The sequence below is a fragment of the Pseudoalteromonas sp. NFXS39 genome (genome assembly GCF_040148775.1).
GTDB lineage: Bacteria > Pseudomonadota > Gammaproteobacteria > Enterobacterales > Alteromonadaceae > Pseudoalteromonas > Pseudoalteromonas apostichopi.
Genome location: NZ_JAGDEC010000007.1, coordinates 115,343 through 230,685 on the forward strand (window position 1 = coordinate 115,343; position 115,343 = coordinate 230,685).

Genomic DNA, 115,343 nt, shown 5'->3' on the forward strand with positions numbered 1-115,343 from the left:
AAACCAGCAAATCGAAATAATAAAAAACAAGCCCCGGCAAAAAAGCCCTTCCCAATTTTTCTTGTTTTAATTGCGCTTATCTTAGTAGGGGGGTTTGGTTACGGCTTGTGGTATATCAAACATAATGCCGATCCTGAGTTAGTAGAGCAGCAAGCAAACCCAGTTAAAAAAGAAGAAGCTATCATTCCGCCTCCTAAAACGCCTGAGTTCATTAAGGAGATTAAAGAGCATGAAGTTCAAGTCGAGGTCAAAGAGATTGAACAAAAAGGCCCTTATGTAATGCAATGCGGCTCTTTTAGAACCATGGCACAAGCACAAACATTAAAAGCAAAAATCGCTTTTGCAGGCTTAGTTGCCGAGGTAAAGAAAACACAAGGCAGTAATGGTATTTGGTATAAAGTGCGCTTAGGCCCTTACGAAACCAAACGTTTAGCCGAAAGTGACAAGAATAAACTTAAACGCATCAAAATAATGGGCTGCGGAATTTGGCTTTGGACTTGATTTTAGTTCATTCACCCATATAAACACCTCATCAATCGCTTTTTACGAGCGGCTTCGCCGCTCGATGATGAGGAATAATCATGACCACTATTGTAAGTGTACGCCGCGACGACAAGGTCGTTATTGGTGGCGACGGCCAAGTTTCACTTGGTAATACCGTAATGAAGGGCAACGCCCGCAAAGTTCGACGTCTTTATAATGGCAAAGTAATCGCTGGTTTCGCTGGCGGTACTGCTGATGCCTTCACCCTTTTCGAACGATTTGAAAGCAAACTAGAAATGCACCAAGGTAACCTGACTAAGGCTGCCGTAGAAATGGCCAAAGATTGGCGTAGTGATCGCGCACTTAGAAAGCTCGAAGCACTATTAGCAGTCGCAGACGAAACTGCTTCATTAATTATCACAGGTAACGGTGATGTTGTGCAGCCAGAAAATGACCTAATTGCGATTGGCAGTGGTGGTAACTTCGCACAATCAGCAGCCACAGCGCTACTAGAAAATACCGATCTAAGTGCACGTGACATTGTAGAGAAAAGCCTAACAATTGCAGGCAATATCTGTGTATTCACGAATAATTTCCAAACTATTGAAGAATTGTAATAGGAACTGCCATGTCTGAGATGACGCCAAGAGAAATCGTTCACGAGCTTGATCAACATATTATTGGCCAAGCTAAAGCTAAAAAAGCAGTTTCAATCGCGCTACGTAATCGCTGGCGCCGTATGCAACTGAGCGACGATTTACGCGCTGAAGTAACACCAAAAAATATTTTAATGATTGGTCCTACTGGTGTGGGTAAAACTGAGATTGCTCGCCGCTTAGCCAAACTTGCTAATGCCCCTTTCATTAAAGTTGAAGCAACCAAGTTCACTGAAGTGGGCTATGTTGGTAAAGAAGTTGAAACGATCATCCGTGATTTAGTTGATATTTCAATTAAAATGACACGTGAACAACAAACTAAAAAATTTAAACACCGCGCTGAAGAAGCGGCAGAAGAACGCATTTTAGATGCTCTTTTACCACCAGCACGCGATACATTTGGTGAGTCAAAAACAGAAGAGAACTCTTCTACTCGTCAATCTTTCCGTAAGAAATTACGTGAAGGCCAATTAGACGACAAAGAAATTGATATCGATGTTGCACAAGCACAACCAAATGTTGAGATCATGGCTCCTCCTGGTATGGAAGAAATGACCAACCAGCTACAAAGCATGTTCCAAAATATGGGTGGTGATAAGCGCAGCAAGCGTAAGCTGAAGATCAAAGAAGCATTCAAACTATTAGTTGAAGAAGAAGCCGCAAAACTTGTTAATCCTGAAGAGTTAAAAGAGCAAGCTATCTTCGCGGTAGAGCAAAACGGTATCGTTTTTATCGATGAAATCGATAAAATCTGTAAACGTGGTGAAGCTTCTGGCCCAGATGTTAGCCGTGAAGGTGTACAACGCGATTTACTACCATTAATCGAAGGCTCAACGGTAAGCACTAAACACGGCATGGTTAAAACAGACCACATGTTGTTTATCGCATCAGGCGCATTCCAAATGGCTAAACCATCAGACATGATCCCAGAGCTGCAAGGTCGTTTACCAATTCGTGTTGAGCTTGAAGCGCTTAGTGCTGACGACTTTAAACGTATCTTAACTGAGCCTCACGCTTCATTGACAGAGCAACAACGTGAGCTGTTAAAAACAGAACAAGTTGAGGTTGAGTTTACAGATGATGCCATTGAACGCATTGCGAAAGCGGCTTGGCAAGTAAATGAAAAAACCGAAAACATCGGTGCACGTCGCTTACACACAGTGATGGAAAAACTAATGGAAGAAATTTCATTTGATGCCTCAGAAAAAGCAGGTTCAACACTGACAATTGATGCCAACTACGTTGAGCAGCATTTAGGTGCACTTGTTGAAGATGAAGATTTGAGTCGCTTCATTCTTTAATCAACAATTTAGCGTTATAATCAAAAGCCTCCAGTTGGAGGCTTTTTAGTTTATAAATCGTACATACGAGGCTCACATGAAAGAAGTCACTAAAGTGCATTATCACAGCGTTAGCAAAGTATTAGATGTTCATTTTGATGATCAGACTATTGCTCAATTTAGTGCTGAATTTTTGCGTGTTCACTCACCTTCAGCTGAAGTACAAGGACATGGTAATGAGCCGATGAAACTAGTGCTTGATAAGCAGCAAGTAGGAATTAGCAAGATTGAGCCTGTTGGTCATTATGCAATTCGACTGGTATTTAGCGACAATCATAATAGCGGTTTATTTAGCTGGCACTATCTTAGCGAGCTACATGCTAACCATGACGAGCTTTGGCAGCAATACCAAGCTAGAGTCACCGAGCACGAAGCAAATAAGGACAGTGTGCCTATTAAGTTCGTGCCTTAATATTTGTAAAACAAAAAAGCGCGATGACGACACCGTCACCGCGCTTTTTTTATATACCCAAACCACCTCAAGATGCGAGTTTCAGTTGGAATTAAAAGCGATTTAGGCAAGGCATTGATTGCAAGTAATAGTGGTTCTATTGTTCAAATCAATAACGCAGTATAAATCGCTTTTAAACCAACCCGTTGGGCGCTTCACAGGAACTTACTCTCATCCTTGTTACTTCTTAAAAGGGACTGACTCTTGCAAAGTAACGCCTTGATATTAATCACCTGTGAAACGCTGAATTCTGCATCTTGGGGTAGCTTGGGTATACTCATTAAACTTTAAACTTATCTATTGCCTGATAAAGTACACGCGCTTGCTCAGACACTTCTTCGCTAGTTTGTGCGTTAGTTGCCGCATGGCCTGATGCCTCTTGAGCGATATCACGAATACGTACCACGTTTTTGTTCACCTCAGAAGCCACTTGGCTTTGCTCATCAATTGCTGTAGCGATATGAGTACTCATATCCATAATGGTTTGAACATCTTCGGTGATTGAGCGCAGTAACTCACCGGCTTTACTTGCCTGTGCTGCACTTTCGCCACCCTGTGTACGACATTGCTGCATAATGCTCACCACTTCTTGAGTGCGCCCTTGTAAGGTTGAAATGATACTCTCGATCTCTTGCGTTGAGTCTTGAGTACGCTGCGCAAGTGAACGTACTTCATCAGCAACCACCGCAAAGCCTCGACCTTGCTCGCCAGCACGTGCTGCTTCAATTGCCGCATTGAGTGCCAGTAAATTTGTTTGCTCAGCAATGCCACGAATAACATCAAGTACAGAGCCTATTGTTTCGGCGTCTTTTTCTAACTGTGAAACCACACTTGAGGCATTACCGAGTGAATCGGATAAGTGATTAATTTGCACCACTGTTGATTCAACTTCTGAACGGCCTTGCTGCGCACTTAAGTTAGTTGACTCAGCTTTTTTCGCTGCAGCTTCAGTGTTGTGCGAGATATCTTGAATCGTCGCCTGCATTTCAGTCGCCGCTGTGGCAACCATATCGGCTTCATGAAGTTGTTCTTGCATACCTGAACTGGTTGCTGCTGTCGTTTCAGATAAATGCTCTGTAGCCACATTAAGGGTACTTAGCGCTGTATTTACCTCATAAATAAGCTTTTTGAAATCACTAATCAAACTATTAAAGTCGATCGTCATAGTGGTGATTTCATCTTTACCTGATTGAGTAATCGACATGCTTAAGTCGTTATTACGACGAATCTCGTTAATCGTGTGGTACACACGTTCAATAGGCTGAATAATTGAGCGGCTAGTAAAGTAAACTAATACCATCACTAAAATGCTCGCAATAATAAATACAATGAGTGCAATTAGCTGCGCAGTGGCTGCACTTGATTCGACGAAGGCCTTTGTTTGATCTGTCAGCTCTGTAACAATTGCATCACTGAGTCCAACACTGTGTTTCATCTCACCGAGTGCACCTGAATCTAAATCCAGACCTAAGGCAACTTGTGCATCAACTAAAGCCTTAAATTTACTTTGATAAGTCGCAAGCAAATTAATTAATTGATTTTCGTAATTTGCATCAAATCCAGCATTTTTAATTTCTGATTGGAAGTTTGTGACTAAATCGTTAAATTTACTCAGATATTTTAAGTCAAAGCGCAACATAAAGTCTTTTTCTGCGCGGCGAAGCTGTAGCATTAAAGCTAGTAATTTATAGTTTTCGCGCTCACTTAATAATGTTTCTACTTGATGCACCGCACCACGTAAATCACCATAAAGTGCATCTTTAGGGTGTAAGCCAATTTTCTTTTGTAGTTCCACAACTTCATTGAAGTCATCGTAATAAGTTTTCGCAAGACGTCTAAATTCATTTAGATTAGATGAGTCCATCGACAAATCTTTCACTAACTCGTCTAGTCTCGCCATTTTAATTTTTAGCTGCGAATACTCTTTCTCAAAAAGCTCAAGGCTATCGACATCTTTGTAAAACAAAAAGTTTTTTTCATGCTTACGCATCGCAAGTTCATGAATGTCGAGCTCCTCCGCATTTTGAATTGTTTCGTTGAGCTTAAGCATCATGCGCGACTCAAAGATGATTACACACAGCATCACAATCATTGCAAGACCAACAACGAGCGCGTTTAACTGTAAACGACGCTTAATAGTTAAGTTTTGTAATACATTCATTCAAAGTGCCTTATAGAAACATGCATTTAAAGTATAGCTAAACTATTTAAAGCAGCTAATAAAAAGTGGTTAAATTTGCCGTGCATTTTCCAGTATAAGGTACCTTTAAACAATCAGCTTTTCTTCTAAATCAACCTTTTGCCATAGGTTTTTATGTAATTGTTCCAGTTTTCCCCATTGTTTTTTTTGCAACCAATCAACCAAGGGCGCTGGATCGCTGGGAAAATTGAGTTTTTTGTTCTGTGGAGATTGCAACCAATCATCCATCGCATTAGGGTTTAAATAGCTCATTACATGAGCAGCTCCCATCGACAATAAAGTCTGCGCATTAATCCCCTGCTCAAATTGCTTACCAAGCGGTTTTAACAATAACTTTTTACCAAGCTGCAATGCTTCACTTGCAAGTTCAAACCCGGCGTTACCAATTACACCACCAGCATTGGCTAGGTCATTTAAAAACCCAACGCGTGAGGGAGCCCGCAAATGAATATTCCCGATTGAACAATCTTGCGCATCAGGGTGATAACAATAAAACTCACGTTCAGGAAAGTCTTTTAAGTACTCAACTACACTGTCTAGATTCTCAAAAGGCAGGTAAACCAATACCTTATTTTCGACCATAACCGGGTTATCATGATGATGATTGGCAATAAATGGCGGAATTATGTTCTCTGCATAGGGTTGCCAATGGACACCTAAATAAACACTGGCTGGCGCATAGTTACGGATCAGCGCACGGCGAAAGAAGGCACGGCCAAACATCGGTACTTTATCAGATAAAAATGCAGCTTGGTGGCTCATACCAATAACAGGGATACCTTGCTGTTTAGCAGCCCACGCGGTGATTGGTTCAAAGTCATTAAAAACTAAATCATAGTGACGCAAATCAAGGTTTTTTATATCTCTTATAAGCTGAAGTGGGCGCGCATTTTTTAATGTTTTAAAGCTATCAACTTGCCCCGATTTGCTGGTAAACGACAAGCCGCGAAAAGCTCGATAATCAGCAAACTCGTCCATATCAAAGTAGTCTTGTTCTTTACGGCCCGAGAACACATAGTCAACATCGACTCCCAACGCTTTAAAAGTTGTTGCCATCACTCGAGCTCGAGTAATATGTCCATTACCCGTACCTTGAATACCGTACAAAATTCTCATATAGATTCCACCACCATCACTGCTAATACTGCACAACTTGATCCCATCACTGCACCAATCACTACATCAGCGGGGTAATGCACACCAATAATCACCCTTGATGCCGCCACCCCTGATGCCCACATCAACCACAGCACAGCAAATTCAGGAAAATACATAGTCAAAATAGTCGCCACCACAAATGCCCCTGCACTATGTCCTGACGGTAAGCTAAACTGATCACTTGGTACTAAATAAGCGCCTTGCACTAAGCAATCGCAAGGCCTTACCCGCGCAATCCGCTTTTTAGCTAAAAAGTAAATAGGCCGCTCAATTGCAAAGCCCACCAATATACTCATCGCAAGTTGCTGAAAATGCAGCTGCTCGGTAAACCACCAAAAACCAAAAAACAACATTACGTAAAGTCCGCCATCGCCACTTTTCGAAAACCCGAGCGCTGATCTTCTGAGCCAAATTGGCGAAGCATCATTAAACACACTTAAAAACAGCTGTTCATCCACTTTTGCCAATTTAGTAAGTATGTTGTTTGCCATGGTGAGCTCCTTATCATACTTTGCGTCTAATTTTTATACTCATCTCAGCTTAGGCGCTAAAAATAACAATTAGGTGACGCTTTTGAGACACTAATGTTGCGATAACGAGATTCCTTTGATTTAAACTAATAAACCGCTATTAAGTCGTTGTTATTGAGTTGTATCAGGGTATACTGAGTACTAAACAGACAGTCTCTTTAGAGGATGAAAAAATGGATTACAGCACTTCTGATTTATGCGACCACTTTGCAGATGTGGTTGATGTGCTCGAACCAATGTTTATCAATTTTGGTGGACGCCCAAGCTTTAGTGGTCGAGTCAAAACCGTTAAATGCTTTGAAAATAACGAGCTGATCCGCGAGATTTTATCAACCGATGGTACCGACAGCGTGTTATTGATTGATGGTGGTGGCTCAACCCGACGCGCCCTTATTGATATAGAGCTGGCTGAAATCGCATTAGAAAACAACTGGCAAGGCATTATCGTTTACGGTGCAATTCGCCATGTTGATGAACTTGAAGAGCTAGACTTAGGCATTCAAGCAATTGCGTCTATTCCTGTTGCTGCAGATAGTGAAGGTGCAGGTGAAGATGGCATTGGCGTTAACTTCGCAGGCGTATCTTTCTTTGATGACGACTTTGTTTACGCTGATAGCACCGGTATTATATTATCTGCTGAAGAATTAGAGTTAGAAATAATAGAAGACTAATCTCGGTGACAAATTACCTTAAAATTTATGATGAAGCGGCGGTGAGGCACTTATGTGCTCGCCGCGCTAACGAACTTAAAGCTTGGCAAGCCCTTGTCCTTCTCGACACTCAAGTTAATGCCCCACAAGCCCTCATCGATGCAAAACAATTCGGTATTCGCTATGTTTTAGTTGGCGTATGTGAAGATATTGGACCTCGAGCTAACTTAGGCAATGGTGGCTCTGGGCAAGCATGGCAGGCTTTTTTAAAGCGCTTTTTAAACCAAACGCATAATCAGTTTTTAAATCATGAACGTGTGCTGCTACTTGGCGAAGTTGACCTTGACGATTTAAACCAACAGGCTATTAACCTTGATAATAAAAACGAAGCAGACTTAGCCAAACTTCGTGAACTGTGCGGCGATATCGACACTCGCGTTGAGCAAGTACTTGCAATGATTTTTGCAGCAGGCCTTGAACCAATTGTAATTGGCGGCGGCCATAACAACTGCCTGGGCATATTACGTGCCCTTAGTAAGCAACATGGCAAACCAGTGAACGCTATTAACTTAGACCCTCATGCTGATTTCAGAGAGTGTGAAGGCCGTCATAGCGGCAATGGCTTTAGATATGCGTACAGCGAAAACCACCTTGCTGATTATCATGTCATGGGTTTACACGAATTTAAAAATAACCAAGCGATTATGGATGCCCTGACTAACGCAAACTTCACGTTTGATAGCTATCAAGACATTCAGGTCCGTCGCAAAGTCGATTTATCTTCAGCATGTAAACATGCTTTAGCTCAGTTTGATAATGCACCGCTTGGAGTAGAATTAGACCTAGACAGCATCTCATTAATGCCTGTAAGTGCTTATACTAACTGTGGTTTCAGTGTTAGTGATGCAGAACATTTTGTGCATTTAGCTGCCAGTCAAACAACCGCTCACTACTTACATTTATGTGAAGGCGCACCATCGCAACACCCAGTAGGTTTAGAAGCTGGAATGAACGATGCCGGCCAAATCATCACAGCCTTGGTGAATGCGTATTTGCAGGCAAGAGAAGACGGTTAGAAAGGTGCGAGCAACGAGGTAACGACTGATTTTTAGGTAGGTCTGGTCGAACGAAGCGATACTCAACACATAGAAGCGGTCAGCTCTCAGCCTTCAACTCTCAGCCTTCAGCGGTCAGACGCGCGAAACAAGTTTCACGCCTACCTGTATCAGCGGCTTTATGCCGCGCCACTTAAATTGGAAGCAAGATTCGAGATAAAACGCGATGTAACGAGTCAAACTGCTCGCTAACTTTCAATCTGATAGCTGACGGCTGAAAGCTGAAAGCTCTATATAACTCTTTCCTCTAGTAACTCGCTAACTTTACTCTTGAAACTCGCTAACTCAACCCTGATGCTCTAAGCGCCACTGTTTTAACCATGACATCATACCTACGCTGCTAAGCGGGTAATTAAAGTAATAGCCCTGTGCGGCGTAGGTGTTCAGCGACTTAACAAATTTAAGCTGTTCTATGGTTTCTACCCCTTCACAAATTACTTTCGCATTGTTTTGACTGTGCATATCCACCATGCCAGAAACCAGACTGCGAACTTGGCTTTGATGGGCAAAGTCAGCGGTTAGTGATGCAGCCACTTTAATGTACTCAACATTGAGGTTAGGTAATTTAGCAAGCCAAATAGGTGTGTCACCAAATCCATCAATACACAATTTGATGCCAATACTACTTAGCCTTGCAACCATAGCTTTACCCTGCTCATCTAAGTTCATAAATAAATCGAGCGGGCATTCAATGATTAAATCACCCGGTTCTAAGCGGTGCTCAGCCATAATGCGATCAACAAACTCGATAAACTCTTCATGCAGCATTTCAGGGCCAAACACATTGATACTAAGAGGTAATTCAATACCTTCCATACGCAGCGCCATAGCTAGTTCGGCAGCGCGCTCAATAACGTAGGCAGCAACGGGGTAGCTAAGCCCAGCGACACGAATATCATCAATAAATTTATTCGCTGAAAGAATGCCTTGTTTAGGGTGTTGCCAACGCAACAGCAATTCTAAAAATTCAATTTGCTCGTCGCTATTGCGGATAACCGGCTGAAAATACAATTCAAGTTCGCTGGCAAAATCTAGATGTGCTAACTCGCGCAATCGTGCTTGTTGTTCTAATTGCTCGATCATCATTTGCGGGTGATAAGGCACAATTGCTCGCTCAGGGTTTGAGTCAAGGGCAAGGTTGGCAAATGAAATTAGATTTTCGAAGCTATAGTCTGGCTCGTCGCAGTTCACATAACTAGCACGCACTTTCACTTCAATGGTGCAATTAGCAACGTTAAATGGTTTTAGTGTGACTTGCCTAATTTGGCTGATCAACTGCTCGTGAAGATGTTTTTGTTCTTCAAGTGAGCAAATAAACGCAAAATTTAACCCCCCTAAATGCGCCAACTTTTCAGCACTACCTGTATTACTTGCCACACTAAGAACAGCATTAGCATTGAGTTGTTGTTTAATTCGTGTAGCCGATTGTGCTAATAACAAATCACCAAAGTCACGCCCAATATGCTGGTTAACATCGTTAAAACCTTCAAGGCGGATCATCACTAGTGCGCAGTTCGCTGAGTGCTCTTCAGTCCATGCAACAAAGCTATTTCTAAGTGCATTACGATCAGGTAAGCCTGTGAGTGGGGTCGCATCTAACTCATCGTGATACAAGGGCTCAACCTCAACCAGCTCTTCATCTTCGGGCTCTTCGTAATTAAAAAAGCCCGAGATAGATAAAATGACAACCGAGAAAACAAGCCAATATAAAGCTATATCGAGTAATAGGTGGGCTGAATATAAAACAGCAAATAAAATAGCACTAGCCACACTCAAAATTATGGCAAGCCAATTTGTGGTACGAAATGCTTGCCATAAATGAAAACATAAACTTAAAGCAAGCAATATAACCAGCCAAGGTAATCCTAAACTTAGGATAGCTAAAGCTAGAACGCCATTAACGACTAGGCTAAGTCTCAAAATAGGATTATGGGTTACGCATAAGGCACAAATCATTGCCATAAAGACACTACCAGCTAAAAACACTGGCACAACATCACTTGTTAAATTTACGAGTTGAGTACTACTCGCTAAACTAAAAATCAATGACATGTAATCCAAACTGCGTAATAAAACTTATCTAACTAAGTCTACCCAAAATCCACAGATTTAACAGTTTATTTACGCCAAACTGGTAACTTAATTGTGCTGGGTGGGATATTTGCCAGTGGGCAATATCAGCCCGAGCGCCTACTTTTAACACTCCACGGTCATCAAGACCTAAAGCACCTGCGGCGTTGCGCGTTACCCCTGCTAATGCTTGTTCAGGCGTCATGCGGAAAATAGTACATGCCATATTCATCATTAAGTGCAATGAACATAATGGTGAAGTCCCTGGGTTAAAGTCAGTTGAAATAGCGATAGGAACTTGATACTGCTGGAGTAGTTCAATTGGCGGATACTTTGTTTCGCGTAAAAAGTAAAATGCACCAGGCAACAATACCGCAGCAGTGCCTGCTTTGGCCATTGCTTGAATGCCTGCTTCATCTAAGTGTTCAATATGATCAGCAGATAAGCCATTAAATTCTGCAACAAGCTCTGCACCATGTTGATTAGATAGCTGCTCAGCGTGCAACTTAACCGGTAAGTTGTGCTTTTTAGCTGCTTCAAACACACGGCGAGTTTGCTCGTTACTAAAGCCAACGTTTTCACAAAATGCATCAACCGCATCAGCTAAATCAGCCTCAACAACACGGTCAAGCATCTCACCGCACACCAAGTCAATATACTCATCGCTACGGCCTTTATATTCAGGCGGTAACGCGTGAGCACCTAAAAAGGTGGTTTTAACATCAACCGGGTGATTTTCACCGAGTAAACGAGCCACTTCAAGTAGTTTAATTTCGTTTTCGCAATCAAGGCCATAACCCGATTTAATCTCTACCGTAGTCACGCCTTCTGCGTATAAGGCATTTAAACGCTCTTTTGCACTAACAAATAAGGTTTCGTGGTCGGCTTCTCGGGTTGCACGTACCGTACTTGCAATACCGCCTCCCTTTGCAGCGATTTGTTCATAGCTTACACCTTGTAAACGCTGCTCAAATTCTTCTGCGCGGCTACCAGCAAATACTAAGTGAGTGTGACAATCAATCAATCCAGGTGTTAACCACTGCCCTTTTGCAGACACAGTTGGCGTTGCGAGTGCGTCAAACTCAGGTAAATCAGTTTGTGCACCTAACCAGGCAATTTTGCCATCTTTAACGGCAATCGCTGCATTTTCAATGGCGCCGTATGGTGCATCGACAGCAGGATCCATTGTGGCGATATTGGCATCTGTGATCAGTAAATCCCAGAGCGCTTGATCATTGTTGGTTGTGTGCATTTTTCACCTATTATATTGATGCTTGCTAAAGGCTCAGTATGAGCCTAAATTTAAATTGCTTAAAGTTTATCAACTCATCTTGTATATACAAGGAAATTATGTCACCTTGTAACATACTATTAACTTACCAATAAACTTTTCATAATGAGCGTCCCTAAGTTTGCGCAAATAAAAGAATTCATTTTGGAAAATATTCAATCGGGAGAATGGCAAGAAAACGACCGTGTCCCGTCTGAAAACGAACTAACTAGTCAATTTCAAGTTAGCCGCATGACAGCTAGGCGCGCACTCTGTGAATTAACCGATGCCGGTATTTTAACGCGCAGCCAAGGCCAAGGTACTTTTGTTGCCAACTTCAAATCACAATCATCACTACTTGAAATCAAAAACATTGCCGATGAAGTTAAAGCACGAAACAGCAACTACAGTTGTACTATTTTAGTGATGGAATCAATTAGCGCTATAGCGCCAATTGCGATTGCTTTGGGTGTCGAGGTCGACAGCCATGTTTATCGAAGTGTGATTGTGCACAATGAAAACGAGCAACCTTTGCAAGTTGAGGAGCGTTTTGTGAACCCAGCTCTTGCTAAAGACTACTTACAGCAAGACTTTCACAGCCTAACACCCCACGAATATTTATCGCAGAATGCTCCACTAACCGAAGCACGTCACACGGTTGAAGCAATTATGCCAAATCCAGAAATGTGTGAATGGCTCAATCTTTATAACGAAGAGCCATGCTTACAAGTGATCCGCCGAACCTGGTCATCACAAGGTATTGTAAGCTTTGCACGCTTAGTCTCACCGGGTAGTAAATACCGGCTAGGCGGTCACCTTACTTTTAAAAAGTAGCTAAATAGGCGTTTGATAAAGAAAATTCAGTGTCTCTATCGCTGAACCATCAATGATTCGTTCGCCTTTATCATGGCTTGTGAAAGTGGGTGGTTGATTGCCTTGCTCAGAGCATTTTTGCTGGTAGTAATCCACTTTTGTTGGATGCGCCGGATTGACAACATTATAAATGCTGCTCGCGTTAGACCAATTTTCAAGTACAGCCAAAATCGCCGCTATCACGTCTTGCTGTTGTACCATGTTCACTACCTGCTGACTTGAGCTAGAAAGCTCTTTACCAGCAACAAACTTACCCGGATCGCGCCCAGGGCCAACTAGTCCTGCCAAACGCAATACTTTACCACCGGCATTTAACACTAACTGCTCGGCATCAAATAGCAGTTGTTGGCGCGCTGATTGACAATTAATTTCTGTAGTTTCGTCGTATTGACCATTGTCAGTTGGGTAGACACCTGTCGAAGAGCATAAAATAAAGCCTTTGCAATTTAGGTATTTAGCAAGCTCAAGACCTGCTTGCAAAGTGGCTAGATAATTACTTTCTGAACTGCGGCTACGTGGTGGGATTGCACACACCCACCATGCATCTTTAAGTGATACGTCTTGTTTAAGCACTGTGTCTTCAAGTACAAACTGACGCTGAAAGTCATATTCATGTTCGCTACTACGGTGTGTTCCCTGCACATGCCATGCTAATTCTTTTGCCTTAATACAAAGTGCTTGGCCTAGCCAACCAGCACCTAAAACTACCAATTTATTCTTTTCAATACTCATTTATACAATAAGTCCTTAGCATTTATTATTAACCTTCACTTAACAGTGTAGCGATTTGGGTGCAAATATGATTAGATAGATAACTCTACCCGATAATAAAAACACGTGCACCTATGTTAAATAACCTCTCTTTACGAAAAAAAATATTACTACTCATCGGCGGGACGATAAGTGTATTACTGATCATCGCCTCTAGTTTTTTTGTTAACCATATTGCCGAGCTATCACGCCAAGCTATTCAACGAGAAGCAGATAGCTATTTACAGAGTGAGCGACTCTCAATGCAAGGTTACTTTGCCAAATACGGTAAAGTTGTACAAACTTTCGTGACAAATCCGCACTTAGTTAATTGGTTCGACAACTGGACTGAACGTGATCAAAGCCTTGATAACCAACCTGGATATGACAGTGTTAACCAAGATTTTGTCCGCATCAGTGGTAACGACGACAACATCTTATCTGCCTTTTTTGCATCTGCAACAACAGGTGAGTATTTTAAAGAAAATGAGCGCACCTCTCATTATAACGGCCAGCCTTATTACGCGTACAAACGAGGTTGGTGGCAAGACGCTTTAAAAATCAACAAACTCTATGTTGGTCCTATTTCTGTAGATCTGACCACCGGGAATGCTTCAGCAGTTGTACAGCAGCCTGTTTATAATAAACAAAATAAACTTGTAGGCTTTGGTGGTGTTGATTTACAGCTTAATAATATTAACGACATGGTTGAAGGCATTCGTTTTAATGGCCAAGGTTTTGGCTTCCTACTAGATGGCAATCAAAAGGTTGTACACTTATCGAAACGCACTGGTCATAAGCTGTCTGTAACTGATGAAGGACCGAATGGTAAAGAAGGCTTAGATGCCCTCGAAAAACAATTTAGCGACACTTCAGGCTTTAGCGAATTAAACCGCGCGATGAAAAGCCAAAAAGATGGTAGCAGCTTTGTTACATTCAAAGGTGAGCAATATTATGTTGTATACAACCGACTTGAGTTAGAAACTCCTTACCTAGATTGGTATGTCGGTATTTTAATACCGACCAGCATGATTGAAGAGCCGGTAAACGATGCGGTGATGACAACGACCACATCTGTGATCATCATTCTCGCGATTATCATTGCGATGATCTTTTGGGCGACGCAAATGATCACCAAGCCTCTAACAAAACTAACTTACATCATGCGTGATATTGCCTCAGGTGATGGCGATTTAACACAAAAAATCGAGATAAAAAGTAATGACGAAGTGGGTCAACTTGCCCATCACATGAATACTTTCATCGATAAGCTACGTGCAATGATGCTTAATACTGCTGCACAAGCAGAGCAGCTAAGCCAAGCTGCTAGCCAGCTGAAAACAGTTTCGCAAAAAACCAACGATGAAATTCAGCAAGAGAAGCAACAAGTAGACAGTGTGAGTGCTGCAGTAACAGAAATGGCAACTACGGTGATGGAGATTTCACGTAACGCTCAGCACACCAATAATGCGGCTGAAGAAGTGCAAACTATTACCGCAGATGGCACTAAGCGCTCGACTCAAGCACAATCAGTGATGACCGCTCTTGCAAGCCACATTGGTGAAGCATCTAAAGTGGTTGCGGGTCTTGAGCAAGAAAGTGGCAATATTGGCGCGGTAGTTGATGTTATCAACTCAATTGCAGAGCAAACTAACTTACTAGCACTGAACGCGGCAATTGAAGCGGCCCGTGCTGGCGAGCAAGGTCGAGGCTTTGCGGTTGTTGCTGACGAAGTTCGTTCACTGGCAAGCCGAACGCAAGAATCAACAGATGATATTCGCAATATGATCAGCCGTTTACAGCAAATTGCTCAACAAGCATCAACCATGATGCAACAAGGTCAAGAGCGTGCTGAGGGTTCAGTTGAGCAAACACAAATTGTATTGCAAGCTCTACAAGATATCGCGCAATCTGTGACAAATGTGCAAGATCAAAGTCATCAAATCGCGACTTCGACAGAGCAACAAACTGTGGTTGCAGAAGATATCAACAATAGCTTGGCAGCGATTAATCACTTAGTGAATAGCACTGCGGATCATGCTCATGAATTGGCGGATGAAGCACGTGATTTGAATGAATTAGCAGCCGCTTTAAATAAGACGGTGAATCAATTTAAGTTATAAAGATAAATTGCTGAAGTAGTTAAAAACCCGATGTCACCTGAAGATGACATCGGGTTTTTATCGTCAGCCTTCCCTGTTAGTCGTGGCGCAACCGCTTTCGCGTGTTCCATAAATTCGTGCCACTGTTGCTTGTTCCATAAAGCAACTCCTTTGTCGGTCAATCCTTGTGTTGGTTGCGTTTGTACTTTTTCCATATAGTCTCCTCCTTACGCTAGCTTCATCCTTTTTGGCTCCTGCCTAAGCTTATTCCTTGCTGTCATCTCCATTCACTTTATCCATAAAGCGTTGCCATTGTGCGCTACTCCATAACGCCTTGTTACTTCCTTGTTGTCCTTTGAGCGTAGTTACATTATCCATACTGTAAACTCCTTGCGGTTTATAATCCGTTACTCCTACAGCCCTTCCTTGCTGTGCTCCATTACTCATCCTTGCAGATCAATGCAGTAATTATCGCTTAGCGATGATATACACGGCATGAATCAAACCAGGAATGTATCCTAATAAGGTTAAAAGAATATTAATCCAGAATTGCGCACCTAAACCTACCTGTAAAAATACGCCTAAGGGTGGAATTAAAACTGATAAAATAATACGTATTAAATCCATAACTCACTCCTTGAATTAAATCAGCCCAGCTAAAGCTGGGCTAAAGGGCTTGCTATTATTCAGCAATAATCTTCAATTTATCGATTACTTTATGAACGTCTTCAGCGTTTTCAGCAATGCTTACCGCTAATTGCTTTTCTGCATCAGATTCAACAGTACCATTAAGTGTTACTACACCGTTGTCAGTATCCACATCAATGTCTGTACCACCTACTTCTGAGTTAAATAAATAACGTGTCGTGATTACAGTAGTGATCTTTGCATCGGTTAAGTCGCTTTCTGCTGAATCAGCTTTGTCTGATTTCATGTGCTTAGCTTTCATGTTTTTAACAACAGTTAATTTGTTATCAACAGAGCTAACACCGTCTAGGCTAAGAACCAGCTCTTCAGCAAGTTCTTTATCTAATTCGCTATCAACTTTACCTGTAAGTACAACCTTGCCATTCGTTACATCAGTGTTGATGTCAAAGTTGTTAAGGTTTGTGTTCATAAGAAGCACAGTTTCTGCCTTACCATCAATCCAAGCATCTTTACTTTCATTTTCCCAGCTGCTTGCCTGAGCTGACATGCTAGTTGCACCAATTACTAAAGCGGCAATCATAGATTTGTTAAAAGTGTTCATAATCTTTCTCCTTTTGATTAAAGACAGATTAAGTAATGCGACTATGATGCCAACTATTTATATCTTAATTTTCAATTAGTTAAATGTTAATTCAGCGACTGTTTATATTTATTTCGGTAAAGATTTACAAGCTGATCGGTAAGAAGTTCACGATGTTGCAAAAATAGCTACTTAGTTGCGAATTTTATTAATCTGTGGTTAATTTAACGAAATTGATTATTAGCCACAAAAATTAACCTTTTGATTTATATGGAAATAAAATTTGGCCTAAGCCTTGCTTCATGAATAATAACTATAAAATCACAACAGGGAACTACCATGGCCGTTAAACTTGAAGACCGCCCAATTGATCAAGTAAGAGAAGAAGTAATCGATCAACTCATTTATAACTATAGTCATGCTGTTATTTCAGCTGAAGCATTTGAACGCCGACTAGATCAAGCAATGGCGGCCACCAGCAACGAAGTTCTGGTAGAGCTTGTTGCTGACTTAGAACTAAAAGCTGACATTGACTACAAATCGCATAAGCATGCTCAATTTAAGCCTCATTATAGTCACAGCAGCGATAACGAAAGCCTACACCTTCGTAGTATTCTTGGTTCAAATGAGCGCAGCGGCCAATGGGTGGTACCAAAAGAAATTCACCTGACAAACTGTTTAGGCTCTATCGAACTCGACTTTAGCGAAGCGATCTTCCAGCATCAGCATGTCACTATATATGTAAACTGTATTTTAGGTAACGACGAAATCTACGTACCAGAACATGTCAATGTGGTATCCAAACTGTTTAGTGTAATAGGCAGTGTTGAGAACAAGTCAGTCGCTCTAAACAAAGGTCAAGGTCCAACCATCACCATTGAAGGTAACGTATGGCTAGGCTCAGTCGAGATTTCAGTTAAACGCACTATGAAAGAAAAGTTCATTAGCTTTGCTAACAGCCTAAAAGCCAGTTGGAAAGAAATGAATAAGATGCAATAAAAAAGTCTACTCTTATAAAGCTATTATGTGTGGTAAGGGGTTTGTTCATTTAAACAATACTGACGTCTGAGAGAGCTATAAATACAAAAAACCCAGCCGAAGCTGGGTTTTTGGTATTCTGATAAACGTAAATATTAACGTTTTGAGAATTGTGGACGCTTACGTGCTTTCTTAAGACCCACTTTCTTACGCTCAACTTTACGTGCATCACGTGTAACGAAACCTGCTTTACGAAGTGTAGGACGTAGAGACTCGTCAAACTCCATAAGTGCACGAGTGATACCGTGACGGATAGCACCAGCTTGACCAGTAGTACCACCACCTGAAACAGTGATGTGTAGGTCAAACTTTTCAGTCATTTCTACGTGCTCTAATGCTTGACGAACAACCATGCGAGCAGTCTCACGACCGAAGTACTCTTCTAGAGAGCGCTTGTTGATTACGATGTTACCAGTGCCTGGGCGTAAGAATACGCGAGCACTTGAACTTTTACGACGACCTGTACCGTAGTATTGATTTGCCATGATAGTGCTCCTTAAATGTCTAGAACCTGAGGCTGTTGTGCAGCATGGTTGTGCTCAGTACCCGCGTAAACTTTAAGTTTACGGTACATAGCGCGGCCTAAAGGACCACGTGGCAACATGCCTTTAACAGCTTTTTCGATAATCATTTCAGGCTTTGCAGCTTGAAGCTTGTCGAAAGTAGTAGACTTAAGACCACCTGGGAAACCAGTATGAGCGTAGTACATTTTGTCTTTTGCTTTATTACCAGTAACAGTAACTTTCTCTGCGTTGATAACGATGATGTAATCACCAGTATCTACGTGAGGAGTGTACTCAGCTTTATGCTTACCGCGTAGGCGATGAGCGATTTCAGTAGCGATGCGACCTAAAGTTTTACCTTCAGCGTCAACTACGTACCAGTCACGTTTTACTGTTTCTGGCTTAGCAACAAACGTTTTCATTTATTAAAATCCAATGTTTTTTAATTAAAACCACAGGTAATTATTATTAATTACCGCTCTAAGTTGAATGCTTTAACCCCTTCGAGTTGAAGACTTTAAACCAAAAATTAGAGGCTAAACTAATAATTGGTAATAGAACGCAACGTGGCAGACGCGGGAGTATACCAGCACTCAAACCACATTGCTAGATGATGGTTGTTTTTTATTCGAGAAAATCAGCTAATAAGTGCGCGCGAAATAAATTTCACGCCTACATCAATCGTAGGCGTCACGCTTGCTTGACGCGCCTTACATTCAACACCGCTCGGCTAAAGACTGACGGCTCTTCTAAGCTAAGTGTTCTTTTGCTAAATACTCTAGCGATTGCATTTCTTGTAATCGACTAATACAACGCTTAAATTCAAAGTTTAAGTTACCTTCACTATATAGCTCAGTAATTGGCTTTTCTGCAGAGATAATCAAGGTGACATGACGTTCGTAGAATTCATCCACTAATGCGATAAAACGACGTGCCGCATCATCATTAGCTTGACCTAGCGATTTTACATTAGACAAAATCACCGTGTTATAGAGTCGACTGATTTCCATGTAATCAACTTGACTACGAGCTGTTTCGCACAGCTCGCTAAAATCAAACATGGCAATACAGTCTGATACTTTACGAGTTTTGATCATGCGCCCTTCAATTTCAATTGCCTTGTCGAGCACCCCCGGCTCAGGTGACAACTTATCGAAGTATTCAAATAAATTATCGTCAGCTTGTTTATCAAGCGGGCTATGGAAAATCTCAGCCTGTTCAAGTGTACGCAATCGATAATCAACACCCGAATCAACATTAACGATTTCTGTATTAGCTTTTACCAGCTCAATTGCAGGTAAGAAACGTGCGCGCTGTAAACCGTTACGATACAGCTCATCTGGCACTATATTAGATGTAGCAACGAGCACAATGCCACGTTCAAATAATGCTTCCATCAAACCACCAAGCAGCATTGCGTCAGTGATGTCTTGAACAAAAAATTCATCAAAACAGATAATGTCTGTTTCTGATTTAAAAATATCAGCTACAACATTTAATGGGTTGCTGGTGTTCTTTAATTTTTTAAGCTCATCATGTACTCGATGCATAAAACGATGAAAGTGCACACGCATTTTACGATCAGTAGGTAAAGCTTCATAGAAAGTATCAACTAAATAGGTCTTACCTCTACCAACTCCCCCCCAAAAATAAAGCCCTTTTATACTCGGCGTGCTATCTTTAGAGAATAGTTTGGCAAACCATCCCTTCGCGGCGGGTTTGTCTGCCGTAAGGTCATCATAGAGTCTTTGTAAGTGACGCACTGCATTTTCTTGTGCTGCATCATGTACAAAGTCTTCACGTTGTAAATCTTGTTGGTATTTCTGCCATGGAGTCATAGGTCGTTACAATAAAACACTGTTAAATTTGCGTAGTATATTAACACGCATCGTATCTCAGGGTATATTAGCCCGCAGTATGATTTCACAATCAAATTAAGCATATTTTAATAATGATTGGACTATAAATGCTTTTAATACCAACGCGCTTAATTAAGAATTATTGCAAATTGGTATGATGCATCTGTTTTTGTTATTTTTTCCCAAAGGGGTAGATTTATGGGCACAATTACCTGGATTGGTATTCTAATCATCGTTGCAATTTCAGCATTTTTCATTGGTGCTTTTGTAACTAAAAAACAATTTAAGCAAGACGAACTAGAACAACAAGTTGAGCAAGCTAACAATGCCCTTGAGCAATACCGCCAAGATGTGGCTGATCACCTAGCTAGCACTGGTAAGCTAGTTTCTAAAATGAAAGATAACTACGACCAGTTGCTAAACCATGTAGAAGAAACAAATAACTTGTTACTGGCTGATAAAAAACAGCATCCAAATGAGCCGTTCTTTTCTAAAGAAACCACGGAGCAATTACAAAACTCATTACAAGACCGCAGAGGCGATCGCTCAAGTGCTGAAGCTCAGCCAGCTGACTATGTTGTTGGTGAAACAGGCTTGTTCACTGGTTCAGAGAAAGTTTCAGAACATTCTAAAGCCTCTTGATGAACTTTTTTTTGACCCCATAGTCTTTAGATATAACAGCTTTATATCTAAACCAAGAAAAGGGCTGCTTATGCAGCCCTTTTTAGTTTTTGCTTTATCTCTGAAGTGGAGTAAACCCGGACTATGAAAATGAAATTATCTGTTATCAGTGCTGCTATTTTATCTTCTAGCTTATTATTAAGCCCTACTATTTCAATGGCAAAGCTTCCTGTTGCTGTAGATGGACAACAATTGCCAACCCTAGCACCTATGCTTGAGCAAATCACACCTGGCGTAGTCAGTATTCAAGTGTCAGGTTCAAAAGAAGTCCGCCGCCGTGCGACACCATTTGATGATTTTTTTGGTGTACCTCGTGGCGGCAGTCAAAAGCGTGAGTTTAGTGGCCTAGGCTCAGGTGTGATCATTGATGCAAAAGAAGGTTACGTGGTAACCAATAACCATGTTATCGAAGATGCCGAAAAAATGGTGGTGACCTTAGAAGATGGCCGCGAATATGAAGCAACTAAAATCGGTAGTGACAAAGAATCAGATATTGCCTTATTGCAAATTGATGCAGAGGATTTAACAGCACTTAAGATTGCTGATTCAGATAAGTTACGTGTAGGTGATTTTGCAGTTGCCATTGGTAACCCATTTGGTTTAAGTCACACAGTAACATCAGGTATCGTCAGTGCCCTTGGCCGTAGCGGTTTAAATATAGAAGGTTATGAAGACTTTATTCAAACCGATGCTGCTATCAACCAAGGTAACTCTGGCGGCGCGTTAGTTAACCTCAATGGTGAGCTGATTGGTATCAACACCGCTATCTTAGGCGCATCTGGCGGTAATGTGGGGATTGGTTTTGCGATTCCATCGACCATGATGAAAAACCTTGTTGACCAAATTATCGAGCACGGCGAAGTGCGTCGTGGCTCATTAGGTATTTCGGGTCGCCCACTTGATGCTGGCCTTGCTAAAGCACAACAACTCGACGTCAAACAAGGCGCCTACGTTATGCAAGTAATGGATGATACCGCTGCAAGTAAAGCTGGTATCAAAGCCGGTGATGTAATTATTAGCGTTGATGGGACTGAAATTAGCGGTTTCCATGAACTACGCAGTAAAATAGCCACTCTTGGTGAAGGCAAAAAAGTTAAGCTTGGCATTTACCGAGATGGCAAAGTCAAAACGGTTAATGTCACCCTAGATGGTGCATCAGCGATCACAGCCGCTGGCGAAGAAACACATCCAGCATTCCAAGGGGCAACTTTAGAAAATACCCAGAAGAGTGATGGTAAAGGTGTTGAAGTTACAGGCGTACAAGCACGCTCTCCTGCGGCACGTGTCGGCCTTGAAGAAGGTGACGTAATTATGCAAGTTAACCGTCAACGCGTAGAAACAATCCGTGACATGAATAAAATCATCGAAAATACCAAAGGTAACATCGTACTAGGTGTTAAACGAGGTAGAGAGCTTATTTTCGTATTAATTCAGTAAACCTAGTTGATAAATCATGAAAAAATAACAGCGGTGCTTGCCGCTGTTATTTTTTTTGTGCCATCATTAAGGGATTGCTCACTGATAATAAGAATACTGTGCTAAAACTTTTTAAATTTATCCTTCCCCCGCTTTTCACTGGTTTAGGCATTGCCTTTTTAGTGGTGTTATTTAGCCCAAGTCTTCGTAGCACGTTGTTACCTGACATGAATTTACCAGTAGCAATGTCATCAGAACACATGAGCTTTGCTGATGCGGTACAAAAAGCAGCTCCATCTGTGGTCACTATTTTTTCAGAAAGTATTTCGAATCAACCTCGCTATAAACGACAAAATACAGTTCAAGCTCTAGGCTCTGGCGTGATCATGACCCAAGATGGCTATATTTTGACTAACTACCATGTAATAAAAAATGCCGACCTAATTATAGTCACACTCTCTGATGGCCGTCGTTTTTATGATGTACAAGTGATTGGCTTTGATACGCAAACAGATTTAGCACTGTTAAAAATCAGCGCCGAGCACTTACCGAAAATCCCGGTGAACGATAAATTTAAACCACGTGTTGGTGATGTAGTATTAGCGATTGGTAACCCGCTTAATTTAGGCCAAACGATTACCCAAGGTATTATAAGTGCCACAGGCAAACAGAACTTAATCGATAGCCCTTACAGTAGTCTATTACAGATGGATGCAGCGATTAACGTAGGCAACTCAGGTGGCGCGTTAGTCAACTCACGGGGTGATTTAGTAGGTATCACGTCGGCGCAGTTTAAAACTCACGAGAACCTCGATATTCAAGGTATTTTCTTTGCAGTACCTTACTCTATTGCCAAAGATGTTATGGATAAGCTGATCAAACATGGTCGTGTAGTACGTGGCTATTTAGGATTTAGTGGCACAGGTATCGATAGTACAGGTAAGGATGTAAGCGACAATTTTACACCCGTTGCGGGGATGCGCATTTCTCAACTTGATCCATTTGGCCCAGCTTGGAAAGCAGGCATTAGAGAAACGGATATTGTTATTAAAATTGGTGGTATTCCTGTAGCAAATCCACAACAAGTACTTGAGAAACTTGCCAACACAGAACCAGGTAAAGAGCTTGAATTTGAAATTTACCGCGATGGTAAAATTTTAAAAGTAATGGTGACCGTAGCAGAGCTCGAAGACGAGCAATAATACCAATTCGCTTAATAAAGTGGTCTATTTTGAGGCAATAAAACCTCGTTGATAACAAGGCAAAAGTTTCGTTATTTAGTTGTTCTAAATCAGAAATTTTTAACGCAGGTAGCGACAGGTTTAATCCCTCAAAATGATTAAGCATTATTGCGGATTGGTATAATTACAGAGACATACAGATATAAAAAAGGCCTAACATTCGTTAGGCCTTTTTTATAAGTATTTAGCGATTAGCTAGAACGACGTTTAATGTTTGCACCCAGTGCACTCAACTTGTCTTCGATACGCTGATAGCCACGATCTACGTGATAAATACGGTCAACAATGGTCTCACCTTGAGCAACGATACCGGTAAGGATGAGACTTGCAGAAGCTCGTAAATCAGTTGCCATTACTTGCGCGCCAGATAGGCTTTCGGTATCACCACAAATTGCCGTATTACCTTCCAAGCGGATATTTGCGCCCATACGCTGTAATTCAGGCACGTGCATAAAACGGTTTTCGAAAATCGTTTCTGTGATTGTTGCACTGCCCTTAGCCACCACATTCAAGGCTGTAAATTGCGCTTGCATATCGGTAGGGAAACCAGGGTGTGGCATGGTCTTAATGTTCACCGCTTTTAATTCACGGCCACGCATATCAAGATAAATGCTGTTATCAGTCACTTCAACCAAAGCATTGGTAGCACGCAGCTTTTCAATCACAGGATCAAGGCTATGGTGATCAGTGTTTTTACAAAGCACTTCACCGCCAGCCATTGCCGCCGCGACCAAAAAGGTGCCTGTTTCAATGCGATCGGGAAGAATGCTGTATTCACAGCCCGATAGTGATTCGACACCTTCAATTTCGATGCGGCTTGTGCCTGCCCCGTTGATCTTCGCCCCCATCGCAATTAAGCAATTTGCCAGATCAGTTATTTCAGGTTCACGGGCTGCATTTTCAAGTACAGTTTTACCATCAGCCAGCGTAGCTGCCATTAGTAAGTTCTCTGTTGCGCCAACACTGACCATCTCCATAAAGATTTCAGCACCTTTTAAGCGTCCATCCACCTTGGCATTAATGTAGCCATTTTCGACCTTAATGATAGCGCCCATGCGCTCAAGGCCTTGAATATGGATATCAACCGGACGGGCACCAATCGCACAGCCACCAGGCAGTGAAACCTGCGCTTCACCAAAACGAGCAACCAAAGGGCCTAATGCTAACACTGAAGCACGCATTTGCTTAACCAGCTCATACGGAGCAAGGGTTTTATCAACCGTCGCGCCATCAATGATTAGCTTATCTTGTTGCCACTCAACATTGGCGCCCAGCGTTTTTAATAAGGCTTCTGTGGTGCCGATATCGCGTAAACGAGGAACATTACTAAAAGTACTTTTACCCTGTCCTAAAAGTGCAGCAAAAAGAATTGGAAGAGCGGCGTTTTTCGCGCCCGAAATAGTGACTTCACCTGCCAGCGAGGTGCCACCTTGAATAACAAATTGATCCATGAGGAGGCCCTGCGACTATTGAGGTAAAATGAATTTTTGTTCGCGTTTCCATTCAGTCGGTGTAAACGCTTTGATAGATACAGCGTGGATTGTACCGTCTGAGATTGTTGACATTAACGGAGCATAAACCAACTGCTGCTTCTTCACGCGAGATAAGCCATCAAAACACTCACCAACAGCAATCACTTCGTAGTGGCTACCATTTGCTTTAACAATCACTTCATCTAGTTTTAGTTCGTCGCGTAATAACGTTTCGACTTGGCTTGTTTCCATAAATCTCACTCAAATAGGTTTGTGACCTGACCCAACTGCATCAAGTTTTGCAATTGTTCAGGGCTATTTTGCAGTTCAAGGTGAATACCTTGCTGCTTTAATTCTGCGAAAGAGTGAATTAACCAAGCTAAGCCCGCCGTGTCAACCCTAGATAACCCAGAAAGGTCAAAATACCATGTTTTATGGCTAGAATCTGGCTTGACGTTCAGAAGGCGTTCACGGCCAATTGAATTTCGAGTCAGTTCACCACTGACTCGAAACTGGTTATCTTCAAGTTGAGTAATCTCGACTTTACTCATCGCCACCATTACCTCTAAATTGCACTGGCAGTTGGCTCTTCTGCTCAAGTAAGTCACTAACATAATCTAGACCATGTTGGCGTAAAATACCTTGTAATTCACTTTGTTTAGCATCAAGCAAACTAATACCTTCTGCAATCATATCGTACGCGCCCCAGTCACCACTGCGGTCTTCACGTACTTTAAAGTCGATTCTGATATCAGGTTTACCGGCTTCAACAATTTTGGTTTTAACGACCACCACGTCTTTACCCTTAAATGGTTGTGCCGGAGCAAACTCAACACTTTGGTTAGTGTATTGAGTAAACACGCCAGCGTAGGTGGCAATTAAATACTTTTGGAAAACGTCGATAAAGCGTTGTAGTTCCTTAATCGCTTTCGCTTTTTCATCTTTATCTTCGATTGCACGCACCTTCGACACATGATTACCAAGCACACGTAGTGCAGCATATTTATAATCAATGTAAGGCATCAACTCTTCTTCAACGATAACACGTAAATGCTCTTTGTTTTTTGCAATAATCGGTTGATCTTTAGTAATACGTGCAAAGGTATTATCAGACACCGTACGTACCATTTTATACGGGTCTTTTAAATCAACCGCAGGCTCAGCAGCATGTGTGTTAAGTGAAAACAACACACCAATACACAATAAAAACTTCTTAAACATAATTACTCACCACCTTGGTTGAATAAGAACTGACCAATTAACTCTTCTAAAACAAGCGCTGATTTTGTATCAGTAATGTAATCACCATCTGAAAGCGCTTTGCTTTCAACACCAAATAAATCATCTAAATCTGAATCATGCTCACTTGCAGTTACATCCTCACCCATACAGCGTTGCTCAGCAGACTCAGCTGCAATAACAGGATTAATGCCTAAGTACTGCTCACCTAAAATACCTGATGTTAAAATTGAGATAGATGTTGTGTCTGAAAATTTACATAAATAATTTGCATCAATCGCCATGTTAACGACTGGCACAAACTCTTTCGGGTGAATGAAAATAGACTCAACTCGACCAACAACAACACCACCTACTTTAATAGGTGCTCTGGCCTTTAAAGAGCCAATATTTTCAAACTTTGCATTTAGTTGGTAAGTTTCACCGCTACCACTAATACCAGCATTGGCAACTTTCAATGCTAGTAATGCAAATGCAGCGATACCAAGGGCTACAAAAAAGCCAACTAAAATTTCTAATTTCCGTGAATTCATCTTTATACCCTAATTAGCTGGTAAACATTACCGCGGTTAAAATAAAGTCAAAACCTAATACTGCCAGTGACGAGTGCACTACGGTCTCTGTTGTCGCTTTACTGATACCTTCAGAAGTCGGAACACAGTCATAGCCTTTGTAAAGAGCGATCCAAGTCACAATCATGGCGAATACAAAACTTTTAATTATGCCGTTAACAATATCTTGTTGGAACGACACTTGTGCTTGCATAATTGACCAGAAGCTACCCGAGTCAACACCTAGCCAATCAACACCAACTAAGTGAGCACCAATAATAGCAACTGCCGAAAAAATCAGCGCAAGCAATGGCATACTAATAAAACCAGCCCAAAAACGCGGCGCAATAATACGCTTAAGTGGGTCGATTGCCATCATTTCTAGACTTGATAATTGCTCAGTGGCTTTCATTAAACCTATTTCAGCAGTAAGCGCACTACCCGCCCGCCCTGCAAACAGTAACGCTGTTACTACGGGACCTAATTCGCGTAACAAACTTAATGCCACTAAAGGCCCTAAGCTATCTTCTGCACCATAACCTACTAGAACGGTATAACCCTGCAGAGCGAGCACCATCCCGATGAATAGGCCTGATACCATGATGATTAAAAGAGATTGCGAGCCCACCATATATAATTGGCGAACAAGTAAAGGCGTGCCTTTTTTGAAGTTAGGCATATTCACTAATGCGCCAAACAACATTTGTGTTGAACGACCAAGAGCAGCAAACCGGCCTAGCGTCTTGTGACCTAACTTCTGAAATAGATCAAGCATTGTGCACTCCCAATAACTCTTTATCATAAGCAGGAGCTGGATAATGGAACGGCACAGGCCCATCAGACAAGCCGTTTAAAAACTGCTGCACTAGCTCAGATTGATGATTTTGCATTTGTTCAGGTGAACCTTCTCCTATCACCCCCTGATCAGCGATGATGATAACGTGATCAGCAATGCTCAAAACCTCAGTCACATCATGAGTTACTATAAGTGATGATAAACCTAGCACCTCATTAAGTGATTTAATTAGCTTTACTAACACCCCCATTGAGATAGGGTCTTGGCCAGCAAAAGGTTCATCGTACATAATCAGTTCAGGGTCCAGAGCAATAGAACGCGCAAGGGCTGCACGGCGAGCCATACCACCAGAAAGCTCAGACGGCATTAAATCTTGTGCACCACGTAAACCGACGGCTTGTAATTTCATTAAAACGACAAGACGAATTAAATCTTCGCTAAGTTGAGTATGTTCGCGCAAAGGAAAGGCGATATTGTCAAACACTGACATATCGGTAAATAAGGCACCGCTTTGGAACAGCATACTCATTTTGGTACGGGCAGCATAAAGTTCCTTGCGAGTCATGCCAGGAATACTGTTGCCTTCAAATAAAATGTCACCAGAATCAGGCTTAAGCTGACCGCCAATTAAGCGTAACATGGTGGTTTTACCAATGCCGCTCGGTCCCATGATAGCGGTTATCTTGCCTTTCGGAATGTTAAAACTCATATTTTTATATATGATTCTATCGCCCCGTGAAAAGGTTACATCCTTGATTTCTACTATTGATTGCGACAAGTCGCTCTCCATAACTTTTTTCACTAGTTTTGCCATTTTAAGGGTTTTTTAGTCAATATGGAAAAAACAAATCGTAAAATTTTGTAATATTTCCTATCAATAAATTCTAAAGCTAGCTGCAAAGAACTTAATCACACCTGAAATTTAGATTCCTCGCCCAGCACGCTTTATGCTTGTCAGCTCATTCTTTTACTTATACTTTCAGTTTCGCTTTTGTTACTATTTGCAGTCATCTGTATAAGTAATGTTGGCGTATCACAATGGTGACTTCTTTTGTCATTTTAATTATTGGTTTTGCTGCACTCGTTTGGAGTGCCGATCGGTTTGTTTATGGGGCGGCTGCACTCGCAAAAAACATGGGGATCCCCACCCTAATCATTGGTTTAACCGTAGTAGCTATGGGCTCATCTGCGCCTGAAATGATGGTATCAGCATCAGCAGCTCTAGCAGATAAAACAGATACTGCAGTAGGTAATGCGGTTGGTTCTAACATCACCAATATCTTACTTGTACTTGGTGTTACTGCTTTATTGCGTCCTCTTTCAGTATCATCTTTGACGCTTAAACGCGAAATGCCACTCGTACTGTTAATCTCTGTAGCAGCTTGGTATGTGTTTTCAGATAACTATTTTTCATTCACTGAGGGCATTGCATTGATGGTTGCCTTTGCTGTATTCATTGGTGGCTTAGTGATCGTCTCACTGCGCGCGAAAAACCAAGATGATCCTTTTGTCAGTGAAGCATGTGAAGATGTCCCGAACGACGTGAGCACAAAATCAGCCGTATTTTGGTTAGTCATCGGCATGATTTTATTACCTATTAGCTCGCATTTTTTAGTTGGGTCGGCGGTTGATATTGCAAAATATTTTGGTTTATCTGATCTCGTTATTGGCTTAACCATCATTGCCATTGGTACCAGCTTACCTGAGCTAGCAGCCTGTATTGCTGGGGTTTTAAAAAACGAAGACGATTTAGCACTGGGTAATATCGTTGGCTCAAATATCTTCAATTTACTCGCTGTATTACCACTTGCGGGCATTATCAACCCTTCAATTATTGACCCTTCTGCGGCAAACCGCGATGCACTTATTATGATTGCAGCAACCGTTGTATTGATGGCCATGTCATTGAACTTTAAAGGTGCTCGTCGTATCAATAGAGTAGAAGGTGGCTTCTTGTTAGTCGCATTTATTGCATATCAGGGCTATATTTTTAGCCAAATAGGATAATCAATGACACAACAAAGCTTTATCGCGCAAGGTAAGCGCGTACTCGAAATTGAAGCACAAGCCTTACAAGAAATTGAGCAATATATAAATCAAGATTTCGATAAGGCTTGTCAATTAATGTTCCAGTGTAAAGGCCGTATCATTGTTATCGGTATGGGCAAGTCAGGCCACGTTGGTAATAAAATTGCGGCGACCCTTGCAAGTACTGGTACACCCGCATTTTTTGTTCACCCTGGTGAAGCAAGCCACGGTGATTTAGGCATGATCACTCATGATGATGTAGTGATGTGTATTTCTAACTCTGGTGAGACCAGCGAAGTACTAAGCATAATTCCTGTTATTAAGCGCATTGGCGCAAAGATGATTTCACTAACAGGCAATCCAGATTCAACCATGGCAAAGCTATCTGATGTCCATGTTTGCATTAAAGTAAGTAAAGAAGCATGCCCGTTAGGCCTAGCACCAACTGCTAGTACAACAGCAACATTAGTTATGGGCGATGCAATAGCCGTTGCGTTACTTGAAACGCGTGGTTTTACAGCTGACGATTTTGCACTTTCGCATCCTGGTGGCAGTCTAGGTAAACGTTTATTACTAACATTAGATGATGTTATGCACGCAGGCGATGCCACCCCAATCGTTAACGAAACGCAAAGCATTAAAGATGCGTTAATTGAAATGTCAGCCAAGGGCCTTGGTATGACTGCGGTAATAGGTGCAGACAAAAAGTTAGCCGGATTATTCACCGATGGTGATTTACGCCGTATTTTAGAGCAGCGCATTGATATCCATAGTACTGCTATTAGTCAAGTGATGACTCGTTCATGTACTACTGCGCGCCCTGACATGCTTGCAGCTGAGGCATTGAACATTATGGAACGTAAACGTATCAATGGTTTAATTGTGGTAGATCATAGTAATACGCCTATTGGTGCCCTTAATATGCAAGACCTATTAAAAGCAGGAGTTCTTTAAGCAATGACATTCGCCGAGCTTTACCAGCCTCTTAGCCCTGATGTGAGTCAGCGCGCACAAAAAGTAAAATTGCTAATCTGCGATATTGATGGTGTTTTTTCTGATGGCCGAATTTATTTAGGCAATGATGGCGAAGAACTTAAAGCATTCAATACAAAAGATGGCTTTGGTATTAAAGCGCTCATAAATAGTGGTTTTGAAGTGGCAGTCATTACTGGCCGCCATTCACAAATAGTTCAGCAGCGAATGACTAGCCTAACAGTTCAGCACATTTATCAGGGACAAGAAGATAAGCTAATTGCTTATCAAGAGTTAAAGGATAAACTGGGGCTAACTGATGAGCAAATTGCCTATATTGGTGATGATGGTCCAGACTTACCAGTAATGGAAAAAGTAGGGTTTGCTGTTGCTGTTAACGACGCACACCCACTAATTAAAAAGCTGGCTCATTACACCACATTATTACCAGGTGGCTTTGGAGCCGTGCGTGAATTAACTGATTTACTGATGTTAGAAAACGGTAAGCCGTTAACTAGCGATGGAACCAGCGCATGAATATAGCCCGTATTTTACTGAGTGTTGTTTTTGTTTGTTGCATGGTGTGGTTGTGGTATCCGTACTTTAATCAATCAGCAGACACAATAACTAGTGAAGACGAGATCATTGCAACGCCTGATTACACTGCGGTGGCGTTAAAGCAAACTGCTTATGACGAGCAAGGAAAAATCAGTCATAAAGTAGCTGCGGCTAAAATGGAGTTGTATCAACAATTAGGGTTTACCTTTTTTGAGCAACCTGTATTTACTATTTATGGCGACCAGCAGGTTTGGCAAGTAAAAGCCAAAGAAGCCACTTTATACGAAAATGATCAGCTGATTTTTGAAGGGGATGTAGTTGCTAAAAACTTAACCCATAACGGTATGATCGAAGATATAAAAGCAGAAAACATTAATGTCGACATTAATAAAATGACCATGTTTTCAAAGCAACCTGTAACACTAACAGGACCGAATTTAAAGATTACCGGTAAAGGCTTAAAAGCCGATTTAAAAACCGAAATTGTTGAGTTAACTAACCATACACGAACCATATACTATGACCAATAAACTGAAGAAATTACTCCTGATCCCAAGCTTATTGATTGCGTTTTCCGGCACCGCTGCCGAGCAAACTGGCGCACAAATTAGCATTAGCTCAGATCGCCAAGTTGGTAAACTAAAAGATGGCGTTGGCATATTTGAAGGTAACGTAGAGATCGTGCATGGTAATCGTCGTATTACAGCAGAACGTCTTGAAGCACACGGCGGTGATACCGAAGGTACAGTAGAGCTAATTATTGCAACAGGCAAACCAGCTTACTTCGAAGAAAAACAAACGGATGGTTCCGTAATGAGCGCCAGTGCTGAAGAAGTTCGTTATGATGTTGCGAAACGCTTCTTAACCTTAAACGGTGAAGCTGAAGTTACCCAAGCTGGTCAAAAAGTAACAGCGAAAAGCATTACCTATGATATGGCTCAGCAGCTTATCAGTGCTGAAAAAGACGAAAACTCATCAGATCGTGTACACACTATTTTAGTACCTGTTGAAAATAAAAAAGACAATAAAGGCCAACCATGAGCACATTAAAAGCAGAGCTTTTAGCTAAGAGCTACAAAGGCCGCCAAGTGGTTAAAAATGTCGGTCTGGAAGTTGAAGCAGGCAGTATTGTTGGCTTGCTTGGCCCAAATGGTGCTGGTAAAACCACGACTTTTTACATGATTGTAGGCCTAGTTCCGAGCGACAAAGGTAAAATTAGCATCGATGATAACGATATTACCCTTTTGCCAATGCACAGCCGTGCGAGGTTGGGTATTGGTTATCTACCGCAAGAATCTTCGATTTTTCGAAAGTTAACAGTTTACCAAAACTTGATGGCTATTTTAGAGACTCGTAAAGATCTAAATAAAACCACGCGGGAAGAAACTCTAAATAGCTTATTAGATGAATTTAGCATCCAACACATCCGTGATAGTCAAGGTATGGCGCTATCTGGTGGTGAACGTCGCCGCGTTGAAATTGCTCGCGCATTAGCCGCTAATCCTAAATTTATCCTTTTAGATGAGCCTTTTGCTGGTGTTGATCCAATTTCAGTGTTAGATATAAAGAAAATTATTGAGCACCTAAAAAATCGTGGTATTGGTGTACTAATTACTGACCATAATGTTCGAGAAACCCTTGATGTTTGTGAAAAAGCCTACATTGTTTCTCATGGGGAGCTAATTGCATCAGGCACACCTGAGCACGTATTAGCTGACCAAACTGTACGCGATGTTTATCTAGGCGAGCAATTTAGGCTGTAACCATTACGCCACCGACTAGAGCATCTGCTAGACTTATAACAATGACAATAAATCGATAATAACTTAACTGTCTTTGCACAGTTATCGATAACTTAAAAAAAGGATTGTTAGGGATACATGAGGCAATCATTACAGCTGCGCATGGGCCAGCAACTTACAATGACTCCACAACTGCAACAAGCTATTCGTTTGTTGCAGCTCAGTACATTGGATCTCCAACAAGAAATTCAAGAGGCGCTAGATAGTAACCCTTTACTTGAAGTGGAAGAAGCGGATTACAACGAAGAAAGCATCGGCAAAAATGAGCAAAAAGCTGAATCTGACGATGTGCAAGTCAGCGCTTCTGCAGACGAAGCACCTAGCGAATATGAACAAGAAAGCAGTGATGCTCTAAATAAAGACACTGTAAGTGACGATTTAGCCATGGATGTTACATGGGATGAGTACATGAGTGCCGCTCCATCAACATCATCAGGGCCAATGCCAGAAGATGAATCTATTTATCAAGGTGCATCGACCGAAACCCTTCACGAATACCTTATGTGGCAATTACAGCTAACTCCCTTTAGTCCGACTGATGAAGCGATTGCTGTGGCAATTGTTGAGGCTATCGATGACTCTGGTATTTTAACGGTAAGCTGTGAAGATATCGTCGAGAGCTTTAATCAAAATAGTGATGAAGAAGAAATCGAACTTGATGAAGTCGAAGCGGTCCTAAAGAGAATTCAATTGTTTGATCCTGTCGGTATTGGCGCGCGTAGTTTACAGGAATGCCTGTGTATTCAACTTCGCCAATTCGATGCAAACACGCCATATTTAGCTGAAACTAAAATGGTTTTATCTGAGCATATCGAATTATTAGCGAGTCGCGACTATCGAACTTTGATGAAAAAGACTAAGCTTAAAGAAAATGAGCTTAAAGAAGTAATGACGCTAATTCACAGCTTAAACCCTAAGCCTGCGGATAGCATAGTACGCGAAGAGTCTGAGTACGTCATACCTGATGTATCAGTGAAAAAAGTAAAAGGTCGCTGGGTGGTTGAGTTAAACCCAGATAGTATGCCAAAGATTAGAGTGAACAGCCAATATGCGGCTATGTCTCGCTCTGTTAAATCAAGTAGCGACAGCCAATTTATTCGCTCTCACTTACAAGAAGCAAAGTGGTTTATTAAGAGCTTAGAAAGCCGTAACGATACACTATTAAAAGTGACCAACTGTATCGTTCAACAACAACAAGCTTTCTTTGAGCATGGCCCAGAAGCAATGAAGCCGATGGTGCTAAATGATGTTGCTGAAATGGTCGAAATGCATGAATCGACGATTTCACGAGTAACAACGCAAAAATATATGCATACCCCTAGGGGTATTTTTGAGTTGAAATATTTCTTCTCAAGCCATGTCAGCACTGAAAATGGTGGTGAGTGTTCTTCAACAGCAATACGCGCTTTAATCAAGAAGTTAGTCGCTGCAGAAAACTCGGCTAAACCATTGAGTGATAGCAAAATTGCAGATATATTGGCTGAGCAAGGAATTAAAGTAGCTAGACGTACAATTGCAAAATATCGTGAGTCTCTAGCAATACCTCCGTCTAATCAGCGTAAGAGTTTGATTTAGACGTTTTACATAGAAGGAAAAATGCTTATGCAACTAAATTTAACTGGTCGTCATGTAGAAATCACTGATTCATTAAGAGACTATGTAAACACCAAGTTTGCGAAACTAGAAAGGCATTTTGACCATATTAATAATGTTCATGTCATTCTAGATGTAGAAAAATTAAGCCAAAAAGCAGAAGCAACTTTACATGTAAACGGAGGCGAATTGTTCGCTTCTACAGAACATCAAGATATGTACGCAGCCATTGACTCGTTGATCGATAAGCTTGATCGCCAAGTCATTAAACACAAAGAGAAATTAGCTCGACATTAAATTATGAAACTAAGTTCACTTACTAATCAGGACTGCAGCAAAGCTGCGGTCCTTTTTAATAGCAAAAAAAGAATTCTTGAATATATCAGCGAACTGGCTCACCAGCAGCTTCCTCATTTATCTCAACAAGATATCCTAAATGCTTTACTCAACCGAGAGAAGCTAGGTAGCACCGGTATTGGCCGAGGTATTGCTATTCCACATGGCCGAATGAGTGGCGCCGATGAACCTCAGGCGTTTGTCATAGTGAGTGAATCCCCAATCAATTTTGATGCAATTGATAATCGCCCTGTTGACATTTTCGTAGCACTCATCGTACCAGATGGTGACTCTCAGCTTCATCTAAAGACCTTATCAACAATTGCTGATAGACTTAAAGATAAAGAGTTTTGTAAACAGCTGCGTAGCGCTACTACCGATCAGCAACTGTTTCAGGTTATATCAGCAGAGGCATAAATGGAATTAATCATTATCAGCGGTCGCTCAGGCTCAGGTAAATCGGTCGCTTTACGAGTACTTGAAGACTTAGGTTATTATTGCGTTGATAATATTCCAGTCAATTTACTGCCTTCGCTCGTGCGTAGCGTATCAGATAACTACGATAAAATAGCGGTCAGTATTGATGTGCGTAACCTTCCAAAAGAGCAGCAAGAATTTAATGATATTCTTGAGTACCTTCCTGGTTTCGCAAATCCAACACTTTTTTACTTAGACAGTGATGACCAAACCCTGATAAAACGCTTTTCAGAGACTCGTCGTTTACACCCATTATCCATTGATTCTTTGCCACTTGATCTGGCTATTAAACAAGAAAAAGTCTTACTCGATGTGTTGATCACTCGTGCTGATTTTATGATTGATACCACAGATCTCAGTGTTCATCAGTTAGCAGAATCAATTCGCGAAAAGATTTTGGGTAAAAAGGATAAAAAACTGATTATCACTTTTATGTCTTTCGGGTTTAAACACGGTATTCCAAAAGAAGCTGATTACGTATTTGATGCACGTTTTTTACCTAACCCACACTGGGAACCTGATTTGAAGCCGCTAACGGGTCTAGATCAACCAGTAAAAGATTACTTAGCTAGCCACAGCATAGTGCAAAAGTTCACATGGCAAATTCAAACATTTGTGCAAACATGGCTACCACATTTAGAGCGTAACAACCGAAGTTACCTTACCATTGCCATTGGTTGTACTGGTGGCCAACATCGCTCTGTTTACTTAGCGCAAACAATTGGTGAGAGTTTTGCTAAAAGCCATGACAATGTAAAAATTCGCCACCGTGAACAAGACATTTAATTAGGCACTATTATAATGCGCGCTGAAGATACCTTTTTAATTCAAAACAAACTCGGCTTACATGCTCGCGCAGCCACTGTTTTAGCCCAATTAGCACTACAATTTGATGCTAAAATTACGCTTTATCAAGACGATAAAGAAGCTGAAGGTGACAGCGTATTGGCGTTAATGCTACTTGAAAGCAGTCAAGGTAAAGAAGTTAGAGTCGTTTGTGAAGGCCCTGATGCTGATGCAGCATTAACTGCAATCGGTGAATTAATCGCACAGCGCTTTCACGAGCAAGAATAGCATTTGCTAAGCCTTCAAGATTTACGGTAAACTTAATTAGGATATTTGAAATTCCCTTTAAATATCCTACTTTTATATCGCTCGCTTTTCTAAGTTGCAAAACTCTTAATAAATTTATCACAGTGCGACGATATCTCTGCAAATACACCACAAAGCAACTATGCTGTATTTGCTCAGCCTATATAAACTTTTTTCAGTTGTAAGGACGCCAATGCCAGAAGCCTTTGAACAAGATTACCCACTACAACAACTCAAACAAGTGACCAAGTCACTCAATAGTGGTCAATTTGTTCAAGTGCGCGGTATGTTAGCCAAAACGGCGCCTTGTGATACAGCCCTTTTACTTGAGTCTTCTCCCCATAAAATTCGTCGTATGCTTTGGCAGCTGGTTGATCCAGATGTGCGTGGTGATGTTCTAGAAGAACTGTCTGAAGATGTACGTCTTGGTATTATTGCGCAGATGGAACCTGAGCACATTGCTGCCGCCACCGAGGACATGGACGACGATGACTTAGGTGAGGTTTTACGTAGCCTTCCTGATACCGTATATCAAGACGTAGTTAGTGCAATGGACTCGCAAGATAGAGAAAGGGCTACTCAGGCACTTTCTTATCAAGAGCGCTCTGCCGGTGCCTTGATGAACAGCGATACGGTAACAATTCGCCCAGATGTTACTTTAGATGTAGTGCTACGCTATTTACGCCTACGAGGTGAGCTACCAGAAGGTACTGATGACTTATACGTTGTTGATAAGCATAACTGCTTCCTAGGAGCACTTTCGTTAACTACACTGCTGACAAGCCCATCTGATAAAATTGTTCGCGATTTAATGGATGAAGATTGTGAGTCTATACTTATTTCAATGGATGAAAGTGATGTAGCACAACTTTTCGAACGTCATAACTGGATTTCAGCCCCGGTTGTTGATGACAACGCACACTTGCTAGGTCGTATTACCATCGATGATATCGTTGACGTAATCCGCGAAGATGCTGAACATAGCATGCTAAGCCTCGCTGGTCTTGATGACGAAGAAGATACCTTTGCGCCAGTGCTAAAAAGTTCGCAACGTCGCTCTATTTGGCTTGGAGTTAACTTATTAACCGCATTGCTAGCAGCAATTGTGGCAAGCTTTTTTGAAAATACCTTAGCAATTTTGCCTATTTTGGCAGTACTCAATGGTATCGTACCTTCAATGGGTGGCGTTGCAGGCAGTCAAACTTTAACACTGGTTATTCGTGGTATAGCCGTTGGCCATATTAATCAAACTAACCAACGCTTCTTATTACTCAAGGAATTAGCGATTGGCGCACTGAATGGCGTTATTTGGTCGATATTAATTGCCGGTGTTGTTGCCCTATGGCAATGGGACTTTAAGCTCGGTGCAGTATTAGCCTTTGCAATGTTTATGAACCTGGTTGCTGCAGGTATTGCGGGTGCAAGCATTCCATTAATTCTCAAGAAAATGAAAATTGACCCTGCCCTCGCTGGCAGTGTGGTACTCACAACCGTTACCGATATTGTCGGTATCTTTGCCTTCTTAGGTACTGCAACGTGGTTATTAATCTAATCTGAAAACGGCCCTTTAAGGGCCGTATTTATTTTTATTTACTTGCACGCTGCTTATTTTTACCAACTCTTGGTTTAGTATTGGCCTTTTTAAACTGGCTAAAACCGGTATGACGAGTCAGTGCCGCGCGGCCTTTACCGCCCTTCCCTTTAGCTGCTTTCTCGTTGCGACCTTCTTCCGGTACCAAACAGTTTGGCCCCTTACCGATTAGATTCGCTTTGCCCATTTTTCTTAGCGCTTCACGGATCATCGGCCAACCAGCAGGATCATGGTAACGTAAAATCGCTTTGTGTAAACGACGCTGGCGGGCGCCTTTTGGTACAGGCACTTGCTCAGTGTTATTTTTAATATTGCGTAACGAGTTCATCTCAGTATGATAAATCGTCGTTGCGTTGGCCATTGGCGACGGATAAAAGTTTTGTACTTGATCAAGCTTAAAGTCATTACTCTTTAACCAAAGCGCCATATTAACCATGTCTTCGTCTTTAGTTCCTGGGTGAGCAGAAATAAAGTACGGGATCAGATACTGCTTTTTACCTGCTTCTTTTGAGTATTTATCAAATAGCTCTTTAAACTTATCATAAGCACCCATACCCGGCTTCATCATCTTAGATAATGGGCCATCTTCGGTATGCTCAGGGGCAATTTTTAAATACCCGCCTACGTGATGGGTAACCAGCTCTTTTACATAGCGTGGATCTTCAACTGCTAAGTCATAGCGTACGCCTGAAGCAATTAAGATTTTCTTCACACCCTTCACATCTCGGGCTTTTTTATAAAGCTCAATGGTTGGCGTGTGATCCGTGTCCATATGCTTACAAATATCAGGATAAACGCATGATAAACGACGGCAAGTACTCTCTGCTTTTTTACTCTTACAGCGCAACTTATACATATTCGCAGTCGGTCCACCTAAGTCAGAAATAACCCCTGTAAAGCCCGGTACCTTGTCACGAATTTGTTCAATTTCATCAATAATTGATTGCTCTGAACGGCTTTGAATAATACGCCCTTCGTGCTCTGTGATCGAACAGAAAGAACAACCACCAAAGCAGCCACGCATAATGTTCACTGAGGTTTTAATCATTTCATACGCAGGGATTTTGTCATCACCATAACTTGGGTGCGGAATACGTTGGTATGGCAAACCAAATACACCATCCATTTCTTCTGTTTCTAGTGGAAATGCTGGCGGATTTACCCAAATAGAACGGTCGCCATGACGTTGAAATAACGCACGTGCACAGCCTGGATTTGTTTCTTGGTGCAAAATACGCGACGCATGGGCATAAAGCGGCTTATTCACACTCACTTGCTCAAACGCTGGCAGTTTAACGTAGGTCTTTTCCCATGGTTTAGGACGTGCAGGCTGAACAGTTATTGGTTTGGCTGCTTCAGCACTTAGATCAATACCCGCTTTTTTAAACTCAGATTTACTACAACCTACATCATCTGCGCCATACGGGTTTGGAATTGGATCAATCTTACCGATTTTATCGATAGCTGTAGAGTCACTACCACGCCAACCCGGCAGTGGTTCCTTACGAATTACCGCGGTACCACGTATATCTTGAATTGTCTCGACCGACTCACCTGCGGCAATACGGTGAGCCACTTCAACAAGTGGACGCTCAGCATTACCGTAAATTAAAATGTCGGCTTTGGCATCAAACAGAACACTTCGGCGTACTTTTTCTTGCCAGTAATCATAATGAGCAATACGACGTAAACTCGCCTCAATACCACCGATGATCAGCGGCACATCTTTATAAGCTTCGCGACAACGTTGGCTATATACAACCACCGCACGGTCAGGGCGTTTACCACCTATGTTACCTGGCGTGTATGCATCATCATGACGCATACGCTTTTCAGCGGTATAACGGTTGATCATCGAGTCCATATTACCCGCCGTAACACCAAAGAATAAGTTAGGCTTGCCTAACGCCATAAAGGCATCTTTCGAGTTCCAGTCAGGCTGCGCAATAATACCAACGCGAAAACCCTGCGATTCAAGCATGCGGCCAATCACAGCCATACCGAAACTTGGGTGATCAACATATGCATCACCACTGACAATGATCACGTCACAGCTATCCCAGCCTAACGCGTCCATTTCTGCACGAGTGGTCGGTAAGAATGGCGCCGTGCCATAGCATTCAGCCCAATACTTAGGGTAAGAAAACAGGCCTCGCTCGGCTTTTAATGCGCTCATAAAGTGTACTCTGCTAACAAAAGGGGCGAATTATACCCCACTCTTATGCATTATTATAGAAAACAAAACGCCCTTCACGTGGAAGGGCGCTGTTTAATTCATATGCACTTACTGTAACTAGCTATTGCTTAGCTTGCAGGTAGGTAATTAACTCTTTTTCTGGCATAGGCTTAGCGTACATGAAGCCTTGCACTTCATCACAGCCAAGCTGGGCTAAATAATCTGCTTGCGCTTGTGTTTCGACCCCTTCTGCAATAGTTTTTAAGCCTAACCTTGCACCAAGAGAAATAATTAACGCTGCAATCGCCTGACAATCTTGACCTGGTAAATCTTTAATAAAAGCACGATCAATTTTAAGTCTATCAAGCGGCAATTTTTGCAAATAACTCAACGACGAGAACCCTGTACCAAAGTCATCAATCGCAATCTCAATGCCAAACTCTTTAAGCTCTTTTAATGTCGTGATCACATTAGCTAGTTCATCCATAACCACACTTTCGGTTACTTCAAGTTCGATAAACTGCGGCTCTACATTGTATTTTGTTAAAGTGTCTTTAACTTGCTGTGCATAGCCTTTAACTTTAAATTGTGGCACCGACACATTCACAGCAATACTTATTGAAAAGCCTAATGCTTCTAAGCGCTTTTGCTGCAAACATGCTTGCTCTAGCACCCACTGGCCTATATCAACAATTAAGCCTGCATCTTCAGCCATAGGAACGAAAATCGCCGGTGAAATATACTGACCATTACCCGAAGGCCAACGAAGCAGCGCTTCGCAGCCAATAATTTCAAGGGTATTTAAATCAAGTTGCGGCTGAAACCAAACCTCTAATTTACGTTGTTCGAAATCTTGGCGAAGTTGTCTGATGATACCTAAACGCCACGCCATTTTCTCTTCCATATCTGGAGTATAAGTCACCACCATTTCAGAAGATTGTTTTTTAGCTTGGTTAAGAGCAATGTATCCCAGTTTTAATGTCTCAATTCCCGCTTTTTGAAAGTCACCTTGATAACATAAACCGATGTTAAAATTGATTGGCAAAATGTGTTCGCCCGCATTAAAAGGTAAACTTAAATGCTCGCGAAGTAGCTCAACATCACACTCATTAACTGGTAACAATAGACCGAACACATCTGCACCAATACGTGAGAGCAACTCAGCATTAGGGTACTCTTGTTGTAACCTATCGACAATTGCGTTCAGTAATAAGTTACCGATCTCTTGACCTAAGCCGTTATTAATATCAGAGAATTGCGCAACATCAATTAATAAAAATACAAAATCACTTTTACCCGGTTGATAGTAACGCTCAACTTTATTCATGAAATCATTACGATTCGATAAGCCAGTTAAAATATCTTTATATGCAGCATCGCGTAAACGGTTGAACAATCTAACATTATCAAGACCAACACTGACATTAGTCAGGAAAATCTCGGCAAATTGTAATTGCGAAGGACTTGGCGTGTGCTCGGTTTCTAAGTAAATAGCTGCTTGGCGATTTTTACTTTTGAGTAAGTATGTACTGTCAATATCCGTATGTTGATGTTCACCTTGCGCCAAGCAATTATTCACTTGCATGATGATACGACCATCATCAAGTTGCTCAACACCTTGACCTATAAAATCATTGTATTGAGCGCAACCGCCTAAAACATAAACCTGATTATCATCTTCGATTGAACCACACAGTAAGCCTTGCGGTTCACAATCCAAAATAATTGAAAGCTGTTTGATAACCGCCATCGAAAAAGCTTTGATATCGGTAAAACCAAGAATGGCTTTTGATGCATACAAAATATTATTTAAAGCGCGGCTTTGAAATTCTAGCTGACAAACTTGCTCATATGAGCGAATAGCAGTAACAAGTGCAGTAATAAGCTTACTGCGTGTTAGTTCTGTTTTGGTTTTATAGTCGTTTATATCGTATTCGCGGATAACCTTTTCTTCAGGTGCATAACCTGGTTGTCCAGTTCGTAAAATAATTCGCACGTTGTGATTTTTGAGGCATTCTCTAACTTGCTTTACAACTTTTAAGCCAGCATCATCTGACTCCATGACTACATCAAGTAAAATCACCGAAATCGAATGGTCATTTTTAAGTAATTCGAGTGCTTCTGCACCTGAATAGGCATGGTGGAACCGCAAGCCTTTGTCCCAGAACTCAACCCCTGAAAGAGCAAGCTTAGTCACTGAATGTATTTCTGGATCATCATCGACAATTAATACGTCCCAAAAATCAGAGACAGTTTCATCCACTAACTGTTCGTCATCTTGTTCACTAAACAAAAAGTCGTTACTCTCTGATGCCATTAATAATTCCTTAGAGTGATGCCCATAATACTGTAACCATGGTTCCACTCCATTTTACAGCGACGCTCAAAATTCTATCACTTATTTAACTATGATACATTAGTGATAGCTTATATAGTATCAAACAGATTATAGTCTATGTTACGTATAATGTTATGAAAGTTATAAAACAATTGCCTGAGGTGAGACTATTAAAATACTCATTTTTACCCTAAAAGCGATTTTTATCGGCATTCTGATCTCACTTGTCATTGGACTGATGCTTTCACCGCAATATACAGTTCACAAGTCAATTAAAGTGAACGCAAGCAGCGCCGAGATTGCGAGTCTTGTTGGCGACTTTAGTCAATGGCCAAAGTGGCAACCATGGCAGGCAGTGGACCCGAGCATTAAATTTATCATTGCTGAGCCAAGTCAGGGCGTTGGTGCACATCAATTTTGGCAAAGTCGCTTTGGCGAAGGTGAAATGACCATCACCCAACTCGACAATACTCAGCTTTCATTTAATATATTATTTAATAAAGAACACATTACCCAAGGCACTATCCGCTATTTACCTGAAGGCGATAACGTTAATATTGAGTGTTCACTAAATGGTGAGGTTAATACCCCAATTATTGGTGGCTACCTTGCTTTATTAAGCCAGTATATTCTCAATAACACAGTAAAGCTGGCGCTCAATAACATCAAAACCCATGCGCAGTTAGCAACAAAAGACAAGGCGATTGCTACCGATGACAGTGAAAGCAGCTCAAGCGAGAGTTAATCTTGCTAATATCATAGAAAATCAGCTCGGCTATCCAATTCATAAAGCCTCATCTGCTAGGATTAACCATGCTGATAATGACAGCTACTCAGCACAAGGTCAGCAACAGCTAGCTTATCAAATAAGAGCTCAAGCCAGCCTTTTAGAGCGCGCCCAAACTCGCCAAGAAATTCAATTTATAAAGCGCCAAGAAAATATCGAAACCATTATGTCGATGGCCATGGCTTTTTGCCCGGATGTTACTGGTCAACAACAGCCCGATTTTGATTGGATAGAGCGTTTTATTAGTTTATGTGAAGACACAGCGAACTCATCAATGCAGAAACTGTGGGCGAAAATACTAGCTGGTGAAACAGTCTCACCGGGTACCTTTTCAATTAAAAGCCTGCAAACACTTAAACACATGACTCAGCGAGAAGCTGATGCCCTTCAACGCTGTACATCACTGTGTGGCTTTAATGAAAAAGACAACAGCCACTTAATTTTACTCGGCTTTTATAAAAAACCATCGCTGTTTGATTTGCTCAGAAAGGGTAACAAAGTGTCATTTAACTTAGGAAAAACTCCCGTTAGCTTTCCTGATATTCTTACCTTAATGGATATTAACTTACTATACCGAAAAGAAATCGAATCAGCCGTTTTAAAAGCAGGCCAAGAACTAGTACTGAGCTTTATGAATCAACGCTTGGTTCTAATAGCGAAAAGTAATGACTTGGTACTCAGTTATTATAAGTTTACTCAAACGGGTGATGAGTTACGAAAGCTAATTGCATCGCCAATAAACAAAGCTTATAAGCAAATATTATCAACAGCATTAGAAGATGAATTTGAAGTAAGCTGGCAAGCTTTAAAATAAAGCAGCCAGCTTAGTATAAATCGAATGGCTCGATTAGAAGTGGATTTGAATACCCGCAAATGGGCCTGATGCATCTAAGTCTGTGTAGATATCATCAATATCATCAAGCTCTAATGTCATTGAGCGGTAGCCCGCTTTAATATCCATATCAATTGCTAAGTTATCAAGTAAAGCGTATGCAATGCCCGCCTGATAGTCTTGAATTTTGCTATCGTCAATAGCAAGTAAACTACCTTCAAAGAATACGCTTAAACCCGTTAATGGTAAGCCAACTTCAGCACGGCCATAAACTAAAGGTACGAAACCAGAGAAATCAACTCGCTCAGTCGTGTTTTGGCCACCATCTTGCGATGTACCCGTTACCGTAATTTCACCGTCGAATTGTTTCGCATTCACACCTAAATCAATAGAAACTAAATCATTATCAAAGATTTCGTAATAGAGAATATAGTCGATGTGTGATAAATCGCTGACAGTGCCTACTTGCGTACCTACAACGTAATCTGAACCACCAAAGCTAAAGGTTTCATCTAGGGTGGTATCACCATTTAACTCAAGCTCAGTGTATTTTAGTTTAATGTTTGGTACTAACGGCACTGGGTGCTCAAGCGCTGCGTAGTAGCTCGTAAACGTTTCATCATCAAATTTAAAGCTTTGTAAGTTTCCGTCTTGAGCAAAGCTACCGCTGTTATCTGATTGCCAGCCATCAACACCTAAGTATAAACCTAATAATGTATCAGCTTGCGCTGTTGGGGCTAAACAAGCCATTGAAAGGGCTGCTGCTAAACAGTACTTTTTCATCATTTTATCCTTGCGCTAAAAGTTCGCTAAGTTCAATTAGAGCCGCATTGGCTCGAGAAATATAATTCGCCATGACCAATGAGTGGTTAGCTACAAAACCAAAGCCACTGCCATTTAAAATCATTGGGCTCCACACTGTTTCTTGTGTGGCCTCTAATTCACGAATAATTTGTTGCAGACTAACACGAGCATTTTTCTTTTCTAATACATCAGCAAAATCATATTCAACCGCTTGTAAAAAGTGCAGTAATGCCCACGTTGCACCACGAGATTCATAAAACACATCATCAATTTGCCACCAAGATGTTTTCACTTGGTTTTGCAAAGGTGTATAAGTTGCTTGATGAGCTGCAGTGTCGCCAGCTAAATCTGTATTCAAACGGTCTTGACCAACACTCGCGCTTAATCGCTGACTTAAGCTGCCAAGTCGCTTTTCAGCTTCTTTTAACCAGCTGCGTAAATTATCAGCACGGGCATAAAACTGGCTATCACGATCGTTCTGATCCGCTATTTGAGTACGGTACACTACCAATAAATCAATGCCCTTTTGATACTCTGTTTCAGCACTCGGCCATGCCCATGCAACAGAGCTAATGTTAAACTGTGGCTGGGCTTTTTTTAGAGCTTCATGCTCAGTAGATTGCGATTGTGAACGGCTGAAGTCTTTACGCATAGACAACACTAAATCACGGGTCATCTCAAGTGCGCCGTATTCCCAGGCAGGCATATTATCCATCATCACACTAGGTGGCATCATATCATTTGATAAATAACCACCAGGCTTATTTAACAATGTACTTGCAACATCAATCAGTGTTGACGTTGTTGTGTAGCCAGTGACAAACTTTTCGCCACGCAGTTGCGCTTCTTGTTTTGCCTTGCTAACAACATCCATGCGATCCGGCTCACTACTCCAGTAAACAGCAATCGCGTAAAAAATAATTAATACAATAAGTAATGCACTGGCTATTTTTCCTTTATGCTCAGACATAATACCTCCTAGTGATGTGAGTGCTCTTTACTTTTTTGTGCTGCCTGTTCAGACATTTCTTGTAAAGACACAACTTTGGCTTGGGTGAAAACTCGATTGCCATCATTAAAATATAGCGTGAGTTTACGCTCTTGCCCTGCTTTTAGTTGATCTTCAGGTTCAAACACCATTAAGTGATAACCACCTGGTTTAAACTCAACACTGCTATGACCATCGATCTTTAATGATAAAACCTGCTCCATTTTCATCATGCCATCAACATGGGTATGCTGATGGATTTCAACACGTCCTAAACCATCCAGTTCCGCTTTAGTTAGTACTGTTGCATGCTCACTTGGGTTGGTAATAGTTAAATAAGCAACACTTGCTTTACTGGCTGGTAAAAACTCACGTACCTGCGCGTTGCTTACGGTTACTTCAGCAACATCATTATGGTCATGGCCACTATGGGCAAATGAAAAGGTACTCGTGATTAAACTTGCGGTAAGAAAAGAGAGTGCGGGCCATAGTTTCATTATGTTTTAATCCTTGTTAAGACATTAACTTACCCGCTAAATTTAGCATATTTTATGTATTAAGGCAGTTTAATAGTACCTTAAGCTGGTGATTTTTTGTTATCGGCGATCAACCAACACAATGCTGCGATCAATAAAAGAGGCCATGCAATCATTACTGAACCAAATAAAAACGCAAGCACAACACCAATCAGAGCAACAACACCTGCGCCTAGCAGCCCAATAGTGAATAGCGCAACACCAGCAACGACAGCAATCACAGCTACAATTGCTCCGATGACCTCAAGGCCCGCCCAACTCATATCAGCAATTGATAAGGGCAACTGCCATGAGTCAAACGATACAAATGAAACTACATCAGTGCATAGTAGTAACATTGCTAGAACGATGATAGCTAACGTTTTCATGATCGACTCCTAGTAGCCTTTTACTGGTAAAGTGCAATGAGCCACTAAGTAACCCACGCCAATTAACAGCGGCATTTGAATAAGTAGTATGATCATTACCAAACGGGTTGACCACACAGGGAAGCCTAAGCGTGCAGCGAGTCCGCTACACACACCCGAGATCTTTTTGTTACTCAGATCACGGTACCAACGTGTCGATGTGTGATAAGTATTCATCATAAACCTCCTAAGCCGACTGCTTCATCATTGCTTTTAAATCAGCAAGCTGTTTATCGATTGCTTCATCTTTCTCAAGGGCAGCGATTTGCGCTGCTGTTGAATTTGCGGCATCACTTTGCGTAAGTTCATACGCTTCAACTTGTGACTCAATGTTTTCAACGCGCTGCTCTAAGTAGTCAAAACGTGCTAATGCATCTTCAACTTTACTGCTATGCAGCTGCTCTTTAACCTTTAAACGTGCTGTAACAACGCGTTCTTTTTGCATGTAAGTCAGCTGTTTGGCTTTTGCATCCGCAAGCTTGTTTTGTAAACGCTGGCAGTCTTCTGTCAATTTTGCGAGTGACTCAGCAACTTTATCCATTTCAGCTTGTTGCGCTTCGATTTCTGTCGTTAAACGCTGCTTTTCAACTAACGCAGCTTTGGCAAGATCATCACGATCTTTACTTAGTGCTTTTTCTGCTTTAGCTTGCCAGTCAGCTACTTTCGCTTGTTTAGCTGCGATTTCGCGCTTCATTTGCTTTTCTTGCGTTAAAAATGTCGCAGCGGTTGCACGGCATTCAGTCAGTGCATCCTGCATTTCTTGCACGAGTAGATTAAGTAACTTTTCAGGATCTTCAGCTTTATCTAATGCTGCAGAAAGGTTTGCCTGAATAATGTCATTTACGCGATTTAATACACCCATGTGACTCTCCTGTTGATTATTGGGTTAATACAGCTAGGAGATTCCAATTCTTGTGCCAACTAACGAATAAACAAAATTTATTATTTAAATACAATCAGTTGAAGTGGATTTATTGAGATTTTGGCTGACTAGTGACTGAATGAAAAATAACTAATTTGACTAAAAAATTAACTTTTTCACTAAATTTTAGGATCAAAAAAAGCCACGAAATGTGGCTTTTTAATAGGATATTTGATTAGGCTTCTGGGACAAAACTCAAGGCTTTATCCATAACAGATAAATCAGCCGCTTTACCATGACCCTTTTCTGAAAGGTGGCGTCTAAAACCACGCGCCCCAGGTTGGCCTTGGAAAATCCCCAACATGTGGCGAGCAATATGCCAAAAGTTAGCGCCTTTACTCATTTCATCTTCAATGTAGTCATACATTGCACGCACAACCTGATGGCGACTCAGTGTAAAGGCTTCATCACCATAAATATTTTCGTCTACTTCAGACAAAATAAACGGATTACTATACGCCTCACGGCCAATCATGATGCCATCAACATACTCAAGGTGCGCCACACTATCAGCAATCGTTTTCACGCCACCATTCAAGCTTAGGTGTAGTTGCGGGTAATCTTTTTTCAGCTGATAAACGCGAGGATAATTAAGAGGTGGGATCTCACGATTTTCTTTTGGGCTTAAGCCATTTAACCACGCTTTACGCGCATGAATAATAAAGTCATCACAACCAACATCATGACTTGCTTCTATTAAGGCACATAAAAACTCATACGAATCTTGCTCATCAATACCAATACGAGTTTTAACCGTAACAGGAATAGTCACTTCGGCCTTCATTGCAGCAACGCAGTCAGCAACCAGTTTAGGCTCAGCCATTAAACAAGCACCAAAACGACCATTTTGCACGCGATCAGACGGACAGCCCACATTTAAATTAACTTCATGATAGCCGCGCTCTGCCGCTAATTTTGCACACTTAGCCAAAGCTTCAGGATCTGATCCACCAAGTTGCAATGCGACTGGCCCTTCATGCTCATTAAAGTGTAAGTAATCGCCTTTACCAAATAAAATAGCGCCTGTTGTCACCATCTCAGTGTAAAGCACAGCGTGCTTAGTCATTTTACGGTGAAAGGTTCGACAGTGACGATCAGTCCAATCTAACATGGGTGCCACGGAAAAACGGCGGTTTAATGTCGTTGTGCTCATAACATGGCCCCTTTTAAGATCAATGCATTTACTTGCAACTTAAATTACCTAATACGATGAACGCTAAAAATAGCGATGACACATACCCCATTGGTATGCACCGAAATGAAAAATTGTAGCCATTATACCACCGAAGCAAGCTCACGGCATGGCTTAATCGAAGATCAGATGATGAAAAGAGGTGAAGAAGTGTACTGCAAACTCACTTCTTTGATGAATAAGCAAAAATGGAAAAGTTACATCTTCACTTCATTTAGAAGATGCTCAAGGTTTTGTCCTGTAAGCTCCAATACCGTGATTTCAAGCTCTTTGTAGTCTTCGTTTTTCAGGTTAACGAGCTTAGCACCCACTGCAATTCGCGCTACTTTCTCAACAGGATCCATTTCTACAATTTCAATTGATGCGCGCGTATCATGATCTTTTGATTGCACATAATATTCACTAAAGAAGGTACCATCAGCACGTACATTTGGATTACTGTCAGACACAGACTGCAGAAGCGTGCCTTTCTTTAAATCACTTTTACGAAGTGAGAAGCTGTATTCCGCCACATTGGCATGACCAACAATCACGGTTACTGCGCTTTCACCATTAATTTTAAAATCATGATCTGTTACTTCGATGACTTTTAGCTTACCACTATCATAGGTCGGCTCCATGCAAGCACCTAAACTAAAAATCAGAAAAACAGATAAGACGACATTTTTGATTAGCATTCTTTGTTCCTTAAATTTTATATTGCCTTCTTTAAAGTTAGATAAAAGAAGGCAATTATTCAAAGTTTAAATCTCTGAAAATGCACTTTAAATTAAAACTAGCCGACAACACTTAAACCAAAGTAGTGAGCAATACCGCCTAAAATATTAGTAACCGCCACTGACGATAAAATTAAGCCCATCACCCGGCTAATGATACTCGCGCCACTATCACCAATTAACTTATGAACATGTGTAGCAAGCAGTAATAAAACCAGCACGATTACTAATACAGAAAGCATGATCGATGAGGTTATAAGTTGCTCATACCAAGTGTATTCGGTATTTCGGGTCATCAATACCGCACCTAGCATGGCACCTGGGCTGGCAATTGAAGGTATCGCCAATGGGAAAATAGCGGTTTCAGTGCTATCTCGAACGCTTTTGATCTCTGTTTCTGGTTTACTTTCACCGAATATCATCAATAAAGCAAAAAGTAATAAAACAATACCTCCGGCAATCTGAAACGCCGAAAGCGGAATATTTATCGCGTCTAAAAGTAACTCACCAGCCACAACGAAAAACAATAAAACCAGTGCCGAAACACCAACAGCTTTTAACGCAACTTTGCGCTTAAATTTAGCATCATCCCAGCGTGTAACAGCAATAAAAACGGGCACAGTGCCGATCGGATCAATGACGGCAAAAAAGAAAATGAACGCAGCTAACAATTCATTCATTAAGAAAACTCCCTTGAAACGTGTTAGCGAATAAAAACACTGCAACTACAATACAGTATGTTAGTATATCACGGTAGCGTAAGGATAAGAGAAGATGAATATAGAATCACTCGTCAGTAAAGCAAAACAAGTATGCGATAATCGTGGTGCACGTTTCACACCTATCCGTGAAAAAGTATTCCGCCTATTAGCTAGTGCGCAGGGTGGTGTCGGTGCTTATGACTTATTAGAACAACTCAAATTAACTGAGTCAGGCGCAAAACCAGCCACTATTTATCGAGCGCTCGATTTCTTATCGGAACTTGGCTTTATTCATAAAATTGAAAGCACCAACTCATTTATGTTGTGCCATCATTTTGATCACATTCACCCTGTACAATTATTAATTTGTGACAGCTGTGGTTATGTAAAAGAATTACATTCAACAGTAATATCTCATGAGCTTAATAACTTAGCTGCAGAAAGTGGATTTATTGTCTCAGGACAAACTATCGAAGCACATGGCAAGTGCGAAAAGTGCAAAGAATAAGTGCGGTGTTTGAAACAACCACTACACTTAAAGTATGATTAATGGCATTTCGAAACCTAAGGGAAATTAAATAATGAATGTGGAGTTCATCAACCCTTTTTTATCATCATTATTAAATGTATTGAGCACCATGGCTCAAACAGAATTAAAGCCGGGCAAACCTAGTTTAAAAAAAGATGAATTAGCCCGTGGCGATGTATCAGGTTTGATTGGTATGGTTGGCCCACAAACTAAAGGTTCACTTTCAATCACCTTTGATGAAAATCTGGCACTAACCATTATGGAAAGAATGCTAGGTGAACGCCCTGATACGGTGAACGAAGAAGTAACCGACATGGTAGGTGAAATTACTAACATGGTGACAGGTGGAGCTAAAAACTTACTCGGCGAAAAAGGCTATGAGTTTGATATGGCTACGCCAGTTGTCGTGTCTGGTAAAGGACATACAATCGCTCATAAATGTGAAGGTGCCAAGGTGTTAATTCCATTCACTTCTGCTGATGGTAACGCCAATATTGAAGTTAGCTTTGATAAACTATGAGCTGGCAGCAAAAAATCATTCAATTGAAGCCTCGTTCGCGAGGCTTTCACATCATTGATGACGAGCTACTTCGTCAACTTCCTGAAATAACGCAATACAAAGTAGGCTTATTACACCTTTTCATTCAGCATACTTCTGCAAGCTTAACTATTAACGAAAATGCAGATCCTACTGTACGAATGGATATGGAAAGTCACTTCAATCATTTTGTGCCAGAACGACAAAGTTATTATCGCCATGATTATGAAGGTGATGATGATATGCCTGCCCACATAAAAAGCAGCACATTAGGTGCAGAACTCACTATTCCAATTAACCAAGGCCGTTTAATGCTAGGCACTTGGCAAGGTATCTATTTAGGTGAACACCGAGACCATGGTGGTACTAGACGCATTGTCGCCACGATTCAAGGTCAGATCTAAAACTAGCTGTAAGCTGCAAGCATGTCTTAACTTCTAATTTTTTTAAAAAGTGTTTGGGGATTTATTAGAGATTGGAGCGGCACACGAGGCTCGAACTCGTGACCTCAACCTTGGCAAGGTTGCGCTCTACCAACTGAGCTAGTGCCGCATAAATAAGTTGTAAGCTGCAAGTTTCTAGTTTCAAGCTAATGCTTTCAACTTTCCCCTTGAAACTTATATCAATTTCTTTTGGTGAGAAATTGGAGCGGCACACGAGGCTCGAACTCGTGACCTCAACCTTGGCAAGGTTGCGCTCTACCAACTGAGCTAGTGCCGCACAATAATTTACTAGTTATAAGACTCAAGTTAAAAGTTGGAATAGCTTGGTGCTTTCAACTTTCCCCTCGAAACTTAAGCCAATTTCTTTTGGTGAGAAATTGGAGCGGCACACGAGGCTCGAACTCGTGACCTCAACCTTGGCAAGGTTGCGCTCTACCAACTGAGCTAGTGCCGCACAATAAATTACTAGTTATAAGACTCAAGTTAAAAGTTGGAATAGCTTGGTGCTTTCAACTTTCCCCTTGAAACTTAAGCCAATTTCTTTTGGTGAGAAATTGGAGCGGCACACGAGGCTCGAACTCGTGACCTCAACCTTGGCAAGGTTGCGCTCTACCAACTGAGCTAGTGCCGCTTTTAAGTAGTCAGTAATTTGTCCGTTGTCGCACAACCTGAAGGCTGTGGTGAAACGTTCTGGCAACTGAGCTAGTGCCGCATTCAATTACTTAGAGACATACCAACCCCGCGGGGGTTAACGTCTTAAGCGGGGCAGGATTCTACAATAATCCGATGTGTTTGCAAATGTTTTTTACAAATTAAAGAATTTTTCTTGGTAAACCTTTAATTCCATGATCGAATCTTTGATATCGTCGAGGGCTAGATGTGAACCTTTTTTGTTCACTTGTGCTAACACGTCAGGTTTCCAACGACGTGCAAGCTCTTTAACGGTACTCACATCAAGGTTACGGTAGTGAAAGTAGTCTTCCAATTCAGGCATGTACTTATTCATAAAGCGGCGGTCTTGGCCGATAGAATTACCACACATAGGCGAAGCACCCGCAGGTACCCATTGCTTTAAAAATGCCAATGTTTGATCAATAGCATCTTGTTCAGTGAATGTGCTGGCTTTACAGCGAGCTGTTAAACCTGATTGTCCGTGTTGAGTCGTACACCACTCGTCCATGCCATTAAGCAGTTCATCACTTTGATGAATAGCAATAACAGGGCCTTCAGCCAGGATGTTTAAATCACTGTCGGTGACAACAGTGGCAATTTCGAGTATTTTATCTGTTGCTGGTTCGAGGCCAGTCATTTCCAGGTCGAGCCAGATAAGATTTGATTTATGAAAAGACATAGTTACCTTAGCGGTGCTTTCCTTTAGATCCAACGCATTTAGATATATCATATTAGTATCATCAGTCGACCTAAAGCTTTTTTTTCAAAAAGCCCGACATTTAATCAAGTTATGGGCCAAAAGTGGCAAAACAAAAGAAATTAAGTAAAGGCCAATCACGTCGAATTAAGGCCAATCATCAAAAACGCCTCTCTAATGCAGATAAAAAGCAACAGAAAGGGGCTGCAGTGCAATGGCAAAATGATAATTTAGGCCCTGCCGAAAATGCAGTTGTAATAAGTAGATTTGGTCAACATGCCGACATCGAAATCGAGTCAGGTGAAGTATTACGTTGTAATATACGGCGAACAGTATCAAGCCTTGTCTGTGGTGACGAGGTCATTTTTCGCCGTGCAAAAGTCAGCGAAGGCGACTTAGCTGGCGTTATTGAAGCAACTCATGAGCGCCGCTCACAACTAACACGCCCCGACTTTTATGACGGTGTCAAAGTAGTCGCTGCAAATATCGACCAAATTTTAATGGTCTCAGCTGTGCTTCCTGAGTTTACGCCAAACATTATTGACCGTTATTTAGTTGCCTGTGAAGACATGGGTATTGAGCCTATTTTGGTACTTAACAAAATAGATTTAATAGACGATGAAGGCCTTGCTTTTATTGATGAAATTCTCGATATCTATCGCGACCTTGGTTACCAAGTACTGTTAGTCAGTAATAAAACAGGTCATGGCATAGATGAGCTAAAACAAAAGCTGGTAGATAAAAACAGTATTTTTGTTGGTCAAAGCGGAGTGGGTAAATCAACCTTAGTCAATACAGTGCTACCCGACGCTGAAATTTTAACTCAAGAAGTCTCTGAAAACAGCGGCCTTGGCCAGCATACAACCACCGTATCGCGATTACACCATTTACCTAGTGGCGGTAACCTTATCGACTCACCAGGAATTCGTGAGTTTGGCTTATGGCATTTAGATGTTGAGCGCGTTACTTGGTGCTTTAAAGAGTTCCGTGATTTTATTGGTGGCTGTCGTTTTCGTGATTGTAAGCACTTAAACGATCCTGGCTGTATAATTCGCCAAGCTGTTGATGATGGTGAAATTTCAGAACTTCGTTTTGACAGTTACCACCGAATTTTAGAAACTATGGCCGACGGCCGTGCTGGTGCACGCGCTCCTCGCGTATAACTATTTAGGAAATAACAAGTGAGTTTAGATAAATTCAAAATTGCTATGCAATATGCCATGCCAAAACATTTCATTTCGCGCATGGTTGGCAAGTTAGCAGCAGCAAAAGCGGGTGGCTTAACAACGGCCTTGATTAAATTGTTTATCAAACAATACAAAATTGATATGAGTGAGGCTAAATACCCAGATCCAGCTCATTACAAAACTTTTAATGAGTTTTTCACTCGCCCATTAAAAGAAGGTATTCGTCCACTTGCTGAGGAAAGCGACATTGTTGCTCACCCAGTTGATGGTGCAATAAGCCAATTAGGCGATGTAGTAGACGGTCAAATCATTCAAGCCAAAGGTCATGACTACAGCTTACAAGCGTTACTTGGCGGCAATGAAGAAGACACTGCGCCGTTTTTAGGCGGTAAGTTTGCGACTATTTACTTAGCACCTAAAGATTACCACCGTATTCACATGCCTGTTGATGGTACGCTGAGCAAAATGATCTACGTACCGGGTGATTTATTTTCGGTTAACCCGTTAACAGCACAAAATGTTCCTAACCTATTTGCTCGTAACGAGCGTGTCGTGGCTATATTCGAGACCGAAATTGGTCCGCTAGCTATGGTACTTGTTGGTGCGACAATTGTTGCTAGCATTGAGACTATCTGGGCAGGCACAGTAACGCCACCAGCGGGTAAAGATGTATTTAGTTGGAATTACCCAACTGAAGGTGACAATGCAATTACCCTTAAGAAGGGTGAAGAAATGGGCCGCTTTAAATTAGGCTCTACTGTTATATTAGCTTGGGGTGCAAATCAAGCTGAGTTCTTATCAGATCAACACCCTGAAACAGTGACGCGCATGGGCACACCATTTGCGAAAATTAACGACTAATATACCCAAGCAAACCACTTTCGCTAAAAAGTGGTTTGCTAACAACGTGTCCACACACTGTTATTACATTCTGAGCATTCGCTATCTTTTTGTATACTGAAGCGCTGCTGTTGTAGTGTTAGCCCATCGAATTGAATAAACTCACTGCCCGCTTTATGGCCAAGCAATATATTGATAGCCAATAAACTTTGCATGCTCCCCATAACCCCGAGTAACGGGCTCAATACCCCAGCATTATCACAATTAAGTGCAGTTTGCTCATCCGTTTGCGGGAATACACAACCATAGCAAGGGCTATTTTCATCACGAAAATCAAAGCTCATCACCTGCCCTTGTGTTGCGATAGCTGCAGCTGAAACAAGTGGAATAGACCTAGCTAAACAATAGCGATTAACCAAATAGCGGGTAGTAAAGTTATCACTGCAATCTAGGATGATGTCAGCACCCTTAAGAAGCTCGGAACAGTTAGTTTCATCAAGTTTTTGGCATAATGGATTAACCTTTATTTGATTATTTAAACTGCTTATCACCTTAGCAGCCGCCTGCGCTTTTGCCTGCCCCATGTGGTTTACTTTATACAGTATTTGTCGCTGTAGGTTTGAAAGCTCAACCTTATCATCGTCTATCAAAGTGAGCGTTCCGATACCTGCAGCCGCTAAATAAAACAATGCCGGTGAGCCAAGCCCACCAGCGCCGACGACCACAATATGTGTAGACTTTAACTTTTTCTGACCCGCAAGCCCCACCTCTTTTATTAGTAAATGGCGACTATAACGAATTTGCTCTTTGTCGCTTAACGCGCTCATATTAAGGCTGACCTTCGACCACGTGTTTTAACTTGGCAATGGCTGCTTGGTAGTCTTCGGCTTTAGTAATCGCACGTACTACGGCAACACTACCAACACCCGTGCTCGCCACTTGCTCTGCACGTGATAAATCAATCCCACCAATTGCGACTGTTGGGTAATCAGCCATTAAAGGTACAAATTTTTCGAGCTTTTCTAAGCCTTGAATTTGCCCTGTCATGTCTTTGGTGGTGGTTGGGTAAATAGCGCCAAACGCCATATAACTTGGTCTGTAATTATGCGCGCGTAGCATCTCATAAAAACCATGGGTCGACACACCTAAACGTAACCCAGCCTCTTTTATGGCAATTAAATTAGCGGTTTGTAAATCTTCTTGCCCTAAATGCACACCATAAGCACCATGCTTAATCGCCAATTGCCAGTAATCATTGATATACACCTGCGCACCGTATTTCTGCCCTAACATAACTGCACTTGCAATCGCATCTTCGAGTGCAGCATCGTCTGCATTTTTCATTCTTAATTGAACAGTTTTAATCCCTTCGGCTAAACACTTCTCCAACCAATCAACGGTATCTACAACGGCATATAAACCAAGCTGTTTCGAGTCACATTCTGCAAAGCCTGCTGCCATGGTAAAATTAACCGGGCAATCAAAGTCGAGCTCATCACCTAACCAACTCCCCGCTTCGATTACTTGTGGGTAATCCGCCAGCGTTGTTGGAAAGCGAGTATGTGCAACAGGACCAATACCTTCACCATAGCGAACAGCCGCTTTTAAACCTTGGTTTATATAGGCTTTTGCTAAAATGAAGGCATCTTTAAGTGGGTACTGTTTTGCTAAGCAAGCAGCAACTACCGACGCCATACTACATCCAGTGCCATGACTATGCGGAGTTTGAATTTTTTCGTTGCCAAGCCAATATGCTTGTTCGCCTTGCACGCAGTAATCAATGCAATAGCCACTTGGGTAATCCCAATGACCACCTTTAATGATCACCGCTTTTGCACCATAGCTTGTTAACTTTTCAGCGGCTTCTTTCACTGCGCTTGGGCCAATCAAATAAACACCGGTTAATAACTGCGTTTCGTGCGTGTTCGGTGTTACTACATCGACTAATGGCAATAAACACTCTTTGATGGCACTAACAGTATCTTCTTCTGTTAATAAATCACCACTTGAAGCAATAGCAACCGGATCATAAACAACCAAAGGCGGCACTGCCCAAGTTGCTATGTAATGTTTTAAATGTTCACTAATAAGCTGTATCTGCTGCACATTTGCAAGCATGCCAATCTTAATAACGCTGGCAGGCATATCACTGGCTAACGCGAGTAATTGTGATTCAATAACCGCTGTTGAAATCGGGTTTAGTGCTTCTACACCTAAACTGTTTTGTGCCGTTAAAGCAGTAATAACCGTACAGCCATGTACATTAAAACTTTGCATTGCCTTGATATCGGCCTGAATGCCTGCGCCGCCGCCCGAATCTGAGCCTGCTATGGTCCATACAACCTGATTCATGTTAGTCCTCACATTTTATTCTTGATGCCAAAACGGCATACCGAGAGTTGGCGTTGACGGGCTTGCTACGTCTTTTTCAGGCATCGCTTTAGCCAAATAGCTACATCGCCCCGCCTCAACAGCATTCCTAAACGCTTTACTCATAGTTACAGGGCAACCAGCACCTGCAATTGCCGAATTTAATAATACGGCATCATACCCTAATTCAAGCGCTTGGCAGGCATGAGATGGTAAACCTAAACCCGCATCAACGATTAAAGTATGGTTAGGTAAACGTTCACGGATCATTTTTAAGTTGTAAGGATTCAGCAAACCCTTACCTGTTCCAATCGGTGCGCCCCAAGGCATTAATACTTCACAACCTAAATCAGCTAGACGCTGACACAGCACTAAATCATCGGTGCAATAAGGTAAAACTTTAAAGCCATCAGCCAATAAAATTTTAGTTGCTTCGAGCAGTGCAATTGGATCAGGCTGTAAATTATATTCATCACCTATTAGTTCTAATTTGATCCAATCAGTAGCAAACACTTCGCGGCACATTTGCGCCAACGTCACCGCTTCTTTCACACTGTGGCAACCCGCAGTATTTGGCAGCACCTTTAAGCCAGTGTTTTTTATCAATTGCCAGAAATCATCACCCGCTGCAACGCTTTGCTGACGACGCAATGAAACGGTGACAATGTCAGCCTGTGAGGCCACTATCGAATCCTGCATAACACTTGGCGAAGGATAGAGTGCAGAGCCAATCAGTAAACGACTGCTAAATTGCTCACCATAAACCGAAAAACTATCCATCTTAACCTCCTTGAATCGGCGACAATAACTCAATGCTGTCGCCTTCGTTGAGGATTTTAGCATCGCACTGACTGCGAGGTACAAAGTCACCATTAACAGCAACCGCAAATGGGGGTCTAGCGCCAAATTGATTCAAGGCCTGAGTGAGAGATGTATCGTCGCTCACTGTAACTGACTGACCATTAATTAAAATATTCATTTTTATCCTTAAGCAATTAAGCTAACAGCTTCATCAACCACCAGAGGCGCAAGTAAATAACCGTGCCGGTATAAGCCATTAATACTGATAACTCGATCTTGTATACTGACTTTAGGGCGGTTGTCTGCAAACGCAGGACGAAGCCCCGATTGCAAGCTCTCGATACGCCCTTCAGCAAAACCGCTATGCACCGTATAAGCAGCAGACAATAACTCAAGTGCAGAGCGCACTGTGACTTTGCCTGTGTCTTGCGATTCAATCTCCGTAGCACCAATCACAAATTGGTGGTTTGGTTTTGGTGCAATGTAAATTGGGTAGCGCGGATGCATCAGTCGTATAGGTCGAGTAAGATTCACCTCTGGTGCATATAAACGCGCCACCTCACCTCGTACTCCGCGAAGTAAAGGCTCATTCTGTTTAGCACCTAAGCCTCGGCAATCAAATACATAATTAAAGCTTTGACCATTCACTTGATGACCATTCAGCTCAACTTTGCAAGCAAATTTAAATTGAACTCCTTGCGATGTAAGCTTTTTAAAACTGGCGCTATAAAATGCCTGATTATCTAGCTGCCCTTCACAGGGTAAATACACCCCCTGATGGAAACGCCCCGCAAGCTCAGGCTCAAGTTCGGCTATTTGAATACTCGACAAAGATTTCGCTTGATTACTACCAAGGGGCTTTAAACGGCTCACAAAACTTTGTAAATCGCCCTTATCTTGCTGGTGAGCAACCACTAAGCTGCCTGCTTGTTGAAAATATACAGGTTCATCAAGTTCGCTTAAGATTTGCTGCCAACGTGAAATACTATTAAGCCCTTGTAATGCTAGATCCTGTTCGCACAGTACTGATTCAGCGAGTGGTGCCAACATCGCTGCGGCAACACTGCCAGCACTATTGCTAGCATGTTGATCATCCTGCTCAAACACACTTAGCTGATGCTCTTTGGCAAGTGCTAGTGCAGTCAAACGACCCGTTAAGCCAAAACCAAGTATCGCTATCTTTAAAGACATAAACTTTCTAGGCGCTAGGCTCTAGGTAAAAACCCAGAACCTATCGCTATGCCTAGCTCCATAAATTAAACTGCTTTGTGGTAAATCTCAGAGCCTGTTTTTTTGAACTCGTCTGACTTTGCTTTCATTTCGGCTTCAACATCGACCATTTTGATTTCGATAGCATCGCCCACGTTATTCGGATCAATGCCTCTAGCCTCAAGATCTTTTGCGTAATCACGTACTTCTTGAGTAATCTTCATCGAGCAAAATTTAGGGCCACACATAGAGCAAAAATGTGCAATTTTTCCTGATTCTTGTGGCAGTGTTTCGTCGTGATACTCACGAGCGCGTTCAGGGTCTAAACCTAGATTAAATTGGTCGTGCCAACGGAACTCAAAGCGTGCTTTTGATAATGCGTTATCGCGTTCTTGCGCCCCAGGGTGGCCTTTTGCTAAATCAGCGGCATGGGCGGCAATTTTATAAGTAATAAGGCCTTCTTTAACGTCTTCTTTATTTGGTAAACCTAAATGCTCTTTAGGTGTTACATAACAAAGCATGGCACAGCCATACCAGGCAATTTGCGCGGCCCCAATACCCGATGTGAAATGATCGTACCCCGGTGCAATATCCGTTGTCAGTGGGCCGAGGGTGTAAAACGGTGCTTCTTCACAGTGTTTTAGCTGCTCTTCCATGTTCTCTTTGATCATATGCATCGGCACATGGCCAGGGCCTTCAATGAATACTTGTACGTCATGTTTCCAAGCAAGTTTTGTCAGCTCACCTAAAGTACGTAACTCACTGAACTGGGCTTCATCATTGGCATCTGCAATAGAACCTGGACGCAAGCCATCACCCAGTGAAAAACACACATCGTACTGTTTTAAAATTTCACAGATCTCTTCAAAGTGAGTGTATAAAAAGTTTTCTTTATGGTGTGCTAAACACCATTTGGCCATGATTGAACCGCCGCGCGACACAATACCGGTAACGCGTTTTGCCGTCATAGGTACATAACGAAGTAATACTCCAGCGTGAATGGTAAAGTAATCAACACCTTGTTCAGCTTGTTCAATCAAGGTATCGCGGAAAATCTCCCACGTAAGGTCTTCGGCAACACCGTTTACTTTTTCAAGCGCTTGATAAATAGGTACAGTACCAATTGGTACTGGTGAATTACGTACCACCCATTCACGGGTTTCATGAATATAGCGGCCTGTTGATAAATCCATTACCGTATCGGCGCCCCAACGCGTTGACCACACCATCTTCTCAACTTCTTCTTCGATTGATGAGGTGACTGATGAGTTACCAATATTCGCGTTCACTTTAACTAAAAAGTTTCGGCCAATGATCATTGGCTCGGTTTCCGGGTGGTTGATATTATTCGGTAACACCGCACGGCCACGTGCAATTTCATCACGCACAAATTCTGGGGTAATGAAATCAGGAATGCTGGCCCCAAACGATTCGCCTTTATGCTGCGCTGCAAGTAACTCTTCACGAATTTTAGCGCGTCCCATGTTTTCGCGAATTGCCACATACTCCATTTCTGGAGTCACAATGCCTTGTCGCGCATAATGCATTTGCGTCACATTTTTACCCGCTTTAGCACGGCGGATTTTTGGCAAGTGCTCAAAGCGAATATGATCTAAGCCTTCATCCGCCATACGTTGCTGAGAAAATTGTGAAGTGACTGAGTCTAAGACTTCAGTGTCGCCGCGACTCTCAATCCACTTTTCTCGATATTTCTCAAGTCCCTTGCGCACATCAAGCTTAAAATCAGGGTCAGTGTAAGGGCCTGATGTATCGTAAACGCGAATTGGGGCATTAGGTTCAAACACTGGGTTCTCTTCAGTGCCACCGATAAAGGTATCGCTAAGGGTGATTTCGCGCATCCCTACTCGCACATTATCTTGTGTGCCTTCCACATACACTTTATGAGAATTAGGAAAGGGTTGCCCAGTTAAGTTATAAATATAATCAGATGCTGCCGCACGCACTTCGCGGCGAGATGGTTTAGTTGTTGTATTTGACATGACTTACCTCATTACTTTAAGGGTTGTCTTGTCAGATATTGCAAAAGCAATAGAGAGTGGCTAACGCCATTGGATCGTTGTTAATAAGCTAATGCTTACTAGTGCAGCCTGCGCCGCTTATGCCCCAGAAATTTGGCGCACAAGCGCCCATTGAGGCAGCTTGTTCCCTACGCAGGTGTTAGCCTGATCAGGTTCACGGATCCCGCTTTCGCGATCTCAGCCTTGTTAAAGGCACTCCGACAAGTATAAATTCGTTTCTTATAAAACGCCCTGAGTGTACGTCAGTTAAAAAATTGCTGCAAGCTCAGCAACTTTAGTTTTTTGCAATGAAGGTAAAGTGATGCTCGCCTTGCAAGGTTAGTTGCTCACCATTTAAATTAATGGCTGCACCTTCCTTCAACGTTGAAAGTAATTGCTGCTCAAGATCATCAATTTGCTCGCCACACGATTTACGTGTCATACCTAACTTATTGACTGTTAGCATATCTTCGTTTAGCGCACCCTCACCAAAAAATTTATTACAACCAGCGAAGCCATTAACCTGCATCGCTTCAATAAACCGTATAGAGGCAGTTTGGGATACAGGAATTGCTAAACCATTCACTTTTGATAATTGCCACTGTGTATATTTTAATTGCTCACTCGATACAGTACCGGTCGATGAGCAACCCATGCAAAATAGTACTAAAAGAAGAGGCAAGGCTACTAACTTCATATTTTTTTACGACTCAAATTTCAATGTAGTAATAATAACAACATTTAACGCAATTGATCGTTAAAAAAACATGTTTTATCTGTAAAAAATTGTTCTAAGTTAGCTTTTCGAAGAACAACGCAGACTATTTGAATAAGTTATCGACTTCTTCTGGTAAAAAAGGACGACCTTTTTCGTTAACTGATGTGCCAATGACCAAAGCTTGAAGCATTACTTTATCGTCATGTTTACGGTATACCGTTTGTCTAAACGCAAACTTTAAGCGGCTAATTCGCTCAGGCTCAACAGCAACATAAAATTCATCACCAGGCACAAGTGATGCCTTGTAATCCATTTCGCTGCGAAGCACCACAAGGTTTACTTTTTCTCTTGCTAGCTTTGCAAAGTCGACACCTTGGGCATGTAAAAACTCATGACGAGCATGCTCTAAGTAATTAAAATAAACACTGTTATTTACAATTCCTTGTAAATCACACTCATAATCACGCACTTTAAAGTCTACTCTAAAGGTCATAGTCGTATTCCTAATCAATTTACGTATAATTGCCTGCGTTTATACCATAAAAATTGATTTATACCATTTCGCTTAATTGAGCGTTCTATTTTTGGGCAAGCAAGCCTCGCAGGTAATGCTAGGTATAACCCGTCAAAAATGCTTAAGTATTATTGCGAATTGGTATTTATAGCCATTTGGCTAGCTAGGTTGCTAGAATAGCAGTCCCTAAAATGGAGTTAAGAACCCGCATGAAACGACGTTTATCATTATTATCTGCTGCCATCCTGCCTTTATTCGCAGCATCTTCGATTGCTTACGCTGAAGACGGTGAGCTGGAAACAATTGTAGTTACCGGTGATTTCCAAAAAGAGAGCATTCAAACTTTAAGTGCCAGTGCAAGCTTGTTTTCAGACCATGAAATCAATCAACGTGGTGCAAAGTTTTTAGATGAGATGCTAGCTAGCGCTGCCAACGTAAACTTTACCTCAGGCGCATCTCGTGGTCGTTTCGTGCAAATTCGTGGTGTTGGATTACGCTCGCAATTTGTTGATCCTATTAACCCGTCGGTTGGCTTAGTTATTGACGGCATTAACTACTCTGGTTTAGGTGGCAGTTCGCTATTATTTGATATCGACCAAGTTGAAATCTATCGCGGTCCACAAGGAACTCGATTTGGTGCTGATGCTTTAGCTGGCATGATTCAAATGGAATCAGCTGCGCCAACCTTTGATCCAAGCGTTAAAGTGCAACTGGGTGCGGGCAACTACAATAGCTACGAAGCAGGTATTGCAGCAGGTACTGGTATTACTGATGATACTGCAGTGCGTGCCAGTGTTTATCAACGCGAGTCTGATGGTTATGTAGAAAACCGTTATTTAGGTGAAGATACCCAACAACAAGACGAGCTCGTTTCTCGCTTTAAATTGCACAGCCAATTAACTAGCCACTTACGCACAGAACTTAACGTTCATTATATTGATATTAATAACGGTTATGATGCTTTCACGCTCGATAATAGCCGTAATAGCGTTGCTGATGAGCCTGGTGAGGATAATCAAGAAAGTATCGCCGTTGGCCTTGCAAACATTTACACCGGCTTCGATTGGTTTGATGTAAGCCTAAATGTTTCAGGGATCGACAGCGAGCTGCTATACAGCTTCGACGAAGATTGGGTATGTAACGATGAAGCTCAGCCTGAACTATGTGCTGCAGGCCTACATGAGTGGGGTTATAGCTCAACAGATACCTATTTACGCGACCGAAAAGATCAAGCAGCCGAGCTACAATTTAATGGCAAAGCGGGCGATTGGGTGGCAGGTATTTATTACCAAGGCCGCGAAGTCGATTTAGAGCGCCAATACACTTGGCTGGCACAACCTTTTGCATCAAATTATGAAACCAGCAATATTGCTGCATACGGGCAGTTAGCTACACCTATTGGCCCAAAAACAACCTTAATTACAGGTCTGCGCGTTGAACAGTACCAAGGCGACTACACCGACAATAACGGTTTTATTGAAGAAACTGATGATGTCATGGTCGGTGGTAAGCTTGCGCTTGAATATCAAGTCATTGATCGCACCATGATCTACACCAGCATCACCCGTGGCTATAAAGCTGGCGGTATTAACTCTGAAGCTTTAGCAAAAGCAAAAGACGAAGGCTTAAACCTCGATGCTGACTTTTTTGCTAATCACACATCATTTGCCCCTGAGTACTTATGGAGCGGTGAGTTTGGTGTTAAAGGCAGCTCTCTAGACGATAAATTTGTGTTACGTCTAGCCGCCTTTTATATGTATCGAGAAGATATGCAGCTAAAATCGTGGCAAGTTGAAGGTCAAAAGTTCACAGGCTATATCGATAACGCCAGCTCTGGCGAAAACTACGGTTTAGAAATTGAAGGTAGCTTCCAAGCAACTGACAATTTACTACTAACAGGTAGTGCAGGTTATCTACATACAGAAATCAATGACTTTGTGGCTCAATCAGGTCTTGATCAAGATGGTCGCGACCAAGCACAAGCACCTAAGTACCAATATGCATTCACTGCGCGTTATAACTTTACGCCTGCACTTTATGCATCGATTGGTTTAGAGGGTAAAGACGATTATTACTTCTCTGATAGCCATAACTCAAAAGCACCAAGCACGAATTTAGTGAATGCTTCATTTGGTTATGAAGGTGATAATTGGAGCATTAATGCATGGGCACGTAACTTATTTGACGAAGACGTACCAACCCGTGGTTTTGAGTTTGGTAACGACCCATTAGATGGATACACCACTCACACTTACACGCAGCTTGGCGAACCAATGGTTGCCGGTGTGACATTTATTTACGAGCTATAAGCAATTCGGTGCTAAGTTTTTTACTTAGCACCCAAATTCCTAGAACCTAATAAATTAAGCCCTTTCAACATCAAAGGCGAGTACGTCTTTAATCTTTTGCTTATTCGTTGCCAGCATAATGAGTCGATCAATACCCAGCGCTACACCCGCACATTGTGGTAAGCCATGCTCTAGCGCAGCGATTAAGCGCTCATCCATTGGCACTTGCTTTAAACCATTCGCTTCACGGTATTGATTGTCTTCACAAAAGCGAGCTGCTTGCTCTTTGCCATCTGTTAGTTCATTAAAGCCGTTTGCCAGCTCCATATTCTTGAAATATAACTCAAAGCGCCCTGCGACTCGCTCATCATGTTGGCAAATTTGGGCAAGAGCCGCTTGCGAAGCTGGAAAATGATAAACAAAACAAGGCTTTTCTTGGCCAATCGTTGGCTCTACCTTCATACAAAATAATAGCTGCAACAAGGTATCTCGGTGCGTTTCATGCGCAGCAATATCGGCAAAGCCCTGCTCCGTTGCTAGTTGCTGCAAAGTGCTGATATTAGCGGTTAAAGGGTCAACACCTAAGGCGTTCATAAAAGCTTGTTGATAAGTTAGTCGCTCTGCGCTTTCTACGCCAAGCACTAATTGCATAAGCTCATCCATTTCATCCATAAGGGCAAATTCATCAAAACCCGGACGATACCACTCAAGCATTGTAAATTCAGGATTATGATGACTACCCGCCTCTTCATTACGAAAGGCTTTGCATAGCTGGAAAATAGCCCCAGAGCCTGCAGCAAGTAAACGCTTCATGGCAAACTCAGGTGACGTTTGCAAATAAAGTGGTAAGCCACCAGCATGACCAGGACCAACAAACTCGGTACTAAATGTCGCTAAATGCACATCGGTTACACTGGCCGCACTTAAGCTTGGCGTTTCAACCTCCATAACATCACGTGCATAAAAGAACTCGCGAATACGGCGGATGATAGCGGCACGGTGGCGTAAAGTTTCAATATCGGCGCTTGGTTGCCAAAGGACATTAGACATAGTGTTTCCCAAAAAAAATCCCAGCAGAAGCTGGGATTTTATAATAATTCATACCAACTCGCTTAATTAAGTGGTCTATTTTGAGGCAATAAAACCTTGTTGATAGCAAGGCAAAAATTTCGTTATTTAGTTGTTCTAAATCAGAAATTTTTAACGTAGCTAGCGACAGGTTTAATCCCTCAAAATGATTAAGTATTATTGCGAATTGGTATTAACAAAGCCTGTTACTTAACACGGCTCACGTATTCACCGCTACGTGTATCAACTTTGATCACTTCGCCGATTTGTACGAATAGAGGAACACGAACAACAGCACCTGTGCTTAATGTTGCCGGTTTACCGCCAGTACCCGCTGTATCACCTTTTAGACCTGGATCTGTTTCAGTGATTTCTAATTCAACGAAGTTTGGTGGAGTCACAGCGATTGGGCTACCGTTCCAAAGCGTGATTGTACAAACGTCATTTTCAACTAACCATTTTGCATTGTCGCCAAGCGCTTTTTCGTCAGCAGCGATTTGCTCAAATGTTTCGTTGTTCATGAAGTGCCAGAACTCACCGTCAGTGTATAGATACGCTAAATCTGTATCCATTACGTCTGCACCTTCAACTGATTCACCTGACTTGAATGTTTTTTCTAGTACTTTACCTGTGATAAGTTTACGAATACGAACACGGTTAAACGCCTGGCCTTTACCTGGTTTTACCATTTCATTTTCTAAGATGCTGCAAGGTTCGCCGTCTAACATAATTTTTAGGCCGCCCTTGAACTCATTGGTGCTATAATTCGCCATCGTTTCCTCTGTCTAAATAATTTCGAGTAATCTACGTGTCAATGATACAAAGAAATGAAGTAAATTTGCATAAAAACTGGCAAAAAGAATTGGCAAATGTTGTCACTTGTCCTGAACGCTTGCTAGAAATGCTAGGATTATCAAGCAAAGTAGACGAAAAAGACCTCAAAGCACGCAGTCTTTTTCCTGTCCGTGTGCCACTGCCTTTTATCAAAAAAATGCGTTATGGCGACATAAACGACCCTCTTTTGCTGCAAGTGATGCCAAAACACCAAGAGTTTTTAGCAAAAACAGGTTACGATAAAGACCCTCTAAAAGAACAAGATAATAATCAACCGGGCTTATTACACAAGTATCGCTCTCGCGTTTTAGTGATGTTTAAAACCGGTTGTGCTGTAAATTGCCGCTATTGTTTTAGACGTCATTTTCCTTATCAAGAAAACCAATTAAACAAACGCAGTTTAATTGAGGCACTGGCATATATAAAAGCCGACGCCAACATCAACGAAGTTATTTTGAGTGGTGGTGATCCATTGATGGCCAAGGACGATGCTGTTAGTTGGTTTATGGATGAGCTCGAACAGCTACCGCAAATTAAACGCATGCGTATTCATAGCCGCTTGCCTGTGGTGATCCCAGCAAGAATTACCGATGAGCTATGTTCGCGCTTTGCTGCATCGCCTTTAAAAGTGGTGTTTATAAACCATATCAATCACGCCAACGAAATTGATGATGAATTTAAAGCGGCTATGCAAAAATTAAAAGTCGCGGGGGTTACGTTATTAAATCAAGCGGTATTACTGAAAGATGTGAATGATTCTGTTGATTCACAAGTTGCACTAAGTGAAGCATTGTTTGAGGCAGATATACTTCCTTACTACTTACATCTACTAGATAAAGTTGAGGGTGCCAGCCATTTTGATATAGCTGAGAGTCAGGCGCGAGAAATCGTGACGGCTATGCTAGCAGCATTGCCGGGATTCTTGGTTCCTAAGCTGGTGCGCGAGATCGGTGGCGAGCAAAGTAAAACGCCTATCGATCTAAGGGCGTGTTGACCTTTGTTGATTGAAATTTGTTCACTCTAGGGGCGATTTAATCGCGGCGCGAGATTTGTAACCTAGTGGGCTAAGTAAAAATCGAGCAACAAAGAGTTAATCGCCCCTAGGAAGAACCCGAAGGGCAGCGCGTGTTTGGCATTGATGCTGCGTTATCGCCTATTTATGTGGAACAACCACACTGCATAGGCTCTGCCTTGCCTAAATACCAAACACACTGCTGCAAAATTAATCATAAAGGGTCAACACGCCCTATCTAGTTTAACAACTAAACGTATACGTTTACGTTGTTACCTAGTGTCGCAGTTACCGACTTAGCAGGTGTTTGCGCTGCAGCACTCGATGTTGCTGCGCCTTCGATAAGTGCAAGTGCCGCAGCACCATCAGCCTTTTGCTGTTTTTTAGCAAGCGATGCGCTGTAAACTTCTGCACTTTCGCCACCGCCACTCATCGCTGGTAAGCTTGATCCTGATATATTCATAGTTCATTACCTGACTTTTTATGACAATCCACGTACTATATCGGCATTGCAGTCTAAAGCTTTAGGAAAAAAATGGATTCAATTATTGAACAACTCAATGCTAACCTAAAAATCGTTTATCGTCAGGCACTTGATGCTGATAAAAAATTAGATGACTTACAGCAGCAAGGCCATGGTAAATTCAAAGCCTTATTTGCAAAAGATGCTGGCTTTGATTTTGAAGCAAAACGCTTTAAACCTTACGTTCTCGATGTTGCTGCTGATGTAGAAAGCTTAAGCAACGACGGTATGGACGAAGAAAAACTGAAAAAAACCGTTATTAAACTGCAACAGTTACTACAACTGTTAGCGACGTTTAAGTAACGTAGAAGCCTCTATTTTTATAGAGGCTTACGCGCGAAATAAATTTCACGCCTACACCAAAGACATTTAATCTCACAAAGAGAGATAAGAGACGCTTCGCTGAACATAAACACTATTTGAATCTCTCTTCTTTTCCTCTGTGCTCTCTGTGTCCTCTGTGGTTGGAAAAAGATCTTTAATTCACAAAGAGGCTAAGAGGCGCTGCGCTTTAGAGGGAAACAAAAAAGTATTATCATCACTTCCTCATTCACTTATCTTTGTGCAAATATTTTCGTGCGAAAAAAATTTCACGCCAACATGTGGGAGCAGCTTTAGCCGTTAATTGTTTTTCGGCGTTAAAACGCCTCCCACGATATAGGTCTTTTACAAGACCCACAAACAACACAGTTCAACTTTAAACTGACAGCTGACAGCTGACAGCTATCATTCGCCCAAATTTAACGACGGCAATAACTCATCTTCAAACCAATCAGTGATTAAACGCTTATCGTAATAGTAGGCTTCATCGCGCCCCATTTTCATGCGATCCATAAATCCCATATCTTTAAGCTTGATATCATTTGCTTCACTTATCACTTTACCGTTTTTATCGGTAATCGAATAATTTAGGTCGATACGTGGGAAGTAAATTGGCTTGATGATACGTAACTCATTCATGGTACCAAAACGCACATCACCGGCTAGGTCAAGCTCTGTCACTTCAACGTTAAAGGTGTAGCCTTCAGGTAACTTTTCGGCAAGCTTATTGAAGTGTTTTTCAAAATTTTTCGCCACATTTTTATGAAATGAACCTTTTGGTGAATTGTTGCCAGGTTCTACATCACGGTAATCGTTAAAGTCATGCCATTTAACTTTTGCCTCTCCTGCATGAGCAAAAGCAGGTAGTGCAATGACCATTGCTAAGGCAATTTTTTTTACTGTATTCATCTGTTTCTCCACTTAACAGGTATAGCTAATGATTAAATTTTAGCTGCTGACAATTAACTATAGCTTAATATCTAAACACTTAGGTGTAACCAATATGGTGCAAAATGTAATCAAAAACAAGCGATTCATATTTTTGCTTTATTGTTATGAATCACAATTTATTTATGTAATTTAACGCAAAATGTGCTGAAATAAGGCTAATTCAACCAGGTATAGTTCATGGATATTTTATGACCATTTTAGTCACCGGCGGAGCCGGATACATCGGTTCTCACACCGTTTTAGAATTATTACAACAAGGCACTGACGTTGTTGTTCTTGATAATTTAAGTAATTCATCGAATGAGTCATTGGCTCGCGTAAAACAAATCACTGGCAAAGACGTCACGTTTTATCAAGGTGATATTTTAGATAGAGCCTGCCTAGACAAAATATTCCGTGAACACGCAATTGATAGTGTTATTCACTTTGCTGGTTTAAAAGCGGTTGGTGAATCGGTTGTAAAGCCTATTGAGTATTACCAAAACAACGTACAAGGTACACTGACTTTGGTTGATGCCATGCGTGACGCTGGCGTATTTAAGTTAGTATTTAGCTCATCAGCAACTGTATACGGTGACCCTGCAAGTTTGCCAATTCGTGAAGACTTCCCGGTTGGCGGTACGACCAACCCATATGGCACATCAAAGCTTATGGTTGAGATGATGCTACAAGATATCGCAAAATCAGATGAACGCTTTGCCTTTGTTATCTTACGTTACTTTAACCCTGTCGGCGCGCATGAATCCGGCCTGATTGGTGAAGATCCGAATGGTATACCTAACAACTTATTACCTTATATTTCGCAAGTCGCAGTGGGTAAGCTAGCAAAGCTAGGTGTATTTGGGGATGACTACGATACTGTAGATGGTACAGGTGTTCGTGATTATATCCATGTCGTCGATTTAGCATTAGGTCACTTAAAAGCACTTAACCGTATTGCAACTGATACAGGTGCACACGTATTTAACCTTGGCACAGGTAATGGTTACTCAGTACTGCAAATGGTTACCGCTTTTGAAAAAGCCAGCGGTCAAGCTGTCCCATATCAAATTTCACCGCGTAGAGCAGGCGACATTGCAGCTTGCTATGCAGCACCAGAAAAAGCGTTAAAAGAGCTTGGCTGGCAAGCTGAACGAGGCATCGATGAAATGATGCAAGATACGTGGCGCTGGCAAAGTAATAACCCTAACGGTTACAAATAGTCAAAGTCTAAAATTAAAAAGCTGATGTTCACACATCGGCTTTTTAATTTGATGAGGCTTTCTTAAGCTGCGCAATCCCCCAGAAAAGTACCCCAGCCCCAGTGCAGGATAAGAAAAAGAACAACCCTAAGCCGACTGGCGATCCCCAAAACAAAATACTGTATAAAACTTCCACCTTTATATCCTTTATTATTATTTGAATAACAAGTTATATAAGTTTTAGGAACAGCCCGTCAAGTAGCAATATCAGCGCATCGCTTGAATACTCTCTAGCGCTGCAGCAAGCTGTGATTTTAGTTTTTTATGACGTATATAAACAGCGAACACTATAATGCCATTGATACCAAGCTGGATAAGCCATAGGCTGTATGTTTTAAACATAACCATGTTAAACAAGGCAACAATTAGCAGAGCGGACCAAAGAGCAACACAGCCAATAAAGCTCACATACCAGTAATGAACTTGGTGTTTCAGCTGGCTTTCTTTAAAGTTGAGCATCGCGTTTACGTCTAGCGTTTCAGCCCGCCAAAGCTTTCGTCTTAAACGGTAAGACCAAACGCCAAAACCTAGTGGAATAGGCACTAATAGTGCAAACATGAAGGTTTCATAAGTATGTTTTGCCTCAAACAACATGGCGTAAATACAAAACACGGTTACCACAACACCTAATAAAGAGTCTATTAAACCTTTTAGCTTTAATTTAGTTCGCGACTTTTGTGTTTGTGCAATTAATGCAGCGCTATCCACTTTCGGCGTTGCCTGCACGAATGCCTGCTGCCACTTAGCTAATTGATCATCTGCTTCGAATTTATCCACTTCATTCACTCCATTAGGCTTGCAAGTTGTTGCCTTGCTCTACTTGCACGTTTCGCAACAGCATCTTCAGACAGACCCAGTGTTTCGGCTATCTCACTTTGATTAAACCCTTCAAGCTGTAGAGCAAGCACCTGCCTATATTTCAGCGTTAATTTACGCAGGGCAGCCATTAAATCTAAACTGTCGTCTTGTGATTTGTGTGCACTTAAAGCTTGGGTGTAATCAACACTCTCAGAGCTTGCAACCTCTTTACGGTTTTGCTCTTTAATCACATGATCAACTGCTTTATTGTGAGCTATTCGGGCGATATAGGTTTTTATGCTAGCATCGCCTCGAAAGGCAATATCTGGTGATGATTCATTACTTTCAAATGCGCGCCAAAGCGCCAATGACATCTCTTGAATTAGCTCATCTTGTAACGCTTGATTGATCTCGTAGGTTGCAGCAACACGCGCCAACAGCGGCGCGTATTCATTCAGCAATGTGTTTATTTGAACATCAGCTTTCACTGTACTTCCATGTTTTTATTATTATTTGAACAAACGATTATAGGCACAAAAGAAAGTACACGCTAATACAGGCCCCATCAGTAGCATAGGTAAAAGGCTATACGGTGCAGCAAAGGTAACAAGCATATTAATCAAACAAAGCACGCTTAGCGGTTTAATCACTCTTAGTGCTGTTGCAAGGCTTTCTTTTACAGCTGCACTAAGTGAAGAATTACTTAAAAGTAACAGAGGTACCACAAATATAAGCAGCATATTCATAGGAACAATTGATACAAACATAACTCCTACGCGCCAACGCTCAACATCAACAAACTGACCAGATAATAATGCCGATAACTGCTCACTTCCAATCAAAGTACTCCCTACAGCAAGTTGCACCAGCGCGAGTAAAATACCCACTACTGACCAAACCGCAACTCGTCCCCACTTCGCCCATGTTGTATTGTGTCGAAATGAAAAGCCTTGATTACTATTTAGGTTAAACAATAAAGGCCACACGGTTGCCATTAACATAGGCGCTAACCATTTCGATAATGTTAAACCTATAGGTGCTGGCAATAGTTGCACTAGCCCAGGCAAAATAGCGAACAGTGTCATTAGTAAGAAAAGTTTAAACGGCGCCTTTTTAAATAGCCCCCAACCTTCTTTTAACCAAAGAGCAGCATCACTAAATGGTGCATTCGTTGAATCAAGTTTTAGCGTATTCACAGTTGATGTTGTAGTCGTCATGAGCTTGTCCTTTTCGTAAAAATAGATACATAAGACACTGCCTATCACTACCACCGAATAGAACAACTTCGTGTCATTTGCAGCTATAGACGAGACAAACTCAAAAAACCTGACAAAATATTTTTAAAAAATTAAAAATAATTTTATTTGGTTGAATTTTAAGGATAAAAACATGGGTGGAACAAAACTGTTAAAGATTGGTGTAAAGCGTTGATTTACATGTTTTAATAAAAAGAAAATGGTGGCCCCTCCCAGACTATAAAACTTAACTTTTCAAACACTTAAGCTAAGCCAGGGCTTTCTAAAGTCCGTATTTTAACGGCTTTGAGCCACGTTGTTCCACCTTATTAAAATTGAATTAAGTGGAACAAAGGTGAAACATGGCTGAATTAATAAGATCATTTACAGACCAATTTATTAGCAACTTACAAGTTAAAAAATACATTCAAATCTACGCTGATAAACATCATAAGCATTTAAAGTTACAAGTAAGACCATCCGGCAAAAAGAGTTACTTTTTTAGAGCGAAATGCAATGGTAAAGATATTAAACGTAAAATAGGTGAAGTTGGTCAAATCACAGTACCTATGGCAAAAGTGTTAGCTGATAAAACACTGCGAGAATTAAGGCATAGCGGTAGAGAATTTGAAATAGCAGAACAATATACGCCTAGCAAGTACATTACTATAAATAATGTCTTTGAACTCTATAAGGCTAATGAGCTTGATTACCGTAAGACAATAGCAGGCCGTACTCATGCATTAGAAGTCGCATATAACACTCACGTTAAAAAACAAATAGGTGATTGTTTTGTAGTTGAAATATCGAAAAAATTTGCCCGCTCATTTCTTAAAGAAATTGAGCCGAAAGGTTACAGTGCTCATAACAAAGTTATTAGTGTTTTGAAAGCTGCTTTTAACTACGTGATAGATTATGAAGAGCAACTGGGTATATCAGTTAACCCCTTTGAACGCATGAAGAAAATGCAGAGCATTGCTCGTAATCGCTACTTTAGTTATGAGGAGGCTGGAAGGTTGTTGAATGCATTAAGTAAAGTCTCTGACCAAGATGTCGCTGATATATACCGAATAGCTCTATTTACTGGTGCTAGGCTTTCAAATGTAAAATCAATGCAATGGGCAGACCTAAACCTCTCGTCAGCAATTTGGTTAATTCCAGCAACACTGACAAAAACTCGTCAGCAATATGAAATCCCATTACACAAAGCGGTGCTTGAGATCTTAAGAGCAAGAAAATCAAGGGGAGGCTCTGCACATTTTGTTTTTCCTGCTCGTAACAAATCCAAATATGGCTATATAACAGGCGGCGATAAAATTTGGAAAGAAGCGATCACCCTTGCAGGACTGTATCATGAAAATCCTAATATTCGACCTAGACCACATGACTTGAGACGTACTTTTGCGACTTGGCAGATACAATCTGGTGCTGACATAAGCGTTGTTTCAAAAGCACTTTGTCACACATCGCTAAAACACACTCTTATTTATGCCCATACAAATATGGATCAGGTAAGAAGTGCGATAGAAGGAGCTTTTGAAGGTATCACTTATAGCTTTACTGCGTAGTAGATATATTTAAACAGGGTTTAGAAGTTCAATGTACATAATTGAATTGTTTTATACTAATTTTATGTGCCTTGCTTCTGAGATCAATTAGGTTTGAAAACTATAAAAGCCCACTAATGTGGGCTTGGGTAGGACTAACTACTAGGACATAAATATTTAATTCTTTGCTTATATAAACTAAGTTTTGCTTAACCTAAAAATCTGTATTATCACTGATACCTGCATCATCAAACCCCCAGTCCGTTGCACCATGGTCGTCATCAAACGTTATGATCCCGCCTTCATCCGATAACATGAAGCTATGGTCTGTGTGGTTTACATGGCATTCATCAGTACTCGATATTGACTCTGACAAAGCTAAGTTGTCATTAATATCAATTAACGATACAGGCTCTATGAGGGGCTCTGAAATATCACTTTCATCTGAAAGCACGCAAGCAGTTGCTGCAGCCATATCTATCTGCGCAGAGAGGTTTAAAGGGTTGCTCAGTATGTCATCACATACATTAATTGGGGTTATTTGTGTGTCTATATCTTCTTCTATAAATGGCTCTACAGAACAATGGCCGAATAGTTTTAAACTTAGTAAATCTGTCATAATTGCACCTTAATTTTCGTTTTGGCGCTATTTGACTTTAAGAATTTAAAACTCATTTGCAAACATATTTTCATAAAAACTTTTATCGACTAAAAAGTTTTCAAAGATAAAAAGTGTTGACTGCTTTTATCTATGGCTTTACTTCTCGTGCAGCGCTAAACACCAGCCCGTTTACGGCTCAACCACAGCTAATGCTGTGCAGGCAAACCATCTTATCTATCTCATAATTCGTTTTCCTTGGCTCTTTGTAGAGCTTCTTTATTAATAAAAGCAAAGATACTCGTCCCGCTACAATTCAAGATTCTGTATCTGTTTTTTGTCAACGAGATAATCGTACACGCATTATCAAAGATAAATAAAAGTAGATTATGCAGAAAGTGTTCTGCTGTTAATTACAAAGCGAAGCGTCATCTCGCATCAAAGCAACCGCTTTGACTGCAACAAAAAGCAGTTGTGAAACAACTCAATAAATCGCGTAGTAAGAATAATTGCGAAGCCAATTTTCGAGCGCAGCAGCGCATGTCCGACTGTGGCGGACTAACCCCGCTTTTGTTTTTGTGGAGCAAAAATTTACTGTGTAATAGCGAAGCAATGAAACAGTAAACCTAAAAGTGAGGACACGAACGACTGCCAGCTTTATAAGCAACAAGATTTATCAATGCGCAGCCTGGCATGGCAAAAGGGGGGTTAGTGCGGCGCAAGCCGGACATGCGCTAAGCGTCAACCCTAGAAGCGAACGCTTCGTGGAGCTAGCTCGTTGACGAATGTCAACATGAGAGCTGGCGTGGGTTGTAAGCGTTTAATCGCAAAGTGAAACCTTTGAGATTAATGAAGTGAAACTTCATATTTAGTTTATCTGTAAGCATTTTCATTAGGTGTACTGAAGCGAATGCTTCTCCTAATGAAAAACCGATAGTTAATCGCTATGTTGGCAAAATTTGTATAACTCAAGCCTTCTTATCTTCAAGTAAACAAATCACGATGGAGATAAAAATGACGATAAATAAAGATGCTTCAGGTATTACCAACAGTAATGTATACCAGCCCTACTTTGACATCGATATGCATTACAAAAAATATAAAAACCGACGACAACAAGGCCAGGCAAAACTAGAGTGGACAATAAAACATGCAATGCGGTTTGGATTTGTATCAGCGATTGTATGTGCAGACGTATGGCAAACGAACAGAGCGAAGACCTTAGAGTTTTTAAACAAACTCGTCGGTATGGGATTACTTCAAGCAGCCAAAACAATCCGCGCGGCAGATGGTCGCGTCTATGTATTAACATACGCAGGCGCACAATATGCGCGCGAGTTAACACAAATTGATTTCCCTTTTCGTTCAACATCTGAACCAATACACCAAGTGAATCAAAATTCCATTATGCATGACAGCATTTTAAGTTTAGTTCTCGCGCTTGGTATTCAAAATAGTAATACCGACGGCACACCGAACCCGCTATGGAAAGCCTATTTGACTGAATTAGAGTTTAAACGTCTGTTCCCATCAAATGATGTAAAAAACGTAGATGCGCTAGTATTGCTAAACAATAACGAAGTCGCTGCAATTGAAATAGAGCACTCATTCAAGCGAAAACAACAGCATGAACAAAGCATTTTAAAGTTTAAAACTGCACTATTTGGTGAGCAGAAGTTATATGACAAAGTCTTTCTCATCGTAGCATCAACAAAAATTCAGCAAGACACACAACGCTTTTACAAGCAGCTACTCAATGAAATGCCAACAAGGTATGAAAAGAAAACAAAGCAGCCACTTCTGACGGAGCGAGAAGCAGAGATATTGAAAGACAAAATAATTATCAGAACAAAGTTTATTAGTGCGATTAATAGTAAGTATTATTAAATTGTTCTGCAATAATTTCCAACGACAAACTACTTGTATCACTGACAGTTACAGGTAAGAATATAACAGACTGAATAATGGAGAATAACATGTCTGCTGGCTACTCAATCCGAATCGACTTCGACAAAACAGAGGGAAGACCAGAGCGAGTTTTTCACGCAATGGCTGTATATATCGAAGGTTTCAATGAACTTCAAGAAGCTTTTATCAAAGGCTACGGTAAAGACATAGAGTTTTTTCCATCATTAAACAGTACTCGCGAAGGCTCTTGCATTGCAGATATTGGTACAAAACTTAAAGAAAAAATGCGTGGTGCAAAGCTTAATAACATTTTCGATGGGATCTATAATGGTGTAAGGAAAGAAATCGCCACTGCTCACAAGATTGATTCAGAAAGTGATGTACGAACATTTGTGGATAATGTTTACTCAACAGCATCGGCAAATGAATCATCTTTTGAGCAATTCACCTGTGAGGGTGATGCTCACTTAATAGCTGTAGCAGACGCGTTGAACAAGATCTCTAAAGCTAAGGGGATGCTTTCACCATCCGATTTAGTTCAATTCGGTCGTGAACTAGACTTTGATGACATCAATAAAAACTTCTCTTGTCCACGAACGGGAGAACAAATTTTTGAAGATACTGTTCAGCCTTTTCCTTCTAAAGAAGTTTTCATAGTTCGTCGTCCATCTTATGTTGAAAATCTACAATGGGACTTTGAGTGCAATTCACGTAAACCTAAGAATTTCAGTGCTAAGATGTTAGACGATAATTGGTTTAAGAAATGGTCGGCTCATGAAGAACAAATATGGCCTGGTGACGCTTTACATGTTCAAGTAAGAACAAAACAAAGAACAAATAAGCTCAAGAAAAAAGTATCATATGAAACCGAAGTTTTAAAAGTGATGAGAGTTGTCCCGCAAAGTGAGATAGAGCAATTCACACTGGATTTAGAAAATGACTAGAAGTTATGACACAGCAAAAAAAGAAGCCGTATTTATAGTGTTGCCACTTCTGGTGCTGTTCTTGATAAAAATGCTTAACAATGAGCTGATGTCATTCTTAAAACTGTCTGACTTCTCTCTAGCGACTTCTATCATGTACGGACAATTACTAGCTAAGACACTAGATGTACCTGATAAAAATAAGAAAAAAAATAGGTTCAGTACTTATCAGGTATACATCTTTGCTGTGTCTATTTTATCTATGGCGATGTATATCGGATTCCAGTTGATACCTAATATTAACTTTAACTTTTACATAGTTCAGATATTCGCTTTCTTAATTGGGATTATATTTTATATTCCTTTATCAACACTCATGAGTGATCTATCTAAAGAATAAGCGATACTATTCATATTAAAAAGCTCGCTGCCTACGAGCAAGGTTTGATATATAATTTAAATAAAAAATTGATTATGACAATCTTAACTACCGTGATTTTACAAACAGCTTAAATTATATTTAATAAAGTTGACTTTTAACTAAACTCAGATAGAACAGAGTAGAAAAAACTTATAAAGAAGTGACTAATTTAAGTCCGTCAATAGGTTACCTTTGAGTCGTCTCTACCCCTAATGGGTTTATGTAAGTGCTCTAAAGGTTTGCTTTGAATGAAAAAAACGCTCTAAAAAATAAAGTTTCATGTATGGCTATACGAGCACTAATCTTGTCTGACAATATTGTTCAACTCCATTTTGGTGCGAAATTACACGTATTGAATTAGCGATATTTCACTAGCTTTTTTACAAGAGTAATTTTTAGTGGGGCTGTAAGTGTTTTAATATAAATATTTGCACTTTACAAAAACCATATATGATGATTATTAACTTATTAGTATTACCCTAAAATTTACTATCAAAATTTGTATGTATTGTGTACCCTATATTCGGTTTCAGCCCAAAATGTCTGAAGTTGTTACTGCTTCGGACTTGGAACTCTGGGTAACATACGCCCCGACTATAACTGTATCCGATGTTGCCGATTATATCGATGGCTCAAATAGCGCAAGGTGATTGGGTTGAAACCACTTATCAAAACTAGAGGTTCCGATGAGTAGCCTTTTTAACAAGTTACTATTTAGTATTACACCTTTTGAACCTGAAAGAATTTCAAACGTAGGATCTTCAAATTGGAGAAACCCTAAATTATCTCCATTATTAAAGAGAGATATTGAGGTCGCTAAAGATTGTTTTATTGGTCTTCAAAGCGACAATGATGTTGCCAATATACTTGAAATCCCCGTTGGTCAACTACTACACATTCTTTATTCTCAAAGCCAAAATTACAATTCGTATACAGTCACAAAAAAGTCAGGTAAGAAAAGAGTTATAGATAGTCCAAATAGCTCTATAAAAATACTTCAAAATAAAGTTAGGCCATTAATTGAAGCTCATTATCGTGTCAAGAAACCTGTACATGGATTTGTTGGTGGCGGTAAAAGTATTGTTACCAATGCTGAACAACACAAGAAAAAGAATTATGTTTTAAATGTCGACCTTCAAGATTTTTTTCATTCGGTTAATTTTGGTCGTGTGAGAGGGATATTTATAAATACTCCTTTTAATATGGGAGCACCTGCAGCCACAGTATTAGCTCAATTGTGCACTCACAATGGTCGCCTACCACAAGGAGCTAGTACCTCACCTGTTTTGTCAAATTTAGCAGCTACAACACTAGATAAAAAGCTTGTTCAAATAGCTAAAAAGTTTCATTTAACGTACACAAGGTATGCTGATGATCTAACTTTCTCCAGTAACAAGCCGCTCCCTAAGGCCTTAGTCGAACGTAAACTCCAAGACAACGGACAAGATAAAGATCGAGTAGGTTCGTTATTAGAGAAAGTTATAAAGGATGCTGGCTTTGAAATTAATCATGATAAAACACGGCTACAACACAAGTCACAGAGACAAGAGGTTACAGGGCTAGTCGTAAACGAGGGAGTAAATATAAACCGTAAATTTATCAGAAAAACACGTGCCATGATACACGAATGGGATAAAAATTTACGAGAAGCAGAAATTCGATTTATCAAACAAAGGTACCATGTAAGTGACTCTGAAATAAATATAGAAAATCTTAACGGCTCTATTTTTAAACGAGCCGTTTATGGAAACCTCAGCTTCATAAAAATGGTCAAAGGTGAAGAGCATTCACCATATTTGAATCTATGTAAAAAAGTATTAGAACTAGATAATAACCCACCCGAATTTATAAAAAAGTTAAAAGGTATATTCGATATGTACGATATTTTTATCTGTCACGCGAGTGAGAATAAAGCAGATGTAGCATTACCACTACACGAAGAATTAAAAGAGCGAGGAATAAATGCATTCGTTGATTGTTTTGAAATAAATTGGGGTGACTCTCTTGTGTCTAAAATTAATATAGCCTTACAAAAATCAAAGTACGTAATTGCTATTATATCTGAAGAGTCGGTAAATAAATCATGGCCTATGAAAGAGCTTAATGCGGTACTGTCATCTGAAATAGACTCTGAACAAACTAAATTATTGCCTCTAATGGTCGGCGATGGCGAATCTCTATTAAAGAAACTGCCGTTATTGGCTGATAAGCTTTTTGTTAGTTTTGATAACAATGTTGAAGAAATTGCTGACAAAGTAGAAACCATGCTCAATAGTTAATGATGCTAGCAAATGAATTCAGCCGTTCTCAGGTTCTTACACCTTACTTATCATAAAGAGTTGTTTAAGAATCGTCTCTACAATCAAAATAGTCATTTAAATTAACGCTGAATAAAAAAAGCGCCCGTTGGGCGCTGAGTGTTACAAGTACTTTTCTCTTAAGTTTGATTCTACATAGCCTAAAATTTCTGCAAATATGAATGCGATAATAAGTCGTGCATATCCATCAATACCCGAGAATAAGTAACTTGATGCAGCTTTGTAGATGGAAAAATAGTCCACGACCCAAAATCCAACCGCAATAACCACAGATATATAAATTACATTCACGATAACTCGAATTAAATCTAGAACGAACTTTAAGCGTAATGTCTTCACACAGTTTCTCCTGTTTTATGTACTGTGCAAATACATAAGTTTGGTCGATGAGAAATCTAAAGAGAAAAGCAAGCACATGGTGCCTGCTTTTCTCTTTTATTGCTCTGTCATTCATCTGAGTTTGTTGCAACGCATTCGTGCAACTCACACAGCTAACTCTCCCTATAGTTAACTCTTATCGCAAACCGCTTATATATGCGAGCTGACTTCCTAAAGAAGCCAAATCTAGGTCCTCCGCCAGGGTGCGGTGGTAACGACATTTGCTAAGTGATGATTGAGCGTCCTGCTTATTTCAGTATGTCTCGTACTATTAAGTAAGAAATAAACAAGCAAAATAAGTGTGTTTATTACCAGTTTAGTAAAGTGAATTTTTATTTTGTTAGCTTCGCTATTCTGTATTTGAGTTAGCATGTCATTGAATAATAGAGATGGCATTGGTAATGCTCTATGGCTGTATAGTGAAATCATGCTGTGATTGCGATGTGTTATAGTTAATTACTAGCAAAAGTAGCGAGATGTATTTTTTTCTCGCTTTGAATAGGAGAAGTACTATGAACTTTCAGATTGAATACTTATCTTTCCTGGTCCCCCTATCAATTATGATTGGCGGCGCTATTTGGGTATATCTAGATAATAAAAAAGCGAATACCAACGAATAGCGTCATCGCAAGTAAGGGCATGACGCTATCTGGTAATAATATATTCAAGAAAAAGCGACTCTTTCGAGTCGCTTCAATTAACCATCATTTTCAATGATTGTGTTCCAATGCCACTGCGCTAATTCGAAAAACAAATCAGGCGGCAGTAGAAAGTACTGTTCAAATTCATCAGCCCAGTGCTCGCAGAAATCTTTTATTTGGTCGATATAAAAGATGAGTATGCTGTACATACCGCTCCCTTCAAGATACTGACTTTCAAGGCTATGCTCTCGAGCAATTGACTTACTAACACTAACCCCGACAACTTTCCCAATATCATCACGATGGACATATATGTATTGTGAAAAGTCTAACTCAAGCCTGTCTTCGTTAGTGACATTTGCAAGCCAAAGGCTCGTCGATGCGTCTTGAAAAGGTGACTTAGATTCTCTTGTGTACTTTCTGACAATTTGAAGTTTTGTTTGGCTCATATTTATCTCCTGTATGTACTTAAAGATAAACATGTTCACTGCAAGCGAATTAATACGAGTTATCGAAGTCAAATTCCAACTGACGCTCATCAACAAAGCCTTCAGTATCACCATCCTCATTACTCATTAATAAGTTAGTGTTGCTGCAAAGTAGTAATAATAGTGACCTTAGAAGAGATAACTGTTCATAACTAAAACTAATTTTGTAGCTACTAGAAAAGCAGTGAAATAACAGCTTCTCTATATCAAAATTATCTTCTGTAAAGTTTAGGTCATAAATAGCGTCATACTCTTGATAAAGGCACTGACTAACTTTCTCTAAAAAATCGGCCGCTACAGCTGCATTAAATTTGTCATTTTCCATCATATTTACTCCATGTAATTTTAATTACAAATAAGAAGCGGCAGACCATGCAAATTTTGCATAAGTAGCTCGTATTTATTTTCGAAGACAAACATTTTGGAGATGAATATGACTAACTCAAACGTTGTGGAACTATTTCAGAAGCGACCTGCAGTTGCGAATGATGAAGAATATATTGCTTTATATGAACAAAATGATGGCTACATATATTACGTAAGAAACTATGTAGCCCAACAGGAGTTTATAGTAGTTAGCGATTCTTTTATGCGGGCGTTACCTGAAGAGATGCGCCCTGCTACGAACGTGTTTTTCAGTTGTAATTTCTACTTATTGAAACAGTTCAAGCGAGATGTGCAGTCGCATATTCAACACACTGGACAATTTTTATATTTTTATCATTTGTTTGATAAATCAGTTAACGCGTTTTTTGACTCGTTATAACCTAAAGCCAGCTACGCTGGCTTTTTCACTTATAATATCAACAACTTAAAAAACACCATGCTTGAGTGAAAATTATTTAGTAATACAAAGTTTGCATAATCTTTTTTAGTTTGAAGATTTTTTTCATTTTAGAATTTTCACATTCTCAAATTAAAAAAACTTTGCATGCAACAATTGAACGCAGACCCTAAGCAAAACACTATGCCTGATGGCATGGTAAGTTTTGCTGTGCGCTCAAATCAATTTGCTAGCAATTTACAAGATATAGCGTGTGTACTTGGTATTTCAGAAAGCGATGTAAAAGGCCTGGCTGACGATGGTCTTATCAACGCTATTCGCCTTCGCTCAGGAGAGTGGTTATTCCCACCTATTGATAAGCTAGTAGTATTGTGGGGAGAATCTACTAGCAACACTTCAACAGCAAGTGAAATGCAAGCCCAAGTAAGAACACTTTATGACGATAATATATTTAATAATAATGTAGACCATGACTTTGTTAGTGAATCGAATAAACCAGGTGCTAATCAATCAGCCACTCTTGATAACACACAGCCACAAGTTCAATCTACCAAAGGTGACCAGTCTGATCTAAAAAAGCCTTTGACTATCGCTGAAGTTTGCAATTTTGAACACACGCATAAGCTATTTTCCGCACGAAATAAGAGAACCCCTTTGATAATTGAAAACACTAGATTTAAAGGACTGAAACTGGAAGGCTCTGAATTTAGACGCAAGTTGATCGTTAAGACGAAGGCGGTTCGTTGTGTACTTTTTGAATGGACAAATTTAGATGATATTCAAACATCTGTATTAGAGAAGTATATTGAGCGTTATGAATATGTATTCAATCAATTAAAAAGAAGGCCAGAAACAGAAGAATACAAGCTTTACAGCCAACAGCTTAAAACGGTGGGTGATGTTATACGGAACCATCTAAAATTCAATATTCCTAATAAGCACAGTGAAGGCTCTAAGGAGATTGATGTTATCAATAGTTTAATTCGTCTTCACTTATCTAAAGATGTAGAAGTAACACTTCCAAGTAAACGTAAAGAGGTTATCAACCTGATGGATGAGCAATTCTGCTCATTCACTATTGCTCGATACAATGCCTACTTAGAAACGTTTAGAGCAACAAATGGAACCCACGATAAGATTGTTACAAGAGTAAAGGCTGCATTCAATTTTGCATTTGATGAGAAGCTAATTGCAGCTGTAAACACCCGCCCTTTTGTTATTGCTCGTAAAATTAATAGAGAGCGGCATATCGAAATACCAGGGGAGCATATGAAGCTGATGTTTGAGTATTTGGATGATCATGAAAACCCAGACTTTGTATTTTTTATGAACCTCCAATCTTCCGGGCACTTCAGATACGGCCAAGTTATGTCGTTAAGGTTTACTGATTTTGATTTTGCTCATAACTTTGTGAGAGTAAAACCGAAAGGGGGTAAAGAGGTTACTATTCACTTGCCTAAGGATGTTGTAAGTTTAGTCGCAAAAAGGAAGGAGCAATTTAAAGCTAGGGGTCTACAAGCAGACTATATATTCCCATCAAAGCAGTCTAAAACGGGTCACAAGGCCGATTTTTACGCTCATTGGCATGATATGCTCGAAGAACTTGGTTTTTATACTCTGGATAGTGATGGCGAAAAGCAGTATCAATATCAGCTTCACGATTTTAGAGAAACTTTACTAGGCCGCCTTCTTGAATTTGATGAATATACACTAGGAGCTGCTCTTGGTCATTTATCTCTACACGCAGTCAAACGCTATAAAAAGGCAAATACGGCGAGTAATAAACTAGCCGCAGAGAAAAGGCATCTTAGAAAAGAGAACATGATCAGCCGAGAACCTTTAGAAGGTTCTACGTGATTACCAAGATAAATCTGGAATTATGTACGGTGAAGCATTGAGCATAACTGTACAAGAACACGTTTAAAATAACTCATTTTGGACAATAAACTCGTTGTAACGCCTCGTTAAGAGGCTAAAAATTAGCAACGAAGGAGCAAAAGCCAACTGTTTTTAACTGCTTTAACGACTAGTTAGATTTTAGCTTTCCATATTTTACCTGTTCCATCGACTACTTGGGCTTTTCTAGCTGTAAATTTTTTCTCACCCCTTTTTAGGTAAATATTTAATTTTAAGGAAGCCTTAGGGCTTATTATGATAGTCCCTACTTGCTCAATACCACCGTACATACAATGATCATTCGGATACGTTACAAGCACATGCTTTTCGATACTTTCATTGGTTAGTACATACGCATTCTCAATATGCGCATCAACACTACCAGTATTAGTAACATTAATCCTATAAACAGGTAAAAATGGTTGCTGACCTCCTCCAGGTTCTTTTGAATCAGGATTAGCAAGCTCAATTTCATTTTCTGACTTATTAGGATGTTCCTCTGCAGTAACCCTTAACTTGACTTTGTCTTTACCTAGTGTATGAAAAAATCTTGATAAATTAATTATTAATGCAACCGTACCTATCACAGCTCCATAAAGTGCCAGCCAATTTTCAGAAATCCAAATACTCAAGTTATCTCCTAAAATCTAACCCTTTGTTCACCGGAAAACTAATAGCCCAGCGAGGAATTTTCGCGTGCAGCAACTTGTTAGGCTATCCCAGCAACCCACTCGGAACCACTGGCAAACCACACCACTCTGCAACTTTGTTATATTTCTTTGCTAAATCTTTTGCCATTTCTATCCCAGATTCAATTTTCTCAACACCACTATTTAATTCGTTCCCACTTTCCAGAAGCTTATCAACTATTCTTTTAAACTTATTCATAGCTGGCGCTCTTCGAATTTCTTCAGGGTTGTTATTGGTTTCCAGACCTTCTAGCGACCCTTCTAGTTCACCTAAGGCCATGGCAGCCTCACTAGCAGGTGGTAGCTCAGATAAGAGCTCAGAAACACTACCGATAGCCGATGAAATATTTTGATTGATAGTAATCGAGTTCTGATTGCTAACAACTGGTTTGAAATCAATCGTTATAGGTTGCTTACTAGAAAGTCCATCACCAACAATATCTAGCAATTTGTCGATCTTACTATTTTGCATGCCAATTAGATCTTGTTGTGATTCTAAGCGAAACTTGGCTATTCTAAGTTCATTTCTCAACTCTAAAACTAATTTATCATTTTGAGTAAATTTCTCAGGTGGCACTTCACCAGTGATAATTAATTCATATTCATGAAGAGCTTTTTCAATAACTTCTGTTTTCCCGTTTTCAGTTTTTATAACCAATCGAACGTTTAGACCTTCTTGTTCAATTCTTACTTTAGCTTCTTCTTCAGGATACTGTTCCCTTAAGTACGTACCAAAATAATTAAGAATATCTAAGCCTGCCTGATGATATTCAGGAGGAAACTCTATGCAACGATCTACAACTTTATTCGTATCTTCTGCAAGTTCGTCAACTTCAATTTCTATAACCTCTAGTTCATCAAAAATGCTCTGATCAGAATAGCCGACAACCAGAAACGGATATTGATGACTCAAGGGAGACAAAAGTTCAAGTTGACTTTGGTAAGCCTCAAAAGAACTTCTATTTATCCACTTATCCTCAGACTCTCGCCCAAACTCCCTCAAAGGCACAAAAAGTATTGGCAACTTAATGAAGCCATGCCGCACAGCCAACGCGGTTTGCTGGAATAGCCAACGGCTTAAGTAATCCACATGCCCAAATGGAATCTGAGCGCTTAAGCCGTTTTTTACAGGGCCCACATTACCAAGGTGAATGCGGCGACCGTCTGATGAGTAATGAGTTCTTCCTACAATTTCCCAATTGCGGTCATAAAGGGCTTTTTCCCAAAAATCTCTTGAGCGTGGACTTCCATCGAATTCTTTCGAGATTTCCACACTTCCACTTATGTAATCAGAAATAGACTCTAAAGCTTCAGATAATTCTTCACGATACTTATCAGAAACAAGCCCCCAAGAATTTCGATAACTAATTACCTTTTTTACAAACATAATGATCCTTCAGTCATTGGAAGCCTAACATTTTAGTATTTATGCAACACGTAATTTGTGTTGATCATGGCTTGTTTGAGTGAGCAACTACCAGCTCGGTGTGTCAGAGTTGGTGTTGTTTATGCTATGGGAATTTGCTTTTTGGGGGCTATCACTTTCCTAGCCAGTTTAATCAGCTTTGCTAATGTTAAATAAGCTTTCCCTGCATTGCTCAGCGCTTATTATGTATTCATTACACCTAAATTTGACTAGATTAGCAATAAATAACTGATTTCAAAAAAGCTATCTAGCAAATCACTTGTTCTGCTTTAGGTAATTTCCGCAGTTTGCTCAAATCCGACTCTAGAGCAATTGCTTTAACTTGTTTTGGTCCAAAACAAGTTACCCTTCCTTGCGCTCGTATTAAAAGATGAATAACAGCTCACCATAACTGCCAGTCTGATAAAGCTTAACTTGCTCGGTAAAGCTACAAGCACTACCTCATAAACCGCACATATTTGGCTTAGGAATTATATCGAATATCAAATTGAGCTTGATTTAAAAGATGGAACAATTAAACTCAAAGGTGGAACAAAAGTGGAATAAAACTGTTAAAAAAAGCGTAACCTGTTGATTTGCAAGGTTTAATTGAAGAGGAATGGTGGCCCCTCCCAGACTTGAACTGGGGACCTAACGATTATGAGGCCCCGTTGGCAAGCTTATAATCCCTGTATAAGTGCGTGGTTGAACGTGGTCATGACCATCAACTTACCGATATTGTTACCAGTTTTTGAAAGATTGATATAGTAGTATCAAGTGTAAATGCGCAAATGCTTAACTATAGAGCTTAGCGACTTTTTCGTTACCACATTTATTAACGTATTACTGATTTAAATCGTTGGAATATGATGTTCTAAATGATTTAGGCTGTCCTTAATTTCATCTATTAGCCCATACAAAACATCACAATAATAACTGGGGTAATCAAAGGAGTTATTCTTAAATCTATGGGGTAAGTATCCGCCACCACATATATCACGGTGTCTACAAGTAGTACACTTTTCAGGTAAGCTGATGTCCAGAAAGTCAGGAGCATTATTGCAAAAGTCATCAATGGAGTTAGTTAATAAGTTTAAGCTATGATTACTTAAATTTGGACAAATCTTCAACACATCATGATGATGAATTGTGGAGTCAGACTCAATCACACACATATCATTAATTTTTCCTCCTAATGCATCAAGACCCGATTCCGCGCCCAAAGTTTTCTGTATCAAGTGTTGAAATATTCTGATTCTAAACTTCGGATCATCAATACCAATCCATCGTTTATAAGCTTTCAGCAGGAAGCTTTTTACAAAATCAGTGGAGGTGTCTGGATCTGGGTTGCTGTAATTTGCGTCAGGTAGGAGCAAGTCAAAATTGTGCATATTGTTTTTGTAAAACCAATCAACGACAAAAACAGGATCTGTTTTGTTTGAGATTACGCAAAGAGCACCGGTAAATGTAGCTTTGAACTCAGGAGTATGTGCTAAAGAATTAATTAGTTTTATTAGTTCAGGAGTTGAATCGTTCCCCTTTTTGTCAATTCTAGCACTGGCTATTCCAGTCGGAGTTGGGTCAACGCTTATAGAGAATGTTGTTTGATGTTTAACAAAGAGTTCTATCCACTTACTATCTAATAAGAGTCCGTTAGTCTGCAAACACAATTCTATTTGAGTTGGGTAACAGTACTTTCTTAGAGTTAACGCTAGTTCTTCAAAAGACTTTTTACCTATAAGAAGAGGTTCACCTCCGTGTAACTCTATAACTATTTTTTGTTTATTATGTTGACGACAGTGCTCTGCTATCCTTAAGCAAATAAGTTCTATATTTTTGGCTGATAATATTGGAGGTTTCTTATTCCAAGAGTTGTCTCCTCGGTTAAACACGTAGCAATAGGTGCAGTTTAAGTTACACCTATTCGCTACTTTAATTATGAACCAATTTATGCTCATGAAAAGTCGGTTTGAATATTAGAAATTCTATTTTTAATCTCTTCTATTTCCATAGGATTAGAGATATCTAGTGTAACTGGCTCGACTTTTAAGTCTAAAAACGGATTGGTTTCTTCGCCGCAGAACAATCTAACCTTTGTATGTTTGTCAAATTCCACTCCACACGACCCTCCAGAATCCGCCGAAGTATCAGTAACAATTCGACTAAGCAAATTTCCTTTCATTTTCTCAAACTGTACATCATTTAAATCAGCCGTATCTAATTCTATTACATAAGTATGTTTTGCCATATAAACCTCAATTTTATTTGAATTGAATGATCTACTGACTTCAAGTAGAGGTTACGTAACAGGAATTACTACACTACTTCAGCATATCGCCCTTTAGCAGAGTGCAGCATATAAGAAATGATAGCTCCATCTACCTAGCTTGTTATTCAACAACAAGAATTCTTATAGTAGAGCGTTTTTTGAGCAGTTGCAATTTATGTTTTAGTCGACTAGTGACGAAATTTATTAGACTTGAGTTTTACTGACAGTCAACTTTTTTAATTTTATTACTTGGCCACTAAAACTTAGAATACTCAAGTATGTACAGTATTTTTTTAACTTCGTAACAGTTTGCCAAATAGCTAACAATATCCCTAATAGCTAATTAACCATGAACCCTAACCACTTGTATTTAAAGTGCTTTTCAAACAAGGCATACTTATACTTTATAAGTAAGCCTAACTGTAATTTGAACTTAGGCATTTGTTCACTTCTATTAACAAACTGACAACTGCCCTGCTGATTACAAGTCAGTTGCTATCTTATTATAATGCAATGATATTTATGGTTATTTTATGAGTGACAATTAAAATGAATAGTCTTTAATAAGGCTATTTATTTTATTATCAATATCATCTAGTTTATTGTATTGAGTAAGTAATTTTTCTTGAAGCTGAATATCGATATTCCCGTTTAGATCTACAGGAAGGTTTACGCTTATGTTGCTCATTTGCTCCTCGTACAACATCCCTTGAGAACTTTGAGCAACTGCATATTGAGTAAAATATTTATTAAATGCGAAGCGGAACCATTTTAGATTAATAGCTGAACTATTTTTAGGAATTAATACTCCACAGTGATCATTTGGAAAAAAAGGGGAATTTCTGTAGAAAAGTTCACCCGCATTTCCGTCTTTACTCCATGTTATACACTCTTGAGTCTGTATAACTTTTTTATCATTTTTGGTGAAAGTATTTAACCAAGACTTATCCGCGTACCATGCAATCCCTTCATCTTTTGTTTTAGATGTTACAATTGGGAACTTTCCTGGATTACGGTACACTTCTTCTTGGGTTACTCGAACACCTGATGTAATAAAGAAAACTTCTGCCATTTTGAAGCTTTTACTACGATAGCTAATTCTTTTTAAAAGAGATTGCTGTGCATCTTTTTTTATTTTTAACAATGAATTTATTATCGATTGGTTTTTATTATATTCTGCGACGATCTTGTTTTGGAGAGCCTTTGAAGGAATATTAACCGGCACATTTTTCATTTGGACGACTTCTAATTTACCGTTGCCTTCTTTTGCTATTACATGATTGGGAGTTACGGAGTTTAAATAAATCTCTAACCACTTAGGATTTACATCATCAATATACTTTTTTTTGATAGCTGCAATTCCGCACTTTTCTGTAGGTAAAAAGTGATTATTTCTTAGTGTAACCTTACCTGCATACCCATTTGTTACCCAGCTTAAATCGAAAGGCTTTCCTATCGTTTTGTAATTTTTTGCAGCAGTTGGTGATAAGTAACCCATAATCCCGTTGCGGGTAGTGCTTGAAGAAATTATTGGAATACCTGCATCACTAGAGTCTTTATACTTATATAAATCGACCTCATTAATCGTTTGCCCTTTACGCATAGTGCATAATTCACTCATTAGCAGTCTTTTCATTTCGTAATATTCCCTTTAACTACTAAATTGTTTTAGCAAACTTGATAGAGAGTCGATCAATTCCGAGTTTTTAGTTTGCATTTCTTCGATCGAAATTGACTTTGCTTTTACTTTTCTAAAATATTTTTCAGGGCTTAGTACAAGGGTTTTCTTAATATTTTTAACATTTAGATCATATGTTTTTTTCTCGTAAGAATCATACTCTAGATTTAAATCTTGGAAGTATGGCAAGTAATCAATATTTACTTCACCAGTATCAGGGGTGATAATATCATTTATACTCTTAGCTAAATACAACTGAGCAATAATCTTAGTTATTAGGGTAACTGCTTTATCTCTCTCAATTTTTTGATAGGATTGATTTTTTTCCAACCAAAATTTAGGTGTTTTACTAGATAGGTCATATAGTATCCCTATCTTAGATAAAACATGGATGTATGCCTTATTAATTGATGTTCCGTTACTTGAAAGCGTCAATAATTCATGGGGATGCTTGATGATTTGTTCAGTATCTTTACACTCTTCATTTACAAGACTACATAATTCTTTATTTGTAAGTTTTTTAACCAACACTTTATTTTTATTAAGGAATATTTTTAATTCACTGTCGTAATGAATGTTTTGCTTTAAAGCAAGCTGCTCTAAAATATTTTCTTTGTATTCAGTTAATTTCTGTTTTTGAACAGAGCTATTGAAAATAATTTCATAGTTTATTTCATCCAGAATTCGTGAGTTTATCTTACGGACGAGTTCATTTGCTGTTATGGATTTGTAGCTAATGAACTCGTCTTCTAAGATCTGTGATGCTTTAATATATCCATATTTGTCACCTTCTATAATTTCATCCCATTCAGAATAAAAACACTCATTTTCTTGCTGAGTTTTGCGCTTAAATCGCTCGATCAGCAAAGAGTCATTTAAACTTCCATCTATACCTCTCCAACTACTAAACTCATCGTGTAAGTACTTCCCATTTTCATCCATACAGTCAGTTCTAAATCTCTTATCTGAATTTGCATAGCCATCGTTATCGACAATGTAAGCCCATATATCTCCATCTTGTTCAACTTGAGTTAAGTTGTTTAATGGCTTAGAGCGCTTGGTAAAATAAATAGCGTATGTTTTTTCGTGTGTATAAGGGGCAAAAGCGTGTTTCGGCAAACTTACAATTTTGGTCAATTCACAATTAAGAAGAAACCACTCTCGTAAATCTGATAACGTTGTAGCTTCTAATACACCATCAGGAATGATAACCATTGCTTTACCTGTGGGTTTTAGCATATCAACTATTTTTACTAGAAAGTTTACTTCTAATCTCTGATTTCCAATAACTGGGAGAGCTTTTAATTCACCATCTACATATTGAGGGTAATTAACAGTGACCGTACCTTTACCATATGGTGGGTTAGTAATTATGTAATCAAAGGAGTTACTTTTAATTTCTGAATCTTGTAAAGTGTCCGCTTTACGTACGTCTGAAAAGCCATCCCCAGCTAGGTACATGTTTATTTTAGTTCGTGTAACATTCGATGTGTAAATATCATAGCCATGAAAGGAACTGCTTGATAAGTCAGAGAAGTCAATATCTTTAAACTTGTTGATTACTCTAGCTTCTGAAACTAAATGCTTATATAGCTCTGTTATAAAACCACCTGTACCACAGGCTGGATCACATACCTTTTGTGGAGCTATAGCTTTCAGGATGACTTTGCTTTCATCTTTTGGGTTTACTGTTGGCTTCAACTCCCCAATGAAGGAGTTAATATCAATTTCAAACAACTCTATCAGGGTTTTTATTATATGCCTTCTTGTAAAGAATTGACCAAAAGCTTTTTTAGTATTTTTATCCCCTAAAGATTCGTATACTTCACCAAATAGATCTATTTGAGAATGGTGCAGATCATGCAATCTGGAAATTTCTATGTAAATGTTTCTTAGGCATTTAAGCTCGTAGTCACTGGTGAATGTTTTTAAAGTCTTTTCGAAATTGAACGTTTCAATTTGCTCACTATCTTTAATTATGAATAAGTCTTTAAATTCATCTTTCTTTTTTTCTATAATTTTATTTACTGACTGGGTAAGCGCATCTCTTAAATCTTCGTCATCTGCACTGGAATTGTCTTTTGGGTTTTCTTTTGGATTTAGCTCTTCCCATAACTTAAAACCTCGTTCCCCTAATCCTCTATACTTCTCAAGAACAGATTTGAGACCTATGAAAGCTACAGTGAAATCAATAGTTTTTTGATTATCGTTCTGTAGGTCTGTATTTCTATATATGGTTTTGAGATTCCAGACTATATCTTGAATGTTAATTTCTTCTTGTATGTCTTCAACTTTGATTCCATGAACATCCTTATAGTTGTATATAATTTCAACAATTTTTTTAGACGGGAATTTTTCAAGTTCTTCTCCGTTAATAAAGAATGGAACCCATTTCAAAGAAGTATGATCTAAAACTTTAAGCTTCATTTTAGTTCCATTGAAGCCTATTATAATTCGGATATCTTCCCCTTTTTTATTTAACCCTTCCGCATAGAATTGAGCTTCATCAATAGCTTTTTCTATAGGTTCACTAGGTTCTTTATCTTCAATAACTACTCTTAATTGATCATTAATGAAGATTGCGCAATCCAACTTACCATTTCCACTGGTGTTTACTGACTTGCTTGGAATTTTTATATCTGAATTTCTCAACTTGGTAACTGCTAGTTCTACCTCATGGTTATCATAACCAAGGTCATTAAGAAGAATAGATAAAACGAGAGCATCAACATTTGCTTCATTAACATTTATATTTGCAATAAGCTTTAGAACATTTGGTGATAATTGATTAAATTCAGTTTCTGACAATAGCGCTAATTTATTCTCGAGTTTCATTTTCTTTCTTCTTCAGAATATTTTCTGGTGAAATGCTATCAAAAGAAAAAAAATAATGATATGTCCAAATGAATTCCCTTGGTGTGTTTGGCTAAAAAACATACTAAAGGATTAATTATCCTTTGCTAACTTAAATATCTTGTTATTTAAAACTTACGCTTAATAAAAGTTTGCATGTTTTTTACTAAAACTTTTGACAACAAAGCTAATACGCTTGGTAGTTAAATGGTGTAATCTAGAGCATTTGTAACTATAGAAAAGAAGGCAAACTCTGCCCGTTGTCCTACCTAAATTTTGACCGGATAGTTACCCTAAATGATTGCTAAAGGTCTTTCAGATGTCTGTATACAAGCGTAATAATTCCAAGTTTTACTATTGCGAAATTACCATCAATGGCAAAACAGTTATCCGCAGTACAAAAACTACAAAAAAATCGCTTGCCCTTCGGTTTGAAAGCCAACTTAGAGAGACGATGTACCGTCAGCATGTATTAGGTGATAGACCGACTATCACTTTAGCTGAAGCAATACAGGAATACGCAAGTAGTAAGAGAGGTTCGGTCAACCAACAAAATCTTGATACACAAATTAGAACGCTGAATGCTCAACTATCTCGTGTTTATTCACTCCAAGCGGATTTACATGGCTTAAATGGTGGCCACTTAACGAGGTTAGTATCGCTTAGACGCAAAGATGGAGTTACAGAAGGCACTATCAGGTTAATGCTTACCACTTTAAAAGGGGTTGTTAATTGGTCAAAATCAGCCGGTTATTTGCAACCAGAAAATCTTGTAATACCTAAACTACGTGTTAATAATCAACGAACTAGAACCTTGTCTAATCAGGAAGAAGTTCAGCTACTCGAACGATTGAAACTGAACAAAAATCCAGATGATTATGATCTGGTAGTTTTATTGCTGGATACTGCGGCTAGATTAAATGAAATCCAACAATTACATTGGGAATCTGTCGATTTAGAAACAGCTGAACTTCACTTGTGGCGAACTAAAACAAATACGGCATCTGTACTGAAACTTACAGAGCGTTCATTAAATATTTTAAAACGTCGATATGAATCAAGCTCCCAAAAAGAACTCGTATTCCCATCAAAAGCAGGGGGCTTACGCAGAACTACACCTAAATCTATTCAAAAGGTATATAAAGAGCTTGGTTTGGACGGATTTTGCACTCACTCCATTCGCCACACAACGGCTTCTAAATTAGTAAAGAATGGCATGAGTTTATTTGCAGTATCTAAACTTTTAGGACACTCAAATATTTCAATGTCACAGCGCTATTCTCACTTGGAGCAAAAGGCTGTAGCAAATCAAGCAGTTGAAATTCTCAATAACAATTAATAACTTAACTTGGCACTGAACACGGATAAAAGTTTCGCCGAGATCTGGTAAGCCCGTTGAACTCAAACATAAATAGCTATGAAGCTGTATGACTTGGTACGAGTCAATTTAATAGGATTTATGATTATGAGTATATTTAAAAGAAACGGTGTTGGTAACTACTACATCCAGTTTAATTTTAACGGAAAAACCTACTGTAAAAGTTCAAAAACATCAAATAAGCGTACAGCAGAACGTATGGAGCGAGAATGGCGCGATGAACTGCATAAGATTGACGAATTGGGAGAGCGACCAAGAATTACATTACGCGAAGCTCTGAATGGATACCTTGATGAAAAACAAGGTACAGGAAGCCAAAACTATGCATTTACCAACGTCAAAACAGTAACCGAGCGAGTTAATGTTGATGTTTATGTAGACCAGATTCGTGACTCAGATTTAACTAAATTTAAGGTGTCGCGTGAAAAGGAAGGTATAGCACCACAAACTATTAAACATAATTTTCAGGCCATTAGAAGTGCTGTAAATTGGGCTAAAGAGCATGGTTACAGTGTGAAAGAAGTATCGTTCCCTAAAATTAAGTTACCTAAGCATCGCTTACGTTACTTATCCCACGAAGAAGAAGCAAGGTTGCTTACCGAATTAGATCCTAAGCGTAAACGCCCGTTTCGCCCCGATTATGAGTACAGAACTGCGGAAGAAAACCGTCGATATCAAGATAATTACGATTTGGTTGTCTGCCTTCTTGATACTGGAGCGCGATACTCAGAAATTGCTGCTATTAAGTGGGATTCAATAAATATTAAAGAAAGTACATTGAACTTATGGCGACCAAAGGTCAGGAACGAATCTATTATCTACATGACAAACCGAGTTAAAGAAATTTTTAAACGTCGATTCGAAAATCGGTTGTCTGAAGAATTTGTATTTACGAACTCAAAAGGTCAACTAAGAGGTTATCAAGCCAAGGGTATTAGAGCTGCGATCAAACGTGCTGGCATTGAAAATTTTAAAATTCACGATTTGCGTCACACCTGTGCAAGTCGCTTGGTTCAAGCCGGGCTAAATTTGTATGAGGTAAAAGAAGTGCTAGGTCACACAGATATCAAGACAACGCAAATCTACGCCCACCTAGAACGAAAAGATATTACAGCCAAAGCACGTGATATTTTGGAACGATTACAACCAATTGGAGGTAACCATGTTGCTTAACGATGTTTTACATGAATCATCAGTTGGCTGGTGGAATAAAGCGCTGTATATACTTGATAAATTGTTTGGTTTTGAATCTGACGGTAATTCTAAACTGAAGCGGGTTAAACAAGTGTTCGATCAGAAATCGGGAGAACATGTTATTTACTTGGAATATCGTGTTAAAGCCTCAAATCAATCGCCGATTCAAACAACTTTAACTCGTAAACCCAAAGTGAAAGCTGACAAAAAGGCTAAGGGTTCAAAGTAACATTTGAACCCCATTACCCCAACAATATAAATGTCCATTTGCCAGACGAGTATTATCTGAAGCTTTACAGTACCAGCCAAGTAATACACCGTCCGTTCTTCTTGCTTCAATACGATTACCAACATCAGTAATTCGCCCGACCAGTTGACCACTTGGTAGTCGTATTTGCTTTTCTATCATCAGTTCCACCTCGCAAATTAATAAATTTATCTTCAGCAAGACTTGATTAATTTTCAACTGTTGCCTGATTTCCCGTACCTTGTAGATACTCAAATAAAAATTTATTGAAGACAGTTATGGTCAAAACAAAGAAAGACTTATCCGAAACCAAGATGGATAAAGCTACTCGAGTTTACTTAAAGATGATCCCCCAGGATAGCATCAGGCGGAAGGATATTATTGCTGCATTTATAAGTACCTGCGGTTTAACCCCAGCAGGAGCTTCAACGTATTACCAAAAGATCAAGAAGAAACAAGCCCACAGGAATTTTTAAGAATATGTTGGTTGTGTCCAACCAACAGGTGTACGTGAGTTGTTCCAACTCCCATCACCTGCTTATCTGGATTGCATACTTCATATACTCCACACAAAGCGAGTTTTAACTAAAATACGCAACTGCTAAAAAATTAATTAATAAAAAAGCAAAATACTGGAGTATATACAGTATATGGATTTAAGATCATGCAGCTGCTATTCATCCCGTATAAAATGCGATTATTGTAAATACCAGCGGATTTAATCAACTAAGCATTCTCGACGCCATCAAGTATAGGAGCCGTAACTTGTATTCCCTGCAACACATCATCGATCAAACCACTACCTTAGAGCAAATCAAGCAAGGTTTATCAACTAATCAACAAGATCACTTTATTTCCTTAATTGATGATGCATTAACCATCATCTTTGGAAATGAAGAGTCAGATATTGAAACCTTGGAAATACTGGTTGAGCAGTTGGAAAGCGTTAAAAACGTTGGTTTTGATGATGACCGAATGAATGACGAATACTACCAAACGGAAGCTATGGAGCTTGGTGGCTTAAGTTGCGGATTAAAGGCTTATATTGACACCAACCAACCTGTTATAGAAAGCACTCATTTAGCCATCTACGTATTAATCCAATGCATTGAAGTGCTAAACCTATCAGCTACCGACAACGCGCTGATACTTAATTTATACAAACAAGCAATAGAAGCTCTCACTATTGCTCGTTACGCTACTGCCTATCTAGACTTGTGTCACAATCACTATGTAGAAATACACCGCGACCGCCTTAAAAAAGAACATAACATTAGCTTAAGTAACCGAGTTAAAGCCCAAGCAAAACAACAGAAAGATTTAGCAAAGAGAGAAAAATATGCAGACAAAGTCTATGAAATAGCACTTAAGGTTTGGAGTATAGAAGCATATGTTCCAGTGGGGGCTTTGGCTGAAGAAATTAACAATCAAGTTTATGTCAATAGTGACGCAGCTAACAAAGGTTATTTAAAAATGGATGACAGCAAACTTAAACAGTATTTTAAAAACCAACCCGAAACACCGTCAACTGCAATATTGAAAGGTCCTCCCAGTAGCAAACGAACTCATAAACAATACGAAGGATTACATTTTATCGATTTCGTTCCGCGGCTTGTTAAAGAAAACTTAGTACCTCTAGATTAACACTTCATAAAAATAAGTATCCGAGCTGCCCACCTAACAATGGGCAGTCACACTACTTGTCATTTTTCAAATCTCTAAGATGTGTCCCTGTCGAAAGCAAACAACGTTATCTAAGGAGATACAAAATGACGACACAATCTACACTAAACACTGACCCTACCAACATTAACGCCGTAAGTAATTTCTTTGAGCAATCAGAAGCCGCTTATGAAGCTATGGTGTCAATTGTTGGCGAACCGCTACGTCAAATACTTGAACCATATTGGTTAACCGCTAACCCTGACACCAATAAGCTAAGGTTAAAGTTATTTTCCGCGCCCATTTCGCTAGAAATGACATTCTGGGAATGGATAGCATTAATCCTAGAGCCTCAGCTAAATGGCGAGTTTGAAGGGCTTCAGATCATCGATACTTACTTTCAAGGTCAGAAGTTGTATGACTTAAGCCACTTAGATTCTGCTGAGTTATCCAGCATTGTCCTGTGTTATCAGCTCGACGAAGACGGTGAGCGCATAGAAGGTGCTAACGATCTGGAAATCAGTGTTTACTGGCATAAAGATATGACGCAAACCAATGATGTGCTGTTAATCGAAAAGCTTTTTACCGACATGGTGAAGCGTGACTTTACGATTGAACATTTAGACCACTACCTAGCGTTAATTGGCAATCCAGACGAATAACGCTCCAGCGTACCGCTTAACAAACTTAACTCGTAATAAAAACCGCGCAGTTGCTCTGAAACCGAGTAAGGGACAGCTGCGCCTAAAAACCGCCGATTTCGGCAAATTTAACCGCTTAATTACGTTAATTGGGCACAAAGTCAACAAGAGGATAATCACCATGACTTTTAACAAAGCAAAACTAGTAGCTGCCATCGAAGCAGGTATCAACCAAGACGCCAACCAAGTTGAGGTTGAAGCTGCTACTACCGACATAATTAGCGACGAAAGGCCGCTAACCTTAGAGGAAGTCAAAGACCGTATGACAAGCTTCAACGACACTGAGCGACCTGTAAAAATTCGCAACGTCGAGTACTTCGAAGCCTTGTCGAAAAACAACAACCCCTACGTAAAAATACGTTGGCAGAGTATGTACCTTGATACTAAATCGTCCGAATGGCGAGATAAAAAAGGTGTCATTTTTGATGGTCAAGGCAAGTTGGTACACGACTACCTTGTAGAGTTTGGTATCAATGAAGAAGACACTTACATAGTCCGTAGTAAAAAGGTGAAGGGCAATGATGGCAGGGAATTCAGCCAATGGGTTAGCTTCTGTCATATTGATGCGTACGACGAGGTTGCGTAATGGTTCAGATAACGAAGCATACTCAGGAACGTCTGCACACTTTAAAGCGTGATGACACTGATAGCTTGTTAATTGCAAAACGAGAGTGTGCCAGAAAAGGCATTCCTTGGGACGAGGCGCTCGATTGCATACCTAAAGCGATTTATGATTCGTTATCTCCCGCTCAGCTAGCAATAGCTGAGTCGGGACTCGAATCCAGTGTTATATCTCCCGAGTTAAATAGCGACAACCCTATCTCGATGCACTATGCGGCGAGCTATTTTCTATCCAACTTCAAACAAAGCGAAGTCAATGGGCAACTAGTTACTTATGAAGTGATTTCAGAGCAAGATAAGACCTTGCAACCTATCTTAGAAAAGGAAATTGATAAAATACTTGCGTGTGAAATATCGACTCGTTGGTTACAGGAGTTAGGTGTTCCACTACCACCACGCAAAGCTAATGAATTGGTTAAGTATTGGCTCAATCATACCGAGTTAGTTGCCGAGCCAGTTATCATGGGATTGCCTGGTGATGATAATTGGTGTCTGCATCGCAGCAAATACTTTCCAGATCCAAACGTAGAATTCCCCACATGGCAGCGAATACTTGACAGAATGAGCGACCCAGTTGCTTTTGCTGCATGGCAGTACGGTGTCTACACTGGCAACTATCAAGGGCGACAAATGTTATGGATGCATGGCGAAAATGGCGAAGAAGGAAAATCGGCAATTGCCCGTATTATTGGGCAAGAACTCTATGGGCCCGCTCACAACGCCATATCCAACGCATCGATAAACTCGAATGAAAAGCGGTTTCTAAATAGTCATTTTGAACATGCCGCGTTAGTGATTTATCCCGATGCTAGCAACCGTAAGTGCTTGTCTAGTGAAGAATTTAAAACACTGGCAAGTGCAGGATCTGATCCTGTACTGATAGAGCGTAAAGGCAAGCAGGCTTACACGGCTTACTTAAATGCCAGAATGTGGATATGCTCAAATTTCTCACCAGAAGTCACTAGTGATAATTTCATGACCAGTCGTCTATTGTATATAAGCATTTCGCCTATGGTGGACGAAAAACCTGACCCAACAGTGAAGGAAAGGTTGAAGGCGGAGTTATCAGGCTTTTTAGCTTATGCAGAGCAATGTTACGAAGAACGTTGCCCTGACAACTACCGCATACAAACTGATACAGATAATGATATAAAAGCACTGACAGAGCAGTACTTTGAACACTTTGACATTATTTTCAGTAAACACTGGCAAGTAGACGAGCAATCAGAAGTTGCAGCTTCAATTATTAAAGAAAAATTGAAAGTAGAAGGACTACAAAGCAAGCCTCAGTATGATCAGTTTGTTGATTGGTTGGTTAATCGAAAAGGAGCAAGGTGGAAAAAGCGCTCTGAAGAGAATGGCCGTATTTTCTACGCAGGCATTGCGCCAGCCGAAGGTAGGCGGCTTAGCCTTGACGAAGTAATGACAATGGAGTCGTGATATGGATATCCTCTCCGTTTCTATCCGAAGCGATATAAGCAGCAATGGCTACCAGTTAGAATATTGCTGCGGTATATCACCAATGGTAAATCAGGTAAGTGTCTATTGCCGATCAGGTAGTGAGTTAGAGATAAGACTTACAAAATTACAGCTACAGCACCCTAAAGCTATATGGTTAACTTCTGATTTAACTGCTCTAGTCAAAACTGCATTAGAAACAGGCTTTCAGTTGACCCAAGTGCCTTTGATTGACTTAACCGCTGAAGCCAAAATGTTGATGCTAACGCATCCAAAGTATCAATCTGCAGACCTCAGTATAGAAAACGCGTATCACGTTTTTAATGTGAAATTGGAGACAAGCCACAGCCATAGACAAACAATCCTCTTTAAGCGAGTTTTAGACCTGTTAAATGCAACGCTACAGGATTTAATAAGAACTAATGCCATTATTCAACAAATGGTCATTCGAGGTGAGTATATAAAGGCCATCGTTAAACTGGATAAACAAGGGGCTGGCTTTCCAATAGATCAAGATAAACTCAATGACTGGTTCGTTAACCAAGCGGATACCATTGATAGAATTCAGCAGAAAGTAAATGATGTATATGGTGAGATTTATGTAACGACCTCTGACAATAAAGGCCGAAAACTGAGCCATGAGAGGCTAAAGCTATTAGCTAATATTAACAATATACCATGGCAAACGTGGGGCAATGGTAGTTATTTAAACTTAGATAAGAGCTACTTAAAAGAATTGGCAAATCACCACCCAGATTTAACCATGTTTTATCAGTCGATTACTTTCATCAACGCTATTAATTCAAGCGATTTAAGACAGCTAAGCAACGATGGGTATATCAAACCAAGCTTGTTTTTAATGAGTCAGAAAACAGGTCGTAACAGCCCTAAACCATCGGAAGGATACTTGTTAAATGCAGGGGCTTGGATACGCTCTCTTATCACTCCAAAACCTGACCACTGCGTTATTGCAATTGACTGGTGCCAACAAGAAATTGGTATTGCTGCGGTGTTATCGGGTGATCAGAAATTGATGCAGGCATACAACACAGTAGATGGCGATGTGTATATTGCTTTAGCAAAGCAAGCGGGTTTTGCTCCACCTAGTGCTACAAAATATACTCATCCTGAAGTACGACAAATATTTAAAACTGTACAAATCGGATTAGGGTATGGCAAAACAGTCTGGTCATTAGCAAAAGATATTAAAGCTATTTCAACCAACCTTTCGATGGCACAAGCTTATAACAAAGCACAGCAAATTCATGATTGGCATAAGGAAACATTCTCAGCCTACTGGCAATGGATAAACGCTGGCATCAACCGAGCCCGAGAGCAAAGATTCATGCAATCACAGGATGGTTGGACTTACTTTGTCGACGATAGGATAAAAGATACGCAACTTCTTAATTTTCCAATGCAATCCAATGGCGCAGCATTAATGCGCGTAGCTATCACAGAGTTAGCTAAGTACGATGACATTGACTTTATCTGCACACAGCATGATGCAATTTATGTTAATGTAACTGTTACGGAGCAATCGCAGGTAATAGATAAAATTCAGACGGCAATGGATTTTGCCTGCAATGAGTTATTTGACGGTAAACTTTTATTACGGACAGAAGTCAGTATTTACCATGAAAATAACCCGATAATACAATGTGGGGATATACCAGATATACTCCATCAAATTTAGATTTTTGATAAAAACCTGATTGTTTCTAGCCGTATTTTAAAAACTAAAGAACACTTGAGTATATCTGGTATTAAACCTGAATCAGTTGGTTCAAGGCTTCTCTTTACTGGGCACTACCGTGGGATCCGTACGCGGATATTCTTTGATATGAGCATTAGGTACTTACTGTGTCTTGTTAAAGAAATCAACGGATCTGGATATCCTTTCAGGTGAAATAAACTCTGCACCAAATTATTCGGGTTCAGGCTAAGCAGGTGGGCTTTCTATGAGCTTTTGAAGTTTTTTACTGCTTGCTCAATTTTTGAATGCAGCGAATTAAGTTGGTCGTCATCCAATAGCTCAATACCAGCAATGTTTTCCAAAATAAGACCAATATGCTCACTAATATCATCGTTAAGATTACCTGATTCAATCAACATTTCGGCTATCTGGTTGATCTGATTGTTCGTTAGCATGATGTCTCCTTATTGATACCATATAACCTTCCTGTGGTTTCGATTTTGAGACAACGATATTCTGGTGTTTTGTCGGATACCGACATGACTGTGTCGGTTAAGTGTATGAGACCGAGTAAGAAATAAAGTATGATTTGCTTATCATTATAATAATTCTAAAAACTTAACTTGATTATGGCGTTACTACAGACGGTTTTACTTTTTATATTCATCTATTCGGCATCATCAGCCGCGCAATTTTTACCGAACCCTAACTACACCAGCTATAACATTGAAGATGGTTTATCAAATAGTATGGTATACACCATTGCTCAAGATGGTGATGGTTACATGTGGTTTGGGACTGAGGATGGACTGAACCGTTTTGATGGCCAGAATTTCAAGGTATACCGCTATGATCCGACAGATGCAAATAGCTTGGTGGGAAATAGTATTAATCAAGTTTATCTGGCACCTGACAATTCGCTATGGATAGCTACCCATAATGGGATCAGCCAATACCATAAAGAGTCAGATAGTTTTACCAGCTATGATAGCTCAAAAGGTCTGTCTCACAACAATATTCAATCAGTACTGAAAGTAGGTAATGAGCTATGGTTAGGAACAGATAATGGGTTAAATGTAGTTAACATAACTACGCAAGAGGTATCGACTTTGCCTGTCAGTGATAATGGTAATGGAACCAATCATAAATCAATTCGTTCATTGGCAAGACAAAGTAATTATATTTGGATTGCGACTTGGGGTGGCGGTTTAAATCGATATGACCTTACGTTAAAACGCTTTGATTACTTTCGTCATGATTCGAATGATGATCGCAGCCTGAGTGCTGATACTGTATATACCGTATTTAATACGACTGAGGATGAAATTTGGCTTGGAACAGTTCAAGGTGGCTTAAGCCGATTTATCGCTAATTGTGAGTGCTTTGAACGATTAAATCCAAATCCAGACTATCAGCAATTGACTGTACCTAACTTGGCTGAGGGCGCAGATTCGCTGTGGATTGCAACCAATAATGGCCTGAGTCAATTTTCGTTCAAAACCCAAACGTTCAGCAATTACCCAATGCTTAAACCTTATGAGCTTGGCAATATCACCCGCGATGTTCGCTCAGTGTTTATAAGTCGTGATGGCACTATTTGGCTGGGCAGTTTTCAAGGTGGTGTGATAGCCATTCCGGCTAATGGTTTTGCAATTCAAACTTATCAGTATTCAGAACAGGCTCAAAATAGCCTTTTATCAGATGATATAAATTCATTGATGCTCAACAATGGTTATCTCTGGACTGGGGCTGTCGGTGGGCTATACCGCTACCCAATTTCAGATAATGGTAGGTTGGGTAAAGCTGAGTCGGTATTGGAAACCTTCACCTTAAAAATAGAACCATCTAAAGACGGCAGTTTTTGGTTGGCGACAAACAATGGCTTGTATCACCTTGATGCCGCATTGAATACAATCTCACACAATGACCATTCCAAATTAATACCTGATATTGCTGGGGAAGGCGCAGTTTTAGATGTAGTTGAAACTACACAAGGCCAGATCTTTGTGGCGAATTGGCGTGGAGGATTAACAACGCTGGTGGATGAAAGTCAGGGCGATTTTAAGCAAGTGGGTGTTAGTGGTGATGCACGAGGTATCAAAGCAAACGCCAATATTTATGCACTTGCAGAAGGCCAGAGCAACCAACTTTGGATTGGTACGATGGACGGAGTAAATCGTTATGATATTGAAAGTGATGTAATTCACCACTACCCACTACAATTAAGCGATAACCAGCCCCAAGTTACTGTGTACTATGTGTATATAGATGATGCAGAGCTATACCTTGGCACCAGCAACGGAGTTTATCAATATCAATCATCTTCAGATACGTTTAAGCACTATCCGTTACCGCTAAAAAGTCACTACATTCAGGCTATAACAAAGGAGTCGCAAAACATTTTTTGGTTATCGACGTTTAATGGTCTGTATCGTTGGAATAAATCAACGAATCAACTAAAAGCATTCTTTAAACGCGATGGGTTACAAAGTAGTGAGTTTAATACCAAAGGTGTTGCAACTGGAGTTGATGGAAGCCTTTATTTTTCAGGTATTGATGGTGTTTCAAAAATTATTCCAGAGCGATTACTACAAGGTGATTCTGCCGCTAGTTTGAGATGGATTTCACCCGATAGCAAAGCATTAGTTAGCGCTCCCCTTAGTTTAGAGTTCATGGCGTCAACAGACACGATTGCACTTGAGTACTTCGTTGATGATTTCTTTCAACCCAAACAACGTCAATTTAGGTATCGTTTAAATGAAGGTAAGTGGATTAATAATGGTAATGCTAGCAGTATTCAACTCAGTGGTTTAGCAAAAGGCTTGTATCGCATTGAACTCCAATATTCACACGATGGAATAGAATGGAATAATGCACAAAGTGACGTAAACATCTTGGTAAGCCCACCTTATTATCAGTCAGATATTGCACTAACCTTATATTTCTTATTATTGATATTCACAGGCTATGGTTATTATCGGTATCGAACAAGCTTTCTATTAAGGCAAAAAGCGCAACTTCAGAAAACAGTAGATGAAAAAACGGCTGAGCTAGCTTCTACGTTGGATCAAAAAAATCAGCTGTTTGCCAATATATCTCACGAGCTTAGAACTCCTATTACTTTAATCAATGCACCAATTGAACAATTAGCTCAACAACCTAATTTAACTGAGCAGCAGCAAAAGCTTATTCATTTGGCTAAGAATAATGGCAAGCGATTATTTAGCTTGGTTGAGCGGATATTACACCTTAGTAAAGTTGAACAAAAACAAAAGCACATAGAGCCTATAAATATTGATGACTTACTTATACGTTATGTGATTGCCTTTGAGCCTTTGATGCAGAAAAAAAAGATTGAATTACATCAACATCTTAATAGCAATGCAATCATAGAAGCAGATAAAGAAGATCTGGTTTCGATACTTGAAAACCTACTTTCCAACGCATTGAAATACACAAGTGCTGAAGGTTGGGTAAAACTCGATTCAACGTTGGTCGATGGTAAATATCAGCTCATTATTGAGAATCAACACTCAGGATTAGCAAATGAGCAAACAAAAAAAATATTCGATCGATTCGAACGATTAGGTCAACCCGATTCTGAACAAGGGTTTGGTTTGGGTTTATCGCTGGTACGAGATATATGTAGCCAAAACGGTTGGAAGATAACCTGCTTAAGTAAAACAGGTTCAGTCACTTTTAGTTTAACCATTAATGATTTTTGCATAGAAAGCAACCAAGAGTCTCCAGCTCAAAGGCAAATAATAGAGCTTGGTGCTGGTAAAGCAACATCTAGCAATCAAGAACAACAATCACTGCTGATTGTCGAAGACAATGATGAACTACGAGGTTTCTTGGTCGATTTACTATCAAGCGATTATAAAACATTCAATGCAGCTAATGGTTCAAAAGGGTTAGAGCTCGCCATTGAACACATTCCAGATTTGATAATCTCAGATGTCATGATGCCAGAAATGGATGGTTTCTCGTTAGTTAAAGCCTTTGCTGAGCATGATAATACCAGTCATATTCCTGCCATTTTATTAACAGCCAAAGCGGATGAAGAAAGCGAATTAAAAGGGCTCGAATTGGGGGCGGTGGACTACATAGCAAAACCTTTTGAAGCTCGGCAATTGCTCCTAAAAGTTAAAAATACACTGGAGCGCCAAAAGCTAAGATTTAAAACTCAGCAAAATCTAGATGACCCTATTGAAAGCATTGTTAGCGAACGCGATCAAAAATTCATTGAGCGTTTAAATCAGCTAGTCGAGAAGAACTATGCTGACAGTGAGTTCTGTGTTGAAAAGCTAGTTGATTCGTTTGCCATGAGTGAAAGGCAGTTACAACGAAAGCTAAAGGCACTATTCAACCAAACGCCAGCCGAGTACATTCGAAATTACCGATTGCTAAAAGCAAAGGAATTGTTAATTGAAGGCAAATCTATTTCGCTGACTTCTGATTTAGTTGGCTTTAATTCTTCCAGTTATTTTAGCCGAAGTTTTAAAACGGCTTTCGGGCAGTCGCCAAAAGAGTTTATAACTCAGTCACCTAAGTAAAATACATAGCTGATATTGTAAAAAAGTCGGCTATGTACACCTATCTGTCGGATTCGTTCACCTCCAATTGATTGAATTTACTTACCTTTATTGTTGTTTCCTTTTCACTAGAGTGAAGGGAAGCTTAATTAAAAATACAATCAAAGGATATGTAATGAGTTTAGGTTATTGCCCCGAATGTAATGCTGAAATTTCTTCCAGAGCAACACGATGCCCTAAGTGTGGTTATGCAGGAGAGCCAAATATTTTATCCAGATTATTTACTATTGCCGCTTTTTGTCTTGGTGCATACGGAATAGTTAATTGGTTAATGTTGCTATAGAAGGAATAAAGAAAATGTCAAAGACTTTAAAAATTGTGTTAGGTGAACTAAGTGTCGGAAAAAGAAAATCACTACGAGTCTATTAATTAAGCATTACTAAACAAGGAAAACTGTATGAATATTTTTAAATACTTATCAGTGGTATTTTTATTTTTTCTACAACCAGCTCATAGCACAAATTTAGCTAACTTCTTGGATAACGATGACGTCTATGCCTTATCGTTAACCCCTTCTTCCAAATTAAAAACGGCAATAACAGAAAACCTAGATGGCACCTATGATTATCAATGGGATAAATTTACGGTTTGTTACAGTCCTGCTCTTGGTGGTCAACCAGAGTTAGAGATGCTTGAAGAAAATCTAGAATGGTTTACAAAAGTAAAGCGAGTCCCTTTCTTCGATGAAAAGTTATACGCAAAAAATATAGAGCAAATTGCTAAAACTCTTGAAAAAATTAATGCAGAGAAAAAGGACGGCTCACTTCCAGAACAAAGTTCGCTTCCAGCACATAGAAATAGAAAAGTACTCGGGTGGATATCGTATAACCAAATGCTTTTAGAGCGAATATTCCAGATTCAAGACAATTTCACAGCCCAGACTAAAGGTGAAAATTTAACCCTTAATAACAAAGGGTATAGACAACTAGGTGTTGAGTTTGAGCAAAGCCATTTTTCATTTCCAAAATATTCGGACTTTGGATTAGAAGGAGTCAGAGGACTTTTTGGTAGAATAGGTTCTAAAAAATGTGACCGATTGTTATTTACAGGGAATGAGCTTGTCTTTTTAGTACTAAATGAAATGAAACGAGGTACAGATGGATTTGCAACGAAATACAGAACGTATGGCTCAGAACACTTACTTTATGGCTTCAAAAATTATGTTTCAGCCGACTCTTCATATCTTAATAAACATGACGTTTATTATAATAATTTTGATGCTTTGTTATCAGACGCCAATGTAATTTGGCAGTCCTCAGATATCTATAAGGCACAAAAAGTAAGTCCTTTGTCTTTAGAAAAGGTTTTAGTCGCTGAAACCGCATATTCATACTTTGATGAACTATCTCAAGATATAGATAAAAAAAATAGTGAATTGGCTGAGGTATACGAATCAGGTAATGGTTACTTTTTAGGGAAAAGAGATACGTACGGTGTCGATTATGAGTTTTGTAGTATCAAGTATATGAAAAATGAAGAAACTGGTTTTGCAGTTGCAAGCCAATTTTTTAGTGAACAACCAAAATCAAGCTACATTGCTAGGGATTTGAAATCTTTATTCAATCACGTAATTAAAGGAACAAAGAATTGCGGAATTATTTTAGCAAAGAACTCAGATCTAAAACTTCTCGAGCAACCATTTGAAAGAAAAAATATCGGACTCGAACTGCTACCTGTTTATAAAACCTTCAAAGAATACGAGATTGCAGATAAAAAAATCACAGAAGAGAAATTACAACGAAAATTGTGGGAGCAAGAGTTAGCTACACAGCAAAGGCAAGTTATGTGCGGTACGATTTTAAAATCATTGAAAGCGCAATGTGCTGAAAGTGGCGAGAATTGTCTACGTTGGCAATATGTCAAAGATAGTTGCAATTGATACTTCCCTTAGAGTTATACAATTTATTTGTATAATTTTAGCTCTTAATGCTTGTGGTTCGCTTCAGAGAAATAACTGTGGCATATCTAATGATCTTTATTCATCAGTAAGCCGATATCATCGTGGTCCAGTAAATGGTGGTTACGATGAAAATTTAGACGGCAAGGTTGATCATATCGAAGCATTTTCTAGCTGGGATTTTTCTCAGCTAGAACGTGTTTTACATTCTGGTATAGAGCATAAAGAGTACTTTTGGGTGAACATTGATACATGCTATCAATTTCACGTAACGGCTAGCGATTTTTATGAAAACAAAACGATGCCTGTACTGTATCAAACCTGCCGTGACTTTTCTTATTCGGTTTATTCTCCCAATAAAGAATTAATTGGCAACGATACTGGAACTGGATGCCGCCACTTCACTAATCAGAAATGGGAAATCATGTAATTGGTCGGTAATGTACAAGTAATTGTCGGTAATGTACAAGTAATTGTCGGTAGAGTGAACACTTAAAGTCATTTTATTTCATATGGTTAAGCCTCTGTTTTCTTTCTTGCCAACTGGTTAGAAGCTAACTGGGTATTAACCTTAAAAGGAAATAAAAATGATAAGATGTACGCACTCATTATCAGCTATTGCAATAGCACTAACCTCTGCTTTATCGCTCAATGCCAGCGCTACAAGTGAGCATGGTTACTTTCACGGCAATGAAGGCATTGCACACATAAAAAATGAGCTTTCCGTTCCGCTCCTTCCGGTGCCATTCACATCAAAATTCCCACAAAAGCTAGCTTTCGCGAAAGCGCAAGCAAAAACGATTTCGATGAATTCTGCATCAAGTGATCAAATTATTCCTGAAACTTGTGAGCCAAGTGAATTTGCTTCTTACTCGGGAAATGATTTTGTTGAATATGTATCTAATGCATATTTAAAACATGAAGTATCTGCTGGTTACGATTGTTTTCGTTCAATAGCGGTTACCTTTAAGGAGGCGGCTGCAGTTTTCAGTACGGAAAATGTCAACAATGTGGCTAATGCTATTGTTTCGGAATTGTCAGAAGATTCATATGTACCTGAGCGTATTTTCGGTAAGGTGTTCTTTTTGCGTGTTATGTATTTATATGCAGCCAACAACGACCTAACTCTTTCGACTGACGACTCAAATATCAAAGCAGCCTTCGATGATGTATTTGCTAACTTTGACGGTAATACAACAGATCGTACGCACCAACTGGTTATCGCTGAAACAATAAATCTTGCTGGTGGCTATTATGGCTACTTAATATTTAAGGGCTTAAATGGTGGTGATGAAAGAGCTGCTAAGTGGATCGATTTACTTCCAATTATGAAAAGCCGGTTAGACATCATTCGACCACTTTTCACCGCTCCTAATGAACAAGATCAATATGGTATATATCATGCGGCAAATACCATAATTAACGAGTTCAATCGCATGACTCGTTATTACATCGGAGAAGCAACATATGATGATGTCGAAATGCCGAGTATATTGGCGCAATACATTTACAACATAAATGTAGATGACCCAGTACCTTCTAATGCAATACACGCACTACTTGCTATGGCTGAGATTGGCATTACCAATGAGATTGTTGCAGCCGTTCAAGAAGTACTGGATGCAAAGGGTAAGTTTAGTCAGCCACATGTCGCATTATTGCGTTCAATATCAAATTCTGGCTTGGATTGCACAGTGTTTGAGCGTGATTCCCTTCTGTGCGTTACGGATGAATTAATAGAAGAAATGAGAGACTTTGCGTTACCGTCAGAGTTTACTTTTGGTGATATTACTTTCAAAACCAAATTGTCTGAAGAACGTGCTCGCCACATATATAACTCCCTGCAAGCCACTCGTTCATTGTTTTTCCGTAATACTGGCATCACTGACGCGGTACAAGATGACCCTAATGAAAAATCCACTTTTGTGATTTATGGATCGCCAGAAGATTATCAAACCTTCCAAGGTTACTTATATGGCTTAGATGCCAATAATGGTGGTATCTACATTGAACAAGACGGAACTTTATATACCTTTGATCGACCTGATACTGAGATGTTTGTTCTTGAAGAACTAGCCCGTCACGAATACGTACATTACTTAAACTCACGCTATTTAGTAAAAGGTATGTGGGGTGAGACTCAAATGTATGAAAATGATCGCTTCGTGTGGTTTGATGAAGGAATGGCTAATTACTTAGCTGGTGCAAAACAATATGGTGGAACTGATCCTCTTGCAACAATGATCGAAATGAAAAGTTGGCACCGTGAACGTTCTATTTCTGAGATTACAGCTACTTCTTACAGCGATGATTGGATGTACCCTTACAGTGCATTGTTGTTCAATTATTTGGATGAAACTGGAAGTGAATCAATAGTTGATATGGCTTCGGCTGTTGCGGCAGATGATGTTTTTGAATTTGATTCAATAGTTGCTTCATTGAGTAGTTTAGATAGTGGTTTTCAAACATACGTTAGTGAGTTAACAGCTGATGGATGGCAAGCTCCTTGGTATGAATACCAAACAGACGCATTATTGGAAGCTGATGGTGTAGTTGATATTCAAACTGTATTAACTGCATCAATGGGAGCTACAACTAGTTGCTCGGAATTAGACACGTCTAATTTTAAATGCACATTTACTATTGAAGCTAATGGTGCCAAAGCCAAGCAAATCAATATTGTTAATTCGGTGCTAGATACAGGCATTGAAGGTGCTTTATCTAATGGTTTGAATAACTTTGAAACTATGACTTGCCACCCGACTAAATTTAATACTGAAAACGTTGATGCTGAATGTATTGGTTTATTGCGCCCAGATAATATTGACTATGATGAAGGTGTAACTGATACCGACGGTGATGGTTATCCTGATGAACAAGATGCATTTCCTAATGATCCTACAGAATGGGCTGATACTGATGGTGACGGTCATGGGGACAATAGCGATGCATTCCCGAGTGATCCGACAGAGTGGGTAGATTCAGATTCTGATGGCACAGGAGATAATGCTGATGCATTCCCTAATGATGCAAGTGAAACCACAGATACCGATGGTGATGGCTACGGTGATAATTCAGATGTATTTCCAAATGATTCAACTGAATGGATAGATTCAGATTCTGATGGTACTGGCGATAATGCCGATGCGTTCCCTAATGATGCAAGTGAAACCACAGATACTGATGGTGATGACTACGGGGACAATTCAGATGTATTTCCAAATGATTCAACAGAATGGATAGATTCAGATTCTGATGGTACAGGAGATAATGCTGATGCATTCCCTAATGATGCAAGTGAAAGCACAGATACCGATGGTGATGGCTACGGTGATAACTCTGACGCTTACCCAAATGATGCCTCAAAGTGGCAGAAAGAAACAACTCAACCTATTGCAGATACACCCAAAAGCAGCAGTGGTGGTAGCTTTGGCTTTATTTCCGCACTTCTTATGATTGGTATGGCGATCTTAAGAAGAAATAAACATTCTTAGTTTCCATCAGTTAAATACCTATGCCAGCAATATGCTGGCATTTTTTTTATATGTCCCGTTGCTAATATTTGGAAAATGACTGGATGGTTATAGGGTCTTAAATAACCAACAGGTGAAGTAATGAGTCAATCAACACTAGCAAAACTGAAATGTACTGCCCGTCCGACTATTCCAGCTATCGAGCCTATTCAAGTTAAACGCGAAAAATTGATTGCCCGATTAAACGAACAACGTGCTATGGCTGCTTGCTTATTGGAAAATGAGGTGTATACCGCTTATAAAGAGGTTTGGATAACCGATGGTATTACCGGAGAGAAGAAACGAGTAAAGCAACCTAAGAAGCTAAGACAGTGGTTCTATCAAGTGAATGATACTTGGTTCTTTGAAATAAAGTATGGCAACAAGTCATTGGAATTACAGAAAGGCAAAGTTGCGATTGAAGTGGGTAAGCAAGAAAATTTACTGACAACAATCGACACCTTAATTCAGGCTGTTGAAATAGGAGAGTTAGATGTTCAGCTAAAAGCCGTTACTGGACCAAGAAAAGCAAAGGTCTAAGTGTGGCTATATTACGTGAAATAAGCTGTGTCTATACCTTTAGGGAAGTAGATGATGACATTTTGAATGTAACACTTGATAGTCCAGAGAAGGTTTATCAAGTGTTTAAGCATTTGAAACATGAAACCAAAGAGCGTTTTATCGTGGTGAACTTGAACAGCCAGCATCAAATTATCAATTATGAAGTTATAGCGATTGGCACGGTAAATCAGATATCACTTCGTCCGGCTGAAGTATTGAGAACAGCCATTTTAATTAACGCACCAGCTATTATTCTAATTCATAACCATCCATCAGGTGATCCAAAACCAAGTCAGCAAGATTTTCATTTTACCGAACAAATTAAACAAGCCGCAAAGATGTTCAGTATCGATGTGCTTGACCATGTTGTTATTGGATATGAGCGTTTTGATAGAGCTGTCAGAGATTAAGCCCTGTTAAAATCAGGGTTTCAACCAAATTCATAGTTACCAAAAAATTACACGAATTTCGTTACTAGGGGCGATCCCCAATCAAACGTGGCTACTTTTTAAAATGAAATTTAGGGAAAATAGAGATGGTCCTAGTTGACCTTGGTCGGGATTGGCGACTTATCTGGTAAAACAGAAAATAGTGAGAAGTTATTCACCATCTAGCCCACGTATTTAGTGGAGATGGTGGCCCCACCCTGACTTGAACAGGGGACCTGCCGATTATGAGTCGGATGCTCTAACCAACTGAGCTATGGGGCCACATTTTTAAAGCTTGGACTTGCTTTTCTACTCTTACCACTTAAGCCCGCTCATTATGAGTCGTGTGCTCTAACCAACTGAGCTAAGGGGCCAATGTATTAGCGAAAGCTAAATTTTTGATGCGTTTAGCCGGTTTAACTGACTAAAGCGGGATGCAGTATAAAAAGTTTTTGTAACCTTGTCACTAGCAAAACCCTTTATTTTAACAATCACTAATTCAATTGCTCAAATAGTAAACTTTTTGTTTTTACAACAACCTTAAAGCATGCCGATTAGTTTCTAGCTTCCGACATTGTTCTAGATCAAATAGCTAGATCAGTAAACTCGTTAAAATAGCCGCTCAATCAATTGCGGAGTGCTGACTGTGATAAATTTACCAAGCTGGGATCAATCTCTGATCAACAAGTACAATATTTCTGGGCCTCGATATACATCTTACCCAACGGCATTGTCTTTAGCAGATGGTTATAATCAACAAGATATGATTAACGCGATTGCAGCGTCGAAAAGCCGTTCTTTATCGCTGTATATCCATATCCCTTTTTGCAGTCAGCTTTGTTATTACTGTGGCTGTAACAAGGTGATCACACGTCATCAATCCAAAGCCGATTTATACCTAGATAATTTAGCGCTTGAGATTGCTGAGCAAGCAACGCTTTTTGCTGATTATAAAGTTGAGCAACTGCATTTAGGAGGTGGTACGCCAACTTTTTTATCGGCAGAACAAATGAGCCGCTTAATGACGTTAGTTGAACAGCACTTTAATTTTGCTGATGATGCCGAGCGTGGTATTGAGATTGACCCTCGTTCTTTAGCTGATGGCATGCTAGTTCACCTACGTAAGCTTGACTTCAATCGTGTCTCGTTTGGAATTCAAGATTTCAATGATGATGTGCAACTGGCAGTTAATCGTCCACAAAGCGTGCAATCTGTAAAAGGCTTGATTAGTGAAGCTCGTGAGCTTGGCTTTAAATCTATTAATGCCGAT

At 40.1% G+C, this 115,343-nt stretch carries 115 protein-coding genes, 5 tRNA genes and 1 riboswitch (2 of these 121 running past the window's edge); of the genes, 58 read left to right on the top strand and 62 right to left on the bottom strand.

Features of this window, described 5'->3' with window-relative positions; all coding sequences use genetic code 11:
- From J3455_RS14230 to J3455_RS14245, 4 genes are all read left to right on the top strand, one after another.
- Positions 1-501, top strand: the 3' portion of a protein-coding gene (locus tag J3455_RS14230) for an SPOR domain-containing protein (protein WP_130049804.1). Its footprint begins 27 nt before the window's first position; 501 of the gene's 528 nt are visible here — the last part of the coding sequence; its start codon lies beyond the left edge, outside the window; it ends in the stop codon at positions 499-501.
- 80 nt (positions 502-581) lie between these two features.
- Positions 582-1,100, top strand: a complete 519-nt coding sequence (gene hslV / locus J3455_RS14235) for an ATP-dependent protease subunit HslV (protein WP_054552816.1) — start codon at positions 582-584, stop codon at positions 1,098-1,100.
- Positions 1,101-1,111: 11 nt separating this feature from the next.
- The gene (gene hslU, locus J3455_RS14240) at positions 1,112-2,440 is read left to right on the top strand and encodes an ATP-dependent protease ATPase subunit HslU (RefSeq protein ID WP_130049805.1); all 1,329 of its coding nucleotides are present in this window, start codon (positions 1,112-1,114) and stop codon (positions 2,438-2,440) included.
- Between the two features lie 76 nt (positions 2,441-2,516).
- Entirely contained in the window at positions 2,517-2,891 is a 375-nt protein-coding gene (locus tag J3455_RS14245; protein ID WP_130049806.1) for a gamma-butyrobetaine hydroxylase family protein, read from the top strand.
- Between the two features lie 319 nt (positions 2,892-3,210).
- Here J3455_RS14245 and J3455_RS14250 read toward each other — a convergent pair whose 3' ends face one another.
- The 3 genes from J3455_RS14250 to J3455_RS14260 form a co-directional block, all read right to left on the bottom strand.
- On the bottom strand, positions 3,211-5,091 hold the full coding sequence (locus J3455_RS14250) for a methyl-accepting chemotaxis protein (RefSeq protein WP_130049807.1): 1,881 nt from the start codon (positions 5,089-5,091) through the stop codon (positions 3,211-3,213).
- Positions 5,092-5,196: 105 nt separating this feature from the next.
- Complete coding sequence (locus tag J3455_RS14255; RefSeq protein WP_130049808.1) at positions 5,197-6,246, bottom strand: MJ1255/VC2487 family glycosyltransferase; 1,050 nt, start codon at positions 6,244-6,246, stop codon at positions 5,197-5,199.
- On the bottom strand, positions 6,243-6,779 hold the full coding sequence (locus tag J3455_RS14260) for a phosphatase PAP2 family protein (protein WP_130049809.1): 537 nt from the start codon (positions 6,777-6,779) through the stop codon (positions 6,243-6,245). Before J3455_RS14260 ends, J3455_RS14255 begins: the two co-directional genes overlap by 4 nt.
- Positions 6,780-6,991: 212 nt before the next feature.
- Between J3455_RS14260 and rraA the strand changes: the two genes are divergently transcribed.
- Positions 6,992-7,489 (top strand): ribonuclease E activity regulator RraA, encoded by a 498-nt coding sequence (gene rraA, locus J3455_RS14265; RefSeq protein ID WP_054552822.1) that lies wholly within the window; start codon positions 6,992-6,994, stop codon positions 7,487-7,489.
- Positions 7,490-7,494: 5 nt separating this feature from the next.
- Entirely contained in the window at positions 7,495-8,544 is a 1,050-nt protein-coding gene (locus J3455_RS14270; protein ID WP_349561954.1) for a formimidoylglutamase, read from the top strand.
- Positions 8,545-8,868: 324 nt separating this feature from the next.
- On the opposite strand, the gene J3455_RS14275 is transcribed toward J3455_RS14270, so the two are convergent.
- Positions 8,869-10,545 carry an EAL domain-containing protein gene (locus J3455_RS14275; RefSeq protein ID WP_349561994.1) on the bottom strand — a complete coding sequence of 559 codons (1,677 nt, stop codon included), beginning with the start codon at positions 10,543-10,545 and terminating at the stop codon, positions 8,869-8,871.
- 118 nt (positions 10,546-10,663) lie between these two features.
- Positions 10,664-11,905, bottom strand: coding sequence for an imidazolonepropionase (gene hutI / locus J3455_RS14280; protein WP_130049811.1), 1,242 nt, complete (start codon positions 11,903-11,905; stop codon positions 10,664-10,666).
- Between the two features lie 144 nt (positions 11,906-12,049).
- Between hutI and hutC the strand changes: the two genes are divergently transcribed.
- On the top strand, positions 12,050-12,757 hold the full coding sequence (gene hutC, locus J3455_RS14285) for a histidine utilization transcriptional repressor HutC (RefSeq protein ID WP_130049812.1): 708 nt from the start codon (positions 12,050-12,052) through the stop codon (positions 12,755-12,757).
- Here hutC and J3455_RS14290 read toward each other — a convergent pair whose 3' ends face one another.
- Complete coding sequence (locus J3455_RS14290; protein ID WP_349561955.1) at positions 12,758-13,528, bottom strand: Rossmann-fold NAD(P)-binding domain-containing protein; 771 nt, start codon at positions 13,526-13,528, stop codon at positions 12,758-12,760.
- Positions 13,529-13,641: 113 nt separating this feature from the next.
- Between J3455_RS14290 and J3455_RS14295 the strand changes: the two genes are divergently transcribed.
- The gene (locus J3455_RS14295; RefSeq protein WP_130049814.1) at positions 13,642-15,669 is read left to right on the top strand and encodes a methyl-accepting chemotaxis protein; all 2,028 of its coding nucleotides are present in this window, start codon (positions 13,642-13,644) and stop codon (positions 15,667-15,669) included.
- Here J3455_RS14295 and J3455_RS14300 read toward each other — a convergent pair.
- The 3 genes from J3455_RS14300 to J3455_RS14310 form a co-directional block, all read right to left on the bottom strand.
- Positions 15,654-15,863, bottom strand: a complete 210-nt coding sequence (locus tag J3455_RS14300; RefSeq protein ID WP_239976560.1) for a hypothetical protein — start codon at positions 15,861-15,863, stop codon at positions 15,654-15,656. The genes J3455_RS14295 and J3455_RS14300 overlap by 16 nt on opposite strands.
- Positions 15,864-16,116: 253 nt before the next feature.
- Positions 16,117-16,275, bottom strand: coding sequence for a YqaE/Pmp3 family membrane protein (locus tag J3455_RS14305; protein ID WP_064971745.1), 159 nt, complete (start codon positions 16,273-16,275; stop codon positions 16,117-16,119).
- Between the two features lie 55 nt (positions 16,276-16,330).
- Entirely contained in the window at positions 16,331-16,897 is a 567-nt protein-coding gene (locus J3455_RS14310; RefSeq protein ID WP_167658732.1) for a BON domain-containing protein, read from the bottom strand.
- A 318-nt stretch (positions 16,898-17,215) separates the two neighbouring features.
- Between J3455_RS14310 and J3455_RS14315 the strand changes: the two genes are divergently transcribed.
- The gene (locus J3455_RS14315) at positions 17,216-17,875 is read left to right on the top strand and encodes a LiaF domain-containing protein (protein WP_130049817.1); all 660 of its coding nucleotides are present in this window, start codon (positions 17,216-17,218) and stop codon (positions 17,873-17,875) included.
- Positions 17,876-18,009: 134 nt separating this feature from the next.
- Here J3455_RS14315 and rpsI read toward each other — a convergent pair whose 3' ends face one another.
- The 3 genes from rpsI to zapE all read right to left on the bottom strand — a co-directional run bounded on the left by rpsI (position 18,010) and on the right by zapE (position 20,255).
- Positions 18,010-18,402 (bottom strand): 30S ribosomal protein S9, encoded by a 393-nt coding sequence (rpsI, locus tag J3455_RS14320; protein WP_095209788.1) that lies wholly within the window; start codon positions 18,400-18,402, stop codon positions 18,010-18,012.
- A gap of 8 nt (positions 18,403-18,410) precedes the next feature.
- Positions 18,411-18,839: a 50S ribosomal protein L13 gene (rplM, locus tag J3455_RS14325; protein WP_130049818.1), complete on the bottom strand. Its 429-nt coding sequence runs from the start codon at positions 18,837-18,839 to the stop codon at positions 18,411-18,413.
- Positions 18,840-19,166: 327 nt separating this feature from the next.
- Positions 19,167-20,255, bottom strand: a complete 1,089-nt coding sequence (zapE, locus tag J3455_RS14330) for a cell division protein ZapE (protein WP_130049819.1) — start codon at positions 20,253-20,255, stop codon at positions 19,167-19,169.
- 219 nt (positions 20,256-20,474) lie between these two features.
- Here zapE and J3455_RS14335 point away from each other — a divergent pair, with 219 nt between their 5' ends.
- The 3 genes from J3455_RS14335 to J3455_RS14345 all read left to right on the top strand — a co-directional run bounded on the left by J3455_RS14335 (position 20,475) and on the right by J3455_RS14345 (position 23,575).
- Entirely contained in the window at positions 20,475-20,918 is a 444-nt protein-coding gene (locus J3455_RS14335) for a Z-ring associated ZapG family protein (RefSeq protein WP_130049820.1), read from the top strand.
- A gap of 123 nt (positions 20,919-21,041) precedes the next feature.
- Positions 21,042-22,394: a DegQ family serine endoprotease gene (locus tag J3455_RS14340; RefSeq protein ID WP_130049821.1), complete on the top strand. Its 1,353-nt coding sequence runs from the start codon at positions 21,042-21,044 to the stop codon at positions 22,392-22,394.
- Between the two features lie 98 nt (positions 22,395-22,492).
- Positions 22,493-23,575, top strand: a complete 1,083-nt coding sequence (locus tag J3455_RS14345) for a trypsin-like peptidase domain-containing protein (RefSeq protein ID WP_130049822.1) — start codon at positions 22,493-22,495, stop codon at positions 23,573-23,575.
- Positions 23,576-23,805: 230 nt separating this feature from the next.
- On the opposite strand, the gene murA is transcribed toward J3455_RS14345, so the two are convergent.
- The 7 genes from murA to J3455_RS14380 are packed head-to-tail and all read right to left on the bottom strand — an operon-like array spanning position 23,806 to position 28,462.
- Complete coding sequence (gene murA, locus J3455_RS14350; RefSeq protein WP_130049823.1) at positions 23,806-25,065, bottom strand: UDP-N-acetylglucosamine 1-carboxyvinyltransferase; 1,260 nt, start codon at positions 25,063-25,065, stop codon at positions 23,806-23,808.
- A 15-nt stretch (positions 25,066-25,080) separates the two neighbouring features.
- Positions 25,081-25,338, bottom strand: coding sequence for a BolA family protein (locus tag J3455_RS14355; RefSeq protein ID WP_054554171.1), 258 nt, complete (start codon positions 25,336-25,338; stop codon positions 25,081-25,083).
- A 5-nt stretch (positions 25,339-25,343) separates the two neighbouring features.
- Complete coding sequence (locus J3455_RS14360) at positions 25,344-25,637, bottom strand: STAS domain-containing protein (RefSeq protein ID WP_130049824.1); 294 nt, start codon at positions 25,635-25,637, stop codon at positions 25,344-25,346.
- Positions 25,630-26,307: an MlaC/ttg2D family ABC transporter substrate-binding protein gene (locus tag J3455_RS14365; protein WP_130049825.1), complete on the bottom strand. Its 678-nt coding sequence runs from the start codon at positions 26,305-26,307 to the stop codon at positions 25,630-25,632. The genes J3455_RS14360 and J3455_RS14365 overlap by 8 nt, the downstream gene beginning before the upstream one ends.
- A 2-nt stretch (positions 26,308-26,309) precedes the next feature.
- Positions 26,310-26,858, bottom strand: a complete 549-nt coding sequence (mlaD, locus tag J3455_RS14370) for an outer membrane lipid asymmetry maintenance protein MlaD (protein ID WP_130049826.1) — start codon at positions 26,856-26,858, stop codon at positions 26,310-26,312.
- 13 nt (positions 26,859-26,871) lie between these two features.
- Entirely contained in the window at positions 26,872-27,651 is a 780-nt protein-coding gene (gene mlaE / locus J3455_RS14375) for a lipid asymmetry maintenance ABC transporter permease subunit MlaE (protein WP_130049827.1), read from the bottom strand.
- Entirely contained in the window at positions 27,644-28,462 is an 819-nt protein-coding gene (locus J3455_RS14380; protein WP_167658743.1) for an ATP-binding cassette domain-containing protein, read from the bottom strand. Before J3455_RS14380 ends, mlaE begins: the two co-directional genes overlap by 8 nt.
- 248 nt (positions 28,463-28,710) lie before the next feature.
- On the opposite strand from J3455_RS14380, the gene J3455_RS14385 reads away from it, so the two are divergent.
- From J3455_RS14385 to mgtE, 12 genes are all read left to right on the top strand, one after another.
- Positions 28,711-29,679: a calcium/sodium antiporter gene (locus tag J3455_RS14385; protein ID WP_130049828.1), complete on the top strand. Its 969-nt coding sequence runs from the start codon at positions 28,711-28,713 to the stop codon at positions 29,677-29,679.
- A 3-nt stretch (positions 29,680-29,682) separates the two neighbouring features.
- Positions 29,683-30,654: a KpsF/GutQ family sugar-phosphate isomerase gene (locus J3455_RS14390; RefSeq protein ID WP_349561956.1), complete on the top strand. Its 972-nt coding sequence runs from the start codon at positions 29,683-29,685 to the stop codon at positions 30,652-30,654.
- A 3-nt stretch (positions 30,655-30,657) separates the two neighbouring features.
- Positions 30,658-31,209, top strand: coding sequence for a 3-deoxy-manno-octulosonate-8-phosphatase KdsC (gene kdsC, locus J3455_RS14395; RefSeq protein WP_054561100.1), 552 nt, complete (start codon positions 30,658-30,660; stop codon positions 31,207-31,209).
- Positions 31,206-31,760, top strand: coding sequence for an LPS export ABC transporter periplasmic protein LptC (lptC, locus tag J3455_RS14400; protein ID WP_130049830.1), 555 nt, complete (start codon positions 31,206-31,208; stop codon positions 31,758-31,760). The genes kdsC and lptC overlap by 4 nt, the downstream gene beginning before the upstream one ends.
- The gene (lptA, locus tag J3455_RS14405) at positions 31,750-32,271 is read left to right on the top strand and encodes a lipopolysaccharide transport periplasmic protein LptA (protein ID WP_130049831.1); all 522 of its coding nucleotides are present in this window, start codon (positions 31,750-31,752) and stop codon (positions 32,269-32,271) included. Before lptC ends, lptA begins: the two co-directional genes overlap by 11 nt.
- Positions 32,268-32,993, top strand: coding sequence for an LPS export ABC transporter ATP-binding protein (gene lptB, locus J3455_RS14410; protein ID WP_062566533.1), 726 nt, complete (start codon positions 32,268-32,270; stop codon positions 32,991-32,993). The genes lptA and lptB overlap by 4 nt, the downstream gene beginning before the upstream one ends.
- Positions 32,994-33,110: 117 nt before the next feature.
- A complete protein-coding gene (locus tag J3455_RS14415; protein ID WP_130049832.1) occupies positions 33,111-34,607 on the top strand; it encodes an RNA polymerase factor sigma-54 in 1,497 nt (498 codons plus the stop codon).
- A gap of 27 nt (positions 34,608-34,634) precedes the next feature.
- Complete coding sequence (hpf, locus tag J3455_RS14420) at positions 34,635-34,922, top strand: ribosome hibernation promoting factor (protein ID WP_036971325.1); 288 nt, start codon at positions 34,635-34,637, stop codon at positions 34,920-34,922.
- 3 nt (positions 34,923-34,925) lie between these two features.
- Positions 34,926-35,378 carry a PTS IIA-like nitrogen regulatory protein PtsN gene (gene ptsN, locus J3455_RS14425; RefSeq protein WP_130049833.1) on the top strand — a complete coding sequence of 151 codons (453 nt, stop codon included), beginning with the start codon at positions 34,926-34,928 and terminating at the stop codon, positions 35,376-35,378.
- Positions 35,379-36,224 (top strand): RNase adapter RapZ, encoded by an 846-nt coding sequence (rapZ, locus tag J3455_RS14430; protein WP_130049834.1) that lies wholly within the window; start codon positions 35,379-35,381, stop codon positions 36,222-36,224. It begins immediately after the preceding gene.
- A 15-nt stretch (positions 36,225-36,239) separates the two neighbouring features.
- Positions 36,240-36,512 (top strand): HPr family phosphocarrier protein, encoded by a 273-nt coding sequence (locus tag J3455_RS14435; RefSeq protein WP_167658735.1) that lies wholly within the window; start codon positions 36,240-36,242, stop codon positions 36,510-36,512.
- Positions 36,513-36,723: 211 nt separating this feature from the next.
- Positions 36,724-38,082 carry a magnesium transporter gene (mgtE, locus tag J3455_RS14440; protein WP_130049836.1) on the top strand — a complete coding sequence of 453 codons (1,359 nt, stop codon included), beginning with the start codon at positions 36,724-36,726 and terminating at the stop codon, positions 38,080-38,082.
- Between the two features lie 34 nt (positions 38,083-38,116).
- Here the strand turns inward: mgtE and J3455_RS14445 are convergent, their stop codons facing one another.
- Both J3455_RS14445 and J3455_RS14450 read right to left on the bottom strand, forming a co-directional pair.
- Entirely contained in the window at positions 38,117-40,297 is a 2,181-nt protein-coding gene (locus J3455_RS14445) for a YgiQ family radical SAM protein (protein WP_167658736.1), read from the bottom strand.
- A gap of 121 nt (positions 40,298-40,418) precedes the next feature.
- Positions 40,419-42,614 (bottom strand): bifunctional diguanylate cyclase/phosphodiesterase, encoded by a 2,196-nt coding sequence (locus tag J3455_RS14450; protein WP_349561957.1) that lies wholly within the window; start codon positions 42,612-42,614, stop codon positions 40,419-40,421.
- A gap of 259 nt (positions 42,615-42,873) precedes the next feature.
- Here J3455_RS14450 and J3455_RS14455 point away from each other — a divergent pair, with 259 nt between their 5' ends.
- Both J3455_RS14455 and J3455_RS14460 read left to right on the top strand, forming a co-directional pair.
- Positions 42,874-43,380 (top strand): SRPBCC family protein, encoded by a 507-nt coding sequence (locus J3455_RS14455; protein WP_167658738.1) that lies wholly within the window; start codon positions 42,874-42,876, stop codon positions 43,378-43,380.
- Complete coding sequence (locus tag J3455_RS14460; protein ID WP_167658739.1) at positions 43,349-44,236, top strand: TIGR03899 family protein; 888 nt, start codon at positions 43,349-43,351, stop codon at positions 44,234-44,236. The genes J3455_RS14455 and J3455_RS14460 overlap by 32 nt, the downstream gene beginning before the upstream one ends.
- Positions 44,237-44,269: 33 nt before the next feature.
- Here the strand turns inward: J3455_RS14460 and J3455_RS14465 are convergent, their stop codons facing one another.
- From J3455_RS14465 to J3455_RS14505, 9 genes are all read right to left on the bottom strand, one after another.
- A complete protein-coding gene (locus tag J3455_RS14465) occupies positions 44,270-45,037 on the bottom strand; it encodes a TIGR04219 family outer membrane beta-barrel protein (protein ID WP_130052207.1) in 768 nt (255 codons plus the stop codon).
- A gap of 4 nt (positions 45,038-45,041) precedes the next feature.
- On the bottom strand, positions 45,042-46,028 hold the full coding sequence (locus tag J3455_RS14470) for a DUF2333 family protein (protein ID WP_130049841.1): 987 nt from the start codon (positions 46,026-46,028) through the stop codon (positions 45,042-45,044).
- An 8-nt stretch (positions 46,029-46,036) separates the two neighbouring features.
- On the bottom strand, positions 46,037-46,543 hold the full coding sequence (locus tag J3455_RS14475; RefSeq protein WP_130049842.1) for a copper chaperone PCu(A)C: 507 nt from the start codon (positions 46,541-46,543) through the stop codon (positions 46,037-46,039).
- A gap of 80 nt (positions 46,544-46,623) precedes the next feature.
- Positions 46,624-46,950 (bottom strand): hypothetical protein, encoded by a 327-nt coding sequence (locus J3455_RS14480; protein WP_130049843.1) that lies wholly within the window; start codon positions 46,948-46,950, stop codon positions 46,624-46,626.
- Between the two features lie 9 nt (positions 46,951-46,959).
- Positions 46,960-47,166 (bottom strand): PspC domain-containing protein, encoded by a 207-nt coding sequence (locus J3455_RS14485; RefSeq protein ID WP_054554145.1) that lies wholly within the window; start codon positions 47,164-47,166, stop codon positions 46,960-46,962.
- A gap of 10 nt (positions 47,167-47,176) precedes the next feature.
- A complete protein-coding gene (locus J3455_RS14490; RefSeq protein ID WP_349561958.1) occupies positions 47,177-47,851 on the bottom strand; it encodes a PspA/IM30 family protein in 675 nt (224 codons plus the stop codon).
- Between the two features lie 235 nt (positions 47,852-48,086).
- Complete coding sequence (gene dusA / locus J3455_RS14495; RefSeq protein WP_349561959.1) at positions 48,087-49,064, bottom strand: tRNA dihydrouridine(20/20a) synthase DusA; 978 nt, start codon at positions 49,062-49,064, stop codon at positions 48,087-48,089.
- Positions 49,065-49,300: 236 nt separating this feature from the next.
- Positions 49,301-49,780: a hypothetical protein gene (locus tag J3455_RS14500; protein ID WP_130049846.1), complete on the bottom strand. Its 480-nt coding sequence runs from the start codon at positions 49,778-49,780 to the stop codon at positions 49,301-49,303.
- A gap of 98 nt (positions 49,781-49,878) precedes the next feature.
- Positions 49,879-50,499: a MarC family protein gene (locus J3455_RS14505; protein ID WP_130049847.1), complete on the bottom strand. Its 621-nt coding sequence runs from the start codon at positions 50,497-50,499 to the stop codon at positions 49,879-49,881.
- Between the two features lie 94 nt (positions 50,500-50,593).
- Between J3455_RS14505 and J3455_RS14510 the strand changes: the two genes are divergently transcribed.
- The 3 genes from J3455_RS14510 (at position 50,594) to J3455_RS14520 (ending at position 51,991) form a co-directional block, all read left to right on the top strand.
- Complete coding sequence (locus J3455_RS14510) at positions 50,594-51,028, top strand: transcriptional repressor (RefSeq protein WP_054554141.1); 435 nt, start codon at positions 50,594-50,596, stop codon at positions 51,026-51,028.
- A gap of 73 nt (positions 51,029-51,101) precedes the next feature.
- Positions 51,102-51,569 carry a chemotaxis protein CheX gene (locus J3455_RS14515; protein ID WP_054554140.1) on the top strand — a complete coding sequence of 156 codons (468 nt, stop codon included), beginning with the start codon at positions 51,102-51,104 and terminating at the stop codon, positions 51,567-51,569.
- Positions 51,566-51,991, top strand: coding sequence for a secondary thiamine-phosphate synthase enzyme YjbQ (locus J3455_RS14520; RefSeq protein ID WP_130049848.1), 426 nt, complete (start codon positions 51,566-51,568; stop codon positions 51,989-51,991). The genes J3455_RS14515 and J3455_RS14520 overlap by 4 nt, the downstream gene beginning before the upstream one ends.
- 72 nt (positions 51,992-52,063) lie before the next feature.
- Here the strand turns inward: J3455_RS14520 and J3455_RS14525 are convergent.
- The 5 genes from J3455_RS14525 to orn form a co-directional block, all read right to left on the bottom strand.
- A tRNA-Gly gene (locus J3455_RS14525) sits at positions 52,064-52,139 on the bottom strand.
- Between the two features lie 92 nt (positions 52,140-52,231).
- Positions 52,232-52,307: transfer RNA gene (locus tag J3455_RS14530), tRNA-Gly, on the bottom strand.
- Between the two features lie 101 nt (positions 52,308-52,408).
- Positions 52,409-52,484, bottom strand: a tRNA-Gly gene (locus tag J3455_RS14535).
- Between the two features lie 101 nt (positions 52,485-52,585).
- Positions 52,586-52,661: transfer RNA gene (locus J3455_RS14540), tRNA-Gly, on the bottom strand.
- 174 nt (positions 52,662-52,835) lie between these two features.
- Positions 52,836-53,381, bottom strand: a complete 546-nt coding sequence (orn, locus tag J3455_RS14545; RefSeq protein ID WP_063530280.1) for an oligoribonuclease — start codon at positions 53,379-53,381, stop codon at positions 52,836-52,838.
- Between the two features lie 122 nt (positions 53,382-53,503).
- Here orn and rsgA point away from each other — a divergent pair, with 122 nt between their 5' ends.
- Positions 53,504-54,562: a small ribosomal subunit biogenesis GTPase RsgA gene (gene rsgA, locus J3455_RS14550; RefSeq protein ID WP_130049850.1), complete on the top strand. Its 1,059-nt coding sequence runs from the start codon at positions 53,504-53,506 to the stop codon at positions 54,560-54,562.
- Positions 54,563-54,580: 18 nt separating this feature from the next.
- Positions 54,581-55,447 (top strand): archaetidylserine decarboxylase, encoded by an 867-nt coding sequence (asd, locus tag J3455_RS14555; protein WP_205987916.1) that lies wholly within the window; start codon positions 54,581-54,583, stop codon positions 55,445-55,447.
- 38 nt (positions 55,448-55,485) lie between these two features.
- Here the strand turns inward: asd and J3455_RS14560 are convergent, their stop codons facing one another.
- From J3455_RS14560 to J3455_RS14595, 8 genes are all read right to left on the bottom strand, one after another.
- A complete protein-coding gene (locus J3455_RS14560) occupies positions 55,486-56,253 on the bottom strand; it encodes a HesA/MoeB/ThiF family protein (protein WP_130049851.1) in 768 nt (255 codons plus the stop codon).
- Position 56,254: 1 nt separating this feature from the next.
- A complete protein-coding gene (gene thiE / locus J3455_RS14565) occupies positions 56,255-57,778 on the bottom strand; it encodes a thiamine phosphate synthase (RefSeq protein WP_349561960.1) in 1,524 nt (507 codons plus the stop codon).
- A 15-nt stretch (positions 57,779-57,793) separates the two neighbouring features.
- Complete coding sequence (locus J3455_RS14570; RefSeq protein WP_130049853.1) at positions 57,794-58,576, bottom strand: thiazole synthase; 783 nt, start codon at positions 58,574-58,576, stop codon at positions 57,794-57,796.
- A gap of 1 nt (position 58,577) precedes the next feature.
- On the bottom strand, positions 58,578-58,775 hold the full coding sequence (gene thiS / locus J3455_RS14575) for a sulfur carrier protein ThiS (protein WP_130049854.1): 198 nt from the start codon (positions 58,773-58,775) through the stop codon (positions 58,578-58,580).
- Between the two features lie 8 nt (positions 58,776-58,783).
- Entirely contained in the window at positions 58,784-59,788 is a 1,005-nt protein-coding gene (locus J3455_RS14580) for an FAD-dependent oxidoreductase (RefSeq protein WP_167659017.1), read from the bottom strand.
- Between the two features lie 65 nt (positions 59,789-59,853).
- Positions 59,854-61,806: a phosphomethylpyrimidine synthase ThiC gene (gene thiC / locus J3455_RS14585; protein ID WP_130049856.1), complete on the bottom strand. Its 1,953-nt coding sequence runs from the start codon at positions 61,804-61,806 to the stop codon at positions 59,854-59,856.
- Positions 61,807-61,953: 147 nt separating this feature from the next.
- Positions 61,954-62,055, bottom strand: a riboswitch (TPP riboswitch).
- Positions 62,056-62,119: 64 nt separating this feature from the next.
- Entirely contained in the window at positions 62,120-62,521 is a 402-nt protein-coding gene (locus J3455_RS14590) for an META domain-containing protein (RefSeq protein WP_130049857.1), read from the bottom strand.
- 124 nt (positions 62,522-62,645) lie between these two features.
- Complete coding sequence (locus J3455_RS14595) at positions 62,646-63,035, bottom strand: acyl-CoA thioesterase (RefSeq protein WP_130049858.1); 390 nt, start codon at positions 63,033-63,035, stop codon at positions 62,646-62,648.
- A gap of 230 nt (positions 63,036-63,265) precedes the next feature.
- On the opposite strand from J3455_RS14595, the gene J3455_RS14600 reads away from it, so the two are divergent.
- Positions 63,266-65,365, top strand: a complete 2,100-nt coding sequence (locus tag J3455_RS14600; RefSeq protein ID WP_178926538.1) for a TonB-dependent receptor — start codon at positions 63,266-63,268, stop codon at positions 65,363-65,365.
- A 54-nt stretch (positions 65,366-65,419) separates the two neighbouring features.
- On the opposite strand, the gene epmA is transcribed toward J3455_RS14600, so the two are convergent.
- A complete protein-coding gene (gene epmA / locus J3455_RS14605; protein ID WP_256854960.1) occupies positions 65,420-66,394 on the bottom strand; it encodes an elongation factor P--(R)-beta-lysine ligase in 975 nt (324 codons plus the stop codon).
- 224 nt (positions 66,395-66,618) lie between these two features.
- Positions 66,619-67,185 (bottom strand): elongation factor P, encoded by a 567-nt coding sequence (gene efp, locus J3455_RS14610; protein ID WP_054554126.1) that lies wholly within the window; start codon positions 67,183-67,185, stop codon positions 66,619-66,621.
- A gap of 41 nt (positions 67,186-67,226) precedes the next feature.
- On the opposite strand from efp, the gene epmB reads away from it, so the two are divergent.
- Positions 67,227-68,240: an EF-P beta-lysylation protein EpmB gene (gene epmB / locus J3455_RS14615; RefSeq protein WP_167659010.1), complete on the top strand. Its 1,014-nt coding sequence runs from the start codon at positions 67,227-67,229 to the stop codon at positions 68,238-68,240.
- Positions 68,241-68,508: 268 nt separating this feature from the next.
- On the opposite strand, the gene J3455_RS14620 is transcribed toward epmB, so the two are convergent.
- Entirely contained in the window at positions 68,509-68,721 is a 213-nt protein-coding gene (locus J3455_RS14620; protein WP_130049862.1) for a hypothetical protein, read from the bottom strand.
- A 72-nt stretch (positions 68,722-68,793) separates the two neighbouring features.
- Between J3455_RS14620 and J3455_RS14625 the strand changes: the two genes are divergently transcribed.
- Entirely contained in the window at positions 68,794-69,084 is a 291-nt protein-coding gene (locus tag J3455_RS14625; RefSeq protein WP_054554123.1) for a hypothetical protein, read from the top strand.
- Positions 69,085-69,507: 423 nt separating this feature from the next.
- On the opposite strand, the gene J3455_RS14630 is transcribed toward J3455_RS14625, so the two are convergent.
- Positions 69,508-70,011 (bottom strand): DUF3016 domain-containing protein, encoded by a 504-nt coding sequence (locus J3455_RS14630; protein WP_130049863.1) that lies wholly within the window; start codon positions 70,009-70,011, stop codon positions 69,508-69,510.
- Between the two features lie 230 nt (positions 70,012-70,241).
- Here J3455_RS14630 and galE point away from each other — a divergent pair, with 230 nt between their 5' ends.
- Positions 70,242-71,255 (top strand): UDP-glucose 4-epimerase GalE, encoded by a 1,014-nt coding sequence (gene galE / locus J3455_RS14635; protein WP_130049864.1) that lies wholly within the window; start codon positions 70,242-70,244, stop codon positions 71,253-71,255.
- A gap of 246 nt (positions 71,256-71,501) precedes the next feature.
- Here the strand turns inward: galE and J3455_RS14640 are convergent, their stop codons facing one another.
- Genes J3455_RS14640 through J3455_RS14650 form a run of 3 tightly spaced genes read right to left on the bottom strand, consistent with a single transcriptional unit; the run spans position 71,502 to position 73,309 of the window.
- Positions 71,502-72,071, bottom strand: coding sequence for a hypothetical protein (locus J3455_RS14640; RefSeq protein ID WP_167659008.1), 570 nt, complete (start codon positions 72,069-72,071; stop codon positions 71,502-71,504).
- Positions 72,072-72,076: 5 nt separating this feature from the next.
- Positions 72,077-72,580, bottom strand: coding sequence for an RNA polymerase sigma factor (locus J3455_RS14645; protein ID WP_130049866.1), 504 nt, complete (start codon positions 72,578-72,580; stop codon positions 72,077-72,079).
- A gap of 21 nt (positions 72,581-72,601) precedes the next feature.
- Positions 72,602-73,309 (bottom strand): hypothetical protein, encoded by a 708-nt coding sequence (locus J3455_RS14650; protein ID WP_167659006.1) that lies wholly within the window; start codon positions 73,307-73,309, stop codon positions 72,602-72,604.
- Positions 73,310-73,689: 380 nt separating this feature from the next.
- Between J3455_RS14650 and J3455_RS14655 the strand changes: the two genes are divergently transcribed.
- Positions 73,690-74,895: a site-specific integrase gene (locus J3455_RS14655; RefSeq protein ID WP_349561961.1), complete on the top strand. Its 1,206-nt coding sequence runs from the start codon at positions 73,690-73,692 to the stop codon at positions 74,893-74,895.
- 193 nt (positions 74,896-75,088) lie between these two features.
- Here the strand turns inward: J3455_RS14655 and J3455_RS14660 are convergent, their stop codons facing one another.
- The gene (locus tag J3455_RS14660) at positions 75,089-75,493 is read right to left on the bottom strand and encodes a hypothetical protein (protein WP_349561962.1); all 405 of its coding nucleotides are present in this window, start codon (positions 75,491-75,493) and stop codon (positions 75,089-75,091) included.
- Between the two features lie 993 nt (positions 75,494-76,486).
- Between J3455_RS14660 and J3455_RS14665 the strand changes: the two genes are divergently transcribed.
- The 4 genes from J3455_RS14665 to J3455_RS14680 all read left to right on the top strand — a co-directional run bounded on the left by J3455_RS14665 (position 76,487) and on the right by J3455_RS14680 (position 81,003).
- Positions 76,487-77,359, top strand: coding sequence for a hypothetical protein (locus J3455_RS14665; protein WP_349561963.1), 873 nt, complete (start codon positions 76,487-76,489; stop codon positions 77,357-77,359).
- A gap of 89 nt (positions 77,360-77,448) precedes the next feature.
- The gene (locus tag J3455_RS14670) at positions 77,449-78,324 is read left to right on the top strand and encodes a hypothetical protein (RefSeq protein ID WP_339988138.1); all 876 of its coding nucleotides are present in this window, start codon (positions 77,449-77,451) and stop codon (positions 78,322-78,324) included.
- Positions 78,317-78,703 (top strand): hypothetical protein, encoded by a 387-nt coding sequence (locus J3455_RS14675; RefSeq protein ID WP_289098132.1) that lies wholly within the window; start codon positions 78,317-78,319, stop codon positions 78,701-78,703. Before J3455_RS14670 ends, J3455_RS14675 begins: the two co-directional genes overlap by 8 nt.
- Before the next feature lie 707 nt (positions 78,704-79,410).
- A complete protein-coding gene (locus J3455_RS14680; protein ID WP_339988139.1) occupies positions 79,411-81,003 on the top strand; it encodes a TIR domain-containing anti-phage reverse transcriptase in 1,593 nt (530 codons plus the stop codon).
- A 1,114-nt stretch (positions 81,004-82,117) separates the two neighbouring features.
- Here J3455_RS14680 and J3455_RS14685 read toward each other — a convergent pair.
- Together J3455_RS14685 and J3455_RS14690 are read right to left on the bottom strand one after the other, a co-directional pair.
- Complete coding sequence (locus J3455_RS14685) at positions 82,118-82,510, bottom strand: hypothetical protein (RefSeq protein WP_339988141.1); 393 nt, start codon at positions 82,508-82,510, stop codon at positions 82,118-82,120.
- Between the two features lie 49 nt (positions 82,511-82,559).
- Positions 82,560-82,877 (bottom strand): hypothetical protein, encoded by a 318-nt coding sequence (locus J3455_RS14690; protein ID WP_339988142.1) that lies wholly within the window; start codon positions 82,875-82,877, stop codon positions 82,560-82,562.
- A gap of 105 nt (positions 82,878-82,982) precedes the next feature.
- On the opposite strand from J3455_RS14690, the gene J3455_RS14695 reads away from it, so the two are divergent.
- Complete coding sequence (locus J3455_RS14695) at positions 82,983-83,315, top strand: hypothetical protein (RefSeq protein WP_289098142.1); 333 nt, start codon at positions 82,983-82,985, stop codon at positions 83,313-83,315.
- Positions 83,316-83,480: 165 nt separating this feature from the next.
- Positions 83,481-85,190, top strand: a complete 1,710-nt coding sequence (locus J3455_RS14700; RefSeq protein ID WP_349561964.1) for a tyrosine-type recombinase/integrase — start codon at positions 83,481-83,483, stop codon at positions 85,188-85,190.
- 173 nt (positions 85,191-85,363) lie between these two features.
- Here the strand turns inward: J3455_RS14700 and J3455_RS14705 are convergent, their stop codons facing one another.
- The 6 genes from J3455_RS14705 to J3455_RS14730 form a co-directional block, all read right to left on the bottom strand.
- Positions 85,364-85,861: a hypothetical protein gene (locus tag J3455_RS14705; protein WP_339988144.1), complete on the bottom strand. Its 498-nt coding sequence runs from the start codon at positions 85,859-85,861 to the stop codon at positions 85,364-85,366.
- Between the two features lie 82 nt (positions 85,862-85,943).
- Positions 85,944-87,305 (bottom strand): hypothetical protein, encoded by a 1,362-nt coding sequence (locus tag J3455_RS14710; protein WP_339988145.1) that lies wholly within the window; start codon positions 87,303-87,305, stop codon positions 85,944-85,946.
- An 869-nt stretch (positions 87,306-88,174) separates the two neighbouring features.
- Complete coding sequence (locus J3455_RS14715) at positions 88,175-89,281, bottom strand: radical SAM protein (RefSeq protein WP_349561965.1); 1,107 nt, start codon at positions 89,279-89,281, stop codon at positions 88,175-88,177.
- Positions 89,278-89,571 carry a hypothetical protein gene (locus J3455_RS14720; protein WP_349561966.1) on the bottom strand — a complete coding sequence of 98 codons (294 nt, stop codon included), beginning with the start codon at positions 89,569-89,571 and terminating at the stop codon, positions 89,278-89,280. The genes J3455_RS14715 and J3455_RS14720 overlap by 4 nt, the downstream gene beginning before the upstream one ends.
- 565 nt (positions 89,572-90,136) lie before the next feature.
- Entirely contained in the window at positions 90,137-91,228 is a 1,092-nt protein-coding gene (locus J3455_RS14725; protein ID WP_349561967.1) for a restriction endonuclease subunit S, read from the bottom strand.
- Positions 91,229-91,243: 15 nt separating this feature from the next.
- Positions 91,244-94,105, bottom strand: coding sequence for an N-6 DNA methylase (locus tag J3455_RS14730; RefSeq protein ID WP_349561968.1), 2,862 nt, complete (start codon positions 94,103-94,105; stop codon positions 91,244-91,246).
- 337 nt (positions 94,106-94,442) lie between these two features.
- Here J3455_RS14730 and J3455_RS14735 point away from each other — a divergent pair, with 337 nt between their 5' ends.
- From J3455_RS14735 to J3455_RS14745, 3 genes are all read left to right on the top strand, one after another.
- Positions 94,443-95,462, top strand: coding sequence for a site-specific integrase (locus tag J3455_RS14735; protein WP_349561969.1), 1,020 nt, complete (start codon positions 94,443-94,445; stop codon positions 95,460-95,462).
- A 126-nt stretch (positions 95,463-95,588) separates the two neighbouring features.
- Positions 95,589-96,674 carry a tyrosine-type recombinase/integrase gene (locus J3455_RS14740; protein ID WP_349561970.1) on the top strand — a complete coding sequence of 362 codons (1,086 nt, stop codon included), beginning with the start codon at positions 95,589-95,591 and terminating at the stop codon, positions 96,672-96,674.
- Positions 96,664-96,924, top strand: coding sequence for a hypothetical protein (locus tag J3455_RS14745; protein ID WP_349561971.1), 261 nt, complete (start codon positions 96,664-96,666; stop codon positions 96,922-96,924). Before J3455_RS14740 ends, J3455_RS14745 begins: the two co-directional genes overlap by 11 nt.
- Here the strand turns inward: J3455_RS14745 and J3455_RS14750 are convergent.
- A complete protein-coding gene (locus tag J3455_RS14750; RefSeq protein ID WP_349561972.1) occupies positions 96,916-97,161 on the bottom strand; it encodes a hypothetical protein in 246 nt (81 codons plus the stop codon). The two genes, J3455_RS14745 and J3455_RS14750, sit on opposite strands and share 9 nt — an antisense overlap.
- Positions 97,162-97,707: 546 nt before the next feature.
- Between J3455_RS14750 and J3455_RS14755 the strand changes: the two genes are divergently transcribed.
- The 5 genes from J3455_RS14755 to J3455_RS14775 all read left to right on the top strand — a co-directional run bounded on the left by J3455_RS14755 (position 97,708) and on the right by J3455_RS14775 (position 103,080).
- Positions 97,708-98,586, top strand: a complete 879-nt coding sequence (locus tag J3455_RS14755; RefSeq protein ID WP_349561973.1) for a hypothetical protein — start codon at positions 97,708-97,710, stop codon at positions 98,584-98,586.
- A 125-nt stretch (positions 98,587-98,711) separates the two neighbouring features.
- The gene (locus J3455_RS14760; RefSeq protein ID WP_349561974.1) at positions 98,712-99,266 is read left to right on the top strand and encodes a hypothetical protein; all 555 of its coding nucleotides are present in this window, start codon (positions 98,712-98,714) and stop codon (positions 99,264-99,266) included.
- Positions 99,267-99,426: 160 nt separating this feature from the next.
- Entirely contained in the window at positions 99,427-99,891 is a 465-nt protein-coding gene (locus J3455_RS14765) for a hypothetical protein (protein ID WP_349561975.1), read from the top strand.
- Positions 99,891-101,366, top strand: a complete 1,476-nt coding sequence (locus J3455_RS14770) for a DUF5906 domain-containing protein (protein ID WP_349561976.1) — start codon at positions 99,891-99,893, stop codon at positions 101,364-101,366. Before J3455_RS14765 ends, J3455_RS14770 begins: the two co-directional genes overlap by 1 nt.
- Position 101,367: 1 nt before the next feature.
- The gene (locus J3455_RS14775; protein WP_349561977.1) at positions 101,368-103,080 is read left to right on the top strand and encodes a DNA polymerase; all 1,713 of its coding nucleotides are present in this window, start codon (positions 101,368-101,370) and stop codon (positions 103,078-103,080) included.
- Between the two features lie 263 nt (positions 103,081-103,343).
- Here J3455_RS14775 and J3455_RS14780 read toward each other — a convergent pair whose 3' ends face one another.
- Complete coding sequence (locus tag J3455_RS14780; RefSeq protein ID WP_349561978.1) at positions 103,344-103,535, bottom strand: hypothetical protein; 192 nt, start codon at positions 103,533-103,535, stop codon at positions 103,344-103,346.
- Between the two features lie 174 nt (positions 103,536-103,709).
- Between J3455_RS14780 and J3455_RS14785 the strand changes: the two genes are divergently transcribed.
- From J3455_RS14785 to J3455_RS14810, 7 genes are all read left to right on the top strand, one after another.
- Complete coding sequence (locus J3455_RS14785) at positions 103,710-107,636, top strand: hybrid sensor histidine kinase/response regulator transcription factor (RefSeq protein WP_349561979.1); 3,927 nt, start codon at positions 103,710-103,712, stop codon at positions 107,634-107,636.
- Between the two features lie 154 nt (positions 107,637-107,790).
- On the top strand, positions 107,791-107,958 hold the full coding sequence (locus J3455_RS19840) for a zinc-ribbon domain-containing protein (protein WP_502935101.1): 168 nt from the start codon (positions 107,791-107,793) through the stop codon (positions 107,956-107,958).
- 114 nt (positions 107,959-108,072) lie between these two features.
- Complete coding sequence (locus J3455_RS14790; protein ID WP_349561980.1) at positions 108,073-109,554, top strand: hypothetical protein; 1,482 nt, start codon at positions 108,073-108,075, stop codon at positions 109,552-109,554.
- Positions 109,532-110,002, top strand: coding sequence for a hypothetical protein (locus tag J3455_RS14795; protein ID WP_274168754.1), 471 nt, complete (start codon positions 109,532-109,534; stop codon positions 110,000-110,002). The genes J3455_RS14790 and J3455_RS14795 overlap by 23 nt, the downstream gene beginning before the upstream one ends.
- A gap of 157 nt (positions 110,003-110,159) precedes the next feature.
- Complete coding sequence (locus tag J3455_RS14800; RefSeq protein WP_349561981.1) at positions 110,160-113,066, top strand: collagenase; 2,907 nt, start codon at positions 110,160-110,162, stop codon at positions 113,064-113,066.
- A gap of 120 nt (positions 113,067-113,186) precedes the next feature.
- Positions 113,187-113,624 carry a DUF6641 family protein gene (locus J3455_RS14805; RefSeq protein WP_250661568.1) on the top strand — a complete coding sequence of 146 codons (438 nt, stop codon included), beginning with the start codon at positions 113,187-113,189 and terminating at the stop codon, positions 113,622-113,624.
- A 2-nt stretch (positions 113,625-113,626) separates the two neighbouring features.
- Positions 113,627-114,055 carry a JAB domain-containing protein gene (locus J3455_RS14810; RefSeq protein WP_062086155.1) on the top strand — a complete coding sequence of 143 codons (429 nt, stop codon included), beginning with the start codon at positions 113,627-113,629 and terminating at the stop codon, positions 114,053-114,055.
- Between the two features lie 223 nt (positions 114,056-114,278).
- Here J3455_RS14810 and J3455_RS14815 read toward each other — a convergent pair.
- Positions 114,279-114,355, bottom strand: a tRNA-Ile gene (locus J3455_RS14815).
- Between the two features lie 364 nt (positions 114,356-114,719).
- On the opposite strand from J3455_RS14815, the gene hemN reads away from it, so the two are divergent.
- A protein-coding gene (hemN, locus tag J3455_RS14820; RefSeq protein ID WP_349561982.1) for an oxygen-independent coproporphyrinogen III oxidase crosses the window boundary here: on the top strand, positions 114,720-115,343 show its beginning. Its footprint extends 750 nt past the window's final position; the window shows 624 of its 1,374 coding nt (coding positions 1-624); the start codon lies at positions 114,720-114,722; the stop codon falls past the right edge of the window.

Coding starts and splice junctions, on each gene's coding strand:
- hslV (WP_054552816.1), top strand. CDS start 582: ATGACCACTATTGTAAGTGTACGCCGCGACGACAAGGTCGTTATTGGT.
- hslU (WP_130049805.1), top strand. CDS start 1,112: ATGTCTGAGATGACGCCAAGAGAAATCGTTCACGAGCTTGATCAACAT.
- J3455_RS14245 (WP_130049806.1), top strand. CDS start 2,517: ATGAAAGAAGTCACTAAAGTGCATTATCACAGCGTTAGCAAAGTATTA.
- J3455_RS14250 (WP_130049807.1), bottom strand. CDS start 5,091: ATGAATGTATTACAAAACTTAACTATTAAGCGTCGTTTACAGTTAAAC.
- J3455_RS14255 (WP_130049808.1), bottom strand. CDS start 6,246: ATGAGAATTTTGTACGGTATTCAAGGTACGGGTAATGGACATATTACT.
- J3455_RS14260 (WP_130049809.1), bottom strand. CDS start 6,779: ATGGCAAACAACATACTTACTAAATTGGCAAAAGTGGATGAACAGCTG.
- rraA (WP_054552822.1), top strand. CDS start 6,992: ATGGATTACAGCACTTCTGATTTATGCGACCACTTTGCAGATGTGGTT.
- J3455_RS14275 (WP_349561994.1), bottom strand. CDS start 10,545: ATGGCAATGATTTGTGCCTTATGCGTAACCCATAATCCTATTTTGAGA.
- hutI (WP_130049811.1), bottom strand. CDS start 11,905: ATGCACACAACCAACAATGATCAAGCGCTCTGGGATTTACTGATCACA.
- hutC (WP_130049812.1), top strand. CDS start 12,050: ATGAGCGTCCCTAAGTTTGCGCAAATAAAAGAATTCATTTTGGAAAAT.
- J3455_RS14290 (WP_349561955.1), bottom strand. CDS start 13,528: ATGAGTATTGAAAAGAATAAATTGGTAGTTTTAGGTGCTGGTTGGCTA.
- J3455_RS14295 (WP_130049814.1), top strand. CDS start 13,642: ATGTTAAATAACCTCTCTTTACGAAAAAAAATATTACTACTCATCGGC.
- J3455_RS14300 (WP_239976560.1), bottom strand. CDS start 15,863: ATGGAAAAAGTACAAACGCAACCAACACAAGGATTGACCGACAAAGGA.
- J3455_RS14305 (WP_064971745.1), bottom strand. CDS start 16,275: ATGGATTTAATACGTATTATTTTATCAGTTTTAATTCCACCCTTAGGC.
- J3455_RS14310 (WP_167658732.1), bottom strand. CDS start 16,897: ATGAACACTTTTAACAAATCTATGATTGCCGCTTTAGTAATTGGTGCA.
- J3455_RS14315 (WP_130049817.1), top strand. CDS start 17,216: ATGGCCGTTAAACTTGAAGACCGCCCAATTGATCAAGTAAGAGAAGAA.
- rplM (WP_130049818.1), bottom strand. CDS start 18,839: ATGAAAACGTTTGTTGCTAAGCCAGAAACAGTAAAACGTGACTGGTAC.
- zapE (WP_130049819.1), bottom strand. CDS start 20,255: ATGACTCCATGGCAGAAATACCAACAAGATTTACAACGTGAAGACTTT.
- J3455_RS14335 (WP_130049820.1), top strand. CDS start 20,475: ATGGGCACAATTACCTGGATTGGTATTCTAATCATCGTTGCAATTTCA.
- J3455_RS14340 (WP_130049821.1), top strand. CDS start 21,042: ATGAAAATGAAATTATCTGTTATCAGTGCTGCTATTTTATCTTCTAGC.
- murA (WP_130049823.1), bottom strand. CDS start 25,065: ATGGATCAATTTGTTATTCAAGGTGGCACCTCGCTGGCAGGTGAAGTC.
- J3455_RS14355 (WP_054554171.1), bottom strand. CDS start 25,338: ATGGAAACAAGCCAAGTCGAAACGTTATTACGCGACGAACTAAAACTA.
- J3455_RS14360 (WP_130049824.1), bottom strand. CDS start 25,637: ATGAGTAAAGTCGAGATTACTCAACTTGAAGATAACCAGTTTCGAGTC.
- J3455_RS14365 (WP_130049825.1), bottom strand. CDS start 26,307: ATGTTTAAGAAGTTTTTATTGTGTATTGGTGTGTTGTTTTCACTTAAC.
- mlaD (WP_130049826.1), bottom strand. CDS start 26,858: ATGAATTCACGGAAATTAGAAATTTTAGTTGGCTTTTTTGTAGCCCTT.
- mlaE (WP_130049827.1), bottom strand. CDS start 27,651: ATGCTTGATCTATTTCAGAAGTTAGGTCACAAGACGCTAGGCCGGTTT.
- J3455_RS14380 (WP_167658743.1), bottom strand. CDS start 28,462: ATGGAGAGCGACTTGTCGCAATCAATAGTAGAAATCAAGGATGTAACC.
- J3455_RS14385 (WP_130049828.1), top strand. CDS start 28,711: ATGGTGACTTCTTTTGTCATTTTAATTATTGGTTTTGCTGCACTCGTT.
- J3455_RS14390 (WP_349561956.1), top strand. CDS start 29,683: ATGACACAACAAAGCTTTATCGCGCAAGGTAAGCGCGTACTCGAAATT.
- kdsC (WP_054561100.1), top strand. CDS start 30,658: ATGACATTCGCCGAGCTTTACCAGCCTCTTAGCCCTGATGTGAGTCAG.
- lptC (WP_130049830.1), top strand. CDS start 31,206: ATGAATATAGCCCGTATTTTACTGAGTGTTGTTTTTGTTTGTTGCATG.
- lptA (WP_130049831.1), top strand. CDS start 31,750: ATGACCAATAAACTGAAGAAATTACTCCTGATCCCAAGCTTATTGATT.
- lptB (WP_062566533.1), top strand. CDS start 32,268: ATGAGCACATTAAAAGCAGAGCTTTTAGCTAAGAGCTACAAAGGCCGC.
- J3455_RS14415 (WP_130049832.1), top strand. CDS start 33,111: ATGAGGCAATCATTACAGCTGCGCATGGGCCAGCAACTTACAATGACT.
- hpf (WP_036971325.1), top strand. CDS start 34,635: ATGCAACTAAATTTAACTGGTCGTCATGTAGAAATCACTGATTCATTA.
- ptsN (WP_130049833.1), top strand. CDS start 34,926: ATGAAACTAAGTTCACTTACTAATCAGGACTGCAGCAAAGCTGCGGTC.
- rapZ (WP_130049834.1), top strand. CDS start 35,379: ATGGAATTAATCATTATCAGCGGTCGCTCAGGCTCAGGTAAATCGGTC.
- J3455_RS14435 (WP_167658735.1), top strand. CDS start 36,240: ATGCGCGCTGAAGATACCTTTTTAATTCAAAACAAACTCGGCTTACAT.
- mgtE (WP_130049836.1), top strand. CDS start 36,724: ATGCCAGAAGCCTTTGAACAAGATTACCCACTACAACAACTCAAACAA.
- J3455_RS14445 (WP_167658736.1), bottom strand. CDS start 40,297: ATGAGCGCATTAAAAGCCGAGCGAGGCCTGTTTTCTTACCCTAAGTAT.
- J3455_RS14450 (WP_349561957.1), bottom strand. CDS start 42,614: ATGGCATCAGAGAGTAACGACTTTTTGTTTAGTGAACAAGATGACGAA.
- J3455_RS14455 (WP_167658738.1), top strand. CDS start 42,874: ATGCTTTCACCGCAATATACAGTTCACAAGTCAATTAAAGTGAACGCA.
- J3455_RS14460 (WP_167658739.1), top strand. CDS start 43,349: ATGACAGTGAAAGCAGCTCAAGCGAGAGTTAATCTTGCTAATATCATA.
- J3455_RS14465 (WP_130052207.1), bottom strand. CDS start 45,037: ATGAAAAAGTACTGTTTAGCAGCAGCCCTTTCAATGGCTTGTTTAGCC.
- J3455_RS14470 (WP_130049841.1), bottom strand. CDS start 46,028: ATGTCTGAGCATAAAGGAAAAATAGCCAGTGCATTACTTATTGTATTA.
- J3455_RS14475 (WP_130049842.1), bottom strand. CDS start 46,543: ATGAAACTATGGCCCGCACTCTCTTTTCTTACCGCAAGTTTAATCACG.
- J3455_RS14480 (WP_130049843.1), bottom strand. CDS start 46,950: ATGAAAACGTTAGCTATCATCGTTCTAGCAATGTTACTACTATGCACT.
- J3455_RS14485 (WP_054554145.1), bottom strand. CDS start 47,166: ATGAATACTTATCACACATCGACACGTTGGTACCGTGATCTGAGTAAC.
- J3455_RS14490 (WP_349561958.1), bottom strand. CDS start 47,851: ATGGGTGTATTAAATCGCGTAAATGACATTATTCAGGCAAACCTTTCT.
- dusA (WP_349561959.1), bottom strand. CDS start 49,064: ATGAGCACAACGACATTAAACCGCCGTTTTTCCGTGGCACCCATGTTA.
- J3455_RS14500 (WP_130049846.1), bottom strand. CDS start 49,780: ATGCTAATCAAAAATGTCGTCTTATCTGTTTTTCTGATTTTTAGTTTA.
- J3455_RS14505 (WP_130049847.1), bottom strand. CDS start 50,499: ATGAATGAATTGTTAGCTGCGTTCATTTTCTTTTTTGCCGTCATTGAT.
- J3455_RS14510 (WP_054554141.1), top strand. CDS start 50,594: ATGAATATAGAATCACTCGTCAGTAAAGCAAAACAAGTATGCGATAAT.
- J3455_RS14515 (WP_054554140.1), top strand. CDS start 51,102: ATGAATGTGGAGTTCATCAACCCTTTTTTATCATCATTATTAAATGTA.
- J3455_RS14520 (WP_130049848.1), top strand. CDS start 51,566: ATGAGCTGGCAGCAAAAAATCATTCAATTGAAGCCTCGTTCGCGAGGC.
- orn (WP_063530280.1), bottom strand. CDS start 53,381: ATGTCTTTTCATAAATCAAATCTTATCTGGCTCGACCTGGAAATGACT.
- J3455_RS14560 (WP_130049851.1), bottom strand. CDS start 56,253: ATGAGCGCGTTAAGCGACAAAGAGCAAATTCGTTATAGTCGCCATTTA.
- thiE (WP_349561960.1), bottom strand. CDS start 57,778: ATGAATCAGGTTGTATGGACCATAGCAGGCTCAGATTCGGGCGGCGGC.
- J3455_RS14570 (WP_130049853.1), bottom strand. CDS start 58,576: ATGGATAGTTTTTCGGTTTATGGTGAGCAATTTAGCAGTCGTTTACTG.
- thiS (WP_130049854.1), bottom strand. CDS start 58,775: ATGAATATTTTAATTAATGGTCAGTCAGTTACAGTGAGCGACGATACA.
- J3455_RS14580 (WP_167659017.1), bottom strand. CDS start 59,788: ATGTCTTTAAAGATAGCGATACTTGGTTTTGGCTTAACGGGTCGTTTG.
- thiC (WP_130049856.1), bottom strand. CDS start 61,806: ATGTCAAATACAACAACTAAACCATCTCGCCGCGAAGTGCGTGCGGCA.
- J3455_RS14590 (WP_130049857.1), bottom strand. CDS start 62,521: ATGAAGTTAGTAGCCTTGCCTCTTCTTTTAGTACTATTTTGCATGGGT.
- J3455_RS14595 (WP_130049858.1), bottom strand. CDS start 63,035: ATGACCTTTAGAGTAGACTTTAAAGTGCGTGATTATGAGTGTGATTTA.
- J3455_RS14600 (WP_178926538.1), top strand. CDS start 63,266: ATGAAACGACGTTTATCATTATTATCTGCTGCCATCCTGCCTTTATTC.
- epmA (WP_256854960.1), bottom strand. CDS start 66,394: ATGTCTAATGTCCTTTGGCAACCAAGCGCCGATATTGAAACTTTACGC.
- efp (WP_054554126.1), bottom strand. CDS start 67,185: ATGGCGAATTATAGCACCAATGAGTTCAAGGGCGGCCTAAAAATTATG.
- epmB (WP_167659010.1), top strand. CDS start 67,227: ATGATACAAAGAAATGAAGTAAATTTGCATAAAAACTGGCAAAAAGAA.
- J3455_RS14620 (WP_130049862.1), bottom strand. CDS start 68,721: ATGAATATATCAGGATCAAGCTTACCAGCGATGAGTGGCGGTGGCGAA.
- J3455_RS14625 (WP_054554123.1), top strand. CDS start 68,794: ATGGATTCAATTATTGAACAACTCAATGCTAACCTAAAAATCGTTTAT.
- J3455_RS14630 (WP_130049863.1), bottom strand. CDS start 70,011: ATGAATACAGTAAAAAAAATTGCCTTAGCAATGGTCATTGCACTACCT.
- galE (WP_130049864.1), top strand. CDS start 70,242: ATGACCATTTTAGTCACCGGCGGAGCCGGATACATCGGTTCTCACACC.
- J3455_RS14650 (WP_167659006.1), bottom strand. CDS start 73,309: ATGACGACTACAACATCAACTGTGAATACGCTAAAACTTGATTCAACG.
- J3455_RS14655 (WP_349561961.1), top strand. CDS start 73,690: ATGGCTGAATTAATAAGATCATTTACAGACCAATTTATTAGCAACTTA.
- J3455_RS14660 (WP_349561962.1), bottom strand. CDS start 75,493: ATGACAGATTTACTAAGTTTAAAACTATTCGGCCATTGTTCTGTAGAG.
- J3455_RS14665 (WP_349561963.1), top strand. CDS start 76,487: ATGACGATAAATAAAGATGCTTCAGGTATTACCAACAGTAATGTATAC.
- J3455_RS14670 (WP_339988138.1), top strand. CDS start 77,449: ATGTCTGCTGGCTACTCAATCCGAATCGACTTCGACAAAACAGAGGGA.
- J3455_RS14675 (WP_289098132.1), top strand. CDS start 78,317: ATGACTAGAAGTTATGACACAGCAAAAAAAGAAGCCGTATTTATAGTG.
- J3455_RS14680 (WP_339988139.1), top strand. CDS start 79,411: ATGAGTAGCCTTTTTAACAAGTTACTATTTAGTATTACACCTTTTGAA.
- J3455_RS14685 (WP_339988141.1), bottom strand. CDS start 82,510: ATGAGCCAAACAAAACTTCAAATTGTCAGAAAGTACACAAGAGAATCT.
- J3455_RS14690 (WP_339988142.1), bottom strand. CDS start 82,877: ATGATGGAAAATGACAAATTTAATGCAGCTGTAGCGGCCGATTTTTTA.
- J3455_RS14695 (WP_289098142.1), top strand. CDS start 82,983: ATGACTAACTCAAACGTTGTGGAACTATTTCAGAAGCGACCTGCAGTT.
- J3455_RS14700 (WP_349561964.1), top strand. CDS start 83,481: ATGCAACAATTGAACGCAGACCCTAAGCAAAACACTATGCCTGATGGC.
- J3455_RS14710 (WP_339988145.1), bottom strand. CDS start 87,305: ATGTTTGTAAAAAAGGTAATTAGTTATCGAAATTCTTGGGGGCTTGTT.
- J3455_RS14715 (WP_349561965.1), bottom strand. CDS start 89,281: ATGAGCATAAATTGGTTCATAATTAAAGTAGCGAATAGGTGTAACTTA.
- J3455_RS14720 (WP_349561966.1), bottom strand. CDS start 89,571: ATGGCAAAACATACTTATGTAATAGAATTAGATACGGCTGATTTAAAT.
- J3455_RS14725 (WP_349561967.1), bottom strand. CDS start 91,228: ATGAAAAGACTGCTAATGAGTGAATTATGCACTATGCGTAAAGGGCAA.
- J3455_RS14730 (WP_349561968.1), bottom strand. CDS start 94,105: ATGAAACTCGAGAATAAATTAGCGCTATTGTCAGAAACTGAATTTAAT.
- J3455_RS14735 (WP_349561969.1), top strand. CDS start 94,443: ATGTCTGTATACAAGCGTAATAATTCCAAGTTTTACTATTGCGAAATT.
- J3455_RS14740 (WP_349561970.1), top strand. CDS start 95,589: ATGAGTATATTTAAAAGAAACGGTGTTGGTAACTACTACATCCAGTTT.
- J3455_RS14745 (WP_349561971.1), top strand. CDS start 96,664: ATGTTGCTTAACGATGTTTTACATGAATCATCAGTTGGCTGGTGGAAT.
- J3455_RS14760 (WP_349561974.1), top strand. CDS start 98,712: ATGACGACACAATCTACACTAAACACTGACCCTACCAACATTAACGCC.
- J3455_RS14765 (WP_349561975.1), top strand. CDS start 99,427: ATGACTTTTAACAAAGCAAAACTAGTAGCTGCCATCGAAGCAGGTATC.
- J3455_RS14770 (WP_349561976.1), top strand. CDS start 99,891: ATGGTTCAGATAACGAAGCATACTCAGGAACGTCTGCACACTTTAAAG.
- J3455_RS14775 (WP_349561977.1), top strand. CDS start 101,368: ATGGATATCCTCTCCGTTTCTATCCGAAGCGATATAAGCAGCAATGGC.
- J3455_RS14780 (WP_349561978.1), bottom strand. CDS start 103,535: ATGCTAACGAACAATCAGATCAACCAGATAGCCGAAATGTTGATTGAA.
- J3455_RS14785 (WP_349561979.1), top strand. CDS start 103,710: ATGGCGTTACTACAGACGGTTTTACTTTTTATATTCATCTATTCGGCA.
- J3455_RS19840 (WP_502935101.1), top strand. CDS start 107,791: ATGAGTTTAGGTTATTGCCCCGAATGTAATGCTGAAATTTCTTCCAGA.
- J3455_RS14790 (WP_349561980.1), top strand. CDS start 108,073: ATGAATATTTTTAAATACTTATCAGTGGTATTTTTATTTTTTCTACAA.
- J3455_RS14795 (WP_274168754.1), top strand. CDS start 109,532: ATGTCAAAGATAGTTGCAATTGATACTTCCCTTAGAGTTATACAATTT.
- J3455_RS14800 (WP_349561981.1), top strand. CDS start 110,160: ATGATAAGATGTACGCACTCATTATCAGCTATTGCAATAGCACTAACC.
- J3455_RS14805 (WP_250661568.1), top strand. CDS start 113,187: ATGAGTCAATCAACACTAGCAAAACTGAAATGTACTGCCCGTCCGACT.